This is a genomic window from Ferrovibrio sp. GW821-FHT12E11 (assembly GCF_058806975.1).
In genome coordinates this window covers 1,564,178-1,670,660 of the sequence record NZ_JBXAQG010000001.1, presented here as the reverse complement: position 1 = coordinate 1,670,660, position 106,483 = coordinate 1,564,178, and the positions used below count along the sequence as shown (strand labels likewise).

115 protein-coding genes and 1 other RNA gene (2 of these 116 cut by a window edge) are annotated in these 106,483 nt (G+C 65.2%); 42 read left to right on the top strand and 74 right to left on the bottom strand.

The genetic code is table 11. The features are described 5' to 3' along the window. The 11 genes in view from AC1ROT_RS08225 to cysG are tightly spaced (at most 57 nt apart) and all read right to left on the bottom strand, a layout consistent with a single transcriptional unit that may run on beyond the window. Nucleotides 1-849, bottom strand: partial view of a sulfate/molybdate ABC transporter ATP-binding protein gene (locus tag AC1ROT_RS08225; RefSeq protein WP_492972701.1) — the 5' portion only. The gene continues 198 nt to the left of window position 1, outside the view; the window shows 849 of its 1,047 coding nt (coding positions 1-849); its start codon is at nt 847-849; its stop codon lies beyond the left edge, outside the window. A 2-nt stretch (nt 850-851) separates the two neighbouring features. Next, a complete protein-coding gene (gene cysW, locus AC1ROT_RS08220; RefSeq protein ID WP_492972702.1) occupies nt 852-1,727 on the bottom strand; it encodes a sulfate ABC transporter permease subunit CysW in 876 nt (291 codons plus the stop codon). A 4-nt stretch (nt 1,728-1,731) separates the two neighbouring features. Next, complete coding sequence (cysT, locus tag AC1ROT_RS08215) at nt 1,732-2,586, bottom strand: sulfate ABC transporter permease subunit CysT (protein WP_492972703.1); 855 nt, start codon at nt 2,584-2,586, stop codon at nt 1,732-1,734. Nucleotides 2,587-2,589: 3 nt separating this feature from the next. Beyond that, complete coding sequence (locus AC1ROT_RS08210; RefSeq protein ID WP_492998328.1) at nt 2,590-3,591, bottom strand: sulfate ABC transporter substrate-binding protein; 1,002 nt, start codon at nt 3,589-3,591, stop codon at nt 2,590-2,592. A gap of 38 nt (nt 3,592-3,629) precedes the next feature. Next, the gene (cysC, locus tag AC1ROT_RS08205) at nt 3,630-5,546 is read right to left on the bottom strand and encodes an adenylyl-sulfate kinase (RefSeq protein ID WP_492998327.1); all 1,917 of its coding nucleotides are present in this window, start codon (nt 5,544-5,546) and stop codon (nt 3,630-3,632) included. Further along, nucleotides 5,546-6,346, bottom strand: coding sequence for a sulfate adenylyltransferase subunit CysD (cysD, locus tag AC1ROT_RS08200; RefSeq protein ID WP_492998325.1), 801 nt, complete (start codon nt 6,344-6,346; stop codon nt 5,546-5,548). Before cysD ends, cysC begins: the two co-directional genes overlap by 1 nt. Nucleotides 6,347-6,403: 57 nt before the next feature. Beyond that, nucleotides 6,404-7,117, bottom strand: coding sequence for a phosphoadenylyl-sulfate reductase (locus AC1ROT_RS08195; RefSeq protein ID WP_492998324.1), 714 nt, complete (start codon nt 7,115-7,117; stop codon nt 6,404-6,406). Then, on the bottom strand, nt 7,114-7,632 hold the full coding sequence (locus AC1ROT_RS08190; RefSeq protein ID WP_492998323.1) for a DUF934 domain-containing protein: 519 nt from the start codon (nt 7,630-7,632) through the stop codon (nt 7,114-7,116). The genes AC1ROT_RS08195 and AC1ROT_RS08190 overlap by 4 nt, the downstream gene beginning before the upstream one ends. Then, the gene (locus AC1ROT_RS08185; protein ID WP_492998320.1) at nt 7,619-9,280 is read right to left on the bottom strand and encodes a nitrite/sulfite reductase; all 1,662 of its coding nucleotides are present in this window, start codon (nt 9,278-9,280) and stop codon (nt 7,619-7,621) included. Before AC1ROT_RS08185 ends, AC1ROT_RS08190 begins: the two co-directional genes overlap by 14 nt. 17 nt (nt 9,281-9,297) lie before the next feature. After that, nucleotides 9,298-9,606, bottom strand: coding sequence for a DUF2849 domain-containing protein (locus tag AC1ROT_RS08180; protein ID WP_492998319.1), 309 nt, complete (start codon nt 9,604-9,606; stop codon nt 9,298-9,300). 11 nt (nt 9,607-9,617) lie between these two features. Next, nucleotides 9,618-11,009, bottom strand: coding sequence for a siroheme synthase CysG (cysG, locus tag AC1ROT_RS08175; protein ID WP_492998317.1), 1,392 nt, complete (start codon nt 11,007-11,009; stop codon nt 9,618-9,620). Between the two features lie 223 nt (nt 11,010-11,232). Between cysG and AC1ROT_RS08170 the strand changes: the two genes are divergently transcribed. Both AC1ROT_RS08170 and AC1ROT_RS08165 read left to right on the top strand, forming a co-directional pair. After that, nucleotides 11,233-11,655 carry a hypothetical protein gene (locus AC1ROT_RS08170; RefSeq protein WP_492998315.1) on the top strand — a complete coding sequence of 141 codons (423 nt, stop codon included), beginning with the start codon at nt 11,233-11,235 and terminating at the stop codon, nt 11,653-11,655. A 77-nt stretch (nt 11,656-11,732) separates the two neighbouring features. Beyond that, entirely contained in the window at nt 11,733-12,560 is an 828-nt protein-coding gene (locus AC1ROT_RS08165) for a helix-turn-helix domain-containing protein (RefSeq protein ID WP_492998314.1), read from the top strand. Nucleotides 12,561-12,628: 68 nt separating this feature from the next. Here the strand turns inward: AC1ROT_RS08165 and AC1ROT_RS08160 are convergent, their stop codons facing one another. Continuing rightward, nucleotides 12,629-13,201, bottom strand: a complete 573-nt coding sequence (locus AC1ROT_RS08160; RefSeq protein WP_492998313.1) for a DUF4142 domain-containing protein — start codon at nt 13,199-13,201, stop codon at nt 12,629-12,631. A 250-nt stretch (nt 13,202-13,451) separates the two neighbouring features. On the opposite strand from AC1ROT_RS08160, the gene kdsA reads away from it, so the two are divergent. Further along, complete coding sequence (kdsA, locus tag AC1ROT_RS08155) at nt 13,452-14,303, top strand: 3-deoxy-8-phosphooctulonate synthase (RefSeq protein WP_492998311.1); 852 nt, start codon at nt 13,452-13,454, stop codon at nt 14,301-14,303. A 64-nt stretch (nt 14,304-14,367) separates the two neighbouring features. Here the strand turns inward: kdsA and AC1ROT_RS08150 are convergent, their stop codons facing one another. Then, complete coding sequence (locus AC1ROT_RS08150; protein ID WP_492998309.1) at nt 14,368-14,961, bottom strand: DUF4142 domain-containing protein; 594 nt, start codon at nt 14,959-14,961, stop codon at nt 14,368-14,370. 241 nt (nt 14,962-15,202) lie between these two features. Between AC1ROT_RS08150 and AC1ROT_RS08145 the strand changes: the two genes are divergently transcribed. Beyond that, nucleotides 15,203-15,622, top strand: coding sequence for a hypothetical protein (locus AC1ROT_RS08145; RefSeq protein WP_492972717.1), 420 nt, complete (start codon nt 15,203-15,205; stop codon nt 15,620-15,622). A gap of 3 nt (nt 15,623-15,625) precedes the next feature. Here AC1ROT_RS08145 and AC1ROT_RS08140 read toward each other — a convergent pair whose 3' ends face one another. The 3 genes from AC1ROT_RS08140 to AC1ROT_RS08130 are packed head-to-tail and all read right to left on the bottom strand — an operon-like array spanning nt 15,626 to nt 17,696. Beyond that, nucleotides 15,626-16,093: a DUF4442 domain-containing protein gene (locus tag AC1ROT_RS08140; RefSeq protein ID WP_492972718.1), complete on the bottom strand. Its 468-nt coding sequence runs from the start codon at nt 16,091-16,093 to the stop codon at nt 15,626-15,628. Then, entirely contained in the window at nt 16,090-16,737 is a 648-nt protein-coding gene (locus AC1ROT_RS08135; protein WP_492998307.1) for a TetR/AcrR family transcriptional regulator, read from the bottom strand. Before AC1ROT_RS08135 ends, AC1ROT_RS08140 begins: the two co-directional genes overlap by 4 nt. A 44-nt stretch (nt 16,738-16,781) precedes the next feature. Next, the gene (locus AC1ROT_RS08130) at nt 16,782-17,696 is read right to left on the bottom strand and encodes a LysR family transcriptional regulator (protein WP_492998305.1); all 915 of its coding nucleotides are present in this window, start codon (nt 17,694-17,696) and stop codon (nt 16,782-16,784) included. A 105-nt stretch (nt 17,697-17,801) separates the two neighbouring features. Here AC1ROT_RS08130 and AC1ROT_RS08125 point away from each other — a divergent pair, with 105 nt between their 5' ends. The 4 genes from AC1ROT_RS08125 to zapE all read left to right on the top strand — a co-directional run bounded on the left by AC1ROT_RS08125 (nt 17,802) and on the right by zapE (nt 22,218). Continuing rightward, nucleotides 17,802-18,782, top strand: a complete 981-nt coding sequence (locus AC1ROT_RS08125) for an NAD(P)H-dependent flavin oxidoreductase (RefSeq protein WP_492998303.1) — start codon at nt 17,802-17,804, stop codon at nt 18,780-18,782. Nucleotides 18,783-18,797: 15 nt separating this feature from the next. Next, nucleotides 18,798-19,403: a glutathione S-transferase family protein gene (locus tag AC1ROT_RS08120; protein WP_492998300.1), complete on the top strand. Its 606-nt coding sequence runs from the start codon at nt 18,798-18,800 to the stop codon at nt 19,401-19,403. Nucleotides 19,404-19,517: 114 nt separating this feature from the next. Continuing rightward, nucleotides 19,518-21,017 carry a CoA-acylating methylmalonate-semialdehyde dehydrogenase gene (locus AC1ROT_RS08115; protein WP_492998298.1) on the top strand — a complete coding sequence of 500 codons (1,500 nt, stop codon included), beginning with the start codon at nt 19,518-19,520 and terminating at the stop codon, nt 21,015-21,017. Nucleotides 21,018-21,087: 70 nt separating this feature from the next. Then, nucleotides 21,088-22,218 carry a cell division protein ZapE gene (gene zapE, locus AC1ROT_RS08110; protein ID WP_492998296.1) on the top strand — a complete coding sequence of 377 codons (1,131 nt, stop codon included), beginning with the start codon at nt 21,088-21,090 and terminating at the stop codon, nt 22,216-22,218. A 9-nt stretch (nt 22,219-22,227) separates the two neighbouring features. On the opposite strand, the gene AC1ROT_RS08105 is transcribed toward zapE, so the two are convergent. From AC1ROT_RS08105 to AC1ROT_RS08075, 7 genes are all read right to left on the bottom strand, one after another. After that, nucleotides 22,228-23,577, bottom strand: a complete 1,350-nt coding sequence (locus AC1ROT_RS08105) for a pentapeptide repeat-containing protein (protein ID WP_492998295.1) — start codon at nt 23,575-23,577, stop codon at nt 22,228-22,230. A gap of 116 nt (nt 23,578-23,693) precedes the next feature. Continuing rightward, entirely contained in the window at nt 23,694-24,485 is a 792-nt protein-coding gene (locus AC1ROT_RS08100) for a succinate dehydrogenase iron-sulfur subunit (RefSeq protein WP_492972726.1), read from the bottom strand. Nucleotides 24,486-24,518: 33 nt separating this feature from the next. After that, nucleotides 24,519-26,306 carry a succinate dehydrogenase flavoprotein subunit gene (sdhA, locus tag AC1ROT_RS08095; RefSeq protein ID WP_492998294.1) on the bottom strand — a complete coding sequence of 596 codons (1,788 nt, stop codon included), beginning with the start codon at nt 26,304-26,306 and terminating at the stop codon, nt 24,519-24,521. Between the two features lie 3 nt (nt 26,307-26,309). Beyond that, nucleotides 26,310-26,705, bottom strand: coding sequence for a succinate dehydrogenase, hydrophobic membrane anchor protein (sdhD, locus tag AC1ROT_RS08090; protein WP_492972728.1), 396 nt, complete (start codon nt 26,703-26,705; stop codon nt 26,310-26,312). A 10-nt stretch (nt 26,706-26,715) separates the two neighbouring features. After that, complete coding sequence (sdhC, locus tag AC1ROT_RS08085) at nt 26,716-27,102, bottom strand: succinate dehydrogenase, cytochrome b556 subunit (protein ID WP_492972729.1); 387 nt, start codon at nt 27,100-27,102, stop codon at nt 26,716-26,718. 275 nt (nt 27,103-27,377) lie between these two features. Then, nucleotides 27,378-28,448 (bottom strand): MaoC family dehydratase, encoded by a 1,071-nt coding sequence (locus tag AC1ROT_RS08080; protein WP_492998292.1) that lies wholly within the window; start codon nt 28,446-28,448, stop codon nt 27,378-27,380. 65 nt (nt 28,449-28,513) lie between these two features. Continuing rightward, nucleotides 28,514-29,392, bottom strand: a complete 879-nt coding sequence (locus tag AC1ROT_RS08075; RefSeq protein ID WP_492998291.1) for an HpcH/HpaI aldolase/citrate lyase family protein — start codon at nt 29,390-29,392, stop codon at nt 28,514-28,516. Nucleotides 29,393-29,532: 140 nt separating this feature from the next. On the opposite strand from AC1ROT_RS08075, the gene pdxY reads away from it, so the two are divergent. After that, nucleotides 29,533-30,387: a pyridoxal kinase gene (gene pdxY, locus AC1ROT_RS08070; RefSeq protein WP_492972732.1), complete on the top strand. Its 855-nt coding sequence runs from the start codon at nt 29,533-29,535 to the stop codon at nt 30,385-30,387. A gap of 3 nt (nt 30,388-30,390) precedes the next feature. Here the strand turns inward: pdxY and AC1ROT_RS08065 are convergent, their stop codons facing one another. From AC1ROT_RS08065 to AC1ROT_RS08055, 3 genes are all read right to left on the bottom strand, one after another. Beyond that, nucleotides 30,391-30,897 carry a PAS domain-containing protein gene (locus AC1ROT_RS08065; RefSeq protein WP_492998289.1) on the bottom strand — a complete coding sequence of 169 codons (507 nt, stop codon included), beginning with the start codon at nt 30,895-30,897 and terminating at the stop codon, nt 30,391-30,393. Beyond that, complete coding sequence (locus AC1ROT_RS08060; RefSeq protein ID WP_492998287.1) at nt 30,894-31,403, bottom strand: PAS domain-containing protein; 510 nt, start codon at nt 31,401-31,403, stop codon at nt 30,894-30,896. The genes AC1ROT_RS08065 and AC1ROT_RS08060 overlap by 4 nt, the downstream gene beginning before the upstream one ends. Before the next feature lie 257 nt (nt 31,404-31,660). Next, complete coding sequence (locus AC1ROT_RS08055) at nt 31,661-32,686, bottom strand: aspartate-semialdehyde dehydrogenase (RefSeq protein WP_492972735.1); 1,026 nt, start codon at nt 32,684-32,686, stop codon at nt 31,661-31,663. A gap of 205 nt (nt 32,687-32,891) precedes the next feature. Here AC1ROT_RS08055 and AC1ROT_RS08050 point away from each other — a divergent pair, with 205 nt between their 5' ends. From AC1ROT_RS08050 to AC1ROT_RS08030, 5 genes are read left to right on the top strand one after another with little or no spacing between them, the layout of a single operon-like run. Continuing rightward, nucleotides 32,892-33,356 carry a nuclear transport factor 2 family protein gene (locus AC1ROT_RS08050; RefSeq protein WP_492998285.1) on the top strand — a complete coding sequence of 155 codons (465 nt, stop codon included), beginning with the start codon at nt 32,892-32,894 and terminating at the stop codon, nt 33,354-33,356. Then, a complete protein-coding gene (locus AC1ROT_RS08045) occupies nt 33,356-33,916 on the top strand; it encodes a TetR/AcrR family transcriptional regulator (RefSeq protein WP_492998284.1) in 561 nt (186 codons plus the stop codon). The genes AC1ROT_RS08050 and AC1ROT_RS08045 overlap by 1 nt, the downstream gene beginning before the upstream one ends. A gap of 55 nt (nt 33,917-33,971) precedes the next feature. Continuing rightward, nucleotides 33,972-34,892 (top strand): glutathione S-transferase family protein, encoded by a 921-nt coding sequence (locus tag AC1ROT_RS08040; RefSeq protein WP_492998282.1) that lies wholly within the window; start codon nt 33,972-33,974, stop codon nt 34,890-34,892. A 5-nt stretch (nt 34,893-34,897) separates the two neighbouring features. Then, nucleotides 34,898-35,509, top strand: coding sequence for a 2-hydroxychromene-2-carboxylate isomerase (locus tag AC1ROT_RS08035; RefSeq protein ID WP_492972739.1), 612 nt, complete (start codon nt 34,898-34,900; stop codon nt 35,507-35,509). 7 nt (nt 35,510-35,516) lie between these two features. Next, on the top strand, nt 35,517-36,098 hold the full coding sequence (locus AC1ROT_RS08030; protein ID WP_492998280.1) for a hypothetical protein: 582 nt from the start codon (nt 35,517-35,519) through the stop codon (nt 36,096-36,098). Here the strand turns inward: AC1ROT_RS08030 and AC1ROT_RS08025 are convergent. Beyond that, nucleotides 36,095-36,730, bottom strand: coding sequence for a LysE family translocator (locus tag AC1ROT_RS08025; protein WP_492998277.1), 636 nt, complete (start codon nt 36,728-36,730; stop codon nt 36,095-36,097). The genes AC1ROT_RS08030 and AC1ROT_RS08025 overlap by 4 nt on opposite strands. Before the next feature lie 63 nt (nt 36,731-36,793). On the opposite strand from AC1ROT_RS08025, the gene AC1ROT_RS08020 reads away from it, so the two are divergent. Further along, nucleotides 36,794-37,651, top strand: a complete 858-nt coding sequence (locus tag AC1ROT_RS08020; protein ID WP_492998275.1) for a dienelactone hydrolase family protein — start codon at nt 36,794-36,796, stop codon at nt 37,649-37,651. Between the two features lie 7 nt (nt 37,652-37,658). Further along, the gene (locus tag AC1ROT_RS08015) at nt 37,659-38,174 is read left to right on the top strand and encodes a 2'-5' RNA ligase family protein (RefSeq protein ID WP_492998273.1); all 516 of its coding nucleotides are present in this window, start codon (nt 37,659-37,661) and stop codon (nt 38,172-38,174) included. 55 nt (nt 38,175-38,229) lie between these two features. Here AC1ROT_RS08015 and AC1ROT_RS08010 read toward each other — a convergent pair whose 3' ends face one another. From AC1ROT_RS08010 to leuC, 4 genes are all read right to left on the bottom strand, one after another. Next, nucleotides 38,230-38,850 carry a glutathione S-transferase family protein gene (locus AC1ROT_RS08010; protein ID WP_492998272.1) on the bottom strand — a complete coding sequence of 207 codons (621 nt, stop codon included), beginning with the start codon at nt 38,848-38,850 and terminating at the stop codon, nt 38,230-38,232. Nucleotides 38,851-38,968: 118 nt separating this feature from the next. Beyond that, the gene (gene leuB, locus AC1ROT_RS08005) at nt 38,969-40,081 is read right to left on the bottom strand and encodes a 3-isopropylmalate dehydrogenase (protein WP_492972745.1); all 1,113 of its coding nucleotides are present in this window, start codon (nt 40,079-40,081) and stop codon (nt 38,969-38,971) included. A 107-nt stretch (nt 40,082-40,188) separates the two neighbouring features. Then, the gene (gene leuD, locus AC1ROT_RS08000; protein ID WP_492972746.1) at nt 40,189-40,812 is read right to left on the bottom strand and encodes a 3-isopropylmalate dehydratase small subunit; all 624 of its coding nucleotides are present in this window, start codon (nt 40,810-40,812) and stop codon (nt 40,189-40,191) included. A 17-nt stretch (nt 40,813-40,829) separates the two neighbouring features. Further along, on the bottom strand, nt 40,830-42,242 hold the full coding sequence (gene leuC, locus AC1ROT_RS07995) for a 3-isopropylmalate dehydratase large subunit (protein ID WP_492972747.1): 1,413 nt from the start codon (nt 42,240-42,242) through the stop codon (nt 40,830-40,832). A 148-nt stretch (nt 42,243-42,390) separates the two neighbouring features. On the opposite strand from leuC, the gene gcvA (AC1ROT_RS07990) reads away from it, so the two are divergent. Continuing rightward, the gene (gene gcvA, locus AC1ROT_RS07990; protein ID WP_492972748.1) at nt 42,391-43,287 is read left to right on the top strand and encodes a transcriptional regulator GcvA; all 897 of its coding nucleotides are present in this window, start codon (nt 42,391-42,393) and stop codon (nt 43,285-43,287) included. Here gcvA (AC1ROT_RS07990) and AC1ROT_RS07985 read toward each other — a convergent pair. The 3 genes from AC1ROT_RS07985 to AC1ROT_RS07975 all read right to left on the bottom strand — a co-directional run bounded on the left by AC1ROT_RS07985 (nt 43,284) and on the right by AC1ROT_RS07975 (nt 44,807). Next, entirely contained in the window at nt 43,284-43,754 is a 471-nt protein-coding gene (locus tag AC1ROT_RS07985; RefSeq protein ID WP_492998270.1) for a DUF2867 domain-containing protein, read from the bottom strand. The two genes, gcvA (AC1ROT_RS07990) and AC1ROT_RS07985, sit on opposite strands and share 4 nt — an antisense overlap. 56 nt (nt 43,755-43,810) lie before the next feature. Then, entirely contained in the window at nt 43,811-44,311 is a 501-nt protein-coding gene (locus tag AC1ROT_RS07980; protein WP_492998269.1) for a DUF2867 domain-containing protein, read from the bottom strand. 79 nt (nt 44,312-44,390) lie between these two features. Next, nucleotides 44,391-44,807, bottom strand: coding sequence for a tautomerase family protein (locus AC1ROT_RS07975; protein ID WP_492972751.1), 417 nt, complete (start codon nt 44,805-44,807; stop codon nt 44,391-44,393). Between the two features lie 109 nt (nt 44,808-44,916). Here AC1ROT_RS07975 and AC1ROT_RS07970 point away from each other — a divergent pair, with 109 nt between their 5' ends. Continuing rightward, nucleotides 44,917-45,783, top strand: a complete 867-nt coding sequence (locus AC1ROT_RS07970; RefSeq protein WP_492998266.1) for a LysR family transcriptional regulator — start codon at nt 44,917-44,919, stop codon at nt 45,781-45,783. On the opposite strand, the gene AC1ROT_RS07965 is transcribed toward AC1ROT_RS07970, so the two are convergent. Then, nucleotides 45,780-46,178 carry a DoxX family protein gene (locus tag AC1ROT_RS07965; RefSeq protein ID WP_492972753.1) on the bottom strand — a complete coding sequence of 133 codons (399 nt, stop codon included), beginning with the start codon at nt 46,176-46,178 and terminating at the stop codon, nt 45,780-45,782. The genes AC1ROT_RS07970 and AC1ROT_RS07965 overlap by 4 nt on opposite strands. Nucleotides 46,179-46,323: 145 nt before the next feature. Further along, nucleotides 46,324-46,974 (bottom strand): glutathione S-transferase family protein, encoded by a 651-nt coding sequence (locus AC1ROT_RS07960; protein WP_492972754.1) that lies wholly within the window; start codon nt 46,972-46,974, stop codon nt 46,324-46,326. Nucleotides 46,975-47,094: 120 nt separating this feature from the next. Here AC1ROT_RS07960 and AC1ROT_RS07955 point away from each other — a divergent pair, with 120 nt between their 5' ends. Further along, a complete protein-coding gene (locus AC1ROT_RS07955) occupies nt 47,095-47,490 on the top strand; it encodes a winged helix-turn-helix transcriptional regulator (protein WP_492972755.1) in 396 nt (131 codons plus the stop codon). 100 nt (nt 47,491-47,590) lie between these two features. On the opposite strand, the gene rplS is transcribed toward AC1ROT_RS07955, so the two are convergent. The 8 genes from rplS to AC1ROT_RS07915 all read right to left on the bottom strand — a co-directional run bounded on the left by rplS (nt 47,591) and on the right by AC1ROT_RS07915 (nt 53,440). Further along, a complete protein-coding gene (rplS, locus tag AC1ROT_RS07950) occupies nt 47,591-47,974 on the bottom strand; it encodes a 50S ribosomal protein L19 (protein ID WP_492972756.1) in 384 nt (127 codons plus the stop codon). Between the two features lie 39 nt (nt 47,975-48,013). Next, nucleotides 48,014-48,706, bottom strand: a complete 693-nt coding sequence (trmD, locus tag AC1ROT_RS07945; protein WP_493001141.1) for a tRNA (guanosine(37)-N1)-methyltransferase TrmD — start codon at nt 48,704-48,706, stop codon at nt 48,014-48,016. Nucleotides 48,707-48,764: 58 nt separating this feature from the next. After that, nucleotides 48,765-49,367, bottom strand: coding sequence for a ribosome maturation factor RimM (rimM, locus tag AC1ROT_RS07940; protein WP_492998265.1), 603 nt, complete (start codon nt 49,365-49,367; stop codon nt 48,765-48,767). A gap of 9 nt (nt 49,368-49,376) precedes the next feature. Beyond that, on the bottom strand, nt 49,377-49,763 hold the full coding sequence (gene rpsP / locus AC1ROT_RS07935) for a 30S ribosomal protein S16 (protein ID WP_492972759.1): 387 nt from the start codon (nt 49,761-49,763) through the stop codon (nt 49,377-49,379). Between the two features lie 65 nt (nt 49,764-49,828). Beyond that, a complete protein-coding gene (gene ffh, locus AC1ROT_RS07930; RefSeq protein ID WP_492972760.1) occupies nt 49,829-51,214 on the bottom strand; it encodes a signal recognition particle protein in 1,386 nt (461 codons plus the stop codon). Between the two features lie 290 nt (nt 51,215-51,504). After that, nucleotides 51,505-51,885 carry a response regulator gene (locus AC1ROT_RS07925; protein WP_492998264.1) on the bottom strand — a complete coding sequence of 127 codons (381 nt, stop codon included), beginning with the start codon at nt 51,883-51,885 and terminating at the stop codon, nt 51,505-51,507. Between the two features lie 18 nt (nt 51,886-51,903). After that, nucleotides 51,904-52,809 (bottom strand): DUF3108 domain-containing protein, encoded by a 906-nt coding sequence (locus tag AC1ROT_RS07920; RefSeq protein ID WP_492998262.1) that lies wholly within the window; start codon nt 52,807-52,809, stop codon nt 51,904-51,906. Between the two features lie 100 nt (nt 52,810-52,909). Further along, nucleotides 52,910-53,440: a hypothetical protein gene (locus AC1ROT_RS07915; protein WP_492998260.1), complete on the bottom strand. Its 531-nt coding sequence runs from the start codon at nt 53,438-53,440 to the stop codon at nt 52,910-52,912. Nucleotides 53,441-53,579: 139 nt separating this feature from the next. Here AC1ROT_RS07915 and meaB point away from each other — a divergent pair, with 139 nt between their 5' ends. The 3 genes from meaB (at nt 53,580) to AC1ROT_RS07900 (ending at nt 55,995) form a co-directional block, all read left to right on the top strand. After that, entirely contained in the window at nt 53,580-54,617 is a 1,038-nt protein-coding gene (gene meaB, locus AC1ROT_RS07910) for a methylmalonyl Co-A mutase-associated GTPase MeaB (protein ID WP_492998259.1), read from the top strand. A 63-nt stretch (nt 54,618-54,680) separates the two neighbouring features. Further along, a complete protein-coding gene (locus AC1ROT_RS07905; protein WP_492998258.1) occupies nt 54,681-55,133 on the top strand; it encodes a MarR family winged helix-turn-helix transcriptional regulator in 453 nt (150 codons plus the stop codon). 25 nt (nt 55,134-55,158) lie between these two features. Further along, a complete protein-coding gene (locus tag AC1ROT_RS07900) occupies nt 55,159-55,995 on the top strand; it encodes an SDR family NAD(P)-dependent oxidoreductase (protein WP_492998256.1) in 837 nt (278 codons plus the stop codon). Here the strand turns inward: AC1ROT_RS07900 and AC1ROT_RS07895 are convergent. Beyond that, complete coding sequence (locus AC1ROT_RS07895; protein ID WP_492998254.1) at nt 55,992-56,420, bottom strand: DOPA 4,5-dioxygenase family protein; 429 nt, start codon at nt 56,418-56,420, stop codon at nt 55,992-55,994. The genes AC1ROT_RS07900 and AC1ROT_RS07895 overlap by 4 nt on opposite strands. A 459-nt stretch (nt 56,421-56,879) precedes the next feature. Continuing rightward, nucleotides 56,880-57,881 carry an NAD(+) diphosphatase gene (gene nudC, locus AC1ROT_RS07890; protein WP_492998252.1) on the bottom strand — a complete coding sequence of 334 codons (1,002 nt, stop codon included), beginning with the start codon at nt 57,879-57,881 and terminating at the stop codon, nt 56,880-56,882. A 105-nt stretch (nt 57,882-57,986) separates the two neighbouring features. Here nudC and ffs point away from each other — a divergent pair. The 6 genes from ffs (at nt 57,987) to AC1ROT_RS07860 (ending at nt 62,494) form a co-directional block, all read left to right on the top strand. Next, nucleotides 57,987-58,082, top strand: an RNA gene (gene ffs / locus AC1ROT_RS07885) — signal recognition particle sRNA small type. 51 nt (nt 58,083-58,133) lie between these two features. Then, entirely contained in the window at nt 58,134-59,873 is a 1,740-nt protein-coding gene (locus tag AC1ROT_RS07880; protein ID WP_492998250.1) for a DNA polymerase III subunit gamma/tau, read from the top strand. Nucleotides 59,874-59,885: 12 nt separating this feature from the next. Further along, on the top strand, nt 59,886-60,209 hold the full coding sequence (locus tag AC1ROT_RS07875; RefSeq protein WP_492972772.1) for a YbaB/EbfC family nucleoid-associated protein: 324 nt from the start codon (nt 59,886-59,888) through the stop codon (nt 60,207-60,209). 11 nt (nt 60,210-60,220) lie between these two features. Further along, nucleotides 60,221-60,814, top strand: coding sequence for a recombination mediator RecR (gene recR / locus AC1ROT_RS07870; RefSeq protein WP_492972773.1), 594 nt, complete (start codon nt 60,221-60,223; stop codon nt 60,812-60,814). A 71-nt stretch (nt 60,815-60,885) separates the two neighbouring features. Then, nucleotides 60,886-61,659 carry a substrate-binding periplasmic protein gene (locus AC1ROT_RS07865; RefSeq protein ID WP_492998249.1) on the top strand — a complete coding sequence of 258 codons (774 nt, stop codon included), beginning with the start codon at nt 60,886-60,888 and terminating at the stop codon, nt 61,657-61,659. A gap of 64 nt (nt 61,660-61,723) precedes the next feature. Further along, the gene (locus tag AC1ROT_RS07860) at nt 61,724-62,494 is read left to right on the top strand and encodes a substrate-binding periplasmic protein (RefSeq protein ID WP_492998248.1); all 771 of its coding nucleotides are present in this window, start codon (nt 61,724-61,726) and stop codon (nt 62,492-62,494) included. A 16-nt stretch (nt 62,495-62,510) separates the two neighbouring features. Here the strand turns inward: AC1ROT_RS07860 and AC1ROT_RS07855 are convergent, their stop codons facing one another. Beyond that, entirely contained in the window at nt 62,511-62,882 is a 372-nt protein-coding gene (locus AC1ROT_RS07855; protein ID WP_492998247.1) for a hypothetical protein, read from the bottom strand. A gap of 4 nt (nt 62,883-62,886) precedes the next feature. Beyond that, nucleotides 62,887-63,660 carry a hydroxyacylglutathione hydrolase gene (gene gloB / locus AC1ROT_RS07850; protein ID WP_492998245.1) on the bottom strand — a complete coding sequence of 258 codons (774 nt, stop codon included), beginning with the start codon at nt 63,658-63,660 and terminating at the stop codon, nt 62,887-62,889. A 45-nt stretch (nt 63,661-63,705) separates the two neighbouring features. Between gloB and AC1ROT_RS07845 the strand changes: the two genes are divergently transcribed. After that, on the top strand, nt 63,706-64,467 hold the full coding sequence (locus tag AC1ROT_RS07845) for a class I SAM-dependent methyltransferase (RefSeq protein WP_492998244.1): 762 nt from the start codon (nt 63,706-63,708) through the stop codon (nt 64,465-64,467). 16 nt (nt 64,468-64,483) lie between these two features. Here the strand turns inward: AC1ROT_RS07845 and metW are convergent, their stop codons facing one another. Together metW and metX are read right to left on the bottom strand one after the other, a co-directional pair. Beyond that, nucleotides 64,484-65,119 carry a methionine biosynthesis protein MetW gene (gene metW, locus AC1ROT_RS07840; RefSeq protein ID WP_492998242.1) on the bottom strand — a complete coding sequence of 212 codons (636 nt, stop codon included), beginning with the start codon at nt 65,117-65,119 and terminating at the stop codon, nt 64,484-64,486. Beyond that, nucleotides 65,116-66,297 (bottom strand): homoserine O-acetyltransferase MetX, encoded by a 1,182-nt coding sequence (gene metX / locus AC1ROT_RS07835; RefSeq protein WP_492998241.1) that lies wholly within the window; start codon nt 66,295-66,297, stop codon nt 65,116-65,118. The genes metW and metX overlap by 4 nt, the downstream gene beginning before the upstream one ends. 230 nt (nt 66,298-66,527) lie before the next feature. Between metX and pheA the strand changes: the two genes are divergently transcribed. Genes pheA through AC1ROT_RS07820 form a run of 3 tightly spaced genes read left to right on the top strand, consistent with a single transcriptional unit; the run spans nt 66,528 to nt 69,466 of the window. Continuing rightward, complete coding sequence (gene pheA / locus AC1ROT_RS07830; protein WP_492972780.1) at nt 66,528-67,397, top strand: chorismate mutase; 870 nt, start codon at nt 66,528-66,530, stop codon at nt 67,395-67,397. A 28-nt stretch (nt 67,398-67,425) separates the two neighbouring features. Beyond that, a complete protein-coding gene (gene hisC / locus AC1ROT_RS07825) occupies nt 67,426-68,514 on the top strand; it encodes a histidinol-phosphate transaminase (RefSeq protein WP_492998240.1) in 1,089 nt (362 codons plus the stop codon). 1 nt (nt 68,515) lies between these two features. Next, nucleotides 68,516-69,466 (top strand): prephenate/arogenate dehydrogenase family protein, encoded by a 951-nt coding sequence (locus AC1ROT_RS07820; protein ID WP_492998238.1) that lies wholly within the window; start codon nt 68,516-68,518, stop codon nt 69,464-69,466. Here the strand turns inward: AC1ROT_RS07820 and AC1ROT_RS07815 are convergent. Beyond that, entirely contained in the window at nt 69,435-70,451 is a 1,017-nt protein-coding gene (locus AC1ROT_RS07815; protein WP_492998237.1) for a DUF2125 domain-containing protein, read from the bottom strand. The genes AC1ROT_RS07820 and AC1ROT_RS07815 overlap by 32 nt on opposite strands. Before the next feature lie 123 nt (nt 70,452-70,574). Here AC1ROT_RS07815 and AC1ROT_RS07810 point away from each other — a divergent pair, with 123 nt between their 5' ends. The 3 genes from AC1ROT_RS07810 to AC1ROT_RS07800 are packed head-to-tail and all read left to right on the top strand — an operon-like array spanning nt 70,575 to nt 73,088. Beyond that, nucleotides 70,575-71,477 (top strand): DMT family transporter, encoded by a 903-nt coding sequence (locus AC1ROT_RS07810; RefSeq protein WP_492998235.1) that lies wholly within the window; start codon nt 70,575-70,577, stop codon nt 71,475-71,477. Beyond that, the gene (locus tag AC1ROT_RS07805; RefSeq protein ID WP_492972785.1) at nt 71,474-72,094 is read left to right on the top strand and encodes a gamma-glutamylcyclotransferase; all 621 of its coding nucleotides are present in this window, start codon (nt 71,474-71,476) and stop codon (nt 72,092-72,094) included. The genes AC1ROT_RS07810 and AC1ROT_RS07805 overlap by 4 nt, the downstream gene beginning before the upstream one ends. Nucleotides 72,095-72,107: 13 nt before the next feature. Then, nucleotides 72,108-73,088: an aldo/keto reductase gene (locus AC1ROT_RS07800; protein ID WP_492972786.1), complete on the top strand. Its 981-nt coding sequence runs from the start codon at nt 72,108-72,110 to the stop codon at nt 73,086-73,088. 103 nt (nt 73,089-73,191) lie between these two features. On the opposite strand, the gene AC1ROT_RS07795 is transcribed toward AC1ROT_RS07800, so the two are convergent. From AC1ROT_RS07795 to AC1ROT_RS07780, 4 genes are all read right to left on the bottom strand, one after another. Beyond that, nucleotides 73,192-74,718: a class I adenylate-forming enzyme family protein gene (locus tag AC1ROT_RS07795; RefSeq protein ID WP_492998233.1), complete on the bottom strand. Its 1,527-nt coding sequence runs from the start codon at nt 74,716-74,718 to the stop codon at nt 73,192-73,194. Next, nucleotides 74,715-75,377, bottom strand: coding sequence for an HAD-IA family hydrolase (locus tag AC1ROT_RS07790; RefSeq protein ID WP_492998231.1), 663 nt, complete (start codon nt 75,375-75,377; stop codon nt 74,715-74,717). Before AC1ROT_RS07790 ends, AC1ROT_RS07795 begins: the two co-directional genes overlap by 4 nt. A 51-nt stretch (nt 75,378-75,428) precedes the next feature. Continuing rightward, complete coding sequence (locus AC1ROT_RS07785) at nt 75,429-77,777, bottom strand: adenosylcobalamin-dependent ribonucleoside-diphosphate reductase (RefSeq protein WP_492998230.1); 2,349 nt, start codon at nt 77,775-77,777, stop codon at nt 75,429-75,431. 324 nt (nt 77,778-78,101) lie between these two features. After that, nucleotides 78,102-79,190: a substrate-binding domain-containing protein gene (locus AC1ROT_RS07780; protein ID WP_492998228.1), complete on the bottom strand. Its 1,089-nt coding sequence runs from the start codon at nt 79,188-79,190 to the stop codon at nt 78,102-78,104. A gap of 170 nt (nt 79,191-79,360) precedes the next feature. On the opposite strand from AC1ROT_RS07780, the gene AC1ROT_RS07775 reads away from it, so the two are divergent. After that, a complete protein-coding gene (locus AC1ROT_RS07775) occupies nt 79,361-81,478 on the top strand; it encodes an ATP-binding protein (protein ID WP_492998226.1) in 2,118 nt (705 codons plus the stop codon). Between the two features lies 1 nt (nt 81,479). Here AC1ROT_RS07775 and AC1ROT_RS07770 read toward each other — a convergent pair whose 3' ends face one another. Genes AC1ROT_RS07770 through ftsE form a run of 5 tightly spaced genes read right to left on the bottom strand, consistent with a single transcriptional unit; the run spans nt 81,480 to nt 85,037 of the window. Then, nucleotides 81,480-82,205, bottom strand: coding sequence for a lysophospholipid acyltransferase family protein (locus AC1ROT_RS07770; RefSeq protein WP_492998224.1), 726 nt, complete (start codon nt 82,203-82,205; stop codon nt 81,480-81,482). Beyond that, the gene (locus AC1ROT_RS07765) at nt 82,202-82,897 is read right to left on the bottom strand and encodes a YdcF family protein (protein ID WP_492972793.1); all 696 of its coding nucleotides are present in this window, start codon (nt 82,895-82,897) and stop codon (nt 82,202-82,204) included. Before AC1ROT_RS07765 ends, AC1ROT_RS07770 begins: the two co-directional genes overlap by 4 nt. 13 nt (nt 82,898-82,910) lie before the next feature. Beyond that, complete coding sequence (locus tag AC1ROT_RS07760; RefSeq protein ID WP_492998222.1) at nt 82,911-83,474, bottom strand: D-glycero-alpha-D-manno-heptose-1,7-bisphosphate 7-phosphatase; 564 nt, start codon at nt 83,472-83,474, stop codon at nt 82,911-82,913. A 7-nt stretch (nt 83,475-83,481) separates the two neighbouring features. Next, entirely contained in the window at nt 83,482-84,372 is an 891-nt protein-coding gene (locus AC1ROT_RS07755; protein ID WP_492998220.1) for a cell division protein FtsX, read from the bottom strand. Then, complete coding sequence (gene ftsE, locus AC1ROT_RS07750; RefSeq protein WP_492972796.1) at nt 84,369-85,037, bottom strand: cell division ATP-binding protein FtsE; 669 nt, start codon at nt 85,035-85,037, stop codon at nt 84,369-84,371. The genes AC1ROT_RS07755 and ftsE overlap by 4 nt, the downstream gene beginning before the upstream one ends. A 140-nt stretch (nt 85,038-85,177) precedes the next feature. Between ftsE and AC1ROT_RS07745 the strand changes: the two genes are divergently transcribed. Continuing rightward, complete coding sequence (locus AC1ROT_RS07745) at nt 85,178-86,137, top strand: MJ0042-type zinc finger domain-containing protein (RefSeq protein ID WP_492998219.1); 960 nt, start codon at nt 85,178-85,180, stop codon at nt 86,135-86,137. A 202-nt stretch (nt 86,138-86,339) separates the two neighbouring features. After that, a complete protein-coding gene (locus AC1ROT_RS07740; protein ID WP_492972798.1) occupies nt 86,340-86,711 on the top strand; it encodes a response regulator in 372 nt (123 codons plus the stop codon). A gap of 223 nt (nt 86,712-86,934) precedes the next feature. On the opposite strand, the gene AC1ROT_RS07735 is transcribed toward AC1ROT_RS07740, so the two are convergent. The 4 genes from AC1ROT_RS07735 to argH are packed head-to-tail and all read right to left on the bottom strand — an operon-like array spanning nt 86,935 to nt 92,424. Next, the gene (locus AC1ROT_RS07735) at nt 86,935-89,472 is read right to left on the bottom strand and encodes a TIGR02302 family protein (RefSeq protein WP_492998217.1); all 2,538 of its coding nucleotides are present in this window, start codon (nt 89,470-89,472) and stop codon (nt 86,935-86,937) included. After that, complete coding sequence (gene lysA / locus AC1ROT_RS07730; protein ID WP_492998215.1) at nt 89,448-90,731, bottom strand: diaminopimelate decarboxylase; 1,284 nt, start codon at nt 90,729-90,731, stop codon at nt 89,448-89,450. Before lysA ends, AC1ROT_RS07735 begins: the two co-directional genes overlap by 25 nt. Nucleotides 90,732-90,754: 23 nt before the next feature. Next, entirely contained in the window at nt 90,755-90,988 is a 234-nt protein-coding gene (locus AC1ROT_RS07725; RefSeq protein ID WP_492998213.1) for a hypothetical protein, read from the bottom strand. 2 nt (nt 90,989-90,990) lie between these two features. After that, nucleotides 90,991-92,424, bottom strand: a complete 1,434-nt coding sequence (gene argH / locus AC1ROT_RS07720; RefSeq protein WP_492998211.1) for an argininosuccinate lyase — start codon at nt 92,422-92,424, stop codon at nt 90,991-90,993. Nucleotides 92,425-92,443: 19 nt separating this feature from the next. Here argH and AC1ROT_RS07715 point away from each other — a divergent pair, with 19 nt between their 5' ends. Beyond that, complete coding sequence (locus AC1ROT_RS07715) at nt 92,444-92,986, top strand: TlpA disulfide reductase family protein (RefSeq protein WP_492998209.1); 543 nt, start codon at nt 92,444-92,446, stop codon at nt 92,984-92,986. A 4-nt stretch (nt 92,987-92,990) separates the two neighbouring features. On the opposite strand, the gene AC1ROT_RS07710 is transcribed toward AC1ROT_RS07715, so the two are convergent. The 5 genes from AC1ROT_RS07710 to AC1ROT_RS07690 all read right to left on the bottom strand — a co-directional run bounded on the left by AC1ROT_RS07710 (nt 92,991) and on the right by AC1ROT_RS07690 (nt 97,433). Further along, a complete protein-coding gene (locus AC1ROT_RS07710; RefSeq protein ID WP_492998208.1) occupies nt 92,991-93,413 on the bottom strand; it encodes a hypothetical protein in 423 nt (140 codons plus the stop codon). A 54-nt stretch (nt 93,414-93,467) separates the two neighbouring features. Continuing rightward, nucleotides 93,468-94,340, bottom strand: coding sequence for a 3-hydroxybutyryl-CoA dehydrogenase (locus AC1ROT_RS07705; RefSeq protein WP_492998206.1), 873 nt, complete (start codon nt 94,338-94,340; stop codon nt 93,468-93,470). A 23-nt stretch (nt 94,341-94,363) separates the two neighbouring features. Further along, a complete protein-coding gene (locus AC1ROT_RS07700; RefSeq protein ID WP_492998204.1) occupies nt 94,364-95,299 on the bottom strand; it encodes an electron transfer flavoprotein subunit alpha/FixB family protein in 936 nt (311 codons plus the stop codon). Between the two features lies 1 nt (nt 95,300). Continuing rightward, complete coding sequence (locus AC1ROT_RS07695) at nt 95,301-96,050, bottom strand: electron transfer flavoprotein subunit beta/FixA family protein (RefSeq protein ID WP_492972807.1); 750 nt, start codon at nt 96,048-96,050, stop codon at nt 95,301-95,303. Between the two features lie 219 nt (nt 96,051-96,269). Next, nucleotides 96,270-97,433, bottom strand: coding sequence for a glycosyltransferase (locus AC1ROT_RS07690; RefSeq protein ID WP_492998202.1), 1,164 nt, complete (start codon nt 97,431-97,433; stop codon nt 96,270-96,272). Nucleotides 97,434-97,789: 356 nt separating this feature from the next. Here AC1ROT_RS07690 and AC1ROT_RS07685 point away from each other — a divergent pair, with 356 nt between their 5' ends. After that, nucleotides 97,790-98,530, top strand: coding sequence for a hypothetical protein (locus tag AC1ROT_RS07685; RefSeq protein WP_492998200.1), 741 nt, complete (start codon nt 97,790-97,792; stop codon nt 98,528-98,530). Nucleotides 98,531-98,782: 252 nt separating this feature from the next. Next, complete coding sequence (gene clpB, locus AC1ROT_RS07680; protein WP_492998198.1) at nt 98,783-101,389, top strand: ATP-dependent chaperone ClpB; 2,607 nt, start codon at nt 98,783-98,785, stop codon at nt 101,387-101,389. 563 nt (nt 101,390-101,952) lie between these two features. Here the strand turns inward: clpB and AC1ROT_RS07675 are convergent. The 4 genes from AC1ROT_RS07675 to AC1ROT_RS07660 all read right to left on the bottom strand — a co-directional run bounded on the left by AC1ROT_RS07675 (nt 101,953) and on the right by AC1ROT_RS07660 (nt 104,725). Then, complete coding sequence (locus AC1ROT_RS07675; protein ID WP_492998196.1) at nt 101,953-102,240, bottom strand: GIY-YIG nuclease family protein; 288 nt, start codon at nt 102,238-102,240, stop codon at nt 101,953-101,955. 110 nt (nt 102,241-102,350) lie between these two features. After that, complete coding sequence (locus AC1ROT_RS07670; protein ID WP_492998195.1) at nt 102,351-103,643, bottom strand: cystathionine gamma-synthase family protein; 1,293 nt, start codon at nt 103,641-103,643, stop codon at nt 102,351-102,353. A gap of 45 nt (nt 103,644-103,688) precedes the next feature. Further along, a complete protein-coding gene (locus tag AC1ROT_RS07665) occupies nt 103,689-104,297 on the bottom strand; it encodes a glutathione S-transferase family protein (protein WP_492998193.1) in 609 nt (202 codons plus the stop codon). Continuing rightward, a complete protein-coding gene (locus tag AC1ROT_RS07660) occupies nt 104,297-104,725 on the bottom strand; it encodes a rhodanese-like domain-containing protein (RefSeq protein ID WP_492998191.1) in 429 nt (142 codons plus the stop codon). The genes AC1ROT_RS07665 and AC1ROT_RS07660 overlap by 1 nt, the downstream gene beginning before the upstream one ends. Nucleotides 104,726-104,843: 118 nt before the next feature. On the opposite strand from AC1ROT_RS07660, the gene gcvA (AC1ROT_RS07655) reads away from it, so the two are divergent. Then, nucleotides 104,844-105,752: a transcriptional regulator GcvA gene (gene gcvA, locus AC1ROT_RS07655; protein WP_492998188.1), complete on the top strand. Its 909-nt coding sequence runs from the start codon at nt 104,844-104,846 to the stop codon at nt 105,750-105,752. Here gcvA (AC1ROT_RS07655) and AC1ROT_RS07650 read toward each other — a convergent pair. Further along, a protein-coding gene (locus tag AC1ROT_RS07650) for a M23 family metallopeptidase (RefSeq protein WP_492998186.1) crosses the window boundary here: on the bottom strand, nt 105,749-106,483 show its 3' portion. The gene runs 603 nt beyond the window's last position; 735 of the gene's 1,338 nt are visible here — the last part of the coding sequence; its start codon lies beyond the right edge, outside the window; its stop codon occupies nt 105,749-105,751. The two genes, gcvA (AC1ROT_RS07655) and AC1ROT_RS07650, sit on opposite strands and share 4 nt — an antisense overlap.

The window sequence follows — 106,483 nt, the reverse complement described above, 5'->3', positions numbered from 1 at the left end:
GGCATTGATGTCATGTGGCCGCACGTAGAGCCGCGCCGGACCGTTGGGCAGATGCACGGTCGGCAGCACGGAGGTATCCAGCCCCGCCACATGCGGCCGGCCGGCCACGATGTTGCAGTCGATCTCGTTCACATCGCCGAGGAAATGGCTGACGAAGGGCGTCTTCGGATTGCTGTAGAGCGTGACCGGCGTATCGACCTGCTCGATGCGGCCCTTGTCCATCACTACCACGCGGTCGGCCAGTTCCAGGGCCTCTTCCTGGTCATGGGTGACGAAAACCGAGGTCATGCCGAGCTGTTCGTGCAGGCGGCGCAGCCAGCGGCGCAGCTCCTTGCGCACCTTGGCATCCAGGGCGCCGAAGGGTTCGTCCAGCAGCAGCACCTGCGGCTCGATGGCCAGCGCCCTCGCGAGAGCGATACGCTGGCGCTGGCCGCCCGAGAGCTGCGAGGGCATGCGTTCGGCCAGCCAGTCGAGCTGCACCAGCTGCAGCAGCTCGGTCACGCGGCGACGGATTTCATCGTCGCTCGGCCGCTCCTGCTTCGGCCGAACGCGCAGGCCGAAGGCGACATTCTCGAACACCGTCATATGCCGGAACAGCGCATAATGCTGGAACACGAAGCCGACATGGCGCTCGCCCACCGGGCGTCGGGCCGTGCTCTTGCCATCGAAGCGGATATCGCCCGTATCGGGGCGATCCAGGCCGGCGATCAGGCGCAGCAAGGTGGTCTTGCCCGAACCCGAAGGACCGAGCAGCGCCATCAGTTCGCCGCTCTTGATGTCCAGGTCGACGCTGCGCAGGGCCTGGAAGCTGCCGAACTGGCGGCTGACGCCGGCGATCTCGATGCGCATGCTTAACTGTCCTTATCCGGTCTGGCGTGCGCCAGTTTCCATTCCAGTGCGGTCTTGGCGGCCAGCGTCACGATAGCGAGCAGGGCCAGCAGCGAAGAGACGGCAAAGGCGGCGACGAAATTGTATTCGTTGTATAGAATCTCCACATGCAGCGGCATGGTGTTGGTCAGGCCGCGCACATGGCCCGACACCACCGAGACGGCGCCGAACTCGCCCATGGCGCGGGCGTTGCACAGCAGAACGCCATAGAGCAAAGCCCATTTCACATTGGGCAGGGTCACGCGCCAGAAGGTCTGCCAGCCGCTGGCGCCCAGCGAGATCGCGGCTTCCTCTTCCGTCGTGCCCTGCTCCTGCATGATCGGGATCAGTTCGCGCGCCACGAAGGGGAAGGTGACGAAGGTGGTAGCCAGCACGATGCCGGGGATGGCGAAGATGATCTTCAGGTCGTGCTCGCGCAGCCAGGGCCCGAACCAGCCCTGGAGGCCGAACATCAGAACAAAGACCAGGCCGGAAATCACCGGCGAGACGGAGAAGGGCAGGTCGATCAGGGTGATCAGGACGCTCTTGCCGCGGAATTCGAACTTGGCGATCGCCCAGGAGGCCACCAGGCCGAAGACGACATTCAGGGGCACGACGATGATGGCCGTGCCCAGAGTCAGCCAGATCGCCGACAGCGCATCGGGATCGGTCAGGGCCTTGATATAGACCTGCCAGCCCTGCCGGAAGGCCTCGACGAAGACCATGATCAGCGGGACAAAGATGAAGAGTCCGATGAAAGCCAGCGCAATGGTTATCAGCGCCCAGCGCAGCGGCAGGGCGCCGGCCCGTTCGATGCGCCGCGCCTGGTTGCGCGTGCCTGCAATTGCTGCCCCCGCCATCGGCCTATCTCCGCTTTTCGCGTCGTTCGGCCCAGCGCTGCAGGCCGTTGATCGCCAGCAGCAGTACAAACGAGGCCATCAGCATGACGGCGGCAATGGCCGCAGCACCGCCATAAGAGAATTCCTCCAGCTTGATGACGATCAGCAGTGGCGCGATCTCGGAAATCATCGGCAGGTTGCCGGCGATGAAGATCACCGAGCCGTACTCGCCCAGGGCCCGGGCGAAGGCGAGCGCAAAGCCGGTCAGCGTGGCCGGTAGGATGCTGGGCCAGATCACGCGGGAAAACACCTGCCAGGGCGTGGCGCCAAGGCTTTCGGCGGCTTCTTCCACCTCGCGGTCGAAATCCTGCAGCACCGGTTGCACCGTGCGCACCACAAAGGGCAGGCCGATGAAAACCAGGGCGAAGACCACGCCCAGTGGCGTGAAGGATACCTTGATGCCGTAATCCGCCACGATGCTGCCAAGCCAGCCATTCTCGGCCCAGAGCGTGGTCAGCGCGATGCCGGCAATCGCGGTGGGCAATGCGAACGGAATGTCGATCAGCGCATCGATGGCGCGCTTGCCGAAAAAGTCGTAGCGCACCAGCACCCAGGCCACCAGCAGGCCGAAGACGGCATTGATGGCGGCGGCGATCAGCGCGGCGCCGAAACTCAGGCGCAGCGCCGCCAGCACCCGTGGTGTGCTGACGGTGGTCCAGAAGCCATCCCAGCCCAGCGTGGCGGATTTCAGGAACAGGCCGGCCAGCGGCACCAGGACGATCAGGCAGAGCCAGAACAGGCTCAGGCCCAGCGTGATCCCGAAGCCGGGGATGACGCTGGGCTGCGGCTTGAAGGGAATGCGGGAGAGGGCTTGCGACACAGATTATTTTCCGGGTGTGTAGATCTGGTCGAAGACGCCGCCGTCGCCGAAATGCGCCTTCTGGGTCTTGGTCCAGCCGCCGAACTGCTCGTCGATAGTGAATAGTTTGAGCTGCGGGAAGGTGTTGGCGTATTTCGCCGTCACCTCGGCATTGCGCGGCCGGTAGTAGTGCCTGGCCGAAATCTCCTGGCCTTCCTTGGTATAGAGGAAGTTCAGATAGGCTTCGGCGACCTTGCGGGTGCCGCGCTTGTCCACCACCTTGTCGACCACCGCCACCGGCGGTTCGGCCAGGATGGAAATGCTCGGCACCACGATGTCGAACTTGTCCTTGCCCAGTTCATTGATGGCGAGGAAGGCTTCGTTCTCCCAGGCCAGCAGCACGTCGCCCAGATTGCGCTGGACAAAGGTGATGGTGCTGCCGCGGGCGCCGGTATCCAGCACCGGCACGTTCTTGAACAGTGCCTGGACGAATGTCTTCGCCGCATCCTCGCTACCGGTCCGGCGCGCTTCGTAGCCCCAGGCGGCGAGATAGTTCCAGCGTGCGCCGCCCGAGGTCTTCGGGTTCGGCGTGATCACTTTCACGTCCGGCTTGATCAGGTCGTTCCAGTCCTTGACGCCCTTCGGGTTGCCCTTGCGCACCAGGAAGACGATGGTGGAGGTGTAGGGCGACGCGTTATCGGGCAGCTTCTTCTGCCAGTCCTTGGCCAGCAGACCGAATTCGGAGATTTCGTCGATATCGGAGGCCAGTGCCAGGGTCACCACATCGGATTCCAGGCCGTCGATCACCGACCGCGCCTGCTTGCCCGAGCCGCCATGGCTGACACGGATGGTCAGCTTCTGCCTGGCCTCGGCTTCCCATTTCTTGGCGAAGGCGGCATTGACCTCCTGATACAGCTCGCGCGTCGGATCGTAGGACACGTTGAGCAGGGTGATGCTTTGGGCTGTTGCTGCCGAAGCGGCCAGCAGAAGGGTGGCAGCCACAAGAAGACCGGTGACGCGTCGCATGTCGTCTCTCCTCAATCTGGGATCGGAATAACGAACGATCAGATGTCCGGGTGCCAGGACGCCGTGCCGAAACTGGTTTCGACATAGTCTACCAGATCAGCGGCGGCGAGTGACAAGGGGCGACTGGTGTCCAGCGACAGATCGGCTTTTGCCGGGATTTCATAGGGTGCGGAAATGCCGGTGAAATTGGCGATCTCTCCGGCGCGGGCCCGTTTATACAAGCCCTTGGGGTCACGCGCTTCGCAGGTCGCAAGATCGGCTTTGACATAAATCTCGCGGAAGTTGGCGCCGATAATATCCCGCGCCTGGTCGCGCTGACGCTGCAGCGGCGAGATGACGGAAACCAGGACCAGAAGCCCGTTTTCGGCCATCAGCCTGGCCACTTCCGCCAGGCGGCGAAGATTCTCGTTGCGGTCTTCGTCGCTGAATCCGAGATCGCGGTTCAGGCCGTGGCGCAGATTGTCCCCGTCCAGAACGGCAACATGGCGGCCATGGGAAAACAGCAGGCGCTGCGCCGCCATGGCGATGGTTGATTTGCCAGCGCCGGACAGGCCGGTCATCCACAGTACGCCGCCGCGATGGCCGTTCGCGTCGATCCGCTCCTGCAGCGTGACGCTGGAATCGACGGCAACAATGTCGTTGGCGGCGCGCGGCGCCACGCTTTCGACCACCAGGCCGCCGGCGATCTGCGGCCCGCGGATCAGTACACCGCGACCGGTCCGCGGCGAGGCATCGTAGAGATCGAGCGCCAGCGGACGCCGGCTGCGCAACAGCACGCGGGCGACGCCGTTGCGTTCGATCTGGGTGGCGGCCGTGCTGCCCAGGGTTTCGACATCCAGCGATTCGTGAATGGCTTCCACTTCCACATCGCGTTCGGCGGTGCCGATCTTGAGCGTCAGGCGGTCGCCCTTGCGCAGCGGCACCTTGTCGAGCCAGAACAGCCGCACGGTGATGCGGCAGGCATCCAGCGGGCGGTGGTCCGGCGCCGAGGCCAGCACGCCGCGTTCGACGAAGACTTCCTCATCCAGCGTGAAGGCGACGCTTTCGCCGGCCAGGGCCTCGCGGCGCGGCGCGGCGGCGTTCCAGCTTTCCAGGCTGGCGACCGTGGCTTCGCGGCCGAGTGGTGCGAAGCGGATGCGGTCGCCCACGGTCAGGCGGCCGCTTTCGATGCGGCCGACCACGATGCGTTTGTCATCGAAGCGATACAGGTCCTGCACGGCCAGCCGCAGCGGCTGGTCGACCAGCGGGGCGCGCGGCGTGAAACTGTCCAGGGCTTCGATCAGGGTCGGCCCCTGATACCAGGGCGTCTGGACGGCGCGGCTGGCGATATTGCCGCCGTGACGGGCCGAAACCGGCACCAGTGCCGTCGCCGTGATCCCGATGCCGGCCAGATAATCGCGCACGGCGCCGGCGACGGCATTGAAGGCGATCTCGTCATGGCCGATCAGGTCGATCTTGTTGACGGCCACGGCGACCTGGCGGATGCCCAGCAGGTGCAGCAGGTAGGCATGGCGCCGGGTCTGCTCGGCCAGGCCTTGGGCCGCATCCACCACCAGGATGGCGGCGTCGGCCTGGGCCGCGCCGGTCACCATGTTCTTCAGAAACTCCTTATGCCCCGGCGCATCGATGATGACATAGCGCCGCTGCGGCGTGGCGAACCAGATCTGCGTGGTGTCCACCGTGATGCCCTGGTCGCGCTCGACCTGCAGGGCGTCGAGCAGGAATGACCATTCGAATTCCAGCCCGCGCTTTTCCGAAACTGCCTGCAGCTGCTCCAGCTTGCCCTTGGGCAGCGAATCCGTGTCATGGAGTAGCCGGCCGACCAGGGTCGACTTGCCATGATCGACATGGCCGACGATGACAATGGGGAAGGCGCGGCCCCTGGACAGGTTGGCGGGCTGGTTGGCGAGTTTGGGGTGAGTGGCCAGATCGATCACGGGCATGGCGGCGCTCATCACATATACCCCGCCACGCGCAGGCGTTCGAAGGCATCTTCGGAATCGTGGTCCATGGCACGCCCGGCGCGTTCGGGCTCGCGCGTCACTTCCAGTTCGGCGATGATCTGTTCGATAGTGGCGGCCGGGCTGTCGATCGGGAAGGTGATGCCGATCTCGCCCAGCGAGCGGAAGCGCTTGGCATTCTTGTCGGCGAAATATAGCGGCACGACTGGAATCTGTTCGCGCTGGATGTAGCGCCAGATATCGATCTCGGTCCAGTGCAGCAGCGGATGGACGCGCATATGCACGCCCTCGGGCAGATCGGCGGCGAAATGGTCCCACAGCTCGGGCGGCTGGTCGCGAAAATCCCAGGCGCCGTCATCGCCGCGCGGGCTGAAATAGCGCTCTTTCGCGCGCGTCGCCTGTTCGTCGCGGCGGATGCCGGCGATCACGCCCTTCCAGTCGTATTTGGCAATCGCTGCCTTCAGGCCGAGCGTCTTGCGCGCGGCGATGCGCGAATTATGCGGCAGGGTCGGATCGGTGGCCTCGATCGGCGGGCAGGCATCCTTGATCAGATCGAGACCCCATTCGGCGACATAGCGGTCGCGGAAGGCATAGGTCTCGGGGAATTCCAGGCCCGTATCCAGATGGGCGACGGGAAACGGCACGCGACCAAGGAAGGCTTTCTTGGCCAGCCAGATCATGACGTTGGAATCCTTGCCCAGGGACCACAGCATGGCCAGCGGTTTGATGCGGCTGTAGGCCTCGCGCAGGATGTAGATGCTCTGGGCTTCGAGCGAGTCGAGATCGTCGGTCATAACAGGATCGTTTCTGGTCTTGGCCGCCGTCGCAGCGGCAGGAAGGAAAGGGAGGAGTCAGATGCGGCTGTGAATCCCGCATTCGGTTTTTTCGCTGCCGCGCCATCGGCCCGCGCGGGCGTCTTCGCCTTCGGTCACCGGCTGGGTGCAGGGCGCGCAACCGATGGAGCGGTAGCCCTCGGCCACCAGCGGATGCCGCGGCAGATCGTGCATTCGGGCATAGGTCTCCAGCGCGGCAGCATCCCAATCGGCCAGCGGATTGAACTTCAGGCGGACGCCATCGACTTCCACCATCTGCAGTTTGCTGCGAGTGCTGGCCTGGAACCGCTTGCGGCCGCTGATCGAGGCCGCGAAGGGCTTGAGGGCGCGCTCCAGCGGCTCGACCTTGCGGATGCGGCAGCAGGCATCGGCATCCCTGAACCACAGGGTGCCGGCGCTGTCCTGCACCGCCAGCGCCTTCGGGTCCGGCGTCAGGTTGCGCACATCAGTCAGTCCCAGCCGATCGACCAGCGTGTTGCGATACTGCAGCGTCTGCTCGAAATGCTTGCCGGTTTCCAGGAACAGCACTGGGACATTCTTGTCGATCTGCGCCGCCAGATGCAGCAGCACGGCGGCCTCGGCGCCGAAGGACGAGACCAGGGCGATCTGGCCGGGGAATATGTCGGTAATGGCGGTCTGCAGGATCGTTTCGGCACTGGCGCCCTGCAGCCTGGCATTCAGCGACGCGGCATAGTCGTCGAGGTCGAGGCTGGCGAAGGCGAGCGCACTCATTCCGCGGCTTCCTTCTTCTGCGCGGCCAGCAGCCGCTGCTTGAGCGCACTGACGCGGCCGTCGCCGGTCGGCTGGTAGACGGCACTGAAGCTCTGCATCGCCTTGGCGAAAATCTCAGCGGCGTTGTCGCGTGGTATCTCGAAGGCGTCGAAGCCGCTGCGCTGCATATGCCAGAGCTGGTCGGGCAGCACATTGCCGGTGGCGCGCAGCTCGCCCCGGAAACCGAAACGTTCGCGCAGCAGGCGGGCCTGGCTGTAGGCGCGGCCGTCGCTGAATTTGGGGAAGCAGAGCACGATCAGGTCGAAACGCTCGGCTTCCGGTCCGAAGTCGAGCACATCGAGCGTGTTCGGCAGGGCGATGCCCAGCGGGCTGTTGCGACCCGAAAGCTGGTCCTTCTCGGCCTGCCAGCGGGCATGGGTCACCAGCACGGCGCCGCTGGCCGGCAGGGCGGCATCGTCGGCCACCGGCACGAAGGCATCTTCGCCGACCACCTGGCCATTTTTAAGCAACGGCATAGACGGCCTCCTTGAACGGCGCCAGGCCGACGCGGCGATAGGTGTCGAGGAAGCGTTCGTCGCTGGAGTTGCGCAGGCGCAGATAGGTTTCGACCAGCGTGTCGATGGCGTCCACGGCGTCCTTGGTATTCAGCGACGGGCCGATCAGATCGCCGATGGCAGCCTGATCGTCGGCCGAACCGCCCAGCGTAAGCTGGTAGAATTCCTCGCCGGCCTTGTCGACGCCGAGAATGCCGATATGGCCGACATGATGGTGGCCGCAGGCATTGATGCAGCCCGAAATCTTGATCTTCAGCTCGCCGATATCGTGGGCGCGTTCCCAGTTCTTGAAGCGCAGCGCGATCTGCTGGGCGATCGGGATCGATCGGGCATTGGCCAGTGCGCAGTAATCCAGGCCGGGGCAGGCGATGATGTCCGAGGCCAGGCCGACATTCGGTGTGGCCAGGTCGTAAGCCTTCAGGGCCTTGAACACGGCCGGCAGGTCGGACTGCTTCACATGCGGCAGCACCAGATTCTGCTCGTGGGTCACGCGGATCTCACCGAAGGAATAGCGGTCGGCGATATCGGCCACGGCATTCATCTGCTCGGCCTTGGCATCGCCCGGCGCTTCGCCTTCCTTTTTGAGCGACACCGTGACGATGCTGTAGCCCGGCTGCTTGTGCTTAAAGGTGTTGCGGCGCGCCCACAAGCCGAACTCGAAATCGGTGCGGAAAGCATTGGCGTAATCGGCATGCACGCCAGCGGAGAGTTTCTCGAAAGCCGGCGGCGCAAACTGCACGACGATCTGGTCGATGGCCTCCTGCGGCAGCTTCAGTGCGCCGTCCTTGATGGCCTGCCATTCGGCCTCGACCTTCTCGCGGATGGTGTCAATGCCAACTTCATGCACCAGGATCTTGATGCGGGCCTTGTAGATATTGTCGCGGCGGCCGAACTGGTTGTAGACGCGCAGAATGGCTTCCAGGTAGCTCAGCAGATCCTGCTTGGGCAGGAAGTCGCGCACGGTCTTGCCGATGAAGGGGGTGCGGCCGAGGCCGCCCCCGACCATCACCTCGAAACCGGTTTCACCGGCGGCATTCTTATGCATGCGCAGGCCGATATCGTGCACGCGCACGGCGGCGCGGTCGTTCGGCGAGCCGGTGACGGCGATCTTGAACTTGCGTGGCAGGAAGCTGAATTCCGGATGGAAGGTCGACCACTGGCGGATGATTTCGCACCAGACGCGCGGATCCTCAATCTCGTCATGGGCGGCGCCGGCGAACTGGTCGGTGGTGGTGTTGCGGATACAGTTGCCGCTGGTCTGGATCGCATGCATCTGGATCTTGGCCAGATCGGCCAGCGCATCGGCGGTATCTTCCAGCTTGATCCAGTTGTACTGCAGGTTCTGGCGCGTGGTGAAATGGCCCCAGCCGCGATCGTATTTGCAGCCGATCTGCGCCAGGCCGCGCAGCTGGCGCGACGACAGCGTGCCATAGGGAATGGCGATGCGGAGCATGTAGGCATGCAGTTGCAGGTACAGGCCGTTCTGCAGGCGCAGCGGCTTGAACTCGTCTTCACTGATATCGCCGCTGAGGCGGCGGGCGACCTGGTCGCGGAACTGTGCCACGCGCTCGTCCACAAGGGTCTGATCTATGGTGTCATACTGGTACATAACGCGTCCTTAGGGGCTTAGGCAGCGGGTCTTGCTTCGGTGGTCGGGCCATCCGCGCGGATGACCTCGCGATACTGGATCGGCTGCGGCGGCGTGCTGCTGGCATCCACCGGAATCAGATACGGCGCGACAACGATGTTCATCTTGGCCTGTGCCTCGGCCACGGCGAGCAGCACCGCACCGGCTTCGGTATTGGGCACCACCGAAGCCTCGGCAATCCTGCGGCTCCAGCTTGCGGTCTTGGTCAGGTAGACCACATCGCCGCTTTTCAGGTCGTTGGCGGTGACCACCTGCGGCTGGCTGTCGAGTTTGGGGGCTTTGGCCATGACGTCTCTCCTCAGGCCCGCCGCTGCTGGCGACGGGTATCGGCGGTGGCCTGCGCATAGGCTGCGACCTTGCCGATGATCAACAGAACCGGGCCGCTGCCATGCTGGGCGGCGAGGGCCTGCAGGGTATTCAGCACACCGGCGCTGACCTGCTGGTCCGGACGGGTGCCATTCTCGATCAGGGCAACGGGCAGGGCCGGTGAAACGCCGGCCTTGATCAGGCGGTCGCGGATGGCCTCGGCCTGGCTGGCGCCCATATAGACGACGATGGTTTCATCGCGCTTTGCCCGCTCGGCCCAGGCGATGGCATCGTCGCCTTCGTCTTTCAGATGGCCGCTGACCAGCGTGAGTCCATGGCTGAGATCGCGATGGGTGAGCGGAATACCGACGGCGGCGGCGCAACCCAGCGCGGCCGTGATGCCGGGGATGACGGAAACCGCAATGCCGCGGGCTGTGAGATAATCCATCTCTTCGCCGCCGCGACCGAAGATGAAGGGGTCGCCGGCCTTGAGGCGCACCGCACGTTTGCCCAAGGTTGCATGAGCGGCCAGCAATGCATTGATTTCCGTCTGGCCGATGCGGTGGTGGCCCTTGCGCTTGCCCACGGGAATGCGCTCGGCGTCGCGGCGCACGCGATCCAGGATCGCCGGCGCCACCAGATCGTCATACAGCACGACATCGGCATTCATCAGCACGCGCTGCGCTGCCAGGGTCAGCAGGTCGGGATCACCGGGACCGGCACCGACCAGATGTACGCTGCCGTCGATGGCATCCTGGGCGCTGTTGAGTTCGGTCATCAGGGCGCTGCGCGCGCCGCTGGCATCGCCGCCCAGCAGCTTCGCCGCCACGGCCCCATCGAAGATACGCTCCCAGAAGCGCTTGCGCGCCGCCGCATCGGGGATCACGCGCGCCACCGTGCTGCGGAAGTCGCCGGCGAGTGTCGCCAGGTCGCCCAGCCGCGCCGGCAGCAACGCCTCGATCTGTGCGCGGATGCGGCTAAGCAGCAGCGGCGCTGTGCCGTTGGAGGAAATGCCGATGGTGATGTCGCCGCGCTCGACAATGGCGGGCACGATGAAATCCGACAATTCCGGGCGGTCGACCACATTGACCATCAGGTTGCGCGCATGGGCGGCGGCCACCACGGCATCGTCGCCGGCATCGCCCAGGGTGCTGATCACCAGGCGCATGCCATCGAGATGGGCGGCCGTGAAGGCCTCGGCGTGGTGGGCGATCGCGCCGGCAGAGACGAGGCCGGCCAATTCGGGATTGAGCTCGGGCGCGATCACGGTGATCGCCGCGCCGGCCTTGCGCAGAAGGCGGATTTTACGGGCAGCATTCTCCCCACCGCCGATCACTAGGACCGGCCGGTCTTGCAGGATCAGAAATCCCGGAAAAGTCTGCACGAGGTTCCACTCCGCACCCGTTGTGTAGCCGCTTATATTTAACAGTGAGATTTCATAGTCAATCTATTATCACTTAAAAATACGATAGAATTTTATATTTAACAATAATTATTTGTATTAACGACAATGCCGATGAAGCAGGGCTATTACCTGTCAGGTAATTGTTAAGCCTCTGATCTACATGAAATATCGCTCCAGTTTCCCTGTCGAAAAGGAGCTTGATATGACCCATGACCCGCGCTTTTCCACTATCCTCTGCGTCGATGCGGCACTCTGCTTTGCTTGCGGTCTGCCGGGTCTGATCGCCCCGGCCTGGACGGCTGGTTTCCTGTTACCGCAGCAGCCGGTCCTGCTCAGCTTCCCGATGGCAACCGTCATGCTGGAGCTGGGCATCCTGCTGGCCGTCTATGCCGGGCTGCTGTTTTTCGCGTCCACCCGACGGGCTGTGCCGCGTGCCGTTCTCGCCGTGACGGCCGCCGCCGATGCCGCCTGGGTGCTGGGCACGCTGGCGCTGCTGGCGGGTTTCAGCGGCAGCTTCAGCCTCTGGGGTGCGGTCGCCCTGCTGGTGGTGGCCATCGACACTGGCCTGATCGGCATCTGGAAGCTGCAGGCCCTGCGCCGGCCCGGCCTGCCATTGGCCGCGTGAATCATCCGGTGGGCGTCAGGCTGGACGCCCGCCGGCGTCTTCACCCAGAGTATCGTCAACAGGTCAGGAGAAACGCCATGAGCGAAGCGGCGCTGCAGACCATTCCCCGCAACACCGCCCAGGCGGGTTTCGGCACCCTGATGCGGCAATGGCGCCGGCGTCGCGGTCTGAGCCAGCTGGAGCTGGCCGAAACCGGCGGCGTGTCGCAGCGCCATGTCAGCTTCCTGGAATCCGGCCGCGCCCGCCCCAGCCGGCAGATGGTGCTCCATTTAAGCGAAATGATGGACCTGCCGCTGCGCGAACGGAATCGCCTGCTGCATGCCGCCGGCTTTGCCGCCGCCTATCGCGAAAGCCGGTTGGATGAGCCGCAGCTGCAGGCGGCGCGGCGTGCGCTCGATCTGCTGCTGAAGCAGAATGAACCCTTTCCCACCGTGGTGGTGGATGCCGGCTGGACCATACAGCTGGCCAACCAGGCCGCCCTGCGCATGCTGGGTTTCCTGCTGGGCGAGCGGTTCGATCCGGCGCAGCCCGTCAACTTCATGAAGCTGCCGCTGCATCCTCAGGGCGCGCGGCCATTCATCACCAACTGGCGCGACATCGCCACGGCACTGCTGCATCGCTTGCAGCGCGAGGCGATGGACAGTCCGGCTGCCGCCTCTGTGCTGGCTGAGGTGCGCGGCTATCCCGATGTCGATGCCCTGTGGCGCGGTGTCGACTGGGACAGCGAGCCCGAGCCGCTGCTCAGCTTCCGCATCGAGAAAGATGGGCTGGCGCTCAACCTCGTCACCATGATCGCCACTTTCGGCACGCCGCAGGATGTGACCCTGCAGGATCTGCGCATCGAAAGCTTCCTGCCGGCCGATGACGCCACCGAACAGCTGCTGCGCAGTCTGGCCCGGCATTGACCATAAAAAAACCGCCCCCACCGATTGTTCGGTGAGGGCGGCGGATCGCTACAGCCGTAGGGCGTGGCTTAACCGACGCTGGCCAGCAGGGAAGAGAGCTTCTTGGCTGCGGCCAGGTGCTTCTCGCTCATCGTCGTCATATCGCTCGAACGCGTCTTCAGAGCGGGCTGGATGCCATCGCGGGAATAGTTGCGATGCAGGGTGGCCGCATCCTTGTGAATCTGGAGCTGGCCAGTGATGTAGGCCTTGTCGAAGGCCGAGGTCGAGGCCTTGCGCAGTTCATCCAGCCTGGCGTGCTGCCGAACGGTCAGGGTGGGGGTGGTGGCGGTTACGCCGGCCTGCTGGGCGGCAGCGGTCAGTTTGGCCGCCACGGCGGTGTTGTCGTCGACCATCTGCTGGGCAAACAGGCGCACCTGTTCGTTCTGGGCGCGCTGCACGCCGATCTTGCTGGCTTCCAGCTCGAACAGGTCGGCGGTCTGCGCACGGCGGACATACCCGGTCATGGTCATCGGTTTGACCGTAACCGCGTGTTCGGTCTTGACGTTGCGCTGCGGGTCCTGGGCCAGAACGGGGGTGGCGATGAGGGCGCCGGCCATCAGCGCGGTGGCGCCGAGCAGGGCGAAGGAATGGAGCTGTTTCATGGGGGTACCTCGTGAAGGCAGGGGATGATCGAAGACCATCCGGCCTGCTGCCCAAGAGATGAGGATATACCGGCTGCATTACCAGTGGGTGGAACGGTTCAATCCTGTGACTTCTCGACGATACTCCTGCAACATATCGGCCTGCCGGATATCGCAAAGTCGGCCGATTTGCGACACAATCCGGGATATGCGGCGGCCTGCCGCGCAGCCGGCAGGCCCTGCAGAGCGACCATCATGAAGGATTGCATCTATGGCTGTACTCACCCTGCCGAAATGGAATCTCTCGATCGGTGACGGTAAGGGGTTGTTCTGCATCCTCGGCCTCAATGTGATTGAGGATATGGACCTGGCATTGCGGACGGCCACCGAGCTGAAGCAGATCGCCGCCGACCTGCAGCTGCCCTTCGTCTTCAAGGCGAGTTTCGACAAGGCCAATCGCTCCTCCATCAACAGCTTCCGCGGTCCCGGCCTGGTCGAGGGCCTGAAAATCCTGGCCGAGGTGAAGAAGACGCTGAATGTGCCGATCGCCACCGATCTGCATGAACCCGGTCAGGCCGAGCCGGTCGCCGCGGTCGCCGATCTGGTGCAGATCCCGGCCTTTCTGGTGCGGCAGACCGATCTGATCGTGGCGGCGGCGCGCGCCACGCAAAAGGCCGGCGGGCTTCTCCATGTCAAGAAGGCGCAGTTCCTGGCACCGAACGACTGCAAGAGCATCCTGCACAAGATCGAGCAGGCGGCGCAGCCCGGCATGACCATCCTGTGCGAGCGCGGCAGCGCGTTTGGCTACAACAACCTGATCGTCGACATGCTGGCGATCCCGGAAATGAAAAAGCTGGGCGTGCCGGTCACCATCGATGCCACCCATGCCGTGCAGTTGCCCGGCGCGCGTGCGGTCGAAGGCGGCGGCGTTGCCGCGGGCGGCCGGCGCGAGGGTGTTGCCGTGATCGCCGCGGCTGCCGTGGCCGCCGGCGCCGATGGCGTGTTCCTGGAATTCCATCCCGATCCCGACAAGGCGAAATGCGACGGGCCGAGCTGCCTGCCGCTTGGCGACGCCCGTGCGGTGCTGACGAAACTCAAGGCGCTATACGCCGCCGCAAAATAAAGCGCACAATAAAACGCCCCGCCGTTTCCGGCGGGGCGTCTCCCTCAGAGTCCCGTATTGCAGATCAGCTGTCGCTGGCGATCTGCGTCGAAAGCTTGCGGGCGTCAGCGATATGCTTCTTCACCAGGGTGATGGACTGGTTCGAAGCGGTGCGCAGGGGCGCCTGCTCGCCGGTACGGGCGTAGCTGTTATGCAGACGCAACTCGCGTTCCTGCGCCTCAATCACGGCCGCGATATACAGCTGGTCGAACGCGCTGTCGGACGCGGCGCGCAGCTCGTTGAGCTTGGTGGTCTGCTTCACGGTCAGCGCCGGTGTGGTCGGCGTAACGCCGGCCTCGCGGGCAGCCGCGCTCAGGCGCGGCGACCAGGTGGCATGGTCACTGACCTGCCGGGCGGCGAACTCCTTCACCTGCACATTCTGGGCGCGCTGGACGGCAAGTTTCGCGGCCTCCGCCTCGAACAGGTCGACCGACTGGGCGTAGGACACATAGCTGCTGGCCGGCAGCGGCTTGGCAGCGCTCTGATGCTGGGTGGCCTTGCTGGTCGGCGTCGTCTGCGTCTGGGCCTCTGCGGGCAGAACCGCGGCAGCGCCGGCCATCAGCGCGGTTGCGCCGAGCAATGCCATGGAAAACGATTTGGCCGATATGTGCTTGCTCATCGAAAATCTCCGTTGCAGCGACAGGCATAGCCTGACTGGGCCACGGAATATGGCAGTCGATTGCGGCATTTCCATACGGGATGTCGGGGCCATTTTGTGACGTCTTTATGGCCATGCTGCCTGGTGGCCGGCCGCAGTGACCAGCCTGTGACCTTGTGTGATCCTGCAAATTTTCCGGGGTCTGGAACGGCAACGCTGCGCCGCAGTTATGTCAGTCGGCAGGCAGCCGCCGGAGGCGACAATGATGCGCAGGATTGCAGCAATTGCGACAGGACTTGCAGCTCTGACGGCGGCGGCATTGATCGACGTGCCGGCCCTGGCCCAGGCGAGGGGTGCGCCGGTCAGCCTGCTGCCCGGCAGCGCGCCGGCGGTTTTCCAGTCGCGCCATCAGCTGGCCCAGACCACACCGGTGCAGACCCTGGCGCCGCCGGCCGTCCAGAGCGACACGACGCCAACGCAGGGTCAGGTACAGTCGATGCAGGCCCCGTTTACGCCGGAAACGCCGGCTGCCGTCGCTACGCCATCGGCCGATGGCGAAACCGTGGCGGCGAAACCGGACAGCGGCCTGCCGGTCACCACGGCGCCGATGGACAGCAACGCGGCCCTGCCCGAACTACAGATCCAGCGTCGTCCGGGTGAGACGACCGGTACGGTTCAGTAGGGATTACGCCGGGCCGATCTTCCAGCGCGGTCGGGCCAGCATCACCAGGTCGCCGGCGGCATCGCGCAGTTCGACGCGGCCTTCCAGATGCTGCGCAGCCGTCCAGTCGAGCGGCGCCAGTTCGCAAGAGGCGGTGATCGCACCGCGGGCCTTTTTCAGATATTCGCTGTCGAAGCCGGTAATAATCCAGCGCGCGCCCTGCGCTGGCTGGCGGCTCATGATCGCCAGATTGCCGGTCAGCTCGGCCAGGTTGGTCAGCGCCACCGCATGCAGCGAACGCAGATGGTTGCGCAGCTTGCGGCGATCATCCATTCGCGTGCGCGCCAGACCCGGTGACAGTTGCTCGACGCGGGCGCTGATGCTGGCGGCATAGGGTACGGTATAGCCGACCAGCCAGCTGAACAGGCGGCGGCCGAAGGGCAGGCGGCTAAGGCTGGACCACTGGCGCAGCACGGTGGGGGTGTTGGTCATTTTGCTTTCCTTGCAGCGGTGGGGACGGCGATGGCGTCCCAGATCAGGTCGGAGAGTTTGCGCGCGGCGCTGTCGGCCTTGAGCGTGGCATGGCCGCCGCGCTGCATGCGCAGCCAGGTCTGCACCGGGCCCAGCACCAGGCTGAGCAGCAGTTCGGGCGGCAGCGGCCGCAGGATGCCGGCGGTGATCGCCGGCTTGAGCAGCAGCAGCAACGGACGCAGGAAATCCGTGGTCCCGCTCTGCAGCCGCGTTTCGGCTTCGCCCAGTGCCGGGTGATGACGGTGTTCGGCCAGGAAGCGCGCGGCGGCCGGGTTTTGCAGCGACCAGCCGATATGCGTTTTCACAAAGCCGTCCAGCAGGGCGCGCGCGCTGTCATGCCGGGCCAGTTCGGCTGCTATGGCGGCGCGATAGCGCGCCAGCAGATCCTCATACAGCGCGGAGACCAGGCCCTCGCGGCTGCCGAAATTGTGATACAGGCTGCCGACCGATACGGCCGCGGCATCGCGCACCTGCTCGATGGTGGTGGCCTCTACGCCCTGGGCATCGAACAGCGCCAGGGCAGCGATCAGGGCGCGCGGCTTGCTGCCGGTTTCGGTCGCGGGTCGGGGGCGCAGAACTGCAGGACGGCGGGCAGGTTTGCTCATGCCCCTTTATAGCGGGCACTAGAATTAATTTCTAGAATAAAATTCTAGGCAGCGCGGATCCGCTGTCCCGCCGCTGACGCTGCGTCATCGCCCGGGGCTGCGTGGCAGGCGGTGATGAAGCTGCGCAGGGCCGCGCTGGCATAGGACTCGCGGCGCTGCACGAACAGGGTATCGACCATGGCATCGGTGTGGGCGATCGGCTGGATGCGGACGCTGTCACCGATGGCGCTGCGCATCACAGCGGCCCGGGGCAGCAGGGTGACGCCGACATTGGCGGCGACGCAGCCCAGGATTCCCTCCACGGTGCCGAAATCCAGCCGCCGCAGCGGCAGCCAGCCCTGACCGGAGAAATACTGCTCCAGCCGCTGGCGGTAGGAGCAGCCCTGACGGAAGACGATGGCGGTGATGGTGCTGTTGGCGGCGCGGTAAGCGTCGATATCGGGCCAGGACCTGGCCATCGCCAGTACCAGCTCCTCGCGGAAGACGGGTGTGGCGACCAGATCGGGATGCTCCACCGGCGCTGCGACGAACGCGCCTTCCAGGCTGTGATCCAGCACCTTGTCGAGCAGGGTTGCTGTCGGTCCGGTGGTGACGTCGAGTTCCACTTCGGGATATTGCACGTGATAGCCGGCCAGCACCGGCGGCAGGCGCACGGCCGCCGTGGTTTCCATCGCGCCGATCCGCAGCGGCCCGCGCACGCTGCCGTCGTCGCGCGCGGCCCGTTTGGCCTCGGCGATCAGGGCGGCGACCTGCTGGGCATAGGGCAGCAGCCGCTGGCCCGCATCGGTGACGATCATGCCGCGGCTGTGACGGCTGAACAGCGGCAGGCCGACCTTCTCCTCCAGCAACTTGATGCGCATGGTCACATTCGACTGCACGGTGTTGAGCTGCTGGGCCGCCTTGCTGATGCTGCCGCAGCGGGCCACGGCCTGGAAAAAGGCGAGATCGGAAAGCTCCATTGGTCACCTATCTGTAAAACAGATCGTTAAATTCACTATATTTCATTATTTAGAATACCATGCCGTGGCTAGAATGGCAGGGCCTTTTTTTACAAGGAACCCGTCATGCCGCTCTCCACCACCCTGACCCGCTGCCTCGGCATCCGTCATCCGGTGCTGCTTGCCCCCATGGACCTGGTGGCCGATGCCACGCTCTGCGACGCGGTCAGCGCCGCCGGCGGCTTCGGCATGCTGGGCGGCGGTTATGGCGACGAGGTCTGGCTGCGGCGCGAGTTGGGCCGTCTGGCGGCGCAGCCGGCCCGGCGCTCGTTCGGCATCGGTTTCATCACCTGGAGCCTGGCCAAGCAGCCCCGCCTGCTGGATATCGCCCTGGAAGCCCGTCCGGCCGCGGTGATGCTGTCCTTCGGCGATCCGTCGCCGTTTGTCGACAGGATCAAGGCGGCCGGGGCGCTGGCGATCTGCCAGGTACAGACGGTGGCGATGGCAAAGCAGGTGGCCGCCGAAGGCGCCGATATCATCGTGGCGCAGGGCGGCGAGGCCGGCGGCCATGGCGTGTCACGCGGCACGCTGGGACTGGTGCCGGCGGTGGTGGATGCCGTACCGGCCAGGATCCCGGTGGTGGCGGCCGGCGGCATCGGTGACGGCCGCGGCCTTGCGGCGGCGCTCACCCTGGGCGCTGCCGGCGTGCTGGTCGGCACGCGCTTCTACGCCACCCCTGAGGCGGCCGGCTTCGACGACGCCAAGGCGCGTATCTGTGCGGCCTCGGGCGACGATACCGCCCGCAGCATCGTTTTCGATATCTCGCGCGAGAATGTCTGGCCGGCGCCGTTCAACGGCCGCTGCCTCGTCAACGACCATGCGCAGCGCTGGATCGGCCGCGAGGTGGAACTGATGCGCAATATCCGCGAGGAGTCTGCGCGCTACCGCGCGGCACGTGCGGCCGGTGACTTCGATACAGCCGCTGTCATTGCGGGCGAATCTGCCGATACCATTGCCGCCGTGCTGCCGGCAAAGACGGTGATGGAAACCATGGTGCAGCAGGCGGAAGATGTGCTGGCGCGGCTGTCAGGCCAGATCGCGGCGTAAACGAGAGATCCTGTGATGATGCAATTGTTCTACAACCAGACCTCACCTTACGCCCGTAAGGCCCGCGTCGCCGTGCTGGAAAAGGGTTTGCAGGATCGTGTGGCTTTCGTCGAGACCGACCCCTGGGCCGATCCGCCGGAGCTGCTGCGTGTGACGCCGCTATCCAAGGTGCCGGCGCTGGCGCTGGAAGACGGCACGGTGGTGACGGAAAGTGATGCCATCATCCAGGTGCTGGATGTGATCGGCGGCAGCGCGTCGCTGTTGCTGCCGGCCGAGGGACGGCTGCGGCTGCCGGTGTTGGCCCGTGCCGGCCTGTGCCAGGGTCTGATCGATGCCAGCTTCATTGCCACCATCGAGCGTCGTCGTCCGGCGGGTGGCCAGTGGGAAGACTGGGTGCGGCGTCAGCGTGCCGCGGTTGAGCGTGCACTGCAGCACATTGCCACCCGTTTCGAGCCGGCGCCCGGTCGGTTCGACCTGGGCGATATCGGACTGGCCTGCGCGCTCGGCTATCTGCAGTTTCGCCTGGGCGATATCCCCTGGCGGCAGCAGTATCCGGCCCTGGCCGACTGGTATGATGTCGTGGCCGCGCGGCCGTCCATGCAGGCCACCCGCCCGGACTGATGCCTCGGGTGAACGGGATTCATTAAGCCCGGTCCGGCTCTTGTCATCGCCGGTCCGGGCTTTAGAGTCGCCGGGTCTTACTGGGCCCGGAAGGCCCGTTCCTGGGAGTGAAACATGGCGAACGAGCTGCATCATTTCATCGGCGGCAAGAAGGTGGCGGGCCAGTCCGGCCGCTTCCTCGATGTCTACAACCCGACCACCGGCGAAGTGGCGTCGAAGGCGCCGCTGGCCACCAGGGCCGAGGTGGAAGGCGCGATTGCCGACAGCCAGAAGGCGTTCGCCGAATGGAGCATGACCTCGCCGCTGACGCGCGCCCGCGTCATGTTCAAGTTCAAGGAACTCTGCGAGAAGAACGCCGACGAGATCGCGAAGCTGATCGCCAACGAGCATGGCAAGGTGATCTCGGACGCCAAGGGCTCGCTGCAGCGCGGCCTGGAAGTCGTTGAATTCGCCTGCGGCATCCCGCATCTGCTGAAGGGCGAATATTCCGACAACGTGGCGCGCGGCATTGACGTCTATTCGATGCGCCAGCCGCTCGGCGTCGTCGCCGGCATCACGCCGTTCAACTTCCCGGCCATGGTGCCGATGTGGATGTTCGGCGTCGCCATTGCCGCCGGCAACACCTTCATCCTCAAACCCAGCGAAAAGGACCCGTCCTGCCCGCTGAAGCTGGCCGAACTGATGCTGGAAGCCGGCGCGCCTCCGGGCGTGCTGAACTGCGTGATCGGCGACAAGGAATCGGTCGACACGCTGCTCACCGATCCGCGCATTCAAGCCGTCAGCTTCGTCGGTTCGACGCCGATCGCCCAGTATGTCTACGCCACGGCGGCGGCGCATGGTAAGCGCGTGCAGGCCATGGGTGGCGCCAAGAACCACATGATCGTCATGCCCGATGCCGACATGGACCAGGCCGTGGATGCGCTGATCGGCGCCGCCTACGGCTCGGCCGGCGAACGCTGCATGGCGGTTTCGGTCGCGGTGCCGGTGGGCAAGGGCACCGCCGACCGCCTGGTCGAGGCGCTGGCGCCGCGCGTGCGCGCGCTGAAGATCGGCCCCAGCACCGACAAGGATTCCGAAATGGGCCCGCTGGTGACGGCGGAGCATCTGGCCAAGGTGAAGGGCTATGTCGATACCGGCGTCAAGGAAGGCGCCAAGCTGGTGGTGGATGGCCGTGGCCTGAAGCTGCAGGGTTACGAGAAGGGCCACTTCATGGGTGGTTGCCTGTTCGACAATGTCACGCCCGACATGCGCATCTACAAGGAAGAGATCTTCGGCCCGGTGCTGGGCGTCGTGCGCGCCGAGACCTTCGAGGAAGCCGCGAAACTGCCGACCGAGCATGAATTCGGCAATGGCGTGGCGATCTTCACCCGCGACGGCGATGCCGCCCGCGACTTCGCCGCCAAGGTCCAGGTCGGCATGGTCGGCATCAACGTGCCGATCCCGGTGCCGCTGGCCTTCCACACGTTTGGCGGCTGGAAGAAGTCGGCGTTTGGCGACACCAACCAGCATGGCCCGGAAGGCGTGAAGTTCTACACCAAGATCAAGACGGTGACGGCACGCTGGCCGACCGGCATCCGCTCGGGCGCCGAGTTCAACATCCCGACGATGAAGTAAACCGGGCTCTGCCCCGAACCGGTACGGGCGGCAGGTGACTCTGCCGCCCGTTCTGTTTTAAACAGGTCTCATGTCGATCCTCGAAACCTATCGCGCCAAACTGCAGTCCGGCGAACTGGCGGAAGACCCGGCCCAGGCGCTGGCGGCCGAAAAACTGGAGCTGCTGGGCCGTCGGCTGGTCCAGTATCAGCCGGGCGGCGAGGATACCTGGCTGCAGAAGCTGTCCTTCGGGCGCAAGCGTGAGCCGGCGCCGCAGGGCCTCTACATCTACGGCGATGTCGGCCGCGGTAAATCCATGCTGATGGATCTGTTCTTCGCCCAGGCGCCGGTGGAGAAAAAGCGCCGCGTGCATTTCCATGCCTTCATGCAGGAGGTGCATGCGGAAATCTTCAGGTATCGCAAGCTGCCCGAGGATGACGCCGAGAAGAAGGCCGGCGGCGACGATCCGATCCGCCCGCTGGCCAGGAAGATCGCCAGGGCCACCTGGCTGCTCTGCTTCGACGAACTGCAGGTCAGCGATGTGGCCGATGCCATGATCCTCGGCCGGCTGTTCGAGAAGCTGTTCGACCGCGGCGTGGTGGTGGTGGCCACCTCGAACCGCCACCCCGACGATCTCTACAAGAATGGCATCAACCGCGGCCTGTTCCTGCCTTTCATCGCTGTGTTCAAGGAGAAGCTGGACGTGCTGCATCTGGCCGCCAGCCGCGACTACCGGCTGCAGCGCCTGCAGAAATCGCCGGTCTGGTTCAGCCCGATGAGCGCCAAATCCACCATCGCGCTGGATCGCATCTGGAACCTGCAGACCGACGATGCCGAAGGCGAGGCGAGCGAGATCGAGTTGCTCGGGCGCAAACTGAAGATCTCCTGCCAGGCGCGCGGCGTCGCGCGCTTCACCTTTGGCGATCTGTGCGAACAGCCGCTCGGCCCGGCGGATTTCCTCGCCATCGCCAAAAGCTTTCACACGGTGATGATCGACAACATCCCGACGCTCAGTCCGGCGCGGCGCAACGAGGCAAAACGCTTCGTCACCCTGGTCGATGCGCTTTATGAGGCGAAGACCAAGCTGGCGGCGACGGCCGATGCGCCGCCGGAAACGCTCTATCCCGAAGGCGAGGGGGCGTTTGAATTCCAGCGCTGCGTGTCGCGACTGAACGAGATGCAGAGCGAAGACTACCGCGCCCTGCCGCACATAGCGGAATAAACGGGCGGCCTAGTTCGGCAGCAGCAGATCGCGCGCGCGGTCGAGCCGCGCATTGTTCAGCGTGGTGCCGGTCAGGTTGGCGCCGGCAAAGCGGCTGTCAGTGAGATCGGCACCCGAGAGATCGGCGCCCGAGAGGTTGGCATCGCGCAGATCGGCTGCGACCAGGCTGGCGCCGCTCAGATTGCAGGCGATCAGCAGGGCCTTCTTCAGCTTGGCAGCACCCAGATTGGTGCGGGCGGCGCGCGCATTCGGCGCCTCGTCCTTGATGGCAGCGAGGTTGGCGCCCGAGAGATCGGCGCCGTCCAGCGTCGCGCGCGCCAGACTGGCACCACGCATGTTGGCCCGGGTCAGGATGGCATTGCGCATGTCGGCGAAGTTCAGCCGCGCCAGGGCCAGATTGGCATTGGTCAGGGTCGCGCCCTTGAAGCAGGCGCGTTCCAGCAGGGCGCCCATCAGGTTGATGCCCTGCAGGTCGCGGCCGGAAAAATCGAAATCGCTCAAGTCGGCGCGCAGACCCTGGCGGCCTTCCGAATGCACCCAGAGTTCATGATGGCGCAGCACCTCGCTCAGATCCTCGATGCTGTGGCGCGAAGCGGCGGCAAAGATGGCGCTGGCCAGTTCCGGCAGGCTGCGGGTGGCGGCATCGATGAGGGCGCCGCGCAGATCGGCGCCGGCAAAATTGGCGCCGCCGATCTGGGCGCCGGAGAGGCTGGCGCCGGAGAGGTTGGCGCCGGAGAAATCAGACTGCTGCAGATCGGCGCCTTCCAGGCGGGCCGACATCAACTGGGCCTTGCGCAGGTCAGCCCCGCGCAGATTGCTGTCATCGAGGTTCGCGTCGGCAAAGTCGGCATGCAGGGCGAAGGCCTTGGGCAGCTGGGCGCCGGACATATCGGCACGCTGCACCGAGGCACCGGACAGATCGATGGCGCGTTTGGCCGGGCCGTTGTCGCTCATGCGGCCTTCGGAGTCATAGGTGGGGGCCAGGGCCTCGGCGCCGTTCGATTCTGCCATGTTGGCATCGTTCAGGCCGGCGGCGCGCAGGCAGGCGCCGCGCAGATCGGCCCAGCGCATGTCGGCGCCGTCCAGCGTGGCATTGCGGAAGTCCGAACCGCCGCATTTCGACATGGAGAGCTTGGCGCCATCCAGTCGCGCACGATGCAGGCGCGCGCCGGTCAGATCGGCCAGAGTCAGGTTGGCCCCGGACAGGTCGGCATCGGAAAGATCGGAAAACGCCAGCATGGCCGGCTGCGCACCGGGCTTGCCGGCAAGATGGGCCTCATGCTCACGCAATACATCACGCAGCTTGTCTGCGCTGACTTTTGTCAGATGCGCGGGAGCCCCGCGGGTGAAATCGCCCATAACGCTATGCGGCCTTACCTGGAACCCATGAACAGATGATTCGACCGCAAATTTAGCGCGAATCGGCTATGCCAATCCAGCCGTCTCCCCCTCGACTTTGGCCGCAATTTAGCAGATCAGCCGCGCCGTTCCACCATCAGCTTCTTAATTTCACCGATCGCCTGCGCCGGATTTAGCCCCTTTGGGCAAGTCTGGGCGCAGTTCATGATGGTGTGGCAGCGATAGAGCCGGAAGGGGTCTTCCAGGTTGTCGAGTCGCTCGCCGGTCATCTCGTCACGACTGTCGGCGATCCAGCGATAGGCCTGCAGCAGCACGGCCGGGCCGAGATAACGGTCGGAATTCCACCAATAACTGGGGCAGGAGGTGGAGCAGCAGGCGCAGAGGATGCACTCATAGAGGCCATCGAGCTTCTTGCGCTCCTCGGCCGACTGCTTGCGCTCGCGGGTCGGCGCCGGACTCTGGGTCTTCATCCACGGCTCGATCGAAGCATACTGGGCGTAGAAGTTGCTCAGATCGGGCACTAGGTCCTTCACCACCGGCATATGCGGCAGCGGATAGATCTTAACGTCGCCGTCGATATCCTCGCAGGCCTTGGTGCAGGCCAGCGTATTGCCGCCATCGATATTCATGGCGCAGGAGCCGCAGACGCCCTCGCGGCAGGAGCGGCGGAAGGTGAGCGAGGGATCGACCTCGTTCTTGATCTTGATCAGGGCGTCCAGAACCATCGGGCCGCAGTCGTTCATGTCGACTTCGAAGGTGTCGACCTGCGGGGTCTTGCCGTCATCCTGGTTCCAGCGGTAGACGCGGAATTTTTTGATGCGGCGATCCTCGCCGGCCTTGGCCGGCGGCAGGGCAAAGGTCTTGCCCTCGGTGATCTTGGAATTCTTCGGCAGCGCGAACTCGGCCATGGGGAAGGTGTCCTTGTTTCTTCTGCGTAGCGCTCAGTACACGCGCTTCTTAGGCTCGATATAGGCGATCTCGTTCGACAGCGTGTAGGTATGCACCGGACGGTAGTCGATGGTGACATTGCCCTTGTCGCCGAACCACGACAGGGTGTGTTTCATCCATTCCTTGTCGTCGCGATCGGAGTAATCCTCACGCGCATGGGCGCCGCGGCTTTCCTTGCGGTTCTCGGCCGAGTGCATGGTGACCACGGCCTGGCCGATCAGGTTGTCCAGCTCCAGCGTTTCCACCAGGTCGGAATTCCAGACCAGCGAGCGGTCCTGCACCGACACGTCGGGCATCAGCTTGTTGACCTCGTCGATCAGGCCGACGCCTTCCTTCAGCACGTCGCCGGTGCGGTACACCGCGCAGTTGTTCTGCATGGTGCGCTGCATCTTGTCGCGGATCTGCGCGGTCGAATGGCCGCCCTTGGCATTGCGGAACTTGTCCAGGCGGGCCAGTGCATCGTCGCCGGCGCCCTTGATGTCGCGATGCTTGGCGCCCTTCTCTACCGTCTGCGCCGCACGGATGGCGGCGGCGCGTCCGAAGACGACCAGATCGATCAGCGAGTTCGAGCCCAGGCGGTTGGCGCCATGCACCGATACGCAGGCGGCTTCGCCCACAGCCATCAGGCCGGGCACGACGCTGTCGGGGTTGCCGTCCTTCAGGGTCAGCACTTCGCCATGATAGTTCGTCGGGATGCCGCCCATGTTGTAATGCACGGTCGGCAACACCGGGATCGGCTGCTTGGTCAGGTTGACGCCGGCGAAGATCTTGGCGCTTTCCGAGATGCCGGGCAGGCGCTCGTGCAGGATCTTCGGATCGAGATGATCCAGATGCAGGAAGATGTGGTCCTTGTTCTTGCCGACGCCACGGCCTTCGCGGATTTCCATGGTCATGGCGCGGCTGACGACGTCGCGCGAGGCCAGGTCCTTAGCCGAGGGCGCGTAACGTTCCATGAAGCGTTCGCCTTCGGAATTGACGACATAGCCGCCTTCGCCGCGCGCGCCTTCGGTGATCAGGCAGCCCGACCCGTAGATGCCGGTGGGATGGAACTGCACGAATTCCATGTCCTGCAGCGGCAGACCGGCGCGCAGCACCATGCCGCCGCCGTCACCGGTGCAGGTATGGGCCGAGGTGCAGGAGAAATAGGCGCGGCCATAGCCTCCGGTCGCCAGCACCACCATCTGGGCGCGGAAGCGGTGCATGCTGCCATCGGCCAGGTTCCAGGCCATCACGCCGCGGCAGGCGCCCTCCTCGTCCATGATCAGATCGAGGGCGAAGTATTCGATGAAGAACTCGGTGTCGAATTTCAGCGACTGCTGATACAGCGTGTGCAGGATCGCATGGCCGGTGCGGTCGGCGGCGGCGCAGGTGCGCTGGGCCGGGCTCTCGCCGAAATTCTTGGTCATGCCGCCGAAGGCGCGCTGGTAGATCTTGCCTTCTTCCGTGCGGCTGAAGGGCACGCCGAAATGCTCCAGCTCGATCACCGCCGGCACGGCCTCGCGGCACATGTATTCGATGGCGTCCTGGTCGCCGAGCCAGTCGGAGCCCTTGACGGTGTCATACATATGCCAGCGCCAGTTATCCTCGCCCATATTGCCAAGGGCGGCCGAGATGCCGCCCTGTGCCGCCACCGTGTGGCTGCGGGTGGGGAAGACCTTCGAGATGCAGGCGGTCTTCAGACCGGCCGCCGCCATGCCCATGGTGGCGCGCAGACCTGCGCCGCCGGCACCGACAACAACGACATCGTAGAAGTGGTCATGGACCTGATAGCTGGCAGGCATGGGTCAGACTCCGAGGAACAGCTTGAGCACCGACAGGGCGGCAATGCCGCCGACGATGAAGGCAGCGAAGGTGATGGCGAGCAGGCTGGCCATCTTCAGGCCTTCGCTATGCACGTAGTCTTCGATCACCACCTGCAGGCCGAGCTTCATATGCCAGAAGACGGCCAGGATGCTCAGCAGGGCGACGACGGCGAGCAGCGGATGCTTGAAGGCCGCAGTGACGGCGGCATGGTCGCCGGTGGCCAGCTTCAGCAGCGTCACCAGCATGATCAGCAGCAGCGGGATCATGGCGATGGCAGTGATGCGCTGCAGCCACCAGTGCTGCACGCCTTCCTTGGCGGCGCCCAGGCCGCGCACGCTCTTCAGATGGGTGCGCATGGTCGGAATGGACTTGCTCATGATGCGCTCCTCACTTCCAGGCGTAGGCCAGGATCCAGGCCAGCACGGTCAACACGACCGAACCGCCGATCACCGCCCAGCCCGATTTGTTGGCGACCGGAAGGCTGTAGCCATGGCCGGCGTCCCAGAAGAGATGCCGGATGCCGTTCAGCAGGTGGTAGAACAGCGCCCAGGTGAATCCGAGCAGGATCAGGCGGCCGAGCCACGAGCCGAGGCAGGCCTGCACCATCGCGTAGTATTCCGGACCGGCCGCGGCCGCCACCAGCCACCAGGCCAGCAGCAGCGTGCCGGCCGCCAGGCCGCAGCCGGTGGCGCGATGCAGGATCGACGTCGCCATGGTGACGGGCCAGCGATAAATCTGCAGGTGGGGAGAGAGCGGTCGTTCGACGTTCGCCATTTTTGCGCCTTCGCCCAAGGGCATGACCCGCAGGCATCTTGGATGGGGCGGTGCGCCGGCGACAGCAGGGGAATGCAGCCGATTCGACGCCCGAAAAGCAGGCCGGATACTAGACCGGGGCCCTGCTGAGTCAATGATCGTGCGAATCTGTTTTTAACCGTCTAAACCCCCGGCTTGCAAGGGATTTTCGGTTTCAGCCCGCGCCGAAGGCCGCTCTTGCGAACGGCTCTTATCTATGAGAAACGAACGATCGTTCTAATCGGCCGACCAAGCCTTTACCGCCGCCGTTTTTCCCGCTTCGGCATCAGCACCCAGTAATCCAGCTCCAGCACCACGCAGTCGGGATATTTCCCGGTCGCGTCGCGGTCGGGGAAGGCGGTGCCCGGCTGGTCTTTCAGGGCCAGGGTGCGCAGACGCAGGGCGCCGGCATCGCTGCGGCCATCCAGCTCGGCTTTGTCGATCACCTGCGACCAGGCGTAGATGGTGTTGCCGGCAACGGTGGGGTTCACATGGCGGCCGCCATTGATCGCCAGCACGAAGGCAGCGTTGGCCAGGCCGTTGAAGCTGAGCGCACGGGCCATGCTGATGACGTGACCGCCATAGATCAGGCGGCGGCCGAGCTTGTCCTGACCCTGGCGATGCTGGTCGAAATGCACCTTCGCGGTGTTCTGGTACAGCCGCGTCGCCAGCATATGCTCGGCTTCCTCGATGGTCATGCCATCGACATGGTCGATCTTCTCGCCGGGCTCGTAGTCTTCCCAGCCATGGCGGCTGCCGGCCAGCGTCCAGTCGTAATGGGCCAGATCCAGCCCGGGCGGCAGCCGCAGCTGCGCCGGTGCGACATGATCCAGCAGCGGCGGCACGCGCTCATCGGCGACGACGGCGTTTTCGTCGCGCTTTTTCACCATCACCCAGCGCACGTAATCCAGCACCAGCTCGTCGCCATCCTTGTAGCCCTGGCTGCGCACATAGACGATGCCGGTTTTCTTGTTCGAATTTTCCTTCAGGCCGATGACGCGCGAGACCGTGTAGATGGTCTCGCCGGCATAGACCGGGCTGAGCCAGCGGCATTCGGCGTAGCCCAGGTTGGCGACGGCATTCAGCGAGATATCCGGCACGGTTTTGCCGAAGACCACATGGAAGGCTAGCAGATCGTCGACCGGCGCGCCGCGTAGGCCCAGCCGGCGGGCAAAGGTATCGGCCGACTGCGCTGGAAAGCGCGTGCCGTAGAGCGCGGTATAGAGCGCCACATCGCCGGCGGTGATGGTGCGTGGCGTGGCGTGGCGGATTTCCTGGTCGAGCCGGAAGTCTTCAAAGAAATTGCCGGGATTGGTCTTGTCGCTCATGCCTTCATCTTCCTGTATCCGCCTGTGCGGGCCATCTTCATGACCCGCCGATGACGAAGGAATGGTTAAGCCGCCTGCAGTTTCGCGATGGCGTCGGCCAGGGCCGCCAGCTTCTTCGCCTGCTCTACATGCAGGTTCTCGATCAGCTTGCCATCCACCAGCACCACGGCTTTGCCGTCTTTCGATGCGGCCTCGAAGGCGGCAATGATCTTGTGGGCATAGGCCACCTGCGCTTCGCTGGGCGCAAACACGCGGTTGGCGGTGTCGATGGTCTTGGGGTGGATCAGCGTTTTGCCGTCGAAGCCGAAGTCCAGGCCCTGGCGGCAGGCGGCTTCGAAGCCGGCCTCATCATCAAGGTCGAGATGCACGCCATCGAGGATCGCCAGCCCATAGGCGCGGGCGGCGAGGATGCAGATGCCAAGCGCGGTCAGGACAGGAAGCCGCAGCGGCGTGTGCTGGGCGTTCAGGTCCTTGACCAGATCGGAGGTGCCCATGACGAGAGCGGACAGACGTTTGGACGATCCGGCGATGGTCTCGGCATGCAGGATGCCTTTCGGCGTTTCCATCATGCACCAGATCGCGGTCTTGTCCGGCGCGCCATGCTGGTTGAGCAGCTGCTCGGCCTGCTGCACCTGGGCGGCGCTTTCCACCTTGGGCAGCAGGATGGCATCAGGACCGGCTTTCGCCGCGGCGATCACATCTTCGATGCCCCAGGGCGTGTCGAGCCCGTTGGTGCGGATAATCAGTTCGCGCCCGCCATAGCCGCCGGCGATCACTGCCGTGCAGACCTGCTCGCGGGCCAGGGCCTTCTGTTCGGGCGCCACGGCGTCCTCAAGATCGAGGATCAGTGCATCGGCCGCCAGGGTCCTGGCCTTATCCAGCGCCCGGGCATTGGAACCCGGCATGTAGAGCACGCTGCGGCGGGGGCGGGCGGTGGCGGTCATGCGGCTGTCTCTCGGTTGTCGTCGTTTCTGTCTATGCTGCATTGCACAAGGCCCCGCCACTATAATCGGGGTCCGGGTCGTGGCAAGTTTCCTTCGCGACAGGAATCGTCCGTGTAATTACGACCTTGGGACCCCCGGCCATGCGCGTGCTCAGCATCCAGAGTCAGGTCATCTATGGCCATGTCGGCAACAATGCCGGCGTGTTTCCGCTGCAGCGTTCAGGCATCGAGGTCTGGCCGGTGCCCACCGGCCTGCTGGCCTTCAACCCGTCCTACGGTCCGCCGGCGCACCGGCCCACGGCGCCCGAGGAAATGGATGCCTGGATCGCCGCGCTGCAGACCCGGCCGGAATGGAACCGGATCGATGCCGTGCTGCTCGGCTGGCTCGGCAATCCGCGCACGGCCGAGGCCGCCGGTCGCGCCGCGCTGGCAGTGAAGGCGGCCAACCCGAACGCGATCTTTCTTTGCGACCCGGTCATGGGCGATACCGACAGCGGACTCTATGTCGATCCCACCCTGCCGGCCTTCATCCGCGACAAACTGTTTCCCTCGGCCGACATCATCACACCGAACGGTTTCGAGCTGGACTATCTCACCGGCGGGCCGATCGCGTCCCTGCCCGCGGCGCTTTCTGCCTGCGATGCGCTGCGGACCAAGGGTCCGTCGACCGTGATTGCCACCACCCTGCACCGGCAGGATGGCGGCGCGGGCCGGCTGGAAGCCTTGCTGGTGAATGCCGAGGGTGCCTGGCTGGCCTCCGTGCCCGATCTTGGCGAGGGCCTGCCCAAAGGCGCGGGCGATCTCTTTGCGTCGCTGTTCCTGGCCCGCACGCTCAAAGGCAAGCCGGCGAAGAAGGCCTTGCTGTTTGCCATGGCCGCCACTTTCACGCTGCTGCGCGATGCCCTGGAAAACCGGGCGCCGGAAATGCGTCTGGAACTGATGCAGGAGGCCTTGGTCTCGCCGCAGGTCCTGCCCGACATCCAGCGCGTGCGCTGATCCTTACGGGATGTCGCGCACCAGGGCGCCGTAACCGTCGTAAAAGATGGTGAAGCCCAGCAGCATGTCGACGCGATACCCGTTCGCCGCCAGCGGCAGGATCAGGCGTTCGACCTCGGCGGCATCGGCATTCATGCGAAAACGCGGCACGCCGCGCCGGTGACTGATCTCGCCATTGCTGGCGGCAGCGACGAAACTGCGCGAGCGCGTGGTCACGGCTTCAAAGCCGGGTTCCATCTCATGCAGCCAGTTGCCGGTCTTCGGGCCGCCGAAGCCGATATCGACATGGCTGCCGACCAGGCGGAAGCGGAAGCGCGGGATGCTCATCTCCGGTTCCGGCGGATGCACCTCCAATAGCCAGGCATAGGGCAGCAGCGCCGGCATGCCGAGCGGATCGATATGCTGGCGGCCGGGCAGCTGGCTAGGGCCCGGTATGGCGCTGCGCCAATAGGCCAGGCCCTGCTGCATCGCCGGATGCGCGTCGGGCGGCAGAGTGAAATCCGCGTTCATTCGCCGGGATCCATCAGCGTGTGGCCGGCCGAGAGGAACAGCGAGATGCAGAACAGCATGTCGACCCTGCGCCCATCGGCAGCCAGCGGCAGGAACAGCCGCTCGATGGTCAGATGATCCAGGCCGAGCGGAAACTGTGGCTGGCCGCGGCGATAGCGCAGCTGCCCGTCGTGCACCGGTCCGGCAAAGGCCTCGAAACGCCCCGAGGCGACGAAATCGGGATCGACCTCGTCCAGCCAACGCCCCACCACGGTTTCGCCGGCTTCGGTGACGCGGCGGATCGCGGTGCCCAGCAGGCGATAACGGAAGCGCAGCGGCCCGCCGCCATCGGTATTGCCTTGGACGTCGATCATCCAGATATGCGACAGCAGCTTCGGGATTGCGGTCGGTTCCACATGCTGGCGGCCGGGCAGCAGGTCGGGTGCGGGCCGCACCGAGGCCCAATAATCATGGGCCTGGCGGATCATCGGATGGGCATCGGCCGGCAGTGCAGGGGATGCTGTCATGGCGCCGCGAACCTGCGGTCATCCGGATGCGTTCCGTCAGGTGTGGTCTGCAGCATCGTGAGCGTGGAGCGGGGAAGGAAGCGGATAGCCATTTGCAATGGCATTACATCGAAGCCTTCGCGGTTGCGCAATGCATCAATGGTATGGTTATTCCTGCAGCCGCTCAGCAGGCAGACGATCGCCGGTAACCGCAAAGAAACGGGCCGCTGTTGCCAGCGGCCCGTGAAGGCAAAGACTCTTCTGCTTCTACGAAAAGGTTACGCGGCCTGCTTCTTCAGGTGGCGGGCCGCCAGCACTTCGGCAATCTGCACGGCATTCAGCGCCGCGCCCTTGCGCAGGTTGTCCGAAACCACCCACATGACCAGGCCGTTGTCGACGGTGAAGTCCTCGCGGATGCGTGACACGAAGGTGTTGTAGTCGCCGGCGCATTCCAGCGGCGTGATGTAGCCGCCGTCTTCACGGCGATCCAGAACCTGCACGCCCGGCGCGGTGGAGAGGATTTCGCTGGCCTCTTCGGCGCTGATCGGCTGCTCGAACTCGATGTTGATCGCTTCCGAATGGCCGATGAACACCGGCACGCGCACGCAGGTGGCGGTCAGCTTGATCTTCGGGTCGAGAATCTTCTTGGTCTCGGCCGTCATCTTCCATTCCTCCTTGGTGTAACCGTCGTCCATGAAGACGTCGATATGGGGAATGACGTTGAAGGCGATCTGCTTGGTGAACTTCTCGCGCACGACGGGATCGTTGACCAGGATCTGCTTGGTCTGGCGCTCCAGTTCGTTGACGCCCTCGTTGCCGGCACCCGAGACGGACTGATATGTGGCGACGACGACGCGCTTGATGGTGGCGCGGTCATGCAGCGGCTTCAGGGCCACGACGAGCTGCGCGGTCGAGCAGTTCGGATTGGCGATGATGCCCTTCTTGGTATAGCCGGCAATGGCGTCGGCATTCACTTCCGGCACGATCAGCGGCACGTCGGGATCCATGCGCCACTGGCTGGAATTGTCGATCACGATGGCGCCCTGGGCGGCCACGCGCGGCGCCCATTCCTTCGAGGTGGCGCCGCCGGCCGAGAACATCGCGATGTCGGTGCCGCGGAAGTCGAAGTCTTCCAGCGCCTTCACCTTGATATGCTTGTCGCCGAACATGACGTCGCGGCCGACCGAGCGGCGCGAGGCAAGAGCAACCACTTCCGAGACCGGAAACTTGCGTTCGTGGAGAATGTTGAGCATTTCGCGGCCCACCACACCGGTGGCGCCGACAACGGCGACCTTATAGGTCATATCTGGCCTTCTTTCGCTGCGTCCGGCAGGTCGACACCCGGCGGACAAGGGAACACGAGACGAATGTTGGTGCCCGGCAGGCCGCGCCCGGCAGGCGAGGCGGAAAATAGGCCCGCAAACCCTCGCAATCAAGCGGGAAATTGTCGCGGTTGACACCGGATCGACAGATTTGTACCTTTTGGTACAAACTTAGGAGCCCGTCCTCATGACCCGTCCTCCGCTGCCGCCGTTTACCGCCGAAACCGCCGCCCAGAAGGCCCGCATGGCGGAAGACGCCTGGAACGGCCGAGATCCAGCGAAAGTGGCGTTGGCCTATACCGAGCAGAGTGTGTGGCGGAACCGCGCCGAGTTCATCCAGGGCCGCCCGGCCATCGCGGCGCTGCTGACCCGCAAATGGCAGAAGGAACTCGACTACCGCCTGATCAAGGAAGTCTGGGCCTTCACCGGCAACCGCATCGCCGCGCGCTTCGCTTATGAATGGCATGACGACAGCGGCAACTGGTATCGCAGCCATGGCAACGAACAGTGGCAGTTCGACGAGAACGGCCTGATGGAACGCCGCGAGGCCAGCATCAACGATGTGCGCATCGCGGAAGCCGACCGCAAGTTCCACTGGCCGCTTGGACGCCGTCCCGACGACCATCCGGGGCTGAGCGATCTGGGGCTGTAATGCCCGCCGCCCTGATCACCCGCGCCGACGCCATCGCCCGCATCGCCGAGGTTTTCCGCGAACAGGGTTTCGAGGGCGCGAGTTTAAGCGCCATCACCGAAGCCTCGGGGCTCGGCAAGGGCAGCCTGTACAACCACTTTCCCGGCGGCAAGGACCAGATGGCGACCGAGGTGCTGGCCCATGTCGATGCCTGGTTCGAGGCCGAGGTCTATGCACCGCTGCGTAACAGCACCGCTGCGCGCACCGCCATTGCTGCGATGTTCGCCGCCACCGATGCGTATTTCCGCAGCGGCCGGCGCATCTGCCTGGTCGGCGCCTTCGCGCTGGATGCGACACGCGACCGTTTTGCGGTTGCCGTGCAGGACTATTTCACCCGCTGGATCGATGCGCTGCAGGCGGCGCTGCAGCGCGGCGGCGCGGGGAATGCCCGGGCGCTGGCCGAAACCACGGTGGCGGGCATCCAGGGCGCCCTGGTGCTCAGCAGGGCGCTGGACGATCCGGCGATGTTCAGCCGCCAGCTCGAACAATTGCAGGGGCAGGTCATGTCAGCCCTTGCCTGACGTTGGGGCAGCGACCTTAATCTTCCCTCAAAGCATAAAACCGGAGGGAACGAGAATGGCCGACATGATCCTGCACCACTATGGCACCTCGCCCTTCTCGGAAAAGGTGCGCGTCGCCTTCGGCATCAAGCAGGCGCCGTGGCAGTCGGTGAAGATTCCGCCGATGATGCCCAAGCCAGATCTCACGGCGCTGACTGGTGCCTATCGCAAGACGCCGGTGATGCAGGTCGGCGCCGATATCTACTGCGACACCCAGATCATTCTGCGCGAGATCGAGCGCCGGCATCCGTCGCCGACCTTCTATCCCGGCTCAGCCAAGGGCCTGGCCGAGGGCGTCGCCTACTGGGCCGACCACCAGCTCTTCTCGGCCTCGGTCGCCATCGCCTTCGGCCTGATGGGCGAGCAGATGCCGGATGCTTTTCTGGAAGACCGCGCCAAGTTTTCCGGCCGCACCATCGACCGCACGAAGATGAAAATGCAGGCCGCCGTGATGAACGGTCCGCTGCGCGCGCATCTGGGCTGGATCGAGGATGCCCTGCATGACGGCCGCAAATTCCTGTTCGGCGACGCGCCCAGCCTCGCCGATCTCGCGGTCTATCACTGCGTCTGGTTCGTGCGCGACCGGGCGAAAGCCACCGATCTCGCCGATTACACGGCGCTGAATGTCTGGGCCGACCGCATGAAGGGCTTCGGTCATGGCAGTCCGGCCGACATGGATTCCAAGGCCGCCATCGAGATCGCGAAAAATGCCGAGCCGGCGACGCTGAAAGGCGGCGTCTGCGCCAACACGCTCGGCCTTGCCGAGGGCGCCATGGTCAGCGTGACGCCCGACGATACCGGCCGCGATGCCACCATCGGGGCGCTGGTGGGGCTGGATGCCCAGAGCGTGACGATCCGCCGCGAAACGCCGGAGACCGGCATCGTGCATGTGCATTTCCCGCGCGCCGGCTTCATCCTGGTGCCGCATAAGGGGTGAACGTCATGGGCAAGACCATCGAAGTCTTCTACGATGTCTCCTCGCCCTGGACCTATCTCTGCTTCGTCAATGTGCAGGGACTGGCCAAAGAACAGGGCGCGGAGATCGTCTGGCGGCCGTTCCTGGTCGGCGGCGTATTCAACACGGTGAACCCCACCATGTATCGCATGCGCGAGAACCCGGTGCCGGCGCGCGATGCCTGGGTGAAGCAGGACCTGCAGGCCTGGGCGAAACTGGCGGGCATCAAGATCACCTTTCCGCCGGCGGTGTTTCCGGTGAATTCCGTGAAGGCGCTGCGCGGCCTGCTCTGGGCCAAGACGCAGGGCGAAGGCAAGGAGGCAGCACTGGCGACGGCCTTCTTCGAACTCTACTGGAGTGAAAACCGCGACATCAGCCAGGACGATGTGGTGGCGGAAGCGGCCAGGCGCGCCGGCCTCGATCCGGCCCGGCTGGCGCAAGCGATCACCGAACCCGGCGTGAAGGAGCAGCTCAAAGCCAATACCGACGAGCTGATCGCGCGCGGTGGCTTCGGCTCGCCGACGCTGTTTGTGAACGGCCAGATGTTCTTCGGCAACGACCGCCTGCCGCTGGTGCGCGAGGCGCTGAGACGACTATAGTTGGTCCATGAAACGACTTTTTCATTGCCTTTCTGCCGGCTTGGGGCTGATCGGACTATGCGCATCTCTGCTTGCTGGAGCACAGACGCGAGGGCCTAAGGGGTATCACGATAATCCCCTACGTGCAGACGGCATTGGGGCTTTTATCATCGGCATGACGCTTGACGACATGAGGCGCGTCTCCGGTCTCACGTTCGAGATTACACGTTTCGATCCGAACGATACCGATCCCCCGCCACCATTTGAAAACGACGGCTGCTACTACGCAACTCCGTTGGGGGTGGCTGATGAGATCGCTTTCATGATGGCTTATGGTCGCATGGTGCGTGTGGATACCTATGAGCCGCCAGTCAAGACAGCAAAGGGCTTTGGTGTAGGTGATCGGGATGGCGATATTCTGACAGCCTACAAATCAGACGGAATTCTGTCCGAACCGCATTTCTATGTCGGTAAGGATGGTCGCTACCTGATTGTTCCATCGTCACCGGACGGTATGACGGGTATTCTCTTTGAAGTTGTCGACGGTGTGGTGGTGGGAGTTCGTGCTGGCTTGTCCGAATACATCCAGTATGTCGAAGGCTGTCTTTAGGAACGCCTGAGCAGCCCCGCGCCCGCATGAGTCAGCGCCTGCAGGCCAAAGCCCAGGAAGATCACGCCGCTGATCCGCGTCACCCAGAGTTCGTGGCGGCGATAGAGCCGTCGCACCGGCGCCGCGCCGATCACCCAGACCAGGATCGCGTCGCCGATGATGAAGCCGGCGCAGGCGGCCAGCAGCAGCGGCGGCAGGCTGGCCCAGGTCAGCTCGCCGGCATGGGCGGCGAGCAAAGCTGTGAACATGGCAATCGCCACGGCATAGCTTTTCGGGTTGGTGATGCCAAAGGCCAGGCCGCGCCGCAGCGGCTGCGCCACGTCGGTGTTGAGCGCGCCATCAATGCTGCGCTTCACGGTAACGGCGCGCCAGCCCAGCAGCAGCAGATAGGCGCCGCAGATCAGGCCGAGGATATCGAACACCAGGGTGCCGAGGCTGGCCGAGCCGATGATCGCCACCAGCGCCAGCGCGCCCCAGACAATGTCGCCGGCGAAATGCCCGGCGAGGAATTTCAGGCCGGCGACCCGTCCCTGTCCGGCGCCGATGCCCAGCAGGGCGAGGAAAGCCGGGCCGGGCGTCAGCGTATAGGCGGCGCCGGCAAGGGCGGCAGCAAGATAGAGCGAGAGCGGCATGGCGGCCTCTTTGATCCGGAGCGGCGTTGCGTCTAGCCTAGCGGGGGTGGCGGAGAGAGCAAGATGCGACAGTGGATACTGGGATTTCTTGTCGGAGGGCTGATGGTGGCGGCCATGCCGGCATTTGCCCAGGACACCGTGCGGTTCCGGGCGCTGCATGAGCCCGTCGATCTGGTCGGCTATCTGTTCCTGCCGAAAGACGCTACGGCCGCACCGGTGCCGGCCGTGATCCTGATGCATGGCCGCACCGGCGCCTATTCCTCGCTGGCGAAAGGCGTCTACACGGCGACAACCCTGTCGCAGCGCCATCGCCAATGGGCCGAGCGCTGGGCCGGGCAGGGCTATGCGGCGCTGATCGTCGACGGCTTCGGCCCGCGCGGCTATCCGGCCGGTTTCGAGCGCGGCACCTATGACAGCCGCCCGGCCGAGATCGACGAGACCGTGGTACGACCGCAGGATGCCTATGCGGCGCTGGCCTATCTGCGCCGCCGCGGCGATATCGCCGGGAACCGCGTTGGCCTGATGGGCTGGTCGAATGGGGGCAGCGCCGTGCTGGCGGCGCTGACACCCGATGCGCCGGGCCTGACGCCGAGCGGTGGCGCGGCACAGGGCTTCCGCGCCGGACTGGCGTTTTATCCCGGCTGTGCGCTGAAGGACAAATACAAGGGCGGACTGCTGCCCTATGCGCCGGTGCGGATTTTCGCCGCCGAACTGGATGAGGAAGTGTCGCCGAACATCTGCATCACGCTCGCCACGCGCAGCCGCGCCAAAGGGGCAGACCTTGCGCTGCAGGTCTATCCCGGCGCCATGCATGGCTTCGACGATCCCGGCCGCGAGCGCCAGGCCGTGCCGGCCAACCGTGCTGCCACCGAGGATGCGACGCGCCAGGCGCTGGCCTTCTTCGCCGACCGCCTGAAATAGCTGCGCTATGTTCGCGGTGATCGCCGTGCCGCAGTTTTCCGCCGCCGATGCCGCCTGGATCGAGGCCATTCGCCGTGCCCATGATCCGCAAGTCGACCGCGTTGCCGCCCATGTGACGCTCAGTTTCCCGCATGATCCGGCTGATGCCGACTGGTTCGCCGGCCATGTGGCCGCGATGGCGGCAGTGACGCCGGCTTTCGATATCGTGTTCGACCGGCTCGGCCGCATGGAGGATTCATACGCGCCGAAATACCGCTTCCTCAATGTGCTGCATGCCGATGCAGCCTCGGCCGAACCGCTGACGGCGCTCTATCATAGGCTGGGCGGAAAAGATGTGTATGAGCCGCATCTGACGCTGACCCGCTTCGGCGCGGTGTTTTCGGCGAAGGCACTGGAGCGACAGATGGGCGCGTTGCAGAAACCGGTTGCCGGCCGCATCGCGGCGCTGCAGCTGCTGCGCATCGAGCATGGCAATATCCGCGTCGCGGGCGAATACCCACTTCAACCATCACCCCGGGCTTGACTCGGGGTCCCATTAAAAATGGGATCCCCGCTTTCGCGGGGATGACAAAAACAGGTTAGGCCTTCTCCAGCGGATGGGCCTGGAAGCAGGCGAGCTTTTCCGCCCGCTCGGTCAGGTCGTAGAGGCTGGCATAGAGTCCGGCCGGCACCAGATCGTCGGGCAGCATGACGCGCAGGAAGCTGACCGTCACGGCGGCGGTGATATCGGCCATCGACATCTGTTCGCCCAGCAGCCACGGCCCCATCTTGTGGGCATCCAGGGCGGCGAGGCCGCCGCTGGCCTGGCGCAGCAGATGCTGGCGCCAGGGCTCGTGCACCTTGTCGGCCGGACGCCGGCGCACCTCGTAAATGGCATTCACCGCCTTGTCCATCACGCCGCTGCCGATCGCCATCAGCTGGATGCAGTCGCGCCGCGTGCGGCCATGCGGCGGGATCAGGCTTTTCGCCGGGCCGACCAGTTCCATCAGGTAATCGAGGATGGCAGCCGACTCGATCAGCCGTTCGCCGCCTTCCAGTTCCAGCACCGGCACGCGGCCGACCGGATTGAGTTCTAGGCCGCGGTCGGGATCGGCGGTGACCGAGAGGTATTCGCGCGTATGCGGGATATCCAGCAGGGTCATCGCCACGGCGACGCGGCGGGAATAGGGCGACAGGTTGCGGCCGATCAGCTTCAGCATGGTCACCCTCCCAGACGACAGGGCAACAGTCGCCAAAGCAGTGCTGTCATGCAAGCCCAAAGAAAAAGGCCGGAGGGTTCAGCTCCGGCCTTTGACTATTCTGGATGCTGCGCTGAAATCAGGCAGCCAGGCGGTCGAGTTCCATCAGCAGGGCGTCGCCCATGCCGGTGGTGCCGACGCGGGTGCCGCCGCCGCCGAGATCGGCGGTGCGGATGCCCTTGCTCAGTACATTCTCAGCGGCTTGGTCGATCAGGTCGGCATCGGCGCTGAGATCGTAGGCATAGCGCAGCGCCATCGAGAAGCTCTGGATGGTGGCGAGCGGATTGGCGATGCCCTTGCCGGAAATGTCCGGGGCCGAGCCATGCACCGGCTCGAACAGCGCCATGCGGCGACCGGTGGCAGGGTCCGCTGCGCCCAAAGACGCAGACGGCAGCATGCCGAGCGAACCGGTCAGCATGGCGGCGGCGTCCGAGAGGATGTCGCCGAACAGGTTGTCGGTCACCATCACGTCGAACTGCTTGGGCGCGCGCACCAGCTGCATGGCGCCGTTATCGGCATACATATGCTCCAGCTGCACGTCCTTGAACTGCTCCTGGTGCAGCTTGGTGACTTCCTCGCGCCACAGCACGCCGGATTCCATCACATTGGCCTTTTCCAGCGAGGTCACCTTGTTGCCGCGCTTCTTGGCTAGCTCGAAGGCGACAGCCGCCACACGGCGGATTTCGCTGGTGGTATAGACCTGCGTATTGATACCGCGACGTTCACCATTGGGCAGGGTTTCGATGCCGCGCGGCTGGCCGAAATAGACGCCGCCGGTCAGTTCGCGCACGATCATGATGTCGAGACCTTTGACGATCTCGGGCTTCAGGCTGCTGGCATCCACCAGGGCGTCGAAGCATTTGGCCGGGCGCAGGTTGGCGAACAGGTCCATTTCCTTGCGCAGGCGCAGTAGACCGCGTTCGGGCTTCTGGTCAAACGGCAGGTTGTCCCATTTCGGGCCGCCGACGGCGCCGAGCAGAACCACGCCGCAATCCAGCGCGTCCTGCATGGTGTTGTCATGCAACGGCGTGCCATGCTTGTCGAAGGCCGAGCCGCCGACCAGGTCTTCCTTGACGTCGAAGGAGACATGCCGGCGCTTGTCCATCCAGGCGATGACGCGACGGACCTCGCCCATCACCTCGGGGCCGATCCCGTCGCCGGGCAGCATCAGCATGGTACGATTGGAAGCCATTCTTGTGTTCCTCTGTGCTTTCTCATTGTCACCCGCGGACTTGATCCGCGGGTCCCATTAAATGGGATGCCCGGGTCAAGCCCGGGCATGACGGTTTGGGTTCTTTGTTACCGTCCAGCCTGGGCGTAAAGCCAAGGCTGGGTGCCGTGCTGCTTGCCTTCGAAGCTGTCGATCTTCGACTTCTTCTCCAGCGTCAGGCCGATATTGTCCAGGCCGTTGAGCAGGCAATGCTTCTTGTGGGCGTCGATCTCGAACTTGATCACGTTGCCATCGGGACCGGTGACTTCCTGCTTGGCCAGGTCGACGCTGATGCGGGCATTCTGGCCGCGCTTGGCGGCATCCATCAGCTTGTCGACCTCGGCCTGCGGCAGGGTGATCGGCAGGATGCCGTTCTGGAAGCAGTTGTTATAGAAGATGTCGGCATAGCTGGTGGCGATCACGCAGCGGATGCCGTAATCCAGCAGTGCCCAGGGCGCATGCTCGCGGCTTGAGCCGCAGCCGAAATTGTCTCCGGCGACCAGGATCTGCGCGCCCTTGTACTGCGGCTGGTTCATGAAGAAATCCGGCACCGGCTTGCCGTCCGGGGTTTCGCGCAACTCGAAGAACAGGCCCTTGGCCAGGCCGGTGCGCTCCACGGTCTTCAGGAACTGCTTGGGGATGATCATGTCGGTGTCGACATTGATCATCGGCAGCGGGGCAGCGACGGCGGTGAGCGTGGTGAACTTGTCCATGATGTCTTTCTCCTCGCTCAGATGAACTTGCGCACGTCGGCGAGCTTGCCGGTGACGGCGGCGGCGACAGCCATCGCCGGGCTCATCAGATGCGTGCGGCCGCGCGCGCCCTGGCGGCCTTCGAAGTTGCGGTTGGACGTGCTGGCGCAGCGCTCTTCCGGCTTCAGCTTGTCGGCGTTCATCGCCAGGCACATTGAGCAGCCGGGCTCGCGCCATTCGAAGCCGGCCTCGACGAAGATCTTGTCCAGGCCTTCCGCTTCGGCCTGGTTCTTCACCAGCCCTGAGCCCGGCACCACCATCGCCTGAACACCCGCGGCCACCTTGCGGCCCTTGGCTACGGCGGCGGCGGCGCGCATGTCCTCGATGCGGCCGTTGGTGCAGGAACCGATGAAGACGCGCTGGATCGGCACGCTGTCCAGCTTCTCGCCGGCCTTCAGGCCCATGTAGTTGAGCGCACGTTCCAGGGCGATGCGCTTCTGCTCGTCCTTCACATCGGCCGGGTTCGGCACGCTGCCGGTGATCGGCGCCACGTCCTGCGGGCTGGTGCCCCAGGTGATATGCGGCGCAATATCGGAGGCTTTCAGCTCCACAACCGTGTCGTAATGGGCGCCGTCGTCAGAGGGCAGGGTCTTCCACCAGGCCAGCGCCTGCTCGAAGGCGGCGCCCTTGGGCGCATGCGGCTTGCCCATCACATAGTCGAAGGTCTTCTGGTCCGGCGCGATCAGACCAGCGCGGGCGCCGGCTTCGATCGACATGTTGCAGACCGTCATGCGGCCTTCCATCGAGAGCGCGCGGATGGCGCTGCCGGTGTATTCCATTACATAGCCGGTGCCGCCGGCGGTGCCGATCTTGCCGATGATGGCGAGGATGATGTCCTTGGCGGTGACGCCCGGGCCCAGCTCACCGTCGATGTTGATCTTCATGTTCTTGGCCTTGCGCTGCGGCAGGGTCTGGGTGGCGAGCACGTGCTCGACCTCTGAGGTGCCGATGCCGAAGGCCAGGCTGCCGAAGGCGCCATGGGTCGAGGTATGGCTGTCGCCACAGACGATGGTCATGCCAGGCTGGGTATAGCCCTGCTCCGGGCCGACGATATGCACGATGCCCTGGTTGACGTCGTTCATCGGGTAATAGTTGACGCCGTATTCCTTGGCATTGCGGTCCAGCGTCTCGACTTGGATGCGGGCTTCCTCGTCCTCGAAAATGAACTGCAGGCGGTCCGGGGTGGTCGGCACGTTATGGTCGGGCACGGCGACGGTGCGGTCGGGGCGGCGGACCTTGCGGCCGGCGGCCTTCAGGCCGGCGAAGGCCTGGGGCGAGGTGACCTCATGGACAAGGTGCAGGTCGATATAGATCAGGCCGTTCCCATCGGCGTCGATATCGACCAGATGGCTGTCCCAGATCTTGTCGTACAGGGTGCGGGGCGCGGTCATGGCAGCTGGTCCGTTCTTTCAGAGTATTTTTATTGCGAGCAGGGGCGTTACGGGGCGGGGATTCAAACCCAGTGCGGCCCCCGCGTCCAGTGGGGATCGTGTTCGGCCGGGTGGATTTAAATTCCCCTCCGGCTTAAAAGAAATTCCCATGGCCCATCTGCCCAGCCGCCGCCTGCTGCCCCTCAACGCCCTGAAGGCCTTTGAAGCCGCCGGCCGCCACCTCAATTTCACCGCCGCCGCCGAGGAACTCTCGGTGACGCTGTCGGCCATTTCCCACCAGATCCGCCAGTTGGAGGAGCTGCTGGGGGTGCCGCTGTTCCACCGGACCAGAAAAGGCCTCGTGCTGTCGACCGAGGGGCAGCTGATCCTGCCCGACGTGCAGCAGGGCTTCGACTACCTGGTCAGTGCGCTGTCCAAGCTGGAGGCCCGGCGCGGCGAGGGCACGCTGACGCTCTCGATGCTCTCCACCTTCGCCATGCGCTGGTTCATCCCGCGCCTGCCGCGCTTCCAGGAGGCCTATCCCGATATCGAGGTGCGCATCACCACCTCGCTGAAGCCGGCCGACCTGGAGCGCGAGGGCATCGACTGCGCGATCCGCTATGGCGACGGCGACTGGCCCGGCCTGAAATCGACCCGGCTGTTCGCCGAGGCGCTGGTGCCGGTGGCGCATCCGAAATTCAAGGACCTCATCAAAAAACCGGAAGACCTGAAGAACCAGAAGCTGCTGCATTCGCAGAACCGCCGCGAGGACTGGCGTGTCTGGCTCAAGGCGACCGGCCAGACCGATATCGATCCGGTGATCGGCCAGATGTTCGAGACGCGCAGTTACGCGATCCAGGCGGCGGTCCAGGGCATGGGCATCGCCGTGATGGATCCGGCGATGGTGGCCGAGGAGATCGCCGGCGGCCGCCTGGTGCAGCTGTTCGACGCCACCCTGCCACTCAGCAATGCCTACTGGTTCGTCTGCCTCGAACACATGGCCGACGCGCCGCGCCTGAAAGCCATGCGCGATTGGCTCACCGAAGAAGTCAAAGCGCCGGCCTAGGCCGGCGCGCTCAGCCGCAACGCCATCTGCCGCACCATGCTGCGCACGATCAGCTTGTGGAACGGCATGATGATCGTGAGATAGACGCGGCCCAGACGGTTATGGGTGCGCACGGCAGTGGTGAGGGTGATGCGACTGCCGGTGGCGGCGGGATCGATCTTCATCAACGCGCGGAAATCCAGATGGCCGTCATCCAGGCCCGAAACCACGGCCTCGGCAGACTCGCTCAGCACCGGAAAGCCCTTGCGGATCTTCGGCGCCTTGTAGCCGAGTCGGCCCATCACGGCATTGCGGATATCCAGCAGCGCGCTGGCCCAGGCCGGTGGCGTGCTGAAGAATTCGGCCGAGAGAATACGCGCATCGAGATCGCGGCGCGCCACGGTGACGCTGAAGGCATCGGCGAAATCGCAGCCGGGCAGGCTGGCGACAAAGGCCGGATCGGCGGGGACGACCGTGACGGTAGGCATTCCTCACTATGGGCCGGTGTTGCGATGCCGTCCCGCTTCACGATGTCGCAGGCGGCTCAGTCGCCCTGTTCGGCCAGTTTCTCTGCCACCCGTTTCATCAGGCTGCGTACGATCAGCTTGTGGAAGGGCATGATGATCGTCAGGTAGACGCGGCCGAGCCGGTTATGGGTGCGCACGATGGTGGTCAGCGTGACCAGACCCAGATCGGGTCCCTCGGGCCCGAGCCGCAGCGTGTCGACGCGGAACTGGGTGCGGAAATCCAGATGGTCGTCATTGAGGCCGACCACCACTTCGGTGGCATCCTCGCGCAGCACCGGCAGGCTCTGCACCATCTCGTCGGTCTTCAGGCCGAAGCGCCGCATCACCGCATTGCGCAGGCGCAGCAGCCAGCCGGCCCAGTCTGGCAGCTTGCTGAAGCACAGCGCCGCCACCTCGCGCGCATCCACGCCGCCGCGCGCCACCGTCATGGTGAAGGCGTCGGAAAAGTCGCAGCCCGGCAGGCTGGCGACGAAATCGGGATCGGGTGTTGCCGCGACGATGACGGGATGGACGGACATCGGCGCAGCATGCGGTCTGCACGCTGCGCCGTCCATTGCCCGAAGGAAGGAGGGGCCTGAAGGAACGAGTGTGGCGGCGTTACGCCGCTGGCACGCCCAGTTTGGCTGCGATATAGCGGCGCTCCTGGGTCAGGCCGCCGAAGCCGTAGGCATAGCCATGCACGTCATGGACGTAGACATAGCTTTCGTTATGCAGCGGCCCGAGCAGCTCGCCCATGGTCTTGAACACGGCGGCGATGAAGGCGGCCTTCTCGTCCTTGGTGTTGGTGCTTTCCACGATCTTGATGTCGAGGAAGAAGCTGGCCAGCTTCTGCTCGGCCAGCGACGGCCCGCCGGCGAACCAGTGCTCGGCCGGCACGGCTTCCACGGTGACGGCGGTCAGCGTCTGGTCCTTGCGCAGCTGTTCGGCCGAGATGCGGCTGGCCGCTTTGGCAATGGCCTGCACGAGGCCGGGCTTGTCGCTGGGGGTGGAATATTTGACCTGAATGATCGGCATGGGTGGCTCCTGTCTGCGGGCGTTGCTGGCCCGTGAGAGGCAGGATAGGGTCGGCTTGACCATTACAGAAGTCGACCTATTATGATATCAGTCATAACGGATTGATATTATGGAAGCGGCCCTCGACATCGATGCCCTACGCGCCCTGGTGCTGGTGGCGGATTACCGCAGCTTCACCCGCGCGGCCGAGGCGCTCGGCACCAGCCAGGCGGCGATCAGCCTGCGGCTCAAGCGGTTGGAGGCGCGGCTCGGCCGCCGCCTGCTGGAACGCACGCCGCGCCTGGTGCGGCTCACCCCCGATGGCGACACGCTGGTCACCGAGGCCCGCCATGTGCTGGCGGCCCATGATGCGGCGCTGGCGGCGCTGGACGCCAAACCTCAGCGCCCGCTGGTGCTGGGCGTCAGCGACCAAGCGGTCGGCGCACAGCTGCCCGGCCTGCTGGGCCGCGTGCGTTCGCGCCTGCCCGGCCTGAAGCTGGAAGTGCGCATTGGTTTATCGAGTGACCTCGGCAGCCTGTATGAGCAGGGCAAGCTTGATGCCGCCATCCTGCATCAGGTCGGCAACAAACCCCCGCGCGGCGCCGAGCTGCTGCTGAAAGACCGGCTCGGCTGGTTCGCCGCGCCGGATTTCCAGCTGAAGGCCGGCGAACCGTTGCCGCTGGTGGCGCTGGCGGCGCCCTGTTCGGTGCGGGCCGCCGGCATCCGCGCGCTCGACCAGGCGCGCATCGACTGGACCGAGGCTTTCACCGGCGGCGGCGTCGGTGCGCTTGCCGCGGCGCTGTCGGCCGGGCTCGGTGTGGCGGTGCTGGGGCGGCGGGCGCGGCTGCCCGGCATGGTGGAGCTGACAAAAAAACAGCGGCTGCCGGTGTTGCCGGCAACCGCCATCTTTTTACTGTCGCGCGTCAGCGATCCTGTGCTGTCGCGTGGCCTGCGCGAGATCGCGTCCGCGATCCGCGCCGATCAACAATCGGCTTAGCGCTTGTCGACGCTGAACGGGCCCGGGCCGTAGACGGCCACGAACAGCAGGCCGCCGATGATCGCCAGGTTCTTGGTGAACATGATCTGCTGGATCATCTTCGCCGCTTCCGGCACGGCCCAGAACTGGTGGAAGCCGAGCGCGGCAACCAGGGTGAACAGCGCCAGCAGCAGGGCGGCATAGCGGGTCTTGAAGCCGACCAGCAGCGCTAGGCCGACGCCCAGCTCGATGACAATTGCCAGGACGGCGGCCACTTCCGGCAGCGGCAGGTTGGCCGACTTCACATAGCCGACGGTGCCGGCGAAGTTGCCGATCTTGCTGATGCCGGCCGGCACGAACAGGATCGCGATCAGGATGCGGCCGAGCAGCGGGCCGAATTTCTCAAGCAAAGCCATGGGAGTCAGTCCTTCTTGTCTTGGTGTTTATTGTTGTTGTCGTTGTGTTGAACGGGGCGGCCCGACTGTATCGGGCCACCCCGGGTTTTCCAATAACACGCCCGGTTATGCTGATAACACGTTCGTGTTAGCCAGAAGTCTGGTCTCAGGCCGCCTTGTCCATCGCCGCCAGTGCTTCGGCTTCGCGGGCCATCGCACGCTGCACGGCGGGGCGCTGCTGCATGCGCTCGAAATGCTTGGCGTAGTTCGGGAAGGCCGAAACATCGAGGCCGAGCTTGGTCGCCCAGTTGAAGAAGACAAAGATATAGGCGTCAGCCGCCGACCAGTCGCCGAACACCCAGTCCTTGGTCCCCAGCGCCTTTTCGACGATGGCGAAATTGGCGGCCGTGGCCTTGGCCGCCAGCGACTTCACGTTGTCGGCGCTGTCGGGCAGGTCGGTGAAGTTCTGCGGGCCGAAGAAGCGGCCCATCACCGGATGGATGCCCGACGCGCACCAGGCGATGAAGGCCAGCGCCTCGGCTTCCTTCAGGGCATCGCCGGCCGGCAGCAGCTTGGCATTCGGATAGGTGCGGTTCAGGTAATACTGAATCGCGGTGTTCTCGGTCAGCATCTTGCCGTCCACACCCAGCATCGGCACCTTGCCCTTGGGATTCAGCGCCAGGTATTCCGGCGTGCGGGTCTGGCCCTTGCGGGTATAGGTCGGCTTCGGCGTGAACTTGGCGCCGGCTTCCTCAAGGCAGATATGCGTCGCCAGCGAACAGGCGCCAGGCGAGAAATAGAAATCGAGATTGGCCATGGTGGTATTCCCTCCGGTTACGTTTCCCGGCCGGGACTGTAAGCCCTGGCGGGGGATCGAGGGATAGCTCATGGCACTATCAATTTGCAAGTAGGCACCCAAACCCTCTATACTTACCGAATGGCTACTGAAAGCGACCTGGATTTCCGCCACGATCTGACCGCCGACGGTCAGCCGCTCTGCGCGCGCATGATCTGCGCCACGCTCGATCTCATTGCCAACAAATGGGCGGTGCCGATCATCCTGACGCTCGCCCGGGCCAGAGGGGCTCCGCTGCGGTTCAGCGAGCTGTCGCGCGCCATCCCGCTGATCACGCAGAAAGAGCTGACCAAGCAGCTACGGGCGCTCGAAACCGCCGGGCTGGTCGGCCGCCGCATTCACGCTGCCGTGCCGCCAAAGGTTGAATACTGGCTCACCGATCTGGGCCTCTCGCTGCGTCCGGTGCTGGACGAGCTCGGCAAATGGGCGGCGAAGAACGGCCCGCAGCTGGCGTCGGCGCGCGAAGCCGCAGAGTAGCAAACCGGAAAAACGAAAAGCCGCCCGCCGGATTTTGCATCCGGCAGGCGGCTTCAAACTCTCAAGCTCGCTCAGCCGGCACGAAGCCGGCTGACAGCACTTAGGCCTTGGCGATCTTGCCGCTGGCGTCGCGCTTCTCGGTGATGCGGGCGGCCTTACCGGTGCGGCCACGCAGGTAGTACAGCTTGGCGCGACGCACGTCGCCGCGGCGGACCACCACGATCGATTCGATGCGCGGGCTGTACAGCGGGAAGATACGCTCGACGCCTTCGCCGTAGCTGATCTTGCGCACGGTGAAGGAGGAGTTCACGCCGCGGTTCGAGCGGGCGATGCACACGCCTTCATAGGCCTGCACGCGCTCGCGGCCGCCTTCGACCACCTTCACGTTGACGGTGAGCGTGTCGCCCGGGGCGAAATCCGGCACGGCGCGCGCCGCCACCAGGGCATCGGACTGCTCTTTCTCGATCTGCTGCATCAGGTTCATGGCACTCAGCCTTTCTTCTTCCAAAAGTTCAAAACGCGTTCAACTGGTTCTGCCGGCATCCTTGCGGCGCCGACGGTAGTCGTCCCACAGGTCCGGGCGGCGTCGGGCGGTGATCTCTTCCGCCATCGCACGCCGCCAGGCTGCGATCTTCTCGTGGTGGCCGGACAGCAGCACATCGGGCACTGCCAGGCCTTCCCACTCCTGCGGCCGGGTATACTGGGGATATTCCAGCAGACCGTCCGCGAAACTCTCCTCGGTGCCGGACTCTTCGGCACCCATCACCCCGGGCAGCAACCGCACGACTGCATCGAGCAGTGCATATGCGGCGATCTCGCCACCCGACAGGACGAAGTCGCCGAGGCTGACCTCGACAACGGGGCGCGCCTGCAGCAGACGCTCGTCCACCCCCTCGAAGCGGCCGCAGAGCAAGGTTGCTCCGCCTGCCGCCTTCGCCTCGTGCACCAGCGCCTGATCCAGGCGCCGGCCGCGCGGCGAAAAATAGATCAGCGGCTGGCCGCTGATATCGCCCTCTGCTGCCGCCAGCGTCTCGTCGATCGCCGTGGCCAGAACATCGGGCCGCATCACCATGCCGGGCCCGCCACCGAAGGGGGTGTCGTCGACGGAGCGGTGTTTATCGCGTGCGAAATCGCGAATGTCCACCGCCGTCAGGCGCCACTTGCCCTCGGCCAGGGCCTTGCCGGCCAGACTCTGCCCCAGCGGGCCGGGGAACATGGCCGGATACAGGGTCAGTATCCGCGCCTCCCACGGCCGCACCGGCGCCGTACTCACCTCAGCCCCCGGCCTGTTCGGCCGCCCGCTCGGCCGCCAGCTCTGCAGCCTCGGCCTTGCGGTCCTCCTCGGTTTCCGGTGCGCCCAGCCAGAAGGCCGGCTCCACCGTCACCCGGCCGCCGGCGAGATCCACAACCGGGACCGCGTCGTCGGTAAAGGGCACCATCGCCGAACGGCCCCCAGAGCCGTCCTTGGCGGTTTTCACCTCCAGCATGTCGCCGGCGCCGTAATTGTGCACGGCCACCACCTGGCCCAGCACCCGACCGTCCGGCAACGCAGCCGTCAGGCCGACCAGATCGGCATGGTAGAACTCGCCATCGCCGGCCTGGGGCAGGGCAGAGCGAGCGACATAAAGCTCGGTGCCCTTCAGCGCCTCGGCCGCATTGCGGTCTTCGACGCCCTTGATACGCGCAATCACAATGTCGTTCGCCTTGCCCGGTGAGAGTCGCAGCACCTTCAGCGGATACGTCTTCGTCGCACCGGCATCCTGCAGGGGACCGTAATCCCCGAGCGCTTCCGGCTCTGCGGTGAAGGCTTTCACCTTCACCTCGCCGCGGATGCCCTGTGCGCCGATCACGACGCCCAGCAGAAGTCTGCCGCTCATCCCGTCAACTTACGAAGCAGCGGCTTCTTCGGCGGGCTTGGCAGCGGCTTCGGCAGCGGCCTTGGCAGCTTCCTCGGCAGCCTTGATGCGCTCTTGGGCCTTCGCCTTCGGCTTGCCCTTCTCCGGGTTGTTGCCATGGGCCCAGGTGGTGACCAGGCCGGCCTTGGTGAAGAAGCGGGCGACGCGGTCCGACGGGGTCGCGCCCTGGCTCAGCCAGTACTTGCAGCGCTCGACGTCGAGCGTCACGCGCTCGCGGTCCTTCGGCAGCATCGGATCATAGGAACCGATGCGCTCGATGAAACGGCCATCGCGCGGGCTGCGCGAGTCGGCGACAACGATACGGTAATAGGGGCGCTTCTTGGCACCGCCGCGGGTCATACGGATCTTGACGGACATGATCTTCCTTTCAGATAAACGTTGAAACTCGAATACGCGAAACTGATCAGTGCAGCCCAGGCCTTCTAGTGAAGTTTTGGCATGCCGGGCATTCCGCCCATCATCCCGCCCATGCTGCGCATGAAACCTTTCTGCCCCAGCTTCGACATGCGCTTCATCATGTCGGCCATCTGCAGATGCTGCTTCAGCAGCTTGTTGACGTCCTGCACCGAAGTGCCCGACCCGGCGGCGATGCGTTTCTTGCGCGCAGCCTGGATCACCTTGGGATTCTTGCGCTCGCCCCTGGTCATCGAGCTGATGATGGCTTCCTGGCGCTTCAGCACGCTTTCGTCCACATTGGCGGCGGCCATCGCGGCCTTGGCCTTGCCGACGCCGGGCAGCAGGTTCATCACGCCCGACATGCCGCCCATCTTGCGCAGCTGCTTGAGCTGGCTGGCCATGTCGTCCATGTCGAACAGGCCCTTCTGGACGCGGGCGGCGAGGCGTTCGGCTTCTTCCTTCTCGATCGTCTCGGCGGCCTTCTCGACCAGCGACACGATATCGCCCATGCCGAGGATGCGCTGCGCGATACGCTGCGGATGGAAGGGCTCGATGGCATCGACCTTTTCGCCGACGCCGATCAGCTTGATCGGCTTGCCGGTGACGGCGCGCATCGAAAGCGCGGCACCGCCGCGGCCATCGCCATCGACGCGGGTCAGCACGATGCCGCTGATGCCCAGGCGGTCGTTGAAGCTTTTCGCAACATTCACCGCATCCTGGCCGGTGAGGCTGTCGGCGACCAGCAGCGTCTCATGCGGCTGCACGGCGTCGCGCACCGCGGCCACTTCCAGCATCAGCGCTTCGTCAACGTGAAGCCGGCCGGCGGTGTCCAGCATCAGCACGTCATAGCCGCCGAGCTTGGCGGCCTGCAGCGCGCGCTTGGCGATATCCACCGGCATCTGGCCGGCGACGATGGGCAGCACCGGAATGCTGTTCTGCTCGCCGAGAATCTTGAGCTGTTCCTGCGCAGCCGGGCGATAGACGTCGAGCGACGCCATCAGCACCTTCTTGCGCTCTTTATTCATCAGCCGCAGCGCGATCTTCGCGGTGCTGGTGGTTTTACCGGAGCCCTGAAGGCCGACCATCAGCACCGGCACCGGCGGCACGGCATTCAGGCTGATGCCGGCGCCGTCATCCTCGGCATCGCCGCCGCCCAGCATCTCGACGAGATGATCGTGGACGATCTTGATGACCATCTGGCCCGGGGTGACCGAGCGCAGCACATCCTGGCCGACGGCCTTCGCCTTCACGCCGTCGATGAAGGTCTTCACGACGGGAAGCGCGACATCGGCTTCCAACAGGGCGACGCGCACCTCGCGCAGCGCTTCCGAGACGTCAGACTCCGACAGCGCGCCGCGCTTGCGCAGCCGCTCGAAGACGTCTCCCAGTTTGCCGCTCAGAGATTCGAACATGTCGACCCTGAAAACCTCATCAAATGATCCAAAACGAAACGACGCCCGTGCGCGACACTCGCGGACGGACGGCGGTCCTCGGACCGGATTGCTTCCAAAGCTTCAGAAAGCGGGCGGAATAAAGCCTTTTGAGGCCTTTAAGTCAACCCCGGACCACCCCTCCCGGCGTCACCCTCGGATTTATTCCGAGGGTCTATGGGCCCTTTCCGGACCGCGGAACCATGGGATGGACCCTCGGGACAAGCCCGAGGGCGACGATTTTAACTATTTTATATAATTATTTCAATATCTTAAACAACAAGCCGTCGTATCGCCTCGACCAGGGCCCGGGGATCGATCGGCTTGATCAGCACCTCGTTCATGCCGCTGCCCAGGCATTCGCGCCGCACTTCCTCGCCATCGGCCGCCGTGATCCCGATGATCGGCACCGCCATGCCACGCGTTCCGCCCGACAGGCGGATTTCCTGGGTCGCCTTGATGCCGTTCAGGCCCGGCATGCGCACATCCATCAGGATGGCGGCCACCTCGGGATGCTCGATGAACAGGTTGACGGCATTGCGGCCGTCGCTGGCGAATAGTGGCTGAAATCCCAGGGCATTCAATAGCTTGTCGAAGACAGCGCGGCCAACGGTGGCATCGTCGGCCACCAGGATTTTGCGGGTCGGGGTCATGGTTGGGGTCAGGCCCGCCTATTGGTAGTTTTCTTTGGGCAGTTCGGCGCGGATCGGTCCCAGTGGCGCCAGCCACTGGCGCCCGTTCAGGGTCGCGCCGCTGATCCAGGCCCGCGCGGTGCCCAGCCGCGTGCTGGCCTCCAGCTGCACCGGCACCCAGGCGGTGAAGCCCGGCGGCTGCACCAGCCAGATGATGGTCGGCTGCTCGTCCTTCTCGCTCCATTCGGCGAGGAATTTGCGGCTGTAGCCGGCCACCGGTTCCACCTTGGCCTGGCACTTATACGCCGGGCCGCTATAGGCGGTGCGGTTATGCGGCGCCACACTGTCGGGGCCGAGCGCCGTGAAATGCATGTTGTAGCGCCGCCGCCCGTCATAGATCGCATCCATGCCGTCGCAGGGCGGCGTCGCGCTGGTCTCGCCCCCAGTCTGGCTCCCATGGCGAAGCAGCCGGGCGATCATCGCGGTGTTGGGATCCAGCGTGTTGGCTTTCAGCAGGTCGGAGACCTCTTCGCGGTCATCCTCGTCATTGGGCGGCTCGACGATGGCCACCGGCAGGCCATCGGCGCCCCAGCTCATGCGGGTGGCGCGTTTCGACCAGGTGCCATCGCTGTCGGTGACATAGCGCACCGGGACATAGCGGTCGTCGGCGACGCGCGCCAGCGCCTGGCCGGTCATGATGAAGCGGGTGGCGAAGTTCAGCACGCCGGCGGTGCGCATGGCGGTTTCCACCTGCAGGCTCTCGGCATCGCGGCGCATGGTCATGCCGATATCCATGCCCTTGGTGCCGAGCGTGTATAGGCCGAAGGAGATATTGGCGTCGCGCAGGCTTTCCTCGGGATCGGCGGCGGCGCGCAGCGACGTCACGTCGATGCCCAGGCCGAGCAGCAGACCCCCGATCAGTGCATATGACACAGGCTTGCCCATGGCCGGCATTTTACGCCTCGACTCAGGCTTTTCCGAGACGAAAAAACCGAATTCTTTGTGATGGCGCCCAGATGTGCCGTCCGGACCGGGACGGATCGGTTCAGGCGTAGGTGGAGGGCAACTCGCGGTTGATCGCCAGCTTCAGGCCGCGCAGCAGATCGGCCCCGGCCCGGCCCATATCCGGGCGGGTTTCCGCCCGCCGCAGGGCATAAAGCGCATCGATCAGCAGACCGATGAGATCGAGATGGCGCGATTCCGATGGCAGGGCGCGGCGTAAGGAGTCGCTTAAGAGCGCCACGCCGCTGGCCATCATGGTCCAGCGGTTGGCGGCGCAGGCCTCGCTCAGGGCATTGCAGTCCTGCTGGGCGTCGCCCAGGAACAGCAGGGCCGACACCAGGTCGTCACGCGCCTTGGCGAAGCGGCCGCGCATCAGATCGATGCGCGCGGCAATGGCGGCGGGATCGTAGGGCGTGGCCGGATCGTAAGCGGCGGCCGGTGCGGCAGCCGGCGCCACCGGTACCGCCTGTGGCTGGGCAAGCTCAAGTTGACCGGCGCGCACCTGTTCCGCCCGCGCCTGCACCAGCAGCTGCAGCGGGTTGGGATGGGCGGCTTCGTCGGACCGATTCGCCATGACTGCCTATGGGATACGAATCCGGACGACTCCCTGTCAATCGCGGAATGGCAAAAACCCGCCGTCGCCGTGACCGTCACAGGCGGGAGCGTGCGGTGGCCAGTGGCCAATCCGCGGCCGCTTCGGCTAAGGTCGGGCCATGTCGCCCGCGCTCAAACCCGCCCGCCGCACCGACGATCCCGCCGCGCTGGCCGCGCGCCTGCTGAGCGGCGACCGCCGCGCGCTGGCCCGCGCCATCACCCTGGTGGAATCGCGCCATGCCACCGACCGGGTGGCGGCCGAGACGCTGCTGCAGGCGGTGCTGCCCCATACTGGCGAACAGGGGGCCGGCGGTGCGGTGCGGCTCGGTATTTCCGGCACGCCCGGCGTCGGCAAGTCCAGCTTCATCGAAAGCTTTGGACTCTCGCTCACGAAGCCCAAAGAAGACGGAGGGCTGGGCCTGAAGGTCGCGGTGCTGGCGGTCGATCCCTCCTCGGCGCTCTCGGGCGGTTCGATTCTCGGCGACAAGACCCGCATGGAGCAGCTTAGCCGCGATCCTAATGCCTTCATCCGCCCCTCGCCGTCGGGCGGTTCGCTCGGCGGCGTGGCGCGGCGCACGCGGGAAGCCGTGCTGCTCTGCGAGGCTGCCGGCTTCGATGTCGTGCTGGTGGAAACCGTCGGCGTCGGCCAGTCGGAAACCACGGTGGCCGGCATGGTGGATATGTTCCTGCTGCTGCTGGCGCCCGGCGGCGGCGACGACCTTCAAGGTATTAAACGTGGCATTATGGAATTGGCCGACCTGATCGTGGTCAACAAGGCCGATGGCGACCTGCTGCCCAGCGCGCGGCTCGCCGCTGCCGATTACCGCATGGCGCTGCAGCTGATGCGCCCGCGCCATCCCGAATGGGTGCCGGATGTGCTGCTGGTTTCGGCGCTGTTCAACGACGGCATCGCCGAGGTGTGGACTGCCATTGGCAGATTCCGTACGGCGCTGGAACAGTCCGGCAGCTTCGCGGCCCAGCGCCGTCACCAGGCCGAGGGCTGGCTGCTGCGTGAGCTGCAGGACGGCCTGCTCGACTGGCTGAAGACCGATCCGGCGATTGCCGCCGAACTGCCCAAGCAGCAGAAGGCGGTGGCGGCGGGCAAGATCACGCCATCAGCGGCAGCGCGCAAGCTGCTCGGCATGCTGGGGAAGTAACTCGTCCTCAAATAAACTTCAAAACAACTTGCGTACGGAATTATATCGGCTATAATCGGCGCCATGAGCACCGAAGCCGAATCCTATGCCGCCATCCTGCGCCTGTTCCGCGCCCAGTCCTTCCTTGAGGCCCGCCTAGGTCCCGGGCTGGCCTCGGTGCACGGGCTGGGTCTGAGCGAACTGATGCTGATGATGCATCTGGCGCGCGCGCCGCTGCAGCGTCTGCGCCGTGTCGATTTGGCCGCCATGCTGAACAGCAGCCAGTCGACCATCACGCGCATGGCGCTGCCGCTGGAGAAATCCGGCTATGTGAAGCGCGAGTCTGATCCGCGCGATGCCCGTGTGGCCTATGTCGTGCTGACCAAGGCCGGCCGGACCCGCGTGGCGGAAGCGGAAGACACGCTGCGGCGCGCCGCAGCCGACCTGTTCCGCGACCGCTGGACCGAAAAAGAGATTGCCACGCTCGGCAGTCTGCTCGGCCGCTTCACGGCGGCTTTGCCAGGCGAAATCCCATGACGCTTATTATTTAAGGACCGACCTCATGAAATTCGAACCGAAACAGGTGGCCGTCATCACCGGCGGCGCCAGCGGGATCGGCTTGGCGCTCGCCCGGGCGCTCGGTGCCCGCGGCCTGTCGCTGGCGCTGATCGATGTCGAGGAGGCCGCGCTCGCTGCGGCCGCCGCCGCGCTGCGCGGCCATGGCTATGCGGTCGAGGCTTATGCCTGCGACGTCTCCGATGCTGCCGCCATGCAGGCGGTGGCGCAGCAGGTGGAGCAGCGCTTTCTCACCGTCGACCTGCTGTTCAATAATGCCGGCGTCGGTGGCCTGCTCGGGCCGCTGTGGGACAGCAACCCGCAGGACTGGACCTGGGTTCTGAACGTGAATGTGCAGGGCGTGGTGAACGGCATCCGTGCCTTCCTGCCGCGCATGCTGCGGCACCGGCGCGGCCATGTGGTGAATGTGGCGTCATTAGCCGGCCTCACCGCGCCGCCCTTCATGTCGGCTTACGGCGCGTCGAAATACGCCGTGGTGGGTTTGAGCGAAAGCCTGGCGCAGGAGCTGGCCATCACGCAGTCGGGACTCAGTGTCTCGGTGGTCTGCCCCGGCGTGGTGGAGTCGCGTATCACCGAGTCCGACCGCAACCGGCCATCGCATCTGCAGGCGAGCAGCCGCACGCCGCCGGATCAGCTCGCCCGCATCCGCGCCGCCTTCGAGGCGATGCTGGCGGTGAAGATGCCGGGCGATGTGTTTGCGCAAAAGGTGCTGGCCGGCATCGAAGCGGGGGCGTTCTACATCCTCACCCATCCCGAGACGCGGCCGCAGATCGAGGGTCGGCTCGAGGGCCTGCAGAAGGCGGCAGAGGCGCTGGCGGCCTAGCCTGCCGGCGTCACCTTCGTATTCGGCGTGGTGTCTTCCGGCGTTTCGTCCGGCTCGATCCGGTGCGGCAGCGCGGCGCCATTGATGTCGAGGCGTTCGCCCAGCCACAGGGCATGCACCAGATGGTCGTCGTAGGGGTTGTCGGTGTTGGGATGCACCAGCACGCTTAAGCCCCGCCGGTTGATCATCAGCCAGGGCACCAGAACAGGGAACAGCGCGGTGGTGAAGGCGAGCTGGTACATCGGCCTGGTATGCGGCCCGACCAGCCGGTCATGCCAGCGGCCGATCCGCAGCACAAACTGCTCGTCGATGCGGTCGCGCAGCCAGGCGGCCGTCTCGCGCTGGGCCGGGCCATCGAAATAGACATGGGCGTGGTAGCTGGCGATGGCCGTGATGGCGCGCGGCAGGCTGTCGGTCTGGGTCATGGCGGAAGCTGAGCAGCCCGGCGCAGGCACAGCAAGCCGGTGGTCTTGCTTTTTTTACAGAATATGTTCCACTATTGTTCTTGTTCTGCTCGAGCAGTATCCGGGCGGATACCGCTGTTTGACATCGTGGATTGGATTTGCGGCTTTTTTGCGCCCGACGGTGGCTGAAACCGGCCTGAGCCGGATGAAATCGGCTGGAACAGGAGCGAAGCAGGCCCAAACAGGCCGAAATCATCCTTGTGTCGGGCAAAAACAGGTCTTTCAGGTCGAGAATCGGCCCGGAAAGCCTGAAAACCCCAAAGTTAAGGGTGATTTCGGCTTAAAATCAGGTTTTTCGCCATTCTTATGCTGGCTGACTTTGGATGGTTTTGGCCCAGTTTGGCTCCATTTGGTCCAGGTTGGTACCGTCGTGGTCCGCTTTGGACCGGACAGGCGCCAGCCAGCCAGGCCCCGGCGCCGTCAGGCGCCATTGAGCCAGGCCTTGGCGATCTGATGCGCCAGGCTGAGCGGCGGCGGCATCCAGGGCGGATCGTCCGGGCTGGTCGGGCTGTTGGGCAGGCGCTGCTTGCCGCGCTCCAGCATCTCGGGCAGCTCGCTGCGCCGGAACCAGCGGGCGTCTTCCAGTTCGGTGGGGTCCACCGTGATCTCGGCGCTGGTGGCTTCGGCGACGCAGCCGATCATCAGCGAAGACGGGAAGGGCCAGGGTTGCGACATCAGGTAACGCACCGCGCCGGTTTTGATGCCGGATTCCTCCAGGATTTCGCGGCGTACGGCTTCTTCCAGGCTTTCGCCCGGTTCCATGAAGCCGGCCAGCGCCGAATACATGCCCGGCGCCATGCGGCCCTGCCGGCCCATCAGCACCATGTCTTCGCCGGTGGTGGGATCGCGGCGCACCGCCAGCATGATGACCACCGGATCGGTGCGCGGAAAATGCTGCGCGCCACAGGATTCAGACGTGCATTTGCGCATGTAGCCGGCATCGCCGGCCGCGGTCCTGGCGCCGCATTGCGCGCAGAAGCCGTGACGCTGGTGCCAGTCGGTCACGCTGCGCGCCTGGGCCAGGATCGCGGCCTCTTCGGGCCGGAGCTGGGCGGCGATGCTGCGCACGTCGATGTATTTCTCGGTTTCGCTGTGCAGCCCGGCGGTGGCGTCGCTTGTGTCGCCGTCGATGGCGAAATGCGGGATGCCGGCGGGATCGACGCCGAGGAAGATCGTGGGCAGCGACTCGAAGGGCCGGGCCTGGCCGGCATCGAGCCAGGCGATGCCGGCGGGCTTGGTGGTGATGTCGATCAGCGCCTTCAGCTCGCGCAGCATGAGGAAGCGGGCGTCGGTCCGTGTGCGCTGCTGGCTCAGCCAGGCCGGGTCGCGGCGCGGATTGCCGGCGCGGTCCAGATGCGAGCCGGTGAAACCGACAGGGCGCGGCGGCCGGGCGGGGTTTGGCGATGTCTCGGGGCTAACCATGCCGAAACGCTGGCATAATCGCGTCGCGCCGTCCATTGCCGGGCCCGGCGAATCCGGGGTTCGGCGGCTTGAATTGTGCGGGCCGATGCTTGATATAAGGCCCCGGGAGGTTGGCGGTGGACGAGCGTCTCGCCAACCCGGTCAGGTCCGGAAGGAAGCAGCCGTAACGAGTTCCCGTTCGGGTCGTTGTCAGCCTCCCACCTTTGCCCCCGAACGCTTTAATTTTCGGTCCGCGCACGGCATGTTAGGTCCATGAGTCAGCCGGCGCCCTATCGCGTTCTCGCGCGCAAATACCGACCCAGCAATTTCGCCGAGATGATCGGCCAGGATGCGCTGGTCCGCACCCTCACCAACGCCATCGCCACCGGGCGCATCGCCCAGGCCTTCATCCTCACCGGCGTCCGCGGCGTGGGCAAAACCACCACCGCCCGCATCATCGCCCGTGCGCTCAACTGCACCGGCGCGGATGGCAAGGGCGGCCCGACCATTTCGCCCTGCGGCGTTTGCGATAACTGTAAAGCCATCGCCGAGGACCGGCATCCCGATGTCTTCGAGATGGACGCCGCCTCGCGCACCGGCATCGGCGATATCCGCGAGATCATCGAAGCGGTGCGCTACGCCCCGTCGATGGCGCGCTACAAGATCTACATCATCGACGAAGTGCACATGCTCTCCACGGCGGCCTTCAACGGCCTGCTGAAGACCCTGGAAGAGCCGCCGCCGCATGTGAAGTTCGTCTTCGCCACCACCGAGATCCGCAAGGTGCCGGTGACGGTGCTGTCGCGCTGCCAGCGCTTCGATCTCAAGCGCGTCGAGATCGCCGTGCTGAACGCGCATTTCAAACGCATCGCCGGCGAAGAGAAAGCCGAGATCGACGATGACGCGCTGACGCTGATTTCGCGCGCCGCCGAAGGTTCCGTGCGCGACGGCCTGTCGCTGCTCGACCAGGCGATTGCCCATGGCGCCGGCACGGTGAATGCCGAACTGGTGCGCGACATGCTGGGCCTCGCCGATCGCGGCCAGATTTTCGCGCTGCTCGACCAACTGCTGCATGGGCAGTTGCCCGAGGCGCTGGAAAACCTGCAGGCGCAGTATCGCGTCGGCGCCGATCCGGCCGTGGTGCTGCAGGACATGCTCGACCTGGTGCACTGGCTGACGCGCGTCAAAGTGATCGGCGGCACGCCTGACGATGTGACGTTGCCCGAGACCCAGCGCAGCCGCGGCAAGGAGCTGGCGGCCAAGCTCGGCATGCCGGTGCTGGCGCGCAGCTGGCAGATGCTGCTGAAAGGTCTGGCCGAAGTGCGTTCGGCGCCAGTGCCGCTAGCCGCCGCCGAAATGGTGCTGGTGCGCTTTGCCTATGCCGCCGATCTGCCCTCGCCCGGCGATCTGGCGAAGGAATGGCGTGACAAGGGTGGGCCGGGTGTGGCGCCCCCGTCGCGCGGTCCGTCAGGTGGTGGTGGCGGCGGAACCAGCGCCGCGGTCGCGACGCAGCCGCGTGCGATGGCCTCTGCCCAGCCCCAGCCCGGCGAGACGGTGGCGCTCGCGGCCATGCCGGTGAATTTCCCCGCCGTGGTGGCGCTGTGCAAGGAGATGCGCGAGGGCATGCTGGCCGGCGAGCTGGTCAACGATGTGCATCTGGTCAGCTTCGAGCCGGGCCGCATCGAGCTGCGCCTCGACAGCGGCGCCCATCACGATCTGCCCGGACGCCTGATCGAAAAGCTGAAAGCCTGGACCGGCCAGCGCTGGGTGGTGAGCTTAAGCAAGGCGCCCGGCGAGCCGACTTTGGCCGAGCAGGAGCAGGCCGACGATCTCCGCCGCCGCGCCCATGTGCAGGCGCATCCGCTGGTACAGGCGGTGCTGCTCACATTCCCCGGTGCGGTGCTGGGCGAGGTGCGCGAAGTGATGCCCCTGGTGGCCGACGAGCCGGTGGCGGACGAGGCCGCCGATGCCTATGTCACCGACGATGTCGATCCGCTCGACGAGCTGGACTGAGGAGTTTCCGCCATGAAGAATCTGGGCAACATGCTGAAGCAGGCGCAGCAGATGCAGGCCAAGATGCAGGAGATGCAGGCCGAGCTGGAGCTGCGCGAGGTGCAGGGCACCGCCGGCGGCGGCATGGTGACGGTGACGCTGAACGGCAAGAGCGAGATGAAAAGCATCAAGATCGATCCGGCGCTGCTGAAGGAAGACGAGCGCGAGGTGCTGGAAGATCTCATCAAAGCCGCCCATGCCGATGCCAAGGGCCGCGCCGACCGCGAGATGGCCGAGCAGATGCAGAAGATGACGGCCGGCCTGCCGCTGCCGCCGGGCATGAAGCTGCCCTTCTGAGGATTTAAGGCGTGGCTGGACCGGAGATCGAGCGGCTGATCCAGCTGCTGGCCAGGCTACCGGGCCTGGGCCCAAGGTCTGCACGCAGAGCCGTATTGCATCTGCTGAAGAAAAAAGACGCGCTGATGCTGCCGCTGGCCGCGACACTGAAAGAGGTCGGCGACAGCGTGCATGCCTGTTCCTCCTGCGGCAATCTCGACAGCCGCGATCCTTGCGGCATCTGCACCGATCCGCGCCGCGACGAGGCCCTGCTCTGCGTGGTGGAAAGCGTGGCCGATCTCTGGGCGCTGGAACGCGCCAGCGTGTTCCGTGGCCGCTACCATGTTCTTGGCGGCACGTTGTCTGCCTTGGATGGCGTCGGCCCCTCCGACCTCAATGTCGATGGCCTGATCGCCCGGGTGCAGAACAGCCGCATCAAGGAAGTCATCATCGCCACCAATGCCACGGTGGAAGGCCAGACCACGGCCCATTACATCACCGACCGGCTCGGGCCGCTCAATGTGCAGATCAGCCGGCTGGCCCATGGCGTGCCGGTGGGCGGCGAGCTCGACTATCTCGATGACGGCACGCTCGGCGCCGCGCTGAAGGCCCGCCGGCTGCTTTAGCCAGGGCCTGCGTTAATCCTCTGCTGTAAAGGTCACTGTTCCGTCCGGCCCGGCCGCGCTAGGCTGCGGGTATGAGGCTGCCGGTGATACCCGTCTTTCTCGTCCTGACCCTGCTGGCTCGGCCCGTGGCAGCGGTCGAGCTGCGGCTGGCTTACACCGACCAGGATGTGCGGCCCTATCTGATGGGTAAGGGCAACAGCATTCCCGCCCGCCCCGGCATGGCGGTGGAGCTGGTGCAGCGCTGCGCCCAGCGCATCGGCGGCGTGCTGACGCTGACCCGCCTGCCGGGCCGGCGCCTGATCGAAGAGGTCAAGGCCGGCCGCCTGGATGGCGTCCTGGGGCTGCGCCACACCGACAGCCGGGCCGCCGATCTGATGTTCCCCATGCGCGACGGTGTACCGGACAGCAGCCGGCGCGCCGTGGAGCTCGCCCATTCACTCTACCGGCGTGCGGGCGACCCGGTGCAGTGGGACGGCCAGCGCATCAGCGGCCTCAACGGCCCGGTCGCCGTCAGCAGCACCATGCTGATCGCCGATACCCTGCGCGGCCTTGGTGTGGCTATCACCGATGTCGAAAGCAGCGGACAGATGTTCGGTATGCTGGCGCTGCATCGCGTCGACGCCGTCGCCATCCTCGATGTGCTGGGCGACCGCCAGATGAAGCAGCAGAGCCGCGATATGCGGGTCGAGAAATTGTCGCCGCCGCTGCTGGTGGTGGACTTCTACCTGCCGGTCTCGCGGCAGTTCTATGCGGCCCACCCCGATTTCACCGAACGCCTGTGGCAGACGATGGGCGAGCTGCGGGAGCCGACCTACAGCGCATTGACGCCGGATTACCTGTTTTAGTCCGGCCGCAACCTTATCGAAAGGTAACTGCCTGCCTTGCAGGCAGCGGTCTAGACTGCGCCGCATGAAACGGCTGTCCTGCCTTGTGCTGCTTCTGACCGGTCTGCTCTGCGTCGATGCGCGGGCCGTCGAGCTGCGTCTGGGGTATATCGATCGCGACCTGCAGCCTTTCCTGGTCGGCGAAGGCACAACGATTCCCGCACGCCCCGGCATGACCATCGAGCTATTGCAGCGGGCACTGGCGCGTACCGATGGCAAGGTGCAACTGGTGCGCATGCCGCTGCGCCGCCTGATCGAGGAAATCCGCGCCGGTCACAAGGATGGCATTCTGGGGTATCGCTACGACATCGAGCGCGCGGTCGACCTGGTTTATCCAATGCGCGGCGACAAGCCGGACAGTGCGCGCCATGCGCTGCGGCTGTCCTATGCGCTGTATCGCAAGCGGGGCGATGCCGTCGCCTGGGACGGCAGCATGATCACCGGGCTGCAGGGTTCGGTGGCCACCACCACGTCGGAACTGATGGCGCAGACCCTGCGGTCGCGCGGCATCGACATCGTGCCGCTGACCAGCAATGCGCAGATGTTCGGCATGCTGATGCTGGGCCGGGTCGATGCCGTGGTTACCCTGGAAGGCGTGGCGGACCGGCTGCTGCTGCTGCAGAACAACACCCAGATCGAGAAGCTGCTGCCACCGGTGGTGACGGCGGACTTCTATCTGCCGGTCTCGCGCCGTTTCCATGCGGCGCATCGCGATTTCACCGAGCGCCTGTGGCGGATCATGGGCGAACTGCGCGACGCCACGTATGCCGAGCTGACGCCGGATTACCTGTTCTAGCCGCGAATGGGGATACTCACCACCGCAATCGATATAGCCAGATTTGCGTATATGCGATGATCAGTCCGCACCCTGTAAAGCCGCTTGCGGCTAATACCATCTCTACACTGGTTAGCGCGTGTGGGCTGGTTAGATGGGCCACCAAGATCGCAAGAAGCAATCCGATGCAGCCGCCTGATAGGGCGATGTAGACACTACGCCCATGCAGCCATGTTCGCAGCATGGCTGCAGTAATGCTGATCAAAACAGCACAAAGGAAAGTCAGAAACGTCAAGTACATTAGTAGCAGTTCCCAATCCTCTGTTTTGGGTAATGTCCACCACAAAAGCGCCAGAACGGGAATCGGCGATGCGACGGCCGCGAGAAGATAGTTGGCCAGTTTCGTCATTACTCTAGCCCCGGAACGCATCTTTGCGTTTGCGGGTCTCGGCAAAGACCGCGACATCGTCGGCATCGGCCATGCCCAGGATGGCGCGGATATTCTCGCTCATCGGGCGCAGGAAGGGATTGGTCGCCTTCTCCTCGTCCAGCGTGGAGGGCACGGTCGGCAGGCCGTTGGCGCGGGCCTCGCGGATGCGGTCGTAACGCAGCTTCAGCAGCTCGTTGCCCGGCTCCACGGTCACGGCGAAGCGCGCATTCGATTCCGTATATTCATGGGCGCAGTAGACCCGCGTCTCGTCGGGCAGGCGACGCAGCTTGCTCAAGGAGGACCACATCTGCGCCGGCGTGCCCTCGAACAGCCGGCCGCAGCCGAGCGCGAACAGCGTGTCGCCGCAGAACAGCGCGCTGGAATCGGCGAACCAGTAGGCGATATGGCCGCGCGTATGGCCGGGCACGTCGAAGACGCGCGCCATGGCATTGCCCAGGTTGATGCCCTCGTTGTCGGCCACAGCGATATCCAGGCCGGGGATGCGGTCCGCATCCGCTTCCGGACCGACGATCATGCAGCCGGTGGCCTCTTTCAGAGCCATGTTGCCGCCCACATGGTCGGGGTGGTGATGGGTGTTGAGGATATGGGTCAGCGTCCAGCCGCGCTTTTTCAGTTCCGCCAGCACCGGCTCGTGCACGGCCGGGTCGACCACGCCGACGGCGCCGGTCTCGGGATCGCGGGCCAGGTAGACGTAATTGTCGTTCAGGACGGGGATCTGGACGATGTCGAGGGGCATGACCATCTCTATCAACGGGAACTGGAACAGGGATAATATAGCGCGATGCTGCGCCCCGATGTGATCGATCTGCGCGAATTTTACGCCAACCCCTTGGGGCGCGCGGTGCGCCGCCTGCTGCGCCTGCGCCTGCGCGAATTCTGGCCCAATGTTCAGGGCATGACGGTGCTGGGCCTCGGCTTCGCCACGCCGTATTTGCGGATTTTTGAGGGCGAGGCCGAGCGCGTGATCGCCGCCATGCCCGGCCCCCAGGGCGTGGTGCGCTGGCCGCGCGGCCTGCCCGGCCGGGTGACGCTGGTGGACGAGGACGACCTGCCGCTGCCGGATGCATCGGTCGACCGGCTGCTGCTGATGCACGCCGTGGAGAATTCGGAAAACATCCGCGCGCTCTTACGCGAGGTCTGGCGCGTGCTGACGCCGCAGGGTCGATTGCTGGCGGTGGTGCCGAACCGCCGTGGCCTCTGGGCCCATATCGAGGCGACGCCGTTCGGCCAGGGTCATCCCTATACGCCGCCGCAGCTCACCCGCCTGATGCGCGATTCTCTCTTCTCGCCGACCAAGTCGCAGACGGCGCTGTGGCTGCCGCCGTCGGACCGCGCCTTTGTCATCAAGGCGGTGGATGCCTGGGAGAAGACCGGCGAGATTCTGTGGAACCGCTTCTCCGGCGTGCTGCTGGTGGAAGCCGAGAAGCAGGTCTATGCCGGCGTGCCGGCGAAAGCCGTGAAGAGCAAGAAATTCCTGCTCAAGCCGAATACCCAGCCGGCCCAGCTCGGCGGCGCCCATCGCACAGACACTTCCGAAGACTGATCAGGCGCCGCCCGGATCAAGCACCACGGCGACGCAATAAGTAAACAGCCTGCGCGCCGAACCAGTTGGTGGGTGCATTCTGCAAGCGCTTGCCCTGGCCATCGACGGCGATGCGCTGTTCGACGATGAAGCCGTCGCGGGCACAGAGTTCGTCGAAATCCTGGATGGTGCAGAGATGGATGTTCTGGGTCTGATACCAGGGATCGTCCAGCGCCGCCGTCATCGGCATGCGACCACCGAGCAAAAGCTGCATCCGTACGCGCCAATAGGCGAAATTCGGGAACGACACGATGGCGCGCTGGCCGATGCGCAGCATCTCGTGCAGCACTTTACGCGGATTATGGGTGGCCTGCAGGGTGAGGCTCAGCACCACGTAATCGAAAGCCGCATCGGGATAATCCGGCAGGTCGTTGTCGGCATCGCCCTGGATCACGGACAGCCCGCGCGCCACGCAGGCATTCACGCCGGCCTGGCGGATTTCGATGCCACGGCCGTCCACGTCCTTTTCGCGCGCCAGGTATTCCAGCAGGGCGCCGTCGCCGCAGCCGACATCCAGCAGGCGCGTCTTCGGCGCTACCATCTCGGCGATCAGCAGCAGGTCGCGGCGGATATCCTTGTGGGTCGCCGTCGCAATCGGGCGGGTCTGGTTCATGCCGCGCCCCCGGTCTGGTTCAGGCCGCGCTGCTCGGCGCAGCCGTCGATGAAGCCCTTCAGCGTGCTGAACATCTCAGGCTCGTCGAGCAGGAAGGCGTCATGGCCCTTGTCGGTCTGGATTTCCACGAAGCTGACATTGGCCGCCGCCGCATTCAGGGCACGCACGATGTCCTTGTTCTCGGTTGTCGGGAACAGCCAGTCCGATGTGAACGAGACGACACAGAACTTGGTCCGGCTGCCCTTGAACACGCCGGCCAGGTTGCCGCCAGCCTGCGCAGCCAAGTCGAAATAGTCCATCGCGCGGGTGATGTAGAGGTAGGAGTTGGCGTCGAAGCGCTCCACGAAGGTCGAGCCCTGGTGCAGCAGGTAGCTTTCCACCTGGAACTCGGTCTCGAAGCCATAGGTGATGCGTTCGCGGTTCTGCAGGTTGCGGCCGAACTTGCGGTGTAATGCGGCTTCCGACAGATAGGTGATATGCGCGGCCATGCGCGCCACCGCCAGGCCGGCGCGCGGGATCACGTCATGGGCGAAATAATCGCCCTTCTGCCAGTCGGGATCGGCATAGATCGCCTGCCGGCCCACTTCATGGAAGGCGATGTTCTGGGCCGAATGCTTGGCGGCGCAGGCAATCGGGATCGCGGCGAAGACGCGCTCGGGATAGCTGGCGGCCCATTGCAGCACCTGCATGCCGCCCATCGAGCCGCCGATGGCGCAGAACAGCTGCTGGATGCCGAGATGGTCCAGCAGCATGGCCTGGGCATTCACCATGTCGCGGATGGTGATGACCGGGAATTTCAGGCCGTAGGGTTTGCCGGTGGCGGCCTCGGTATCCTTGGGGCCGGACGAGCCCATGCAGCCGCCCAGCACATTGGTGCAGATCACGAAAAAGCGATCCGTATCGATCACCTTGCCGGGGCCGACCATGGTGACCCACCAGCCGGGCTTGCCGGTGATCGGGTTGGTGTTGGCCACATGCTGGTCGCCGGTGAGCGCATGGCAGATCAGCACCGCATTCGACCGGTCGGCATTCAGGTGGCCGTAGGTCGTATAGGCGATCTGGAAGGGACCGAGATCGAGCCCACAATCCAGCTTGAGCGGCAGGGTTTCGCCGAGCGTGACACGGTGGCCGGGCCCGATAGGGTCAAGGCTATGCAAGGGGGGTAGCGCGGCACTCATAGGCAGCCGTTAATATCCTACAGGGCTTGGAGCGAGGAATCCGTCAGGACGGACCCCGGTACGGTCCCCGGCCGGGACCCTGTCCGGCGCGGGACCCCGTGCTTACGGACCCCCGGCCCCCCTGTCAACGGCTTCTTTGGCCACGGTTACTTTACCGGCCGCCCCCGGCCTTGCGGCCGGGCCGGCAGGCTCTTAAGACTATGCGGCTTTTTGCCCCCAGACCCATATCCATGAGCGATCACATACCCACCCTCGCCGATCTGCGGCACGAGATCGATGTGCTGGATGACCAGATCCAGGATCTGCTGCGCCGTCGCGCCGAGGCGGTGGCCCGTGTGGCCGGCGCCAAGGCCCGCGAAGGCGCGCCCGGCACGGTGCTGCGGCCCGGCCGCGAGGCGCAGATCCTGCGCCGCCTGATGGACCGTCATCGCGGCGGCCTGCCGGCGGCGGCGCTGACCCGCATCTGGCGCGAGATGATCACTGCGCTCTATCACCTGCAGGCGCCGGTGAAGGTAGCCGTGCATGCGCCCAACAAGTCGGCGGCGCGCTGGGACCTAGCACGCGACTATTACGGCTCGACCACGCCCCTGCAGCTCTGCACCACTGCCAGTGCGGTGCTGCGCGCCATGTCGGGGCAGCCCGGCACGCTCGGCATCATGGCGCTGCCCGAAGAGGGCGAGAAGGAAAGCTGGTGGCCTTTGCTGGCCAGCCGTTCGACCGAGACGCCGCGCATCATCGCCCGGCTGCCCTTCGTGCCCAATCCCACCGGCCAGATGGCCGGCGACCTGGGCGCCTATGTGATCGCCAATGTGGGGCCCGAGGAATCGGGTGACGACTGCACGCTGGTGGTGCTGCAGATGACTGAGGCATCCCCCAGCCTGGCGCGGATTTCCACGCTGCTGGGCAAGGCGGGGCTGGAGGGGCGCGTGCTGGCCCAGTATCGTCAGGGCGATTACGGTGCCCGGGTGCTGCTGGATATCGCCGGGTTCATCGCCGATGGCGATGACCGCCTGGCCGTGCTGGTCAATGCCGAGGCCGGCATCACCGATGCTGTGGTGATCGGCGCCTATGCCGTGCCGCTGGCCGACGAGGCGGCCTGAGACGATTTGATCTGAAGGAGTGAGTGCCGTGACTGCACCGAAGCCGCAACCCGGAATTCTCGATATCGCGCCCTACAAGGGCGGCGAGGCCGCCGTGCCGGGCGTGACCAAGGTGCACAAGCTCTCCTCCAACGAGTCGCCGATGGGCCCGAGCCCCAAGGCGATGGAGGTTTTCAAACAGATGGCCGGTGAACTGCACCGCTATCCCGATGGCGGCGTCGAGACGCTGCGTCAGGCGCTGGCGAAGCACTATGGCGTGCCGGCCGACAATCTCGTCTGCTCAAACGGCTCGGACGAGATGATCTCGCTGATCTGCGCCGCCTATGTCGGCCCGGGCGACGAAGTTGTGTATTCGCAATACGGCTTCATGATGTATCCGATCGCCACCATGGCGCGCGGCGCCAAGCCTGTCGTGGCGCCGGAGAAGAACTTCACTTCCGACGTGGATGCGCTGCTCGCCGCCGTCACGCCGAAGACCAAGGTGGTGTTTCTCACCAATCCGAACAATCCGACCGGCACGTATATTTCCGCGTCCGAGCTGCGTCGCCTGCGGGACGGCCTGCCGGCCGGCGTGCTGCTGGTGGTGGATGCGGCCTATGCCGAATACGTGTCGCGCAACGACTATTCCAACGGCATGGAACTGGTGGCCTCGCGCGACGACACCATGATGCTGCGTACGTTTTCCAAGATTTACGGCCTCGCCGCCCTGCGTCTGGGCTGGGCCTATGCGCCGGCCAATGTGGTGGCGGTGCTGCATCGCGTGCGCGGGCCGTTCAACGTCAATGCTGCGGCCCAGGCTGCCGGCGCCGCGGCGCTGGACGATACCGCCTGGCTCGACAAGACCCGCGCCCATAACGATGCCGAACTGGCCCGCGTCACCGCGGCGCTGGAAAAGATCGGCCTCAAGGTTGTGCCCAGCGTGGCCAACTTCCTGCTGATGCGTTTTCCCGGCGGCGCCGAACAGGTGAAGGCAGCCGATGCGGCCCTACGCCGGCGCGGCCTGATCCTGCGCGGCATGGGTGGCTATGGCCTGCCCGAATGCCTGCGTCTGTCCATCGGCACGGTGGAGGAGGATGACATGGTCATCGCCGCCCTGACTGCCGTGATGAAGGGCTGAGATGTTCAACCGCCCGCTGTTCGACAGACTGGCCATCATCGGTATCGGCCTGATCGGTTCGTCGATCGCCCATGCCGTGCGCGAGCAGGGTCTGGCGCAGCATATCGCGGTCGCCGATGCCAGCGAGAAGCATCGCGCCGAAGCGGCGGCGCTGAAGCTGGCCGACTCCATCCATGGCGATGCGGCCGAAGCCGCGAAAGACGCCGATCTGGTGCTGTTCTGCGTGCCGCTGGGCGCCAATGCTGCCGTCGCCCGCCATGTCGGCCCGGCGCTGAAAACGGGCGCCATCGTCTCTGATGTCGGGTCGTGCAAGCAGGCCGTCATCAACGACATCGCACCGCATCTGCCCGTCGGCGTGCACCTGGTGCCCGGCCATCCGGTCGCCGGCACCGAGCATTCCGGCCCGAAAGCTGGTTTCGCCAGCCTGTTCCAGAACCGCTGGTGCATCCTGACGCCGGAAGCTGCCACCGATGCCGGTGCGGTGGAGAAGATGAAGGCCTTCTGGACCGCGATCGGCAGCAAGGTCGAGCTGATGGAGCCGCGTCATCACGATCTGGTGCTGGCGATCACCAGCCATGTGCCGCACCTGATCGCCTACAACATCGTTGGCACCGCCGATGATCTTGAGGCGGTGACCGAGTCGGAAGTCATCAAGTATTCCGCCGGCGGTTTCCGCGACTTCACGCGTATCGCCGCCTCCGATCCCACCATGTGGCGCGACGTCTTCCTCAACAACAAGGATGCCGTGCTGGAAATGCTCGGCCGCTTCACTGAGGACCTGATCGCCCTGCAGCGCTCGATCCGCTGGGGCGAGGGCGATGCGCTGTTCGAGCTGTTCACCCGCACCCGCACGATCCGCCGCGCCATCATCGATGCCGGCCAGGAAACCGCCGCGCCCGATTTCGGGCGTTCGGGCAGTCCTACGGCTGCGGCAAAACCGGCGAAAGACTGAACAGCCGCAGCGGCCCGAGCGACAGCCAGCCGTCCTGGGCGCTGAACTGCGCCGGAATATACGATCCACCCTTGTCGTCACGCTTGGCCAGCATGGCCGCGCCGGTCTTGGCCAGGGCGGCATCCTGCGGCCTCATCCTGCCGGCGGTCACCAGCGCATCGAAGGCGGCCTCGGCGCCGCGGATCTGGCCGCTCATGGCGCCCAGCGGCCGGAACTGCTTGTCCAGGCTCAGGCTGCCTTCGCCATCCAGTTTCAGCGCGCCCCAGTTCAAGACAAGACTCTGGATATCCACCACGCCGCCGGCGTCGCGCCAGCTGCCGAGCAACTCTTCCGGCGTTTTGCCAAAGGCGGCGCCGCGCGCGGTGCCGATCAGTTTCACCTGCGCCATGGCGCGGCCGAGCGGACCGTCCATGGCCGGCGGCAGGGTGACGGCTTCGGCCTGCAAAGCGAGATCGGTGCTGGGCGGCACCTCGCCGTTGCGGCGGGCATGCAGCAGCAGTTTGTCGGCGCGCCAGTCGCCCCGGATCGCCTCGCCGCTGATCTGCGTTTTGGTCAGGTCGGCGGCGACGCGCAGCCAGTTGCCGGCGCCGTCCAGCACCAGGCTGGCGCGGGTCTTGTCGCTGCGGATCGTCATCTGGCGGTCGGCATTGTCGAGCCGCCAGCCGATGCGCTGGCTGCCGCCCAGATCGAAGATCACATGCTGCAGCTCCCAGAGCTGCAGATGCGCGGTGATCTCATCGGCTTCCAGTTTCCAGCCGGCGGGATTCTGCGGATCGTGCCAGCGCGGCTTGGTCAGCGTCAGCGACAGGCGATAGGGAAAGCCCCAGAGCCGGCGGCCGTCATAGCCGGCGTCGCGTCCCAGGCTGCGCTGGGCTTCGACCCAGGCATCGGCCTGGGCCGCCAGGCGGTCGGCCAGATGCGACCACAGGACGTAATAACCGAGCAAAGCCCCGAGAATCAGGCCGGCGAGAATGACGTAGCGCATGGCATCGATATAGCAGGCCCCATCCAGCTGTTACAGGCCCGGCTTGTCAGTCCCCTGCGCTTGCCATAGATGGCCAATCATAGAATAGTGCTGAAAACCGCAGGCTTCCCGTCCTTGTCCGCCATGTCGCCTCCCGTCGCAATTTCCTCGCCCGCACAACGCTGGGCCCTCGCTGCCACGCCCGGCGTGTTCGTGCTGCTGTGGTCGACCGGGTTCATCGGCGCCAAGCTCGGCCTGCCTTATGCCGAGCCGATGACTTTCCTGGTCCTACGCTTCGCCATCGTCACCGTGCTGCTTTGCCTCTTTGCCGCGCTGACGGCGGCGCCCTGGCCGAAAAGCTGGACGGAAGCCGGTCATGTCGCCTTTGCCGGGCTGCTGCTGCAGGCGGTTTATCTCGGCGGTGTTTTCGCCTCGATCTTCCATGGCGTGCCAGCCGGCATCTCGGCGCTGATCGTCGGCATCCAGCCGCTGCTGGTCGCGGCGGCGGCCGCCCCGGTGCTGGGCGAGACGGTGACGCGGCGTCAGTGGCTCGGCCTCGCGCTCGGCCTGGGCGGGGTGGTGCTGGTGGTCTGGACCAAGCTCGATCTCGGCATCGGCACCGCCTGGGGCTACGCGCTGTCGGTGATCGCGCTGTTCGGCATCACCATCGGCACGCTCTATCAGAAGAAGTTCTGCCCGCAGATCGACCTGCGCTCGGGCACGGCGATCCAGTTCGGCGCCACCACCGTGGCGCTGGTGCCGTTTGCGCTGCTGTTTGAAATCCGGCAGGTGGTCTGGAGCGGCGAATTTCTCTTCGCGCTCGGCTGGCTCTGCATCGTGCTGTCGCTCGGCGCCATCACGCTGCTGTTCATCCTGATCAAGCGCGGCGCGGCGTCCACGGTCTCCAGTCTGTTCTTCCTGGTGCCGCCCTGCACGGCGCTGGTGGCCTATATCCTGTTCGGCGAGCAGCTCAGCCTGCTGGCGCTGATCGGCATGGCGGTCACCATGGTGGGCGTGGCGCTGGTCAATACGCCGGCGCGCAAATGAAGCGCGCGCCGATCCCCTTCGATCATGAAGAGCCGCTGCCGGGCGAGGCAGCGCCGCCTTATCCGCGCATCAAGCCGCCGAAGGGCGAAGCGCTCTGGGTCTATGGCTACGGCTCGCTGATGTGGGATCCGGGTTTTCCCTACACCGCCGTGCGGCAGGCGCGGCTCTGGGGCTATCACCGCGGCTTCTGCGTCTGGTCGCATCGCTATCGCGGCACGCCGGAAGCACCGGGCCTGGTGCTCGGTCTGATGCCCGGCGGCTCCTGCATCGGTCGTGCCTTTCGCGTGAGGCGCGCCGATCAGGACGCCGTGATCGACTATCTCTACCGTCGCGAGATGGTCACCGGCGTCTATCGCCCGGGCTTCCATCTGGCCGCCATGGAAAACGGCGAGCGCGCCAATGTGCTGGCCTTTGTCGCCGATCCGCAGCACAAGCAGTATGCCGGCCATCTGAGCGAGCGCCAGGTGGTGAAGGTGATCGCCACCTGCTGCGGCGCGCGCGGTCCGAATGCCGCCTACCTGGCCAATACCGTGCAGCACCTGGACGCCCTCGGCATCGGCGACGGGCCGCTGCATCATCTGCTCAAGGCCGTGAAAAAGCGCTGCCCGGATATTTGAAGAGGAAAACGCCATGGACATGATCCGCCTCGGCCAGACCGGCGTGAAGGTCTCTAAGCTTTGCCTCGGCTGCATGACCTATGGCGATCCGGCATGGCGCAGCTGGGTGCTGCCGGAAGCCGAGTCCGAGCCTTTCTTCCACCGCGCGGTGGAGGCCGGCATCAATTTCTTCGATACGGCCGATGTCTATTCCACCGGCGTCAGCGAAGAGATCACCGGCCGCATGCTGAAAAAGTATGCCAAACGCGACGAGATCGTGCTAGCCACCAAGGTCTACAACCCGATGGGGCCGCACCCGAACCAGGCCGGCCTGTCGCGCAAGCATATCATGCAGGCCATCGATGCCAGCCTGCAGCGGCTCGGCACCGATTATGTCGATCTCTACCAGATCCACCGCTACGACGCGCAGGTGCCGGTCGAAGAAACGCTGGATGCGCTGAACGATGTGGTGAAGGCCGGTAAGGCGCTCTATATCGGCGCCTCCTCGATGTTCGCCTGGCAGTTCGCCGATGCATTGCATCGGCAGCAGCAGAATGGCTGGGCTAAGTTTGTTACCATGCAGAACCACTACAACCTGGTCTATCGTGAGGAAGAGCGCGAGATGCTGCCGCTCTGTCGCAGCTTCGGCATTGGTGTGATCCCTTGGTCACCGCTGGCGCGCGGCTTCCTGGCGGGTGGCCGTGTGAAACAGGGCTGGGGCGAGACCGAGCGCGCCAAGACCGACGACATCGCCCAGCGCATGTATTACCAGCCGGGCGACTTCACCATCGCTGAAAGGGTGTCTTCGCTTGCAGAAGCGCGCGGCATCAAGCCGGCGCAGATGGCGCTGGCCTGGATCCTGTCAAAGCCGGTGGTGACGGCGCCGATCATCGGCGCCAGTAAGATGTACCAGCTGGAGGACGCGCTCGGTGCGCTGGGGGTGACTTTAACGGCCGACGAGATCAAGGCGCTGGAAGAACCCTACCAGCCGCATCCGGTGCTGGGGCATAGCTGATACTCAAACAATGTCATGGCCGGGCTTGACCCGGCCATCCACGTGCGAGGGTTCTCAGTAAAGACGTGGATGCCCGGCACAAGGCCGGGCATGACAGGGAGGTTTACGTCTTATATGAATCGCGCAATTCGCGCTTCAGCACCTTGCCAATCGCGCTGCGCGGCAGGGTGTCCGTGAAGCGGATGGCGGAGATGCGCTGCATCTTGCCGAGTTTCGCATTCACCCAGGCAAGCAGGGCATCCGCCGCCACATCCACACCCGGCTGCAGCACCACGAAAGCCACTGGGGTTTCGCCCCAGGCTTCCGATGGCACGCCCACCACCGCCACGTCGAACACGGCTTCGTGCTGCTTCAGCACGGCTTCCAGGTCGCTCGGATAGATGTTGAAGCCGCCGGAGATGACCATGTCCTTGCGGCGGTCCATCAGCTGCAGGAAGCCGTCGGCGTCGAAGCGCCCGAGATCGCCAGTGCGGATGAAGCGGCGGCCGTCGGGTGCGAACCACTCGGCCTCGGCCGTCTTGCCCGGCTGCTTGTGATAGTTGGTCATGGTGGCGCCGGAATGGCCGACCACCTCGCCGATCTCACCGGCCTTGACCGCATTGCCCTGCTCGTCGAGCAGGCGAATGTCATGGCCCTCGGCCGGCTTGCCCACGGTATGCAGCTTGTCCGGATATTCGTCGGCGACCAGGATGCAGGTGCCGCCGCCCTCGGTCATGCCGTAAAATTCGATCAGCTTGCCGGGCCAGCGTTTCAGGATGTCGGCCTTCAGTTCGGCCGCAAACGGCGCGCTGGTGCAGAACTTGGCGCGATAGGCCGAGAGGTCGTAAGAGTCGAAATCCGGATGCGCCATCACGCGCCGGTACTGCACCGGCACCAGCATGGTGTGGCTGACGCGATGCTGCTGTGCGAGGCGTAAGTATTTCTCCACGTCGAATTTTGCCATCAGCACGGCGGTGCCGCCGCCTGCCAGGGTGGGAAACAGACTCACTAAAGTCGTATTGGAATAGAGCGGCGTGGACAGCAGTGTGACGGCGGCGCGGTCATAGCCGTAAGAATTGGCGCGCTGCATATGGCCCCAGCGCATGCCATGGGGCTGCACGATACCCTTGGGCGTGCCGGTGGTGCCGGAGGAATAGATGATGTTGAAGGGCATCTCCGGCGTGATCTCGACCGGCTGCGGTTTCGCATCCACAGGTGCTAGCCATTGCTCGAATTCGGCGGTATCCAGCCGGATGCGACGCGGCAGCTGCCCCAGCACGCCTTTCAGGGCTGTTTCATTCTCGCCATCAAGAAACAGGATCGCGGCATCGGCATCCTGCGCCATGGCAACGATCTGTTCCGGCAGCGACGACGGCGCCAGCGGCGCCACCGCCAGGCCGGCGCGCAATCCGCCCAGATAGGCCGTCACATAGTCGTTGCGCGAGGCACTGACGATGCTGACGGCGTGTTTCGCGCCATCGCGCTGCAGGGCGGCAGCGACGCGGTCGGCGCGCCTGTCCAGCTGCGCATAGGTCAGGGTGCCGTCTGCGTCGATCACGGCCGGATGCTGCGGCCGTTCGGCTGCATGGGCCCGCACCAGGTCGGACAGCGTGGCAAACGCGCTGTTCAGAACGTCATCAGCGTCACTCATGCGAACTCCATGCCGATGATGGCGCTTAAGTCTCGCAGCGCCGTGTCGGGGTCTTCCACCTTGATGGTGCGCATGCCCATGGCGGCGGCGGGTTTCAGGTTGATGCCGAGGTCGTCGAGGAACACGGCCTCGGCCGGCTTGATCTCCAGCAGTTCGCAGGCGCGCATATAGAAAGCCGGCTCGGGCTTGCGCACGCCGACCTTGCTCGATTCGACGATCACGTCGAACAGCGCCATCACCTCGGCCACGGCTTTGGCTTTCTCGGAGTTCACGCTCATGGCCGAGCCATAGCCGATCGGCATGTTGTTGGTCAGGCAGGCGACCTTGAACCGCGTCTTCACCTGTTTCAGCGCCGCCACCATGCGTGGTCGCACCTCGCCCGAAATCAGCGCCAGCAGGTCGCGGCCATGCACGGCCTGGCCCAGCGCCGTGCTCTCGGCCAAGAACATCTCGCCGAAACGGGCGGCATCGACCTCGCCGCGCTCGAAGCAGGCCCAGGCATTGCTGTGCGGATTGATGCTGTTGACCCGGCGCAGGAAATCGCGCGGCAGGCCGCGCTGCTCCTCGAAGCGGCGGAAGGCCTCAAACGGCGAGGTGAGGATCACCCCGCCGAAATCCCATAAGACGGCTTTGATGGCAGACGCGGTCTGGCCCTGCATTGGCTCTTCGGTACGGAACGTTTCCCTTAGGGCAGGTTCAGACCCCGCCCTTTATCCGCACTTACTATAGCCGCAGGAGGTGCAGGTGTCGCAACCCTCGGACTTGATCAGGCCGGGCTGGCCGCATTTCGGGCATTGCCGCAGGCCCGACAAAGGCTTCGGCGTCTCGGCATTCACCGCCAGCGCCAGCACGGCGCTGTCCTCGCGCTTGGCATTGGGATCGGCCATGAAGCCGATGGCGATCAGATGCTGCTCGATCACCTCGCCGATGGCGGCCAGCAGCGAGGGCACATAGCGGCCGTTCATCCAGTGGCCGCCGCGCGGATCGAACACCGCCTTCAGCTCATCCACCACGAAGCTGACATCGCCGCCACGACGGAACACCGCCGAGATCATGCGGGTGAGCGCCACGGTCCAGGCGTAATGCTCGGTATTCTTGGAATTGACGAAGACCTCGAACGGCCGCAGGCGGCCATCCTGCAGGATGTCGTTCAGCGTGATGTACATCGCATGTTCGGAATCCGGCCAGGTGATCTTGTAGGTGCGGCCGGGCAGGGCTTCCGGGCGGTCCAGCGGCTTGGTCATGTAGATGACGCCGCCGGCGGCCAGCGGATCGCGCGGCTTCACGGTCTGGATCGGCTTGGCGGTCGGCAGCAGCGGCAGCTCGGCCTGCTGCACGGCGTCCGGCGCCGGCTTCTTCTCGTCCTTCTTGATGGTCAGCACCGAGCCGGTGATCTCGTTTGGGCGATAGGTGGTGCAGCCCTTGCAGCCCTGGTCATAGGCCATCAGGTAGATGTCCTTGAAGCTCTCGAAATCGATGTCTTCAGGCACGTTGATGGTCTTGGAGATCGAGCTGTCGATGTATTTCTGCACCGCGGCCTGCACGCGCACATGGTCGGCCGGCGCCAGCCCCTGCGCATCCACAAAGGCCTCGGTCAGCGGCACATTCTCGCCCTTGATCTGGCGATAGAGCCGATAGGCGTAGTCGCTCACCTCTTCCTGCCGGCGGCTGCCATCGGGCATCAGCACGGTGCGGGTGTAGGTGAAGCTGAACACCGGCTCCAGGCCGGACGACACATTGTCGGCGAACAGCGAAATGGTGCCGGTCGGGGCGATCGAGGTCAGCAGCGCGTTGCGGATGCCATGCTGGGCGATGGCGTCACGCACATCGGCATCCAGCTCGGCAATGCTCTCGCCGGCCAGATACTGGTCGCGGTCGAACAGCGGAAACGCGCCTTTCTCCTTGGCGAGATCGGTGGAGGCCAGATAGGCGGCGCGCTGCAGGCGCTTCATCCAGGCCTCGATCAGCTTCACCGACTGGGCCGAGCCGTAGCGCACGCCGACCATGATCAGCGCATCGGCCAGGCCGGTGACGCCCAGCCCGATACGGCGCTTGGCGCGCGCCTCGGCGGCCTGCTGCGGCAGCGGGAAATTCGAGACATCGATGGTGTTGTCCATCATGCGCACGGCATTGCGCGTCAGGTTGTCCAGCGCGTCCAGATCGAGGGCTGCGTCAGCCTCGAACGGGTTCTTGACCAGGCGCGCCAGGTTGATCGAGCCGAGCAGGCAAGCCCCGTAGGGCGGCAGCGGCTGTTCGCCGCAGGGATTGGTGGCGCTGATGGTCTCGCAGTAATGCAGGTTGTTGCGGCGGTTGATGCGGTCGATGAAGATCACGCCGGGTTCGGCATAGGCATAGGTCGCCCGCATGATCTTGTCCCACAGCTCGCGCGCCTGCACGGTGCGATAGGCGGTGCCGTTGAAGCTCAGCTCCCAGGGCAGGTTCTGCTTCACGGCATTCATGAAGGCGTCGGTCACCAGCACCGAGAGATTGAACATGCGCAGGCGGTTGGCCTCGCGCTTGGCCTCGATGAAGGCTTCGATGTCGGGATGGTCGCAGCGCAGGGTCGCCATCATGGCGCCGCGGCGGCTGCCGGCCGACATGATGGTGCGGCACATGGCGTCCCACACATCCATGAAGGTCAGCGGGCCCGAGGCATCGGCGCCCACGCCCTTCACCGGTGCGCCGCGCGGGCGCAGCGTCGAGAAGTCATAGCCGATGCCGCCGCCCTGCTGCATGGTCAGCGCGGCTTCCTTCAGATGCTCGAAGATGCCGCCCATGTCGTCGGGCACGGTGCCCATGACAAAGCAGTTGAACAGCGTGACCTTGCGCGCGGTGCCGGCGCCGGCCACGATCCGCCCGGCCGGCAGGAAGCGGAAATCCTGCAGCGCTTCGGTGAAGGCCGGCAGATGCGCGGCCGGGTCTTTCTCGGCCACGGCCAAGGCACCGGCGATGCGGCGCCAGGTGTCGTCGATGGTCTGGTCCACCGGCGTGCCGTCGGCGCCCTTCAGGCGGTATTTCATGTCCCAGATCTGCTGGGAAATCGGTGCAATCGGCGACATGCGGGTAATCCTGAAACAGACGGAAAGCGGCGCGAGAAAGCTCTGCGCCGCCGGGATAAAGTCAGCGTGACTCTATCGCCCGAAGGGGCAGAGTCCAGTGTAATGTTCCCGAAAGGTTTCTACAGATTGATCCGCAGCCATGCGGGAATCAATATCTTGTAATACCTGACAAATCAGGATTATCCCCGCGATCCGCAAGGGGGTGAATCCGAGTTATCCCAGATTATGCACAGGGCCAGACTGAGCGGATCGGGAGCAGCAGGAGGGACCGGTGCGGCTGGAGAGACCATGGGAAATGGCGGCAATGACCGGCATTGAGGCCGCCTACCGGCAGTCCGCGCCGCAGGCCTGCTTCACCGCCTCGGGCGCCGGCCGCTTGGTCACCAGTTCCAGCGCCGGGATCAGGTTGGCTTTCTTCACCCGCAGGGCCGGCAGTGAGATATACGGCGGCACCGGCTTGCCCAGCAGGGCATGGGCGCCGGCATTGGCCTCGGCGACGCCCAGGTCATAGGGCAGCTGCGCGCCGATGGCCAGAATCTCGCCGCGCGCCACATACATCGCGGTATCGGGACCCAGATCGTTGGTGGTGATCACAACATCGGTGCGCCCGAGGGCCTTGGCGGCGGCGGCGGCCTGCATCGCCGGATCGCCCCAGACGGCGAAGATACCCTTGATGCCGGGATGCGCCGTCAGCATCGCGATGGTCTTCTGGTAAACCTCGCGCGGCTGGGTGAACCGCTCGGTCGCCGCCAGCTTCACGCCGGGATAATTCGACAGCGTCTGCACAAAGCTTTCGCGGCGCGTGGTGACCGAATGATAGGCATCGAAGGCGAAGGTGATCAGGCCCACCTCGCCGCGGCCACCGATGGCGTTGAGCAGTTCTTCCGTGGCCCAGGCCGCGTTCTTCTCGTTGTCGGAGGCCACCACGGTGACATAGTCGCGCCCCGGCGTCATGTTGTGGACCACGTTGTCCATGAACACCAGCTTGATGCCGGCATCGGCAACGCGCCTGTAGGCAGCGGTCTGGGTCGACGGATCGATCGGCACCGAGAAGATGATATCCACCTTGCGGGCGATCATGCCGGCCAGGTGGCCGGCCTGCCGCGCCGGGTTCTGCGCGGCGTCGGTGACCGAGACGACCTCGACGCCGTAGCGCGCCAGCGTGGTGGTGATCGCTTCCACCTGCAGGGCATTCCATGGTGAATCGAGCGCCTGCATGGCGATGGCGGCCTTGAAGCGGCCGGCCCGCAGCCGCCCGATATCGGCATTGCTCAGTGTCAGGGTGTCGGGCGAGGCGGCCGGCGGTCCATGCGGATGGCCCGGCACGGGCTGGCCATAGGGCGACGGCGGCAGCGGCACCATCAGTTCGGCGGCGGTCTGGGACGATGCCGTGCAGGGCAGGCCGGCTGTCACAGCCAGTGCCAGAACGAGCGGCGCTATTTTCGCCCCAACCGCCATTGCCTCTTACCCCCCCGTATCCGTCGCAGTATAGCGCCAATAAACCGTTGGCAGCCATGGCTTCCGGCGGATCGGCTTTTCCGGGTTTGCTTGGAAAAATGCACACCGGATGCTTAAATCCGCCGGTGCCGCAGACAAAGCTGACATTCTTCTGGCCGCTGCGCCTGATCGCTGTCTTCAGCCTGATCGGGCCGGCGATCATATTCGCCTATTCCACCTGGCAGAATTACCGCGAGATCGACGCACAGGCCAACGAGCGTATCGAACGCTCGCTCGATGTGCTGCAGGAACATGCGCTGAAGGCGTTGCAAACGGTCGAACGCTCGATCTCCGAGATCAACGAGGTGGTGGGAAATATTCCGGACCGGGAGATTCGGGCACGAGAGGCCGATCTGTATCTCCGGCTCAAGCGCACGCAGCAGGCCCTCCCGCAAATCGAGGCGATCTGGGCTTTTGATCGCCATGGCCGCCCGCTGGTCTCCAGCACGATCTATCCGGTGCCGCGCGACCTGGACAACACCGACCGCAGCTATTTCGCCGCCCAGAAGGACATGGCGACCGAAACCTATATCAGCGAGGTGATCCGGGCCCGTATCGGCACGCTGTCCTTCTTCGTGGTCAGCGGCCGGCGCCAGGGCGACGATGCCGGCCAGTTCAACGGTGTCATCGCGGTCACCGTGATGCCGCAGCATTTCAGCGAGTTCTACGGCAAGCTGGCGCGCGGCCATGATGCCTTCGGGCTGGTGAAAGCCGATGGGCAGATTCTGGCGCGTTATCCCGATGTAATGGGCCAGCCGGGCACCACCACGCGGATTCCCGCGGTGATTCGTGACAATCCATCCGGTGGTATCTACACGGCGGCCTCTGCGGCGGATGGTGTCGAGCGGCGCAATGGCTATCGCCAGGTGCCGGATTTTCCGGTCTATGTCCTGGCTGGCATCGAAACCTCGGCGCTTGCGGCCGAATTCCGCAACACCATACTGACGCAACTCGCCATCGGCCTGCCCATCGTGCTAGGCATGTTTGCGCTGACAATGTATGCGCTGCGCCGGGCCGAGCGGTTCCACGAGGAGGTGGCGCGGCGCGAGGCGGCGGAAGCTGCATTGAAGCAGGCCCAGCGGCTGGAGGCGATCGGCCAGCTCACCGGCGGCATCGCCCATGACTTCAACAACCTGCTGATGGTAGTGAGCGGAAACGCCGGGCGTTTGAAACGCACGCTGGCTGTGGATGAGCGTACCCGGCGATCGCTGGAGGCTATCGAGATTGCCGTGAAGCGCGGCAGCAATCTGACGCGGCAGCTGCTGTCGTTTGCCCGCCAGCAGACCCATGAGGCGAAGACGGTCGATCTGCGCGAGCGCCTGCCGTTGATCCAGACAATGCTGCAGGCATCCTTGCGCGGCGATATCACCGTTGAGGCCTCGATAGCCCAGGATATCTGGCTCACCAGGGTGGATATTGGCGAGTTTGAACTGGCGCTGCTGAATCTGGCGGTGAATGCCCGCGATGCGATGAGCGGCGGCGGCACGCTCCGTATGCTTGCGGGCAATATCACCCTGGCCGGCCCGAACCCGCTTGGCCTCGACGGCGATTTCGTGGCTGTGGCCGTGTCGGATACCGGTATCGGCATGCCGCCCGAAATTTTGAGCCGCGCCTTTGAACCCTTCTTCACTACCAAGGATGTGGGCAAGGGCACCGGGCTCGGCATGTCGCAGGTCTATGGTTTTGCCACCCAGGCCGGCGGCACTGCAGCGATTGAGAGCGAGCCGGGCCGCGGCACCACAGTGACGCTCTATCTGCCGCGGTCGCTGGATGCCGTGGATGCCGGCAGCGAGACCGGCGCACCGCAGCCTCTGGTGCGCCAGAATGTGAAGGTACTGCTGGTGGAAGACAATCCCGATGTCGCGACAGTGACTCAGGGGCTGCTGGAAGAGCTGGGATGCGCCGTCATCTTGGCTGCCGATGTGCCGGCGGCCCTCGCGGTGCTGCAAAATGTCCGCGACGGTATCGATGTCATCCTGACGGATATCGTGATGCCGGGCGATGCCAACGGCCTGGATCTCGCGCGTCTGGTGCGGCAGCAGAATGGCGACGCGCTGCCGGTCATACTGGCTACCGGCTACAGCGACCAGGCCAAGACGGCAGCCGAGGAAGGCTTCACCATCCTGCGCAAACCTTATGACGCGGCAGCCTTGCAGGTTGCCCTGACCGATGTGCTGAAAATGGCACGTCCGCAGGTGGCGTGAGTCAGCGCGGCGCGAAGGCCCGCGCTTCCAGCTCTTTGGTCGCCGTTTCGATGCTGCCTTCCAGCCGCGCGGTGAACTCGTCGCGCTCCAGGCCCGGCGGGATCACCGGCAGGAAGCGCAGGATCAGCGTGCCCGGCGGCCGCAGCAGGCCGACCTTGGGCCAGAAGCTGCCGGAATTCAGCGACACCGGCAGCACCGGCAGTTTCAGGTCGCGGTAGAGCGCGACGACGCCGGACTGGTATTCCGCCACCTCGCCGGGTTTGGTGCGCGTGCCCTGCGGGAAGATCACGATCTTGCGGCCGGCATCGCGCACGGCGCGCGCGTCCTTCAGCATCTGCTTGAGCGCCGCGCCGCCACCGTCGCGGTCGACCGCGATCATGCCCTGGATGCGGGTCAGCCAGCCGTAGATCGGAATCTTCAGCAGCTCCTTCTTCATCACCACGGCGGGCGTGCCGAAGAGATCGAAGATGATGGCGGTATCCCACAGCGACTGATGCTTGGCCGCCACCAGCGCCGGGCCTTGCGGGATATGCTCGCGGCCCTCGATGCGGACGTCGATGTTGCAGATTACGCGCAGCAGCACATTCAGGCTGCGGCCCCAGAAGGCATTCATGCGGAAGACATGGGCGCGGCGGTTCAGCGCCATCGGCACCAGGCTGTAGACCGCCACCAGCGTGGTCCAGGCATAGAAGACGCCCTGGAACAGCAGCGAGCGGATCCAGATCATGATTTGCTCTCGACCGTGGCGGTGAGCTGCTGGTCGAGGCGGGCGCGCAGCAGGGCGGCGGCGTATTTGCTGTATTCGCCGAGCAGGAACAGCGTCGCCGTGCGGCGCTGCCACCAGTCTTCCACCCGCATGGCATCGGAACGCACCGGATGCGGCACGATGCTGATGCCGGGCATGCGGTAGCCGAATTCCACCAGCGCCCGCGGCATATGGTAATTCGCCGTCACGATGCGCACCGACTTGTAGCCGCGCGCCTGGGCCCAGCTCGCCGTCTCGGTGGCATTGCCGGCCGTATCGTCGGCCTCGAAGCCGAGATCGACGCAGCATTCGAACAGCAGTTGCAGGTCCATGCCGCGCCAGTTGTTGGCCGACTGCGCCACATCGGGCATCGCCTTCTGCACGGCTTCCATCAACGTTGCCCGTGTGGCGCTCTGGCTGACGCCTGACACCAGCAGGCGCTCGGCCTTGTTCTCGTTCAGCAGGCGCAAAGCCGTGCTCATGCGCGCTGCGCCGCCGGTCAGCACCACGATGGCATCGGTGCGCGATTCATCGGGCTGCTGCGGCATCTGTTCGACGCGCTCGACATAGGCCACGGCGCCGCCGAGCCAGAGCAGGCCGAGGCCGAGCAGCAGCAGGATCCAGCGTTTCAGCCAGCTGATGACGGGAAGGGAGTCGGAACGGTCGCGCGCCATGGCAAATCGTTGATCAGTCTCGGGTCGCTTCAGGGGTCTCCGCCAGCAGGCGGTCGACGGCTTCGGTCAGATTTTCCACCACCGTGACCGGCAAAACGTCCTCGGGCAAGCCTTTCGCCAGCATGCGGCGGCCCTTGCCGGTGCGGACCAGCATGCGCTGGCAGTCAGCCGCCCGGCCGGCCTGCAGGTCGATGACATTGTCGCCGATAAACACGGTGTTCTGCGGTGCAGTACGAAACTGCGCCATCGCCTCGCGCAGCATGCCCGGCCCGGGCTTGCGCCGGTCGGTCACCGCCCAGGGCGGATCGGGGGCGAAGAAGATCGCATCGATGCGGGCGCTGCTCCGCGCCAGATGGCTGCGCAGGGTATCGTGGATGCGGTCCAGCATCGCCGTGTCGATGATGCCCTTGCCGACGCAGGCCTGGTTGGTGCAGATCGCCACCGGCCAGCCGCGCGCATTCAGTCGCGCCACCGCTTCGCCGACACCGGGCAGCATCACCAGCTCGTCGGGCGACTTCACATAATCGTCGTCGATGTCCTGGTTCAGCACGCCGTCGCGGTCGAGCAGGATCAGCATGGCGGCCTCACAGCATGCGGCGCAGCGCGCCGAGCACGGTCAGCCGCGCCGTGACGATGGCCAGCAGCGCCGCGCCGACCGGCAGCACCAGCAGCGCCAGCCAGTGCCACCATAGCAGCGCCAGGCCGGGCAGCAGGCCGGTGCCGACGCCGCCGGCAAGAAGCTGGATGCCGAGCAGCACGGCGATGGCAAGCACCGCGCCGATGGCGCCGCCGCGGATCGCTTGCGTCGCCACATGGCGCTGGAACTGGCGCGCGATATAGCCGTCTTCGGCGCCGATCAGATGCAGCAGTTCGATGGTGTCGCGGCGCGCCGCCAACCCGGCCCGCGTGGCGAAGATCACCATGGCGGCCGAGGCGAGGCCGACCAGCAGCACGATGCTGGCGCCCAGGCTCTGCAACAGGCGGCCGAGTTGCACGAGCCGTTCGAGCCAGGGTTTGGGATCGTCGATGCGCGCGCCCGGCACGGCATTGCTCAGGCGTGCGCCCAGCGCCTGCACCGACAGCGCGGCATTGTCGTCCAGTGTCACGTCGATCAGGCCGGGCAGCGGCAGGTCGGCCTGCAAGGCTTCGGCGCCGAGCCAGGGCTGCAGCAGCGCCTCGACCGCACTGCGCGGCAGCGGCTCGGCTTTCGCCACGCCGGGCACGCCGCGCAGCACATTCAGCGCGGCCGCGATGCGCGGCGCCATCGGCTGGCCCGGGCGGTCGGCGATCTGCACGGTGAGTTTCGCCGCCACGCCGCGGCGCCAGCCGTCGATGGTGCCGTCCAGCGCCAGCGCGCCGGCAAAGGCCAATGCTGCGAGGAACACCATCACCGCCAGCGCCCAGGGCAGGAAGCGCGCGCCGGTATCGACGTCCAGCTGCAGGTCCGAGACGCGGGCGGATCGACGCGCGCTCATGCGGCGTTTCTTTCGATCAGCAGCTGGCCGGCGCGCAGGCGCATCACCGGAAAGCGGAATTCCTGCAGCAGATGCGTGTCATGGGTGGCGAGTACGACAGCGGTGCCGAGCTTGTTCAGCTCGACAAACAGATACATCAGGCGCTGCGCCATATCGGGATCGACATTGCCGGTCGGCTCGTCGGCCAACAGCAGGCTGGGTCTTGCAATAACAGCCCGCGCGATCGCCACGCGCTGCTTCTCGCCGCCCGACAGCGTCGCCGGCCGCGCCTCCAGCCGGTCGCCGAGACCGACCCAGCTCAGCAGTTCGCTGACATGCTCGCGGGTGCGTTTCTCGTCGGCGCCGGCGATGCGCAGCGGCAGGGCGACATTGTCCAGCGCGCTTAAGTGGTCGAGCAGGCGGAAATCCTGGAAAACCACGCCGATGCGCCGGCGCAGCATGGGCAAAGCGGCGCGGCTGGCAGTGGAAACATCCTGGCCGAACATGCTGATCAGGCCCCGGCTCGGGCGCTGGGCCAGGTAGAGCAGCTTGAGCAGGGAGGTCTTGCCGGCGCCACTCGGACCCGCCAGGAAATGGAAGGACCCGGCGCCCAGCTCGAAGCTCACATCCCGCAGCACCTCCGGCCCGGGGCCGTACCGCATGCCGACGTTCTGGAAACGCACCAAGTCCGGATCTCCTCCGAATCGACCAAGGCCTTGCCAGCCAATATCTTGCGAGGCTGTAGCCTTGCTTAAAAGGCCCTGTCCGTCCTATAAGGGAAAGCATCCGGAAACGCAAAAGGGCTGACTTCAGGCTGACTTAAGGCATGATTCTTACCTGCCCAAGCTGCGAAACCCGGTTCCACGTCGAACCCTCCACCTTTGGCGCTGCGCCGCGGAAGGTCCGCTGCTCGCGTTGTCGGCAGGTCTGGAACCAGGAACCGCTGCCCGAACCCGAGCCGCCGGCACCGCCCGCCGTGGTGCAGGCGGCCGCCCAAGCCGCCGCTGCGGCCGAGGATGACTGGGTGCCGCCGCCGCCGCCGGGCGGCAAGCCGCCGCCGCCGGAAAAGATCACCGCCCCGCCGCTGTCCGATCTCGACATGGCGCCGCCGGCGCCCGATCTGGATGCGCCGCCGGTGCCGCGGATCGCCGGTTTCGACGACGATTTCGAGCTGAAGCTGGACGATATGGACCGGCCGCCGCCGCTGCATCCGCCGCTGGACGAGCCGTTCAGCCCGCTGGCGCCCGAAGACGAAGACCCCGACGACGTGCTGAACAAGCGCCGCGCCCGCCTGGCCGAGGCCGGGGTGCAGCGCGCGCCGGCCAAGCCGAAGAAAAAGCGTTCCTGGGCCTGGGTCGGCTGGCTGCTGCTGCTCGCCGTGCTCGGCGGCATCGCCGGCGGCGGCTATGAAAAGCGCGTCGAACTGGTCGCCTTCTATCCGCCGCTGGCCAAGCTGTACGAGCATCTGGGCATCCCGGTCGAGGCGGCCCAGTGGCTGGGGCTAGAGCTGCATAACCTGAAATCCGCCACCATCCTGGACGGCGGCCAGACCAAGATCGCCGTCTCCGGCGAGGTGGTGAATGTCGGCGAGATCGAACGGCCGCTGCCGCCGATTCGCATCGCCATGCGCGGCGCCAATGGCAGCGACCTGGGCGCCGTGATGATCAAGCTCGAACAGTCGACCATCGCCACCGGCGAAAAGCTCGGCTTCGATGTCCGCCTGCCGGCGCCGAAGGACGAGGTGGTCGACCTGGAAGTGGCCTTCTCCAGCCAGCCCACGCCCTGACGCCCCCGACGGTCCACTGCAGCCGGTTTGCATCCGCCGGTTGATCGCACAGCCATATTGCGCGTTTTCTTTCATGCTGTGTTGCAGTATGGTTAAGGCGTTGGCGCGGCATGACAGGCCCGCCACCTGAGCTGATTTCAGAAGAGGTGGCCGTCCAGGGGCAAAAAACTGCCTGGCGGACGACGGTCGTCGGCGAGGGCCTATGGCGCGTATATTGGTTGCTGAAGATGAGGCGCCGGTTCGCGAATATGTGCGGCGCATCCTGGAATCCCAGGGACATGACGTGGTCGTGGTCAACGACGGCGCCGATGCCCTGGTGAAGCTCGCGCGCCAGTCCTTCGATCTGCTGCTCACCGATCTCACCATGCCCAATATGGACGGCGTCGAGCTTTGGCTGCGGGTGGCGCGCGACTGGCCCGATCTACCGGTGTTGATGATGTCGGGCTATACGGCGCAGCATGCCCGCGTGCACGATCTCGGCGTCAGCACCCAGCCGGTGCTGCAGAAGCCCTTCAGCATGGTCGATCTCAACACCGCGGTGGAGAAGGCTCTGGCGACGCGCGAGACGGCGTAGGGCGTTCAGTTCCAGCGACACCCAACATCTCCGTCATGCCACGCCCTGCGTGGCATCCACGTCTTTGTCTTTCGAAGCATGCAAGTCGTGGATGCCACCGCTGCGCGTTGGCATGACGGTCAATGATTTCGTCATTCCCGCGAAAGCGGGAATCCAGGGCAAAGGCCTGAGCCTGCGGGTCTGGGTCCCCGCTTTCGCGGGGACGACAAAAAAATTGGGGTGCTCAGAACCGGCGCAGCAGGCGGTCGAGATAGTCCAGTTCCTGCGGGGCGCGCTCGCGGTTGCCGGCGCGGCGCTGCAGTTCTTCCAGGATGCGGCGGGCGCGTTCCGTCGGCGCCATGTCGGGGACCTTGGTGGCCTCGCCGGCATTCTCGTAGCCGGTGGTGTTGCGACCCAGCGGATCGCGCACCGGGTTGCGCTGGTTCTGGCGCGAATCAGCCGCCGCTGCCTGGCCATCGGGGTTGCCGCGCTGGGCCTGCTGCATCTGGTTCAGGCCCTGCCGCATTTGATCGAGCGCATCGGTCTGGCCCTGCATCGCCTCGCCCGGTTCGCCGCGGCGTAAACTTTCGCGCGCATCCCGCATCGAGCGTTCGGCCTTGCCGAGCTGGTCGGGCAGCTGCCCGTTGCGTTCGCCCAGCCGGCTCATCATCTCGCCCAGCTTGCGCCGCAGCTCGTCCTGCTGCCGCGCATCGGCTTCGTTCTCGGCGCGCTGCTGGGCATTGCCCTCGCCGCGCTGGCCCTGCTGGCTGCGACGGAAGCTGCGGTCCAGCAACTGCTGCTGCTGGCGCATCATGTCGCCGAATTCCTGCATCATCTGGCCCTGCTGGCCCTGGCCGCGCTGCCCCCGTTGTCCGCGCTGGGCCTGGCGCTGCTGCTGGCGGCCTTCCGGCATCTTGGCGATGCGGCCATTCTTCATGGCTTCCAGCATGCGCTGCATCTGCTGCAGCATGTCTTTCGCCTGGTCGCGGTCGCCCATCTGCGCCATGTCCTGGGCCTGGTCCATCATGTCCTGCAGGTCGTCGCTGCTGAGCGCTTCTTCGTCTTCGCCCAGTTCCTCGGGCTCTTCGCCCCGCGCCATGCGCTCCAGGGCATCCTGCAGCATCTGTTCCAGCATGCGGTCCATTGCCTGCTGCAGTTCCCGCATCAGGTCCTGGATTTCCTTGTCATCGGCATTGCGGTCGATGGCATCCTGCAGCTTGTCCATCAGCGCCTGGAAGTCGCGCTCGCCCTGGCTCGATTTGCCATCCTCGATATGCAGGGCGGTCTGCCACAGCAGGTCCTGCACGGCGGTGATCGAGGCGGCATTCCGGTTCAGGCTCAGGCGGGCCGCCGACATGCGCAGGCCCAGATGCGCCGTGGTGTCGTCGCGATAGCGTTCCGGCGCCAGCGACAGGGCGCGCAGGGCGGTGACCACGCGCTGCCACTGCTGCGGCTTCAGCGCCAGCTCGCGGCGCTGCTCGACGATGGCTTTCGCCACCGGATGGGTGAAGCGGCGCGCCGGCAATGTCACGGTCGTGCTGTCGCTGCGGCCGGTCTGGCCGATGGCATCGGCGGCCACCAGGGTCATCGACACCTGCAGGCCGGCCCAGGGATGCGCCGTGAAATCGAAGCTCTGCTTGTCGGTGATCCTGCTGGCGCCGCCCAGCGGCACCGGCCAGTCGACCAGCACCGGCGCCTCGGCGCCATCGCGGGTCAGTTCCAGCTTGACCTGCTGCACGGCGTAATCGTCCTCGGCCTCGAAGCTGACCTCGAGTTCGATGCGCTTGGCCACCTTGGGCTCTTCCGCATACCGGATCTTCGGCGCCAGATCGGGCACCACGCGCAGCGGCCATTCGGCAAACACCTTGTCACGCCGCAGCAGCGTCAGCGCCGGATGTTCGCCCTGCGCCAGGTCGATGGCGAGATCGAGTTCGCCATTGCGCTCGTCGATGGCATGCAGGCTCTGCTCGCTCTTGCCGAACCGCAAGGAGAAGCCCTCGGGCGCCGCGGCCAGCCGCAGTTTCAGCAGGCTGCCGGTTGGAATCGAAAGCGCTGCGTTGCCTGGCGGCACCGGCACGGCCTTGCCGTCACGGGTGAGGAACAGCGGCGCGCGGCCGGTATAGGGCGGCGGCGTGATCCAGGCTTCCACGGCGATCTGGGTGCCCGGCGGCAGCGCCGTGCCGGGATTGAGCGTATCGGCCAGGCGCTGGCCGCGGTCTTCGCCGGGGCTGGCCCAGGCCACCACCAGCAGCAGGGCAAGGGCCACGCGGAAGCCCCAGATGTCACGGCGCCACCAGCCGGCTTCCGGGGTGCCGACGCGCACCTCGGCTAGCTGGGCCAGCGCGCGGCGGCGATGCAGGTCCCAGATGGCGCGGGCGATCGGGTCCTGCTGTTCGGCCGAGAGCGTGTCGGCGGCGGCTTCCAGCGGGCGGTGCTGCAGCAGGTTGACCCGTTCCAGCCGGCGCATGGCGGCGGCGCGGTTGGGCCAGCGCAGGCTATGCAGGTCGCGCCAGACCAGGGCGGCGAAGCCGGCGGCAAAGCCGGCGAGCGCCAGCCAGTGCAGCCAGACCGGCAGGAAGCGCCAGACATCGAAACCGGCGAGGATGAACAGGACGGCCAGCAGGCAGGCGGCCGGCATCAGGGCGGGCCAGAGCTGTTCCCAGAACAGGGCGGCGCGGGCAAAGCCGAGGCGACGTTCCAGCACCGGCGACAGGTCCCGGTCCGTTGCGGGACCGGAAACCGGGTGATCGCTGGTCTTTACGCCTTCGCCTCGTTGAACCATGCTGGGAGGGTCTCCAGGGCCGTCATCTCTTCAATAGTGGCGCGTCGGCGCGTAATGGCAAACCGGTCGCCGCTGACCAGCACCTCAGGCGCCAGCGGACGGGCGTTGTAGGTGGAGGCCATAGCCGAACTATACGCACCTGCGGAAAGGATGGCCAACAAATCTCCGGCATCGGCCGGCGGCATCGGACGCTCCTCGGCGAAGGTGTCGCCGGTCTCGCAGACCGGGCCGACGATATCCACCGGCGCCAGATTAGCCCCGGGATTCGGGGATTTAACCGGCACGACGCGGTGAAAGGCCTCGTACATGGCCGGCCGGATCAGGTCGTTCATGCCCGAATCGAGGATCAGGAAGGTCTTCTGCTCGGCCTGTTTCACATAGGTCACCTGCGTGAGCAGCAGGCCGGCATTGCCGACCAGGTAACGGCCGGGCTCCAGCGCGAATTCACAGTCAAGCTTGCCCATATGCTTGCGCACCAGGGCGGCATAGTCGCGCGGATCGGGCGGCGTCTCGTCGTCATAGGTGATGCCGATGCCGCCGCCCAGGTCGATGCGGCGGATATTGTGGCCGGCGGCACGCAAAGATGTGACCAGTTCGGCCAGGCGCTCGAAGGTGGCTTCATAGGGCGCCAGTTCGGTGAGCTGGCTGCCGATATGCACATGCACGCCGACGATCTCGATGCCGGGCAGCTTTGCCGCTTCTGCATAAATCTCCAGCGCGCGCTGATAGGCGATGCCGAATTTGTTGGCGGCCTTGCCGGTGGTGATCTTCTTGTGCGTCTTGGCATCCACATCGGGATTGATGCGGATGGCGATCGGCGCGGTCCGGCCGAGCGCTGTCGCCACTTCGGACAGCGCATGCAGCTCGGGCTCGGATTCGACGTTGAACTGCGCGATGCCGCTGTTCAGCGCCAGCGCCATTTCATCGCGTGTCTTGCCGACGCCGGCGAAGATGATCTTCTGCGGCGCGATGCCGGCCTTCATGGCGATCTGCAGTTCGCCGCCCGAGACCACATCGGCGCCGGCGCCCAGGTCGCGGAAATGCCGCAGCACCGCCAGGCTGGCATTGGCCTTCATCGCATAGGCGATCAGATGCGGCAGGCCGGCGAAGGCGTCTTTCAGGCTGTTATAGCGGTCGGTCAGCGCCTGGCTGCTGTAGACATAGGCCGGCGTGCCGACTTCGGCGGCGATCCTGGCCAGGGGGACATTCTCGGCGCACAGCGCGCCGTCGCGATAGGCAAACCAGGGAAAACCGGTCATCGGACTCTCAAGCGGAAAGGGGATCAGTAATAGCGGATCGATTCGCGGCGCGGCGGCAGGGTGCCGGGGCGCTCGGTCGCATCGGGCGGATAGTCGGGCACGTCCTTGCGGCCGCAGGCAGCGAGCGTGAGCGTGATGAACACGGCGAGCATTATAACCTTCGTCGCTCCCGCGAAAGCGGGAGCCCAGGGGCCGCGCAAAGACTGGATCTCCGCTTTCGCGGGGATGACGGCGGAGATGTAATGGATCTCGCTCATGCTCACCCCTTCTTCGCCAGCAGTTTGCGCCAGCGCGCCACCTGCTTCTTCACATTGGCCGGTGCCGTGCCGCCATAGGACACGCGGCTCTTCACCGAATTCTGCACGCCCAGCACCGCGAAAATCTCCTTGGTGATGCGCGGCTCGACGCTCTGCATCTCCCTCAGCGTCAGGGCTTCCAGCGGCTTGTCCTGGCTTTCGGCCATGCGCACGATGCGCCCGGAGACATGATGGGCATTGCGGAAGGGCATGTCGAGCTTGCGCACGCACCAGTCGGCCAGGTCGGTCGCCGTCGTGTAGCCCTCGCCGGCGGCATCCTGCATGCGCGGCGCATTGGCCTTGAGGTCGGCGATCATGCCCGCGGTGGCGGCGATGCAGAGTTCCAGGCTCTCGACCGCATCGAAGGTCGGTTCCTTGTCTTCCTGCATGTCCTTGCCGTAGGTCATCGGCAGGCCCTTCATGGTGATCAGCAGGGCATTCAGGCTGCCGACGATGCGGCCGACCTTGCCGCGCACCAGTTCGGCGGCATCGGGGTTGCGCTTCTGCGGCATGATCGACGAGCCGGTGGTGAAGGCGTCAGACAGCGTGACAAAGCGGAATTGAGCAGACGTCCACAGCACGATCTCTTCGGCAAGGCGCGACAGATGCACGGCACAGATCGATGCGGCCGACAGAAACTCCAGCGCATAGTCGCGGTCGGCCACCGCATCCAGCGAATTGCTCATCGGTCCGGCGAAGCCCAGATCCTTGGCCGTGCTGTGGCGGTCGATGGGCAAAGAGGTGCCGGCCAGCGCTGCGGCGCCGAGCGGGCTTTCGTTGAGCCGCGCGCGGGCATCCTTCAGGCGCGAACGGTCGCGGCCGGTCATTTCCACATAGGCCATCAGATGGTGGCCGAAGGTCACCGGTTGCGCCGCTTGTAAATGGGTAAATCCTGGCATCACCGTTGCGGCGTATTCATCGGCGCGGCGCAGCAGGGTGAGTTGCAGGTCGTTGAGGCCGGCATCGATGCGGTCGATGGCGTCGCGCACCCACAGGCGGAAGTCGGTCGCCACCTGGTCGTTGCGTGAACGCGCGGTGTGCAGACGTCCGGCCGGCGTGCCGATCAGCTCGGCCAGCCGCGCCTCCACATGCATGTGGATGTCTTCCAGCGCCAGATCGATCTTGAACTTGCCGGCCTCGATCTCACGCAGAATTGTCTCCAGGCCGCCCAGGATCTTCTTGCCCTCGGCCGCCGAAATGAGACCCTGCCGCACCAGCATGCGGCAATGCGCCATCGAGCCGCGGATATCCTGGCGATAGAGCTTGCGGTCGAAGCGGATCGAGGCGTTGATCTCGGTCATGATCGCCGCCGGGCCTGCGGCAAAGCGTCCGCCCCACATGCTGTTGGCTTGCTTGCGGGGTGCCTTGGACTTATCTGATTTCTTGCGTGCGGACATGATCGGGATGACTACGGGTATGAAACGGTTTCTGGCGATGGCGGCGCTGCTTGCGGCCCTGGCAAACCCTGCCATGGCAGCCGAATTGCCGCGTGCCGGTGAGATGCGCAAATTTAACCTCTCGGCCGAGCGGATGCCAGTCGCCATGGCCGAATTCCAGGATCCGGCCGACCAGACCGTCACGCTGGCCGCATTCCGGGGCCAGGTGGTGCTGGTCAATCTCTGGGCCACCTGGTGCATTCCCTGCCGCGTCGAGATGCCGGTGCTCGACCGTCTGGCGGGCCTGCGCGGCTCTAAGGATTTCGCCGTCGTCACCATCGCCCAGGATCGCGGCGGCCGGGCCAAGGTCGAGGCCTTCCTCGCCCAGATCGGCGCCAGCCGGCTCAAGCCCTATCTCGACAGCTCGATGAAATCCGGCCGCGCCTGGGGCGCCGTCGGCCTGCCCACCACCATCCTGATCGACCGCCAGGGCCGCGAGGTCGGCCGCCTGATCGGCGAGGCGCACTGGGACCAGGCGGACGCGCTCGCGCTCATTGATGCGCTGATTGCGGAGAAGAACTGAGCAGTTAGGACTGCTTGGCCGGCTGAGCTGGGCGCATCCCGCGCACCAACTTGCCTTCGACACCGAGGTACAAATCTTCCGCGCGCTGGCCCTGCCGATCTTCCACAGTTACGGTGAAGTGCTGGCCATGAACGCGATCAGTGCCGAAGCGGGCGGTCAGGATGACAATCTCTGTAGGATCGATGCTGTGCTTCTTGCACAAATCCGGCAGGGCTTTGCTGTATCTCCGGATGGCTGTGGCGAGTGCCAGAGAGGGCTCGCTGCCTTGACTGGTGCCGGCCAAGAAATCGACCAGGATGAATCCTTCGGACGATTCTGCAGCTTCGGCATAAATATCAGTGCTGATTAACCCGGCCATCAAGCCAAGGCCAGATGCCAGAGAGGCGCTGATATTGTGGCCAACAGATCTTAGGTCGCCGATCTTCATGATCTGAATCTAACAAAAAAGCCCGCCGGTTGGCGGGCTTTTTATCGGGCCTTTTTACCGCGTCGGCGTCGGATGTTCGCCGCGATAGTCGTAGAAGCCGCGGTTGGTCTTGCGCCCCAACCAGCCGGCTTCGACATACTTCACCAGCAGCGGGCAGGGACGATACTTGCTGTCGGCCAGGCCCTCGTAGAGCACCTGCATGATGGAGAGGCAGGTGTCGAGGCCGATGAAGTCGGCGAGCTGGAGCGGCCCCATCGGATGGTTGGCACCCAACTTCATGGCGGTGTCGATGGCTTCCACCGAGCCGACGCCCTCATAGAGCGTGTAGATCGCCTCGTTGATCATCGGCAGCAGGATGCGGTTGACGATGAAGGCGGGGAAATCTTCGGAATTGGCCGGGGTCTTGCCGAGCTTGATGGTCAGCTCGCGCACCATCTTGAAGGTATTCTCATCCGTGGCGATGCCGCGGATCAGCTCGACCAGCGCCATCACCGGCACCGGGTTCATGAAATGCATGCCCATGAACTTTTCCGGCCGGTCGGTGCTGGAGGCCAGGCGCGTCACCGAAATCGACGAGGTGTTGGTGGCCAGCACCGCATCGGGCTTCAGCACCGGGCAGAGCTCAGCGAAGATCTTTTTCTTCAGGCCCTCGTTCTCGGTGGCGGCTTCCACCACGAAATCGGTGGTGGCGAAGGCGCGGATGTCGTTCGAGGTGCGGATCAGGGTCAGCGCCTTGGCCTTGTCGGCCTCGGTGATCTTGCCGCGGCCGATCTGGCGGTTCATGTTGCCGCCGATCACCTCCAGCGCCTTGTCGAGCTGGGCGGCGTTGATGTCCTGCAGGACAACCTCGTAGCCGGCCAGCGCGCAGACATGGGCGATACCAGTGCCCATCTGGCCGGCGCCGATCACCCCAATGGTCTTGATCATGCGGTTCCCCGGTCCTTCGCGGCTTACTTGGCTAGCTCGTCTGCGAGCTCGGGCAGGATCTTGAACAGATCGCCGACCAGGCCGTAATCGGCGACCTGGAAGATCGGCGCCTCTTCGTCCTTGTTGATGGCGACGATCACCTTCGAGTCCTTCATGCCGGCCAGATGCTGGATCGCACCCGAGATGCCGACCGCCACATAAAGCTGCGGCGCCACGATCTTGCCGGTCTGACCGACCTGATAGTCGTTCGGCACGAAGCCGGCGTCTACCGCGGCGCGGCTGGCGCCGACGGCAGCGCCGAGCTTGTCGGCCACCGCTTCGATCAGCTTGAAATTCTCGCCCGAGCCCATGCCCCGGCCGCCAGACACAATAATTTTCGCAGACGTCAGCTCCGGACGGTCCGACTTCTGCAGCTCCTGGCCGACGAATTTCGACAGGCCGGTGTCGGCAGCGCCTTCGGCCTTCTCGACCGTGGCGGAACCGCCTTCGGCGCTGGCTGCGGCAAAGCCGGTCGTGCGCACGGTGATGACCTTGATGGCATCCGACGACTGCACGGTCGCCATGGCGTTGCCGGCATAGATCGGGCGCACGAAGGTATCGGCGCTTTTCACTTCGACGATGCCGGAAATCTGCATCACGTCGAGCAGGGCGGCCACGCGCGGCAGCACATTCTTGCCGCTGGTGGTTTCCGGCGCCAGGATCGCGGCATAGCTCTTGCCGAGCTGCGCGATCAGCGCGCCGAGCGGTTCGGCCAGGCCATGGGCATACTGGTCGCCCTCGACCTGGATCACCTTGGCGACGCCGGCGATCTTCGCGGCGGCGGCGGCTGCCGCATCGGCACCCTTGCCGGCGACCAGCACATGCACATCGCCGCCGATCTTGGTGGCGGCGGTCACGGCATTCAGCGTCGGCGCCTTGATCGAGGCGTTATCATGTTCGGCAATGACGAGGATGCTCATCTCAGATCACTCCCGCTTCGGTGCGCAGCTTCTGCACCAGGGTGGCAACATCGGGCACCTTGATGCCGGCCGAGCGCTTCGGCGGCTCGTCCACCGACAGCGTCTTCAGGCGCGGCGCGATATCGACGCCCAGGTCTTCCGGAGTCTTCTCGTCGATCGGCTTCTTCTTCGCCTTCATGATATTGGGCAGCGACGCATAGCGCGGCTCGTTCAGGCGCAGGTCGGTGGTCACCACGGCGGGCAGCTTGAGTTCGACGGTTTCGAGGCCGCCGTCCACTTCGCGCACGACCGTTGCCTTGCCGTCGGCGAAGCTCGCCTTGTTGGCAAAGGTGCCCTGCGACCAGTTCAGCAGCGCCGACAGCATCTGGCCGGTCTGGTTGCTGTCGTCATCGATGGCCTGCTTGCCGACGATCACCAGCTGCGGCTGTTCGGCCTCGACCAGCTTGGCGAGAATCTTGGCAACCGCCAGCGGCTGCACTTCGGCGTCGGTCTTCACCAGGATGCCGCGGTCGGCGCCCATGGCCAGCGCGGTGCGGAGCGTTTCCTGCGCCTGGGCCGGGCCGATCGAAACGGCGATCACTTCGGTGGCGGTGCCGGCTTCCTTGAGGCGCACGGCTTCCTCGACGGCGATTTCGTCGAAGGGATTCATCGACATCTTGACGTTGGCGAGATCGACACCCGTCTTGTCCGCCTTGACGCGGATCTTGACGTTGTAGTCCACCACGCGCTTGACCGCGACCAGAACCTTCATGGACGTCCAACCTTAGTTGTTGCGATACAGCTGCGAGCGATACGGTAGTGAAAGACACGGCTGGCGGCTCGGGAATTCCTGCCGCGCCGGCGTTTTTCGCGCTGCACACTATAACCCGCACCCAAGGCTGTCAACGAACCGACACCCGGCCTTCCCCTCGGTCAAGTGCTGGCCGGGCCGCAGTAATTTGCCAATCGCCGGCGTCTGGCGGACAGCGGCTCAATCGGTTTTTTCAGCCATCATGCCGATGGGCGCGGGCTGCGATGCAACCGTGCGGTAGAAGCTCTCATAGCGGGCAATCACGCTGGGCAGGCTGAACTGGCTTTCCGCGCGCTGGCGCATCCGCACCTGCCATGCGGCGCGTTCGGCCTCCGGCATCTCCAGGATGCGCGTCACCGCATCGGCCAGGGCCTGCGGATTGCGCGGCGGCACGGTGAGGCCGCAATCGCCCAGGATCACGGCGCTATCACCCACCGCGGTGGCCACGCTCGGCACGCCGCAGGCCAGCGCTTCGCCCAGCACATTGGGAAAGCCTTCGCCATAGGCCGAGGTCAGCGTCAGGATATCGAAATCCGGCAGCAGGGCCGCCACATCGAGGCGCTCGCCCAGCAGATGCAGCCGCGCGCCCAGCGCGTCGCGTCCGCCGGCCAGTGTCGCGGATGCGGGCGTGCAGCCGCGTCCCACCAGCACGAAATGCAGGTCGGGATGCCGCGCGGCCAGCAGTTTGGCCATCGCCACGAAGGTGGCGTGATCCTTCATCGGATCGATGCGCGCCACCATGCCGACGATCCTGTCGCTCGGCGCCAGGCCCAGCTCGCCGCGCAGCGCACCGGTGGCCTCCTGACGGAAGGCCGTCAGGTCGAACCCGTTGGGAATGGTGGTCCAGCCATCGGCGTGATAGCCCAGCGCAATATGATGGCGGCGGCCGGCTTCGGAATTGGTGAGGATGGTTTTCGGCAGGCGCGACAGCGGCGCCAGCAGGCGCAGCACCATCCGCGTGCGCGGCGAATAATCGTCCAGGTTCATGTCGGAACAGCGCAGGTTCCAGACCAGCCTGGCATCGGGATAGGTCAGCGCGCGGATCAGGGTGCCGATCAGATCGGCATGATACAGCCAGGTCTGCAGCACCTGCGGCCGCAGCTGCCGCAGTAGGCGGCTCAGTCGCCACAGGGCGCGCGGCAGCGTGAGTAGCCCGGTCATGCCCAGGGCATGGACGGGAATCCCGGCCTCGCGCAGCCGTTTGCCGATCGGGCCCTCCACCGTCAGGCTGATCACGGTATTGCTGAATGCGCCGCTGTCCATGCCGGTGACCAGCTTCTCGAGCATATGCTCGGCGCCGCCGACCCGCAGGCTGGTGATCAGATGCACGATCTGGATGGTCATTGCGCCATGACGCTGGATTTACGCTTTTACGCCGAGTTACGTTTTTCAGTCAGCCCCGCGTTTATAAAGGCCGCCGGGTTGCTCCGCCACCACCGAATCCGGCCGATTTGCCCACTGATTGCAGGGGCTTGGCCTTGGTCGCCCCCCGGTATGCCTTCCACCGTTTATGCATAGCCTTGGCTGCAATTCCGGCTTCCAGTCACAGCCTGTATTGACTTTTATTCCTATATACTCTATATGTTCTTTTTGAGAGGACCCTTTGACCCAGGAGCCCGGCCATGGCTGACCGCTATGATCCGTTTAAGGATGAATCTCTCGGCACACCGCAGGCAAAGCCCAGGCGCAAATCCCCGGTGATGATCGACTGGAAGGCCGTCGCCCGCCGACTGGCCCAGGGCGAGGCCCCCGATGCCGTCGCCGCCGCGCTTGGCCTCCGGGAAGACCGGATCTGGCTGCATCTGAAAAACAGCCTGCGGTTCCGCTTCCTGCTCGGCCAGGCGCTGGAACGGCAGCGCCTGCTGTCCGACCTGCGGCTGGCTGCCGGCGGCCGGACGGCGGTGCTCGGCCGTGGTCTGCAGTCCGAGGCGCTGGACGCCGAAATGCTGCGCTGTCTGCTGGCCGATGAGGCGCTGATCGCCGCGCCGGACGATCTGGCGCAGCGGATCGAGACCCTGGGCCAGACCGCGCGCCGGCCGCCCAACATGGCCCTGCGTGCCCGGTTCGCCGCCGAACGCCGCGAGATGGATGCCTTTGTGGCCAGAAGCGTCGCGCTGCTGAAGGCCAGCCAGGCCCCAGAGCCGGAGCCAGAGCCGGCAGACGAAGCTGGACGAAGCGAAACGAAGTCAAACGAAGCCGAAGGAAGCGAAACGAACGCCAACGAAGCTGAACGAAGCGAAACGAAGGCAAACGAAGCGATCGGAAGTCTGCCGGAAGCCTCCGCGCCTGCCGTGGCACGGGCCGAATCCCCGCCGCGCCGCCCGCCGCGACCGCTCCGGCCGCTGGACAGCACTCGTTCGCCCACCATTGTCGATATCGAAGGCCCCGATCTGGCCCGTCTGCGCGCGGCGGGGCTGATCGGTCCGGTGGAGACCTCTTGAGCGGCTCTGGACCCCGGCTCGCGCTGCGCTTGGCCGGGGTGACGGGTGGTTTTGGATCGTCGTCCCCGCGAAAGCGGGGACCCAGAGCTAAGATCGCCGGCTTCCGCAGTCTCGGCCTCATTAACGAATTTCGCGGTCGTCCTCTTGCAGGATACGGCGGGCTTCCCACATTTCGAGCATGGGGTCCGCCCCGGAGCCAGCCGCCAAGCGGGGGCACCGGATTTCAGGACTGCCGGACAAGGAGTTCGACCAATGGATTTCGAGAAATACACCGAGCGCAGCCGCGGCTTTTTGCAGGCGGCGCAGAATATGGCGCTGGCCCGCGGGCATCAGCGCTTCGCGCCCGAGCATCTGCTGAAAGTGCTGATCGACGACCCGGAAGGCATGGCGTCGGGTCTGATCAGGGCGGCTGGCGGCCAGCCTGATCTGGCGAAGCAGAAGAATGAAGAGGCGCTGGCCAAAATTCCCAAGGTGGAAGGCGGCGGCGCCGGGCAGCTTTACATGGCGCCCGAGATGGCGCGCCTGTTCGAGACGGCGGAAAAGCTGCGCGAGAAGGCCGGCGACAGTTTCGTCGCCGCCGAACGCCTGCTGCAGGCCATCGCGCTCGGCACCGGCACGCCGGCCGCCGATGCGCTGAAAGCCGCCAGTGTCTCGCCCCAGTCTCTTGAGAAAGCCATCCAGGATATGCGTAAAGGTCGCAAGGCCGATTCCGCGTCGGCCGAACAGGCCTATGACGCGCTGAAGAAATATGCCCGCGACCTCACGGAGGCCGCCGAACAGGGCAAGCTCGATCCGGTGATCGGCCGCGACGAAGAGATTCGCCGCACGATCCAGGTGCTGTCGCGCCGCACCAAGAACAATCCCGTGCTGATCGGCGAACCCGGCGTCGGCAAGACCGCCATCGTCGAGGGCCTGGCGCTGCGCATCGTCAAGGGCGACGTGCCGGAAAGCCTGAAGAACAAGAAGCTGATGGCGCTGGATCTCGGCGCCATGATCGCCGGTGCGAAATTCCGCGGCGAATTCGAGGAGCGGCTGAAGGCCGTTCTGTCCGAGGTCACCTCGGCCGATGGCCAGATCGTGCTGTTCATCGACGAGCTGCACACCCTGGTCGGCGCCGGCAAGGCCGATGGCGCCATGGATGCGTCGAACCTGCTGAAGCCTGCCTTGGCGCGCGGCGAGCTGCATTGCGTCGGCGCCACCACGCTGGATGAATACCGCAAGTATATCGAGAAGGACGCGGCGCTGGCGCGGCGCTTCCAGGCGGTCTTCGTCGGCGAGCCGACGGTGGAAGACACCATCTCGATCCTGCGCGGCCTGAAAGAGAAATATGAAGTGCATCATGGCGTGCGCATCACCGACAGCGCCATTGTTGCCGCCGCCACGCTGTCGAACCGCTACATCACCGACCGCTTCCTGCCTGACAAGGCCATCGACCTGATCGATGAGTCTGCGGCGCGCCTGCGCATGGAAGTCGACAGCAAGCCCGAGGCGGTGGATGAACTCGACCGCCGCATCATGCAGCTCAAGATCGAGCGCGAGGCGCTGAAGAAAGAGACCGATCCGGCCTCGAAGGACCGGCTGTCGAAGCTGGATGCCGAACTGGCCGATCTGGAAACCCAGTCGCATACGCTGACCTCGGCCTGGCAGGCCGAGAAGGACAAGCTGGGCGATGCGCAGAAGCTGAAGGAACAGCTCGATGCCGCGCGCCTCGATCTCGACCAGGCCAAGGCCAAGTCGGACTGGAACCGCGCATCTGAACTGTCCTACGGCGTGATCCCCGATCTGGAGCGCAAGCTGCAGGATGCCGAAAAGGGTGGCGGCAAGGATAACAAGCAGATCGTGCGCGAGGCGGTTACCGAGAGCGACATCGCCGGCGTGGTGTCGCGCTGGACCGGCATTCCGGTCGACAAGATGCTGTCGGGCGAGCGCGAAAAGCTGCTGAAGATGGAGCAGAAGCTTGGCACCCGTGTGGTCGGCCAGGACGATGCCCTGCTGGCGGTGGCCAATGCGGTGCGGCGTGCGCGCGCCGGCCTGCAGGATCCCAACCGGCCGATCGGCAGCTTCCTGTTCCTCGGCCCCACCGGCGTCGGCAAGACCGAGCTGACCAAGGCGCTGGCCGAATTTATGTTCGACGATGACAGCGCGCTGATCCGCATGGACATGTCGGAATACATGGAGAAGCACTCGGTCAGCCGCCTGATCGGCGCGCCCCCGGGCTATGTCGGCTATGACGAGGGCGGCGCGTTGACCGAAGCCGTGCGCCGGCGGCCCTATCAGGTGATCCTGTTCGACGAGGTCGAAAAGGCGCATCCCGATGTGTTCAACGTGCTGCTCCAGGTGCTGGACGATGGCCGGCTCACCGATGGTCAGGGTCGCACGGTGGATTTCAAGAACACCGTGATCATCCTGACCTCCAATCTGGGCAGCGAGTATCTGGCGCGGGCCGAGGGCGAGCAGATCGACGAGGCGACGCGGCACCAGGTGATGGAAGTGGTGCGCGCAAGCTTCCGGCCGGAATTCCTCAACCGGCTGGATGAAGTGATCCTGTTCCGTCGCCTCAGCCGCGAGAACATGACCGGCATTGTCGATATCCAGCTCGGCCGCCTGCGCAAGCTGCTGGCCGATCGCAAGATCGAGCTGAAGCTGGACGATGCCGCCAAGCACTGGCTCGGCGATGCCGGCTACGACCCGGTCTATGGCGCGCGGCCCTTGAAGCGCGTGATCCAGCGCGCGCTGCAGAACCCGCTGGCCAGCATGATCCTGGAAGGCACGGTGGCCGATGGCGAGACGGTGACGGTCTCGGCCGGGCCGCAAGGCCTGACCATCCAGGGCCGCGCGGTCGACATCGCGGCGGAGTAAAAGAGGCAAGGGCCCCGAGAGACCGGGGCCCTGATGCCCGGCACAAGGCCGGGCATGACACAAAATTAAGGTGTCATGGCCGGGCTTGACCCGGCCATCCACGACTTAATGGGGGTGCAGCGTGGGCGCTAAAAGGTGGGTGTTCGCTATACTGTTTGCAGTCTGCTTAAGCGGGGCAAGCCTTGCGACTCAGCCGGCGATACCCCTGTCTGAACCGGAGCAACGCGCTATTGAAGCTGCAATGCCATATTTCAACAAGACAGGGCGCCTACGTGCCGACTACGACGTAGCGGTGTTTGAGCGAGACGAAGGCGTGTTGGTGCATTTTTTCAACCTTGGTGCAAAAGGCACGAGGGGTTGTCCGCCTGAATGGCCGCACTATGAGGTGTGGCTGCAGAAGGATCGCCGTACATTTATTCGTGCCGGCGTTCCAAGCTGTCGATGATGGCTTTAAGTCGTGGATGCCCGGCACAAGGCCGGGCATGACATCGAGAGTGTTGGTATAAATTGTAGTGTCATGGCCGGGCTTGTCCCGGCCATCCACGTCTTTTTCTGGCACGTCTTCAGACGAGCGTATCGTAGAGATCAGTCCAGTCCGGGTTCTGTGCCAGTATCAGGCGGACCTTCCAGGCGCGCGGCCAGTGTTTCATGGTTTTCTCGCGTTGCAGCGCCAATGCAATGTCGTCATAGGCCTCGGTGTAGACGAGGCATTTCAGTCCGTAGCGTTTGGTGAAACCGGCGATCAAGCCCTCGCGATGCTCGAAGGCGCGGCGTTGTATGTCGCCAGTGACGCCGACATACAGAATGCCGTTCGGTTTGTTGGTCATGATGTAAAGCCATGCATAGGCCATGCGGCAACGCTGGCATGCGTGGATGGCCGGGACAAGCCCGGCCATGACAAGGTTAGGGTGCCTGCATAATATTGGATGTCATGCCCGGCCTTGTGCCGGGCATCCACGCCTTACTTGGCGCAAGCCTCCCTGAACGCCGCATCGAGGTCGTCGATCAGGTCGTCGGGATGTTCCAGGCCGATGGAGACGCGGATCAGACCTTCGGTGACGCCGAGCACGTCGAGGATCTTGGTGCCGACGCCCGAGTGAGTCGTTGAGGCCGGATGGCAGACCAGCGATTCCGTGCCGCCGAGGCTGACGGCGGATTTGAACAGGGTCAGCGCATTGATGAGTTTGAAGCTCTGCTGGCGCGTCGCCCCTTCCAGCGTGAACGAGAAGGTCGAGCCGGGGCCCGAGCACTGGCGCTGGTAGACGGTCTGGTAAGTGTTGTCGGGGATCAGGTCGGGATGCCGCACGGTGACCTTCATATGCGGGTTGGTGTTGAGCCACTGCGCGACTTTCCGGCCGCTCTCCGCCGCGCGGGTCATGCGGATCACCAGCGTTTCCAGCGAGCGGGCGATCATCCAGGAGGAATGCGGGTCGAGCTGGCTGCCGAAGGTGTTGCGGTAGCTGCGGATGCGGTCGAGCCGGGCTTTGGCGCCGACCGCGCTGCCGGCCACCAGGTCGCTATGGCCGCCGACATATTTGGTGAGAGAATACACCGCGATGTCGACGCCATGCAGCAGGGGCTTCTGGAAGATCGGCCCCAGCATGGTGTTGTCGCAGACCACTAGGGGTCGCGCGCCGCTCTGTTTGGCGGCGATGGCATCGGCGGCCTTGGCCACCATGGCGAAATCGACCATGGCATTGTTCGGGTTGGCCGGCGTCTCGATGAAGATCATGGCGATACGGCCTGTTGCACTCGCCGCGGCGCTGGTGATGTCGCGGTCATGCAGGCCGTCATGGAATTCGGCCGTATGGATGCCGAATTCAGGCAGCACCTTGCGGATCATCGTCTCGGTACCGCCATAGAGCGGCGAGGAATGCAGCAGGGTGTCGCCCGGCCTTAAGAATGTGAGGAAGGCGCTGGCGATGGCGGCCATACCGCTGGAGAAAACCGCGGCGGCTTCGGCGCCTTCGAGCAGCGCCAGCCGGTCCTCGACGATCTCGAGGTTGGGATGGTTGAAGCGGCTGTAGATCAGCCCGGCCTTCTCGCCGTCCGGCAGTTTGGTGCGGCCGGCCATCAGGTCGAAAAAGGCGGCGCCGTCTTCCGCCGTCTTATAGGCGAAGGTGGAGGTGAGGAAGACCGGCGGCTTGACCGCGCCTTCCGAGAGGAAGGGGTTGTAGCCGTAAGTCATCATCTGGGTTTCGGGATGCAGGTCGCGGTCGCCGGCGCGAGTCTTCTTCTGGGTCCGTTTGGCCATGATGCTGGGCTCCGTGTTGTCCGGCGCCCAGCATACAGGCTGCCGTCAGTCGCCGGGCAGCATCTTTATGTGACCGGGCTGGGTCGCCACCCGTTCCATCCAGGCGCGGATGGCCGGGAAGGGCTTGAGATCGAGATCGGACTCGTCCGCGCGGTGGGTATAGGCATAGAGCGCGATATCGGCGATCGAGTAGCTGTCGCCGACGAAGAAGCGGTGCTTCTGCAGATGCTGCTCCATGACGCCGAGCGCGGCGCGGCCCTTCTCCAGCCGCTCGGGCATCTCGGCCATGCGCGGATGCTCACGGCCGAGATGGCGCAGGATCCAGCGCGGCGTGGCGACATAAGGCTCGTGGCTGTACTGCTCGAAGAACAGCCACTGCATCACCTGCGCGCGCGCCAGTCGGCTGCTGGGCAGGTAGCGCGTGCCGTCGGCGAGGTAATAGAGGATGGCGTTGGATTCCGGCAGTACGAAACCGTCTTCCAGCTCTAATGCCGGAATGCGGCCGTTGGGATTCTTGGCCAGAAACGCGTGGGTGCGGGTCTCGCCCTTGTCGAGATCGAGTTCGACGCGGCTATAGGGCGTGTTCAGCAAGGCCAGCAGCAGTCGGCATTTGTAGCCGTTGCCGGAATCGAGATAGTCGTACAGCGTCAGCATCAGGCAGCCTGCTCCACCAGGCCGGGTTCGCGGCCATGGGCGTAAGAGAATCCTTCATCGGCCCAGCCGGTCATGCCGCCGATCATGATCTTCACCGGATAGCCGAAGGTCGCCAGCTTCAGCGCCGCGCGGTCGGCGCCGTTGCAATGGGGCCCGGCGCAATAGACCACGAACAGCGTATCGGCCGGCCAGCGCGCCGCCATGCGTTCGGCGGTCATGTCGGGATGCGGCAGGCTCAGCGCGCCGGGCACATGGGCGTCCGCATAGGCGTTGCGGCCGCGCACATCGAGCAGCACGAAATCCTGCCGCGCCGTCTGCAGGGCGTTATGGACGTCCCAGCAATCGGCCTCGAAGGTGAGTTTGGCGGCGAAATGCCGGACCGCATCGGCGGCCGGTGCGGCCGGGGTTTCGGCGACAAGGCTGGGCATGGCGGGCTCCTGGGGTTCGGGGATGGGCTGGCCGCAGTCTCACCTAAGCAGAACTGGGGTACAAACCAGTCTTTCTCAGGGATTGGCTTAGGAAAGCTAAGTCTGGCAGACTGGAGCCATGCGCCGCCGCCTGCCACCGCTCAATGCCCTGCGTGCCTTCGAGGCCGCCGCCCGCCATGGCAGCTTTGCCCTGGCCGCCGCCGAACTCGGCGTCACGGCGGCTGCGGTGAGCCAGCAGGTGAAGGGTCTGGAGGCGCAGCTGCAGGTGCCGCTGTTCCTGCGTCAGGCCCGCGGGCTGACCCTCACCACGGCCGGCCGCGCCTATCTGCCGGGCCTGAGCGACGGCCTCGACCGCCTCGCCGCCGCAACGGCGCATTTACGCGAGGGCGAGGCCAGCGGCCTGGTCACGCTGACCACGCTGGCGTCGTTTGCGGCCGGCTGGCTGGTGCCGCGCTTAAGCCGCTTCCGTCAGCAATATCCCGGCATCGACCTGCGCATCGACACTTCGCGGCGGCTGGTGGATTTCGCACGCGAGGATATCGATCTCGCCATCCGCTTCGGGCCCGGACCGTTCAAGGGGCTTGAGGCCGTGCGGCTGCTGGATGAGGAGGTGTTTCCCGTTGCCAGTCCGGCGCTGCTGCATGGCGGCCAGCCGCTGCAGCGCTTTGCCGATCTGGCGCAGCACCAGCTGCTGCATGATGTCGATGCCCATAACAACCAGCCCTGGCTCAACTGGGCCGACTGGTTCCGCCGCGAGGGCCTGGCCGAAGCCCGTGCGGCGCGTGGATTGTTCTTCACCGATTCAAACGTTCTGGTGGCCGCCGCGGTGGCCGGGCAGGGCGTGGCGCTCGGCCGGTCGCCGCATCTGGGCGAGCAGCTGGCGCGCGGCCATCTGGTGCGATTGTTCGAACAGAGCTGGACCGCCGGCTGGTCCTATTACATCGTCGCGCCGGCGGCGCAGCTCAAACGCCCGCTGGTGCAGGCGCTGGTCGACTGGCTGCAGAGTGAAGCGGCGCGCGCCGACTAGTTCTGGCTGAGCAGCGAGAGCAGCGGCGTGCGGCGCAGTTCGCCATCGGTTTCGGAAGCCTGACGCTTGAAGCGCTCGAATTCCTTGCCTTCCAGCTTGCGGCCCGAGGGGAAGCGCACGCCGGTCGGATTGATCTGCTTGCCGTTCTGCATCACTTCATAATGCAGGTGCGGGCCGGTCGAGCGGCCGGTGGTGCCCACGGCGCCGATGATCTGGCCCTGGCGCACGCGCTGGCCGGTCTTCACGCCGAGCCGGCTCATATGCGCATAGGCGGTCATATAGCCATTGCCATGCTTGATGCGGACATACTGGCCGTAGCCGCCGTTCCAGCCGGCGAGATCGACGGTGCCGTCGCCGGCGGCCTGGATCGGCGTGCCGGTGAGCGCGCCGAAATCGACGCCCTTGTGCATCAGGCTGAAGCCGAGGATCGGATGATGGCGCATGCCGAAGCCCGAGGTGAGGCGCGCGCCATCGATGGGCGTACGCAGCAGCGCCTTGCGCACGCTGGAGCCCGAGGGCGTGAAGTAGTCGGCATCGCCGCCATCAGACGGCTGATAGAAGTAGTAGCGCAGCTCGCGACCGGACAGCGTCATCGCCGCCGCCGCGATGCGGCCGGTCTTCACCGTCTTGCCGTTGTCATCATAGTGGCGATCGAAGAACAGTTCGAAGCGATCGCCCGGCTGCACTTCGCGCTGGAAGTCGACATCGTATGAGAAGATGCGGATGAACTC

What these genes read in the sequence shown, in the direction of transcription:
- cysW (WP_492972702.1), bottom strand. Translation starts at nt 1,727, where the DNA reads ATGGCGGGGGCAGCAATTGCAGGCACGCGCAACCAGGCGCGGCGCATC.
- AC1ROT_RS08210 (WP_492998328.1), bottom strand. Translation starts at nt 3,591, where the DNA reads ATGCGACGCGTCACCGGTCTTCTTGTGGCTGCCACCCTTCTGCTGGCC.
- cysC (WP_492998327.1), bottom strand. Translation starts at nt 5,546, where the DNA reads ATGAGCGCCGCCATGCCCGTGATCGATCTGGCCACTCACCCCAAACTC.
- cysD (WP_492998325.1), bottom strand. Translation starts at nt 6,346, where the DNA reads ATGACCGACGATCTCGACTCGCTCGAAGCCCAGAGCATCTACATCCTG.
- AC1ROT_RS08195 (WP_492998324.1), bottom strand. Translation starts at nt 7,117, where the DNA reads ATGAGTGCGCTCGCCTTCGCCAGCCTCGACCTCGACGACTATGCCGCG.
- AC1ROT_RS08190 (WP_492998323.1), bottom strand. Translation starts at nt 7,632, where the DNA reads ATGCCGTTGCTTAAAAATGGCCAGGTGGTCGGCGAAGATGCCTTCGTG.
- AC1ROT_RS08185 (WP_492998320.1), bottom strand. Translation starts at nt 9,280, where the DNA reads ATGTACCAGTATGACACCATAGATCAGACCCTTGTGGACGAGCGCGTG.
- AC1ROT_RS08180 (WP_492998319.1), bottom strand. Translation starts at nt 9,606, where the DNA reads ATGGCCAAAGCCCCCAAACTCGACAGCCAGCCGCAGGTGGTCACCGCC.
- AC1ROT_RS08170 (WP_492998315.1), top strand. Translation starts at nt 11,233, where the DNA reads ATGACCCATGACCCGCGCTTTTCCACTATCCTCTGCGTCGATGCGGCA.
- AC1ROT_RS08165 (WP_492998314.1), top strand. Translation starts at nt 11,733, where the DNA reads ATGAGCGAAGCGGCGCTGCAGACCATTCCCCGCAACACCGCCCAGGCG.
- AC1ROT_RS08160 (WP_492998313.1), bottom strand. Translation starts at nt 13,201, where the DNA reads ATGAAACAGCTCCATTCCTTCGCCCTGCTCGGCGCCACCGCGCTGATG.
- kdsA (WP_492998311.1), top strand. Translation starts at nt 13,452, where the DNA reads ATGGCTGTACTCACCCTGCCGAAATGGAATCTCTCGATCGGTGACGGT.
- AC1ROT_RS08150 (WP_492998309.1), bottom strand. Translation starts at nt 14,961, where the DNA reads ATGAGCAAGCACATATCGGCCAAATCGTTTTCCATGGCATTGCTCGGC.
- AC1ROT_RS08145 (WP_492972717.1), top strand. Translation starts at nt 15,203, where the DNA reads ATGATGCGCAGGATTGCAGCAATTGCGACAGGACTTGCAGCTCTGACG.
- AC1ROT_RS08140 (WP_492972718.1), bottom strand. Translation starts at nt 16,093, where the DNA reads ATGACCAACACCCCCACCGTGCTGCGCCAGTGGTCCAGCCTTAGCCGC.
- AC1ROT_RS08135 (WP_492998307.1), bottom strand. Translation starts at nt 16,737, where the DNA reads ATGAGCAAACCTGCCCGCCGTCCTGCAGTTCTGCGCCCCCGACCCGCG.
- AC1ROT_RS08130 (WP_492998305.1), bottom strand. Translation starts at nt 17,696, where the DNA reads ATGGAGCTTTCCGATCTCGCCTTTTTCCAGGCCGTGGCCCGCTGCGGC.
- AC1ROT_RS08125 (WP_492998303.1), top strand. Translation starts at nt 17,802, where the DNA reads ATGCCGCTCTCCACCACCCTGACCCGCTGCCTCGGCATCCGTCATCCG.
- AC1ROT_RS08120 (WP_492998300.1), top strand. Translation starts at nt 18,798, where the DNA reads ATGATGCAATTGTTCTACAACCAGACCTCACCTTACGCCCGTAAGGCC.
- AC1ROT_RS08115 (WP_492998298.1), top strand. Translation starts at nt 19,518, where the DNA reads ATGGCGAACGAGCTGCATCATTTCATCGGCGGCAAGAAGGTGGCGGGC.
- zapE (WP_492998296.1), top strand. Translation starts at nt 21,088, where the DNA reads ATGTCGATCCTCGAAACCTATCGCGCCAAACTGCAGTCCGGCGAACTG.
- AC1ROT_RS08105 (WP_492998295.1), bottom strand. Translation starts at nt 23,577, where the DNA reads ATGGGCGATTTCACCCGCGGGGCTCCCGCGCATCTGACAAAAGTCAGC.
- AC1ROT_RS08100 (WP_492972726.1), bottom strand. Translation starts at nt 24,485, where the DNA reads ATGGCCGAGTTCGCGCTGCCGAAGAATTCCAAGATCACCGAGGGCAAG.
- sdhA (WP_492998294.1), bottom strand. Translation starts at nt 26,306, where the DNA reads ATGCCTGCCAGCTATCAGGTCCATGACCACTTCTACGATGTCGTTGTT.
- sdhD (WP_492972728.1), bottom strand. Translation starts at nt 26,705, where the DNA reads ATGAGCAAGTCCATTCCGACCATGCGCACCCATCTGAAGAGCGTGCGC.
- sdhC (WP_492972729.1), bottom strand. Translation starts at nt 27,102, where the DNA reads ATGGCGAACGTCGAACGACCGCTCTCTCCCCACCTGCAGATTTATCGC.
- AC1ROT_RS08080 (WP_492998292.1), bottom strand. Translation starts at nt 28,448, where the DNA reads ATGAGCGACAAGACCAATCCCGGCAATTTCTTTGAAGACTTCCGGCTC.
- AC1ROT_RS08075 (WP_492998291.1), bottom strand. Translation starts at nt 29,392, where the DNA reads ATGACCGCCACCGCCCGCCCCCGCCGCAGCGTGCTCTACATGCCGGGT.
- pdxY (WP_492972732.1), top strand. Translation starts at nt 29,533, where the DNA reads ATGCGCGTGCTCAGCATCCAGAGTCAGGTCATCTATGGCCATGTCGGC.
- AC1ROT_RS08065 (WP_492998289.1), bottom strand. Translation starts at nt 30,897, where the DNA reads ATGAACGCGGATTTCACTCTGCCGCCCGACGCGCATCCGGCGATGCAG.
- AC1ROT_RS08060 (WP_492998287.1), bottom strand. Translation starts at nt 31,403, where the DNA reads ATGACAGCATCCCCTGCACTGCCGGCCGATGCCCATCCGATGATCCGC.
- AC1ROT_RS08055 (WP_492972735.1), bottom strand. Translation starts at nt 32,686, where the DNA reads ATGACCTATAAGGTCGCCGTTGTCGGCGCCACCGGTGTGGTGGGCCGC.
- AC1ROT_RS08050 (WP_492998285.1), top strand. Translation starts at nt 32,892, where the DNA reads ATGACCCGTCCTCCGCTGCCGCCGTTTACCGCCGAAACCGCCGCCCAG.
- AC1ROT_RS08045 (WP_492998284.1), top strand. Translation starts at nt 33,356, where the DNA reads ATGCCCGCCGCCCTGATCACCCGCGCCGACGCCATCGCCCGCATCGCC.
- AC1ROT_RS08040 (WP_492998282.1), top strand. Translation starts at nt 33,972, where the DNA reads ATGGCCGACATGATCCTGCACCACTATGGCACCTCGCCCTTCTCGGAA.
- AC1ROT_RS08035 (WP_492972739.1), top strand. Translation starts at nt 34,898, where the DNA reads ATGGGCAAGACCATCGAAGTCTTCTACGATGTCTCCTCGCCCTGGACC.
- AC1ROT_RS08030 (WP_492998280.1), top strand. Translation starts at nt 35,517, where the DNA reads ATGAAACGACTTTTTCATTGCCTTTCTGCCGGCTTGGGGCTGATCGGA.
- AC1ROT_RS08025 (WP_492998277.1), bottom strand. Translation starts at nt 36,730, where the DNA reads ATGCCGCTCTCGCTCTATCTTGCTGCCGCCCTTGCCGGCGCCGCCTAT.
- AC1ROT_RS08020 (WP_492998275.1), top strand. Translation starts at nt 36,794, where the DNA reads ATGCGACAGTGGATACTGGGATTTCTTGTCGGAGGGCTGATGGTGGCG.
- AC1ROT_RS08015 (WP_492998273.1), top strand. Translation starts at nt 37,659, where the DNA reads ATGTTCGCGGTGATCGCCGTGCCGCAGTTTTCCGCCGCCGATGCCGCC.
- AC1ROT_RS08010 (WP_492998272.1), bottom strand. Translation starts at nt 38,850, where the DNA reads ATGCTGAAGCTGATCGGCCGCAACCTGTCGCCCTATTCCCGCCGCGTC.
- leuB (WP_492972745.1), bottom strand. Translation starts at nt 40,081, where the DNA reads ATGGCTTCCAATCGTACCATGCTGATGCTGCCCGGCGACGGGATCGGC.
- leuD (WP_492972746.1), bottom strand. Translation starts at nt 40,812, where the DNA reads ATGGACAAGTTCACCACGCTCACCGCCGTCGCTGCCCCGCTGCCGATG.
- leuC (WP_492972747.1), bottom strand. Translation starts at nt 42,242, where the DNA reads ATGACCGCGCCCCGCACCCTGTACGACAAGATCTGGGACAGCCATCTG.
- gcvA (WP_492972748.1), top strand. Translation starts at nt 42,391, where the DNA reads ATGGCCCATCTGCCCAGCCGCCGCCTGCTGCCCCTCAACGCCCTGAAG.
- AC1ROT_RS07985 (WP_492998270.1), bottom strand. Translation starts at nt 43,754, where the DNA reads ATGCCTACCGTCACGGTCGTCCCCGCCGATCCGGCCTTTGTCGCCAGC.
- AC1ROT_RS07980 (WP_492998269.1), bottom strand. Translation starts at nt 44,311, where the DNA reads ATGTCCGTCCATCCCGTCATCGTCGCGGCAACACCCGATCCCGATTTC.
- AC1ROT_RS07975 (WP_492972751.1), bottom strand. Translation starts at nt 44,807, where the DNA reads ATGCCGATCATTCAGGTCAAATATTCCACCCCCAGCGACAAGCCCGGC.
- AC1ROT_RS07970 (WP_492998266.1), top strand. Translation starts at nt 44,917, where the DNA reads ATGGAAGCGGCCCTCGACATCGATGCCCTACGCGCCCTGGTGCTGGTG.
- AC1ROT_RS07965 (WP_492972753.1), bottom strand. Translation starts at nt 46,178, where the DNA reads ATGGCTTTGCTTGAGAAATTCGGCCCGCTGCTCGGCCGCATCCTGATC.
- AC1ROT_RS07960 (WP_492972754.1), bottom strand. Translation starts at nt 46,974, where the DNA reads ATGGCCAATCTCGATTTCTATTTCTCGCCTGGCGCCTGTTCGCTGGCG.
- AC1ROT_RS07955 (WP_492972755.1), top strand. Translation starts at nt 47,095, where the DNA reads ATGGCTACTGAAAGCGACCTGGATTTCCGCCACGATCTGACCGCCGAC.
- rplS (WP_492972756.1), bottom strand. Translation starts at nt 47,974, where the DNA reads ATGAACCTGATGCAGCAGATCGAGAAAGAGCAGTCCGATGCCCTGGTG.
- trmD (WP_493001141.1), bottom strand. Translation starts at nt 48,706, where the DNA reads ATGTTCCCCGGCCCGCTGGGGCAGAGTCTGGCCGGCAAGGCCCTGGCC.
- rimM (WP_492998265.1), bottom strand. Translation starts at nt 49,367, where the DNA reads ATGAGCGGCAGACTTCTGCTGGGCGTCGTGATCGGCGCACAGGGCATC.
- rpsP (WP_492972759.1), bottom strand. Translation starts at nt 49,763, where the DNA reads ATGTCCGTCAAGATCCGTATGACCCGCGGCGGTGCCAAGAAGCGCCCC.
- ffh (WP_492972760.1), bottom strand. Translation starts at nt 51,214, where the DNA reads ATGTTCGAATCTCTGAGCGGCAAACTGGGAGACGTCTTCGAGCGGCTG.
- AC1ROT_RS07925 (WP_492998264.1), bottom strand. Translation starts at nt 51,885, where the DNA reads ATGACCCCGACCCGCAAAATCCTGGTGGCCGACGATGCCACCGTTGGC.
- AC1ROT_RS07920 (WP_492998262.1), bottom strand. Translation starts at nt 52,809, where the DNA reads ATGGGCAAGCCTGTGTCATATGCACTGATCGGGGGTCTGCTGCTCGGC.
- AC1ROT_RS07915 (WP_492998260.1), bottom strand. Translation starts at nt 53,440, where the DNA reads ATGGCGAATCGGTCCGACGAAGCCGCCCATCCCAACCCGCTGCAGCTG.
- meaB (WP_492998259.1), top strand. Translation starts at nt 53,580, where the DNA reads ATGTCGCCCGCGCTCAAACCCGCCCGCCGCACCGACGATCCCGCCGCG.
- AC1ROT_RS07905 (WP_492998258.1), top strand. Translation starts at nt 54,681, where the DNA reads ATGAGCACCGAAGCCGAATCCTATGCCGCCATCCTGCGCCTGTTCCGC.
- AC1ROT_RS07900 (WP_492998256.1), top strand. Translation starts at nt 55,159, where the DNA reads ATGAAATTCGAACCGAAACAGGTGGCCGTCATCACCGGCGGCGCCAGC.
- AC1ROT_RS07895 (WP_492998254.1), bottom strand. Translation starts at nt 56,420, where the DNA reads ATGACCCAGACCGACAGCCTGCCGCGCGCCATCACGGCCATCGCCAGC.
- nudC (WP_492998252.1), bottom strand. Translation starts at nt 57,881, where the DNA reads ATGGTTAGCCCCGAGACATCGCCAAACCCCGCCCGGCCGCCGCGCCCT.
- AC1ROT_RS07880 (WP_492998250.1), top strand. Translation starts at nt 58,134, where the DNA reads ATGAGTCAGCCGGCGCCCTATCGCGTTCTCGCGCGCAAATACCGACCC.
- AC1ROT_RS07875 (WP_492972772.1), top strand. Translation starts at nt 59,886, where the DNA reads ATGAAGAATCTGGGCAACATGCTGAAGCAGGCGCAGCAGATGCAGGCC.
- AC1ROT_RS07865 (WP_492998249.1), top strand. Translation starts at nt 60,886, where the DNA reads ATGAGGCTGCCGGTGATACCCGTCTTTCTCGTCCTGACCCTGCTGGCT.
- AC1ROT_RS07860 (WP_492998248.1), top strand. Translation starts at nt 61,724, where the DNA reads ATGAAACGGCTGTCCTGCCTTGTGCTGCTTCTGACCGGTCTGCTCTGC.
- AC1ROT_RS07855 (WP_492998247.1), bottom strand. Translation starts at nt 62,882, where the DNA reads ATGACGAAACTGGCCAACTATCTTCTCGCGGCCGTCGCATCGCCGATT.
- gloB (WP_492998245.1), bottom strand. Translation starts at nt 63,660, where the DNA reads ATGCCCCTCGACATCGTCCAGATCCCCGTCCTGAACGACAATTACGTC.
- AC1ROT_RS07845 (WP_492998244.1), top strand. Translation starts at nt 63,706, where the DNA reads ATGCTGCGCCCCGATGTGATCGATCTGCGCGAATTTTACGCCAACCCC.
- metW (WP_492998242.1), bottom strand. Translation starts at nt 65,119, where the DNA reads ATGAACCAGACCCGCCCGATTGCGACGGCGACCCACAAGGATATCCGC.
- metX (WP_492998241.1), bottom strand. Translation starts at nt 66,297, where the DNA reads ATGAGTGCCGCGCTACCCCCCTTGCATAGCCTTGACCCTATCGGGCCC.
- pheA (WP_492972780.1), top strand. Translation starts at nt 66,528, where the DNA reads ATGAGCGATCACATACCCACCCTCGCCGATCTGCGGCACGAGATCGAT.
- AC1ROT_RS07820 (WP_492998238.1), top strand. Translation starts at nt 68,516, where the DNA reads ATGTTCAACCGCCCGCTGTTCGACAGACTGGCCATCATCGGTATCGGC.
- AC1ROT_RS07815 (WP_492998237.1), bottom strand. Translation starts at nt 70,451, where the DNA reads ATGCGCTACGTCATTCTCGCCGGCCTGATTCTCGGGGCTTTGCTCGGT.
- AC1ROT_RS07810 (WP_492998235.1), top strand. Translation starts at nt 70,575, where the DNA reads ATGTCGCCTCCCGTCGCAATTTCCTCGCCCGCACAACGCTGGGCCCTC.
- AC1ROT_RS07805 (WP_492972785.1), top strand. Translation starts at nt 71,474, where the DNA reads ATGAAGCGCGCGCCGATCCCCTTCGATCATGAAGAGCCGCTGCCGGGC.
- AC1ROT_RS07800 (WP_492972786.1), top strand. Translation starts at nt 72,108, where the DNA reads ATGGACATGATCCGCCTCGGCCAGACCGGCGTGAAGGTCTCTAAGCTT.
- AC1ROT_RS07795 (WP_492998233.1), bottom strand. Translation starts at nt 74,718, where the DNA reads ATGAGTGACGCTGATGACGTTCTGAACAGCGCGTTTGCCACGCTGTCC.
- AC1ROT_RS07790 (WP_492998231.1), bottom strand. Translation starts at nt 75,377, where the DNA reads ATGCAGGGCCAGACCGCGTCTGCCATCAAAGCCGTCTTATGGGATTTC.
- AC1ROT_RS07785 (WP_492998230.1), bottom strand. Translation starts at nt 77,777, where the DNA reads ATGTCGCCGATTGCACCGATTTCCCAGCAGATCTGGGACATGAAATAC.
- AC1ROT_RS07770 (WP_492998224.1), bottom strand. Translation starts at nt 82,205, where the DNA reads ATGATCTGGATCCGCTCGCTGCTGTTCCAGGGCGTCTTCTATGCCTGG.
- AC1ROT_RS07765 (WP_492972793.1), bottom strand. Translation starts at nt 82,897, where the DNA reads ATGGCGCGCGACCGTTCCGACTCCCTTCCCGTCATCAGCTGGCTGAAA.
- AC1ROT_RS07760 (WP_492998222.1), bottom strand. Translation starts at nt 83,474, where the DNA reads ATGCTGATCCTGCTCGACCGCGACGGCGTGCTGAACCAGGACATCGAC.
- AC1ROT_RS07755 (WP_492998220.1), bottom strand. Translation starts at nt 84,372, where the DNA reads ATGAGCGCGCGTCGATCCGCCCGCGTCTCGGACCTGCAGCTGGACGTC.
- AC1ROT_RS07745 (WP_492998219.1), top strand. Translation starts at nt 85,178, where the DNA reads ATGATTCTTACCTGCCCAAGCTGCGAAACCCGGTTCCACGTCGAACCC.
- AC1ROT_RS07740 (WP_492972798.1), top strand. Translation starts at nt 86,340, where the DNA reads ATGGCGCGTATATTGGTTGCTGAAGATGAGGCGCCGGTTCGCGAATAT.
- AC1ROT_RS07735 (WP_492998217.1), bottom strand. Translation starts at nt 89,472, where the DNA reads ATGGTTCAACGAGGCGAAGGCGTAAAGACCAGCGATCACCCGGTTTCC.
- lysA (WP_492998215.1), bottom strand. Translation starts at nt 90,731, where the DNA reads ATGACCGGTTTTCCCTGGTTTGCCTATCGCGACGGCGCGCTGTGCGCC.
- AC1ROT_RS07725 (WP_492998213.1), bottom strand. Translation starts at nt 90,988, where the DNA reads ATGAGCGAGATCCATTACATCTCCGCCGTCATCCCCGCGAAAGCGGAG.
- argH (WP_492998211.1), bottom strand. Translation starts at nt 92,424, where the DNA reads ATGTCCGCACGCAAGAAATCAGATAAGTCCAAGGCACCCCGCAAGCAA.
- AC1ROT_RS07715 (WP_492998209.1), top strand. Translation starts at nt 92,444, where the DNA reads ATGAAACGGTTTCTGGCGATGGCGGCGCTGCTTGCGGCCCTGGCAAAC.
- AC1ROT_RS07710 (WP_492998208.1), bottom strand. Translation starts at nt 93,413, where the DNA reads ATGAAGATCGGCGACCTAAGATCTGTTGGCCACAATATCAGCGCCTCT.
- AC1ROT_RS07705 (WP_492998206.1), bottom strand. Translation starts at nt 94,340, where the DNA reads ATGATCAAGACCATTGGGGTGATCGGCGCCGGCCAGATGGGCACTGGT.
- AC1ROT_RS07700 (WP_492998204.1), bottom strand. Translation starts at nt 95,299, where the DNA reads ATGAGCATCCTCGTCATTGCCGAACATGATAACGCCTCGATCAAGGCG.
- AC1ROT_RS07695 (WP_492972807.1), bottom strand. Translation starts at nt 96,050, where the DNA reads ATGAAGGTTCTGGTCGCGGTCAAGCGCGTGGTGGACTACAACGTCAAG.
- AC1ROT_RS07690 (WP_492998202.1), bottom strand. Translation starts at nt 97,433, where the DNA reads ATGACCATCCAGATCGTGCATCTGATCACCAGCCTGCGGGTCGGCGGC.
- AC1ROT_RS07685 (WP_492998200.1), top strand. Translation starts at nt 97,790, where the DNA reads ATGATCGACTGGAAGGCCGTCGCCCGCCGACTGGCCCAGGGCGAGGCC.
- clpB (WP_492998198.1), top strand. Translation starts at nt 98,783, where the DNA reads ATGGATTTCGAGAAATACACCGAGCGCAGCCGCGGCTTTTTGCAGGCG.
- AC1ROT_RS07675 (WP_492998196.1), bottom strand. Translation starts at nt 102,240, where the DNA reads ATGGCCTATGCATGGCTTTACATCATGACCAACAAACCGAACGGCATT.
- AC1ROT_RS07670 (WP_492998195.1), bottom strand. Translation starts at nt 103,643, where the DNA reads ATGGCCAAACGGACCCAGAAGAAGACTCGCGCCGGCGACCGCGACCTG.
- AC1ROT_RS07665 (WP_492998193.1), bottom strand. Translation starts at nt 104,297, where the DNA reads ATGCTGACGCTGTACGACTATCTCGATTCCGGCAACGGCTACAAATGC.
- AC1ROT_RS07660 (WP_492998191.1), bottom strand. Translation starts at nt 104,725, where the DNA reads ATGCCCAGCCTTGTCGCCGAAACCCCGGCCGCACCGGCCGCCGATGCG.
- gcvA (WP_492998188.1), top strand. Translation starts at nt 104,844, where the DNA reads ATGCGCCGCCGCCTGCCACCGCTCAATGCCCTGCGTGCCTTCGAGGCC.